We start from the raw sequence: 112327 nt of genomic DNA on the forward strand, positions 1-112327 counted from the left end.
CGGGAGGCGAATTCTACAGCGTTACACGCTGCTGTCAACACCTCTTTTCAACCGCTTTCGACCGAGAGGATCGAATCGTTAATAAGGCGAAAACTCACTGCCTTACCAACTGCTTCTGGCTTCGATGAACTGAAGCGTAACCGCTATCAAAAACTGCGTAACTCGTTGAATCTCAAGGAGTTTTCCGTTTCGACTGCGCCGGAAGTGGGGCGAATTATAGACCTGTAGAATCTGCCGTCAACAGTTATTTTCATAATTCTGTCATATCGGTCAGAAAAGCCCATAAAAGCAAAGGCCGGCCCCAAGGGGCCGGCCTTTATCGCTTCACTCTTACAGGCTAGGGAAGGCGAACTGCGAGGCTTCGTGGCTGGCGCGTTGCGGCCAGCGCTGGGTGATCGCCTTGCGACGGGTATAGAAACGCACACCATCGGGACCGTAGGCATGCAGGTCACCGAACAGTGAACGCTTCCAGCCACCGAAGCTGTGGTAGGCCACAGGTACCGGCAGCGGCACGTTGACGCCCACCATGCCCACTTCGATCTCGTCGCAGAACAGACGTGCCGCTTCACCGTCACGGGTAAAGATGCAGGTACCGTTGCCGTACTCGTGATCGTTGATCAGTTGCATGGCCTCCTCCAGGCTGTTGACCCGGACGATGCACAGCACCGGCCCGAAGATCTCTTCCTTATAGATGCGCATCTGCGGGGTAACGCGGTCGAACAGGCAGCCACCGAGGAAGAAGCCGTCTTCATGACCGGCCACGCTCAGGCCACGACCGTCCACCACCAGTTGCGCACCTGCGGCCACGCCGTCTTCTACATAACCACTGACCTTGTCACGCGCCTGGGCGGTAACCAGCGGCCCCATGTCCAGGCCACAGGAAGTACCGGCACCAATCTTCAGCGCCTTGATCTGTGGCACCAGCTTGGCCACCAGGGCATCGGCCACCTGGTCGCCCACGCACACGGCTACCGAGATCGCCATGCAACGCTCACCACATGAACCGTAGGCCGCGCCCATCAACGCACTGACGGCGTTATCCAGATCGGCATCCGGCATCAGCACCGCGTGGTTCTTCGCCCCGCCCAGAGCCTGAACGCGCTTGCCGCGCTTGGTGCCTTCGGCATAGATGTACTCGGCAATCGGCGTCGAACCGACAAAACTCAGCGCCTTGACTTCCGGTGCCTCGATCAGCGCGTCCACCGCAGTTTTGTCACCGTGAACCACGTTCAGCACGCCCTTGGGCAGGCCGGCTTCATGCAGCAGCTCGGCAATCAGCAGGGTCGAGCTTGGATCACGCTCAGAAGGCTTGAGGATGAAGCAGTTGCCACAGGCGATCGCCAGCGGATACATCCACAGCGGCACCATGGCCGGGAAGTTGAACGGAGTAATGCCGGCCACTACGCCCAGCGGCTGGAAGTCGGACCAGGCGTCGATGTTCGGGCCCACGTTACGGCTGTACTCGCCCTTGAGGATTTCCGGCGCGGCGCAGGCGTATTCCACGTTCTCGATACCGCGCTTCAATTCGCCAGCAGCATCTTCCAGGGTCTTGCCGTGCTCTTCGCTGATCAGCTTGGCAATACGGGCTTCGTTCTGCTCCAGCAATTGCTTGAAGCGGAACATCACCTGGGCGCGCTTGGCCGGTGGCGTATTGCGCCAGGCCGGGAATGCCGACTTGGCCGAGTCGATGGCTTGCTGGATGGTTTCACGGCTGGCCAGCGGCACTTTATGGATCGCCTGACCGGTGGACGGGTTGAATACGTCGGCGCTGCGACCGTTGTCGCTTACCAGCTCACCGTGGATCAGGTGTTGGATCAGACTCATGCGGGGACTCCTGAAAGAGGGAAAGCGCAGGCGCGAAACACTTCGCGCCTGCTTCTATATAAGAAGGATCGAATCAGTCGAGCTTGCTCAGCACTTCGCCAACCGCGTCGAACAGGCGATCGAGGTCCTGCGGCTTGCTGTTGAAGGTTGGGCCGAACTGCAGGGTGTCGCCGCCGAAGCGCACATAGAAGCCGGCTTTCCACAACGCCATGCCAGCCTCGAACGGACGCACGATGGCATCGCCATCACGGGGTGCAATCTGGATCGCGCCAGCCAGGCCGAAGTTACGGATGTCGATCACGTTCTTCGTGCCCTTGATGCCGTGCAGTGCATTCTCGAAATGCGGGGCAACCTCGGCCACGCTCTGGACCAGGTTTTCCTTCTGCAGCAGGTCCAGTGCCGCCAGGCCCGCAGCGCACGCCACCGGATGCGCCGAGTAGGTGTAGCCGTGGGGGAATTCCACTGCGTACTCAGGTGTCGCCTGGTTCATGAAGGTCTGATAGATCTCGGAGCTGGCAATCACCGCGCCCATGGGGATCGCGCCGTTGGTGACCTGCTTGGCCACGCACATCAGATCCGGCGTCACGCCGAAGCTGTCAGCGCCGAACATGGCACCGGTACGGCCGAAGCCGGTGATCACTTCGTCGAACACCAGCAGGATGTTGTGCTGGTCGCAGATTTCCCGCAGGCGCTTGAGGTAACCCTGTGGCGGCACCAGCACACCAGCGGAGCCGGCCAGAGGCTCGACGAAGACCGCGGCAATGTTGGAAGCGTCATGCAGTTCGATCAGTTTCAGCAGCTCATCGGCCAGAGCGATACCGCCCTGCTCCGGCATGCCACGGGAATAAGCGTTGCTGGCCAGCAGGGTATGGGGCAGGTGATCGACATCCATCATCGCCTGGCCGAACAGCTTGCGGTTGCCGTTGACGCCACCGAGGCTGGTGCCGGCGATATTCACCCCGTGGTAGCCACGGGCACGGCCGATCATCTTGGTCTTGGTCGACTGGCCTTTCAGGCGCCAGTAGGCGCGCACCATCTTCACTGCGGTATCGGCGCACTCGGAGCCGGAGTCAGTGAAGAACACGTGGTTCAGGTTGCCCGGGGTCAGGTCGGTGATCTTCTCGGCCAGCTGGAACGACAGCGGGTGGCCGTATTGGAAGCCTGGGGAATAGTCCAGGGTGCCCAACTGCTTGGCGACCGCTTCCTGGATCTCCTTGCGCGAGTGACCGGCACCGCAGGTCCACAGACCGGACAGCGAGTCATAGATCTTGCGGCCCTTGTCGTCCACCAGCCAGCTGCCTTCGGCGCCGACGATCAGGCGCGGGTCGCGCTGGAAGTTGCGGTTGGCGGTGTAGGGCATCCAGTGAGCGTCGAGCTTGAGCTGGCTGGCCAGGGACTGAGGGGCGGTTTCCGGCATGTTCATGAGCAAAACCTCGCAAGGCAATGAAGCGGCGTAGGAATGAAAAGCGTTGTTGCAGCTAAGTTGCCACGGCTATAAAGTCGGTGAAATCCAACTTTAATAACCTTCAGTCTGGCATCTACTAAACTATGAGCAGCCGTCGAGCCGACCCGCTGGCGCAAGTCAGCGACTTTGATATCCGCCTGCTGCGGATCTTTCGCAGCGTGGTGGAGTGCGGTGGTTTCTCCGCCGCGGAAACCGTGCTCGGCATCGGCCGCTCGGCCATCAGCCAGCAGATGAGCGACCTGGAGCAACGGGTCGGCCTGCGCCTGTGCCAGCGCGGGCGCGCCGGGTTCTCCCTGACCGAGGAGGGCCGCGAGGTCTATCAGTCGACCCTGCAACTGCTCAGTGCCCTGGAAAGCTTCCGTACCGAGGTCAACGGCCTGCACCGCCACCTGCGCGGCGAATTGATCATCGGCCTCACCGACAACCTGGTGACCCTGCCCCACATGCGCATCACCCACGCCCTGGCGCAATTGAAGGAGCGTGGCCCGGACGTGCAGATCCAGATCCGCATGATCGCCCCCAACGAAGTTGAGCAAGGGGTGCTCGACGGCCGCCTGCATGTCGGCGTGGTGCCCCAGGCCAGTGCCCTGCCCGGCCTGGAATACCAGCCGCTGTATGACGAGCGCTCGCTGCTGTACTGCGCAGTGGGCCACCCGCTGTTCTATGTGGATGACCGGCAACTGGACGACCAGCGCCTCAACGACCAGGACGCCATCGCCCCGACCTTTCGCCTGCCGGCCGAGATCCAGGCCCACTACCAGGCGCTGAATTGCACCGCCAGCGCATCCGACCGGGAAGGCATGGCCTTCCTGATTCTCACCGGCCGCTACATCGGCTACCTGCCGGACCACTACGCCAGCCTCTGGGTGCAGCAGGGCCGGTTGCGTGCCCTCAAGCCCAAGTCACGCTTCTACGACCTGAGCCTGGCATCGGTCACGCGCAAGGGTCGGCGCCCTCATTTGGTGCTCGAAAGCTTTCTGGAAAGCCTCGCGGCAACCCGCTAGAGCGTCTCCACTCACCAGCAAGGCCCGGTATTCAAAGGCCCGCACCGCAAAACAGAAAAAATAACCTGAGCACCTGGACAGCTTTTTGCAAAGACCTCGGCACCTTGAACCCTAGCCCGAGCTCCACGCCATGCAGCCAGATGCTTCCCGCCCCAGCGAACTGATCTACGGCCTCGACGACCGCCCGCAACCGCTGCCCGCGCTGCTGGCGGCCCTGCAGCATGTGCTGGCCAGCTTTGTCGGCATCATCACCCCACCACTGGTGATTGGTTCGGCCCTGGGCCTTTCGGCGTACCTGCCGTACCTGATCAGCATGGCGCTGATGGTCTCCGGGGTCGGCACCTTTATCCAGGCCCGGCGCCCCTGGGGCATCGGGGCCGGCATGATCTGCCTGCAAGGCACCAGCTTCGCCTTCCTCGGCGCCGTACTGTCGGCGGGGTTCCTGGTCAAGCAACGGGGCGGCAGCCCGGAAGACATCCTGGCGATGATCTTCGGCGTGTGTTTCTTCGGCGCGCTGGTGCAGATCGTCCTTAGCCGCTTTATCGGGCGACTGCGCCGGGTGATCACCCCGTTGGTGACCGGCATCGTCATTACCCTGATCGGCATCAGCCTGATCAAGGTCGGCATCACCGACCTGGGCGGCGGCTTCAATGCCGCGGACTTCGGCGCCCCGGGCAATCTCGGCCTGGGCCTGCTGGTGCTGCTGACCATCATTCTGCTCAACCGCAGCAACACCCCGTGGGTGCGCCTCAGCGCCATCATCATCGGCCTGGCCCTGGGCAGCCTGGCGGCCTGGTTCAGCGGCAAGCTGGTGCCCCAGCCGCTGCCGGACCTGCCGTTGATCAGCCTGCCCCAGCCCTTCAGGTACGGCTTCAGTTTCGACTGGAGCGCCTTTATCCCCGTAGCCCTGATCTACCTGATCAGCACCCTGGAAACCGTGGGAGATCTGACCGCCAACTGCATGCTGGCGCGCCAGCCCATCAGCGGCCCTTCCTATATAAGCCGGCTCAAGGGCGGGGTCCTGGGGGACGGCGTCAGTTGCATGATCGCCGCCACCTTCAGCGCCTTCCCCAACACCACCTTCGCCCAGAACAACGGGGTGATTCAGTTGACCGGTGTGGCCAGCCGCTTCGTCGGCCTGTACATCGGCCTGATCCTGTTCTGCCTGGGCCTGTTCCCGCTGATCGGCGCGCTGCTGCAACAGATCCCCAAGCCGGTACTCGGCGGTGCGACCCTGGTGATGTTTGGCAGCGTCGCCGCAGCCGGGGTACGGATCCTCGCCCAGGCCCCGCTGGACCGGCGCAGCATGCTGATCATCGCCACTTCGTTCGGCGTCGGTCTGGGCATCGCCGCGCAACCGAACCTGCTGCACCTGCTGCCCAAGGTGGTGCAGAACCTGTTCGATTCGGCGATCACCAGCGGCGGCCTCACCGCCTTGCTGATGAGCCTGCTGTTGCCGGAAAGCAAGGGCGCGGCGAATGACGCAAATCCGATTCCGGAAAACGACACCCTGAGGGCCCACTGAGGCTTTTGTAGCGCCAAGGCTTGTCTGATCCACGTGGGTGCGCTATCAACGCACAGGTTGCACCCACAGACTTGCTCGGAAACCTCCATGACCTTTGAAGTCCCCGCCCACAGCGCTCCTCACCCCGGCAAACCCGCCAGCCGCATTCGGCAGAAGAATGAAGAGGCCATCCTCCAGGCCGCCGAGGACGAGTTCGCCCGTCACGGTTTCAAAGGCACCAGCATGAACACCATCGCGCAGAAGGCCGGCCTGCCCAAAGCCAACCTGCACTACTACTTCACCAACAAGCTGGGGCTGTACATCGCGGTGCTGAGCAACATCCTCGAACTCTGGGACAGCACCTTCAACACCCTCACCGCCGAAGATGATCCGGCCGAAGCCCTGACCCGCTACATCCGCGCCAAGATGGAATTCTCCCGCCGCCAGCCGCAAGCCTCGCGGATCTTCGCCATGGAGATCATCAGCGGTGGCGAGTGCCTGAGCGAGTATTTCAGCCAGGACTACCGCGCCTGGTTCCAGGGCCGCGCCGCGGTGTTCCAGGCCTGGATCGACGCCGGCAAGATGGACCCGGTAGACCCGGTGCACCTGATCTTCCTGCTGTGGGGCAGCACCCAGCACTATGCCGATTTCGCCACCCAGATCTGCCGCGTCACCGGGCGCACCCGGCTGACCAAGCAGGACATGGAAGACGCCGGCAACAACCTGATCCGCATCATCCTCAAAGGCTGTGGCCTGACACCTGCACTGAAAGACTGACCCCCATGCCCTTTACCCTGGCCGGCCTTTGCGAATACCGCGAGGAAATTCGCAAAAGCCGCTTCATCACCTTTGCCGCGCCCATCAGCAGCGCGGCCGAGGCCCAAGCCTTCATCCAGCAGTACAGCGACCTCAACGCTTCGCATAACTGCTGGGCGTGGAAACTCGCCGACCAGTACCGCAGCAACGACGACGGTGAACCCGGCGGCACCGCCGGGCGACCGATCCTCGCGGCCATCGAGGCCCAGGACTGCGACCAGGTGGCGGTGCTGGTGATCCGCTGGTACGGCGGCATCCAGCTGGGCACCGGCGGCCTGGCCCGAGCCTATGGCGGCGGCGCCAACAAGTGCCTGCAAGGCGCCGAGCGCATCGCCCTGGTCAACCGCGTACCGCTGCGTTGCGCCTGCAGCTTCAGCGAACTGGCGCTGGTCAAGCTGCGGGTTGCCGAACTGGGTGGGCTGCTGGTCCAGGAAGACTTCACCGCCAACGGCGTGGAGCTGCAACTGGCCCTGGGCGAAGGGCAGATCGAGTCCCTGCAGCAACAGCTGGCGGACCTGAGCCGCGGACGCATCCTCTTGCAGCGCTGAACGCGCCAACTCGGCCCGGAGCACCTTGTGCATAACTCGCCTGAGCCTTGCGCACTTGCCCACATCTACTGTGCACCCGACTGTGGATAAGCTGAGCACATAGCGCTGTAACCCTTCTGCAACGTGGCTTTGCGGGCTTTGTTCATTTTTTGTCCAAAGCGTCCCCAGGAAGCTTTTTTCCACAGCGAAACAGCCACTTAAGCCGGTTTATCGCAGTTCACGGGCAAGCCAGTGGTGCTGATGCCCAAGCGCCGCTCTTGCACACAATTACTGTGGAGCAAGCTGTGGATAACCCGTGCAAGGCTGCTCCAGCCCCTGATTGCGCAGGGTCTGCAGGCAACTGATCATTTTCTGCGCAACGGCCTGGGGACAAAAACAGCGCCTTTTCAAACACCTTGCCCCGAAGTGGTGCCAGGACCCTGGTCCTGTCAGCCAGGCAGGATGCCGCCCGGGAGCGCTTCACCGGCTTTCCTGACCCACTGGCCAGGAAATTGCTTTATCCACAGGCACAACTCCCAGAAGCCGAGCCTGTCATGTCCAATCACCCTGCACCCAGCAGCCAGGCACCACGCCTGCAACTGCGCCGGATCAGCAAACGCTATCCCGGCTGCCTGGCCAACGACGCCATCGACCTGAACATCGCTGCGGGTGAAATCCATGCGTTGCTGGGCGAAAACGGCGCCGGCAAAAGCACCTTGATGAAGATCATCTACGGGGTGGTCCAGGCCGATTCGGGGGAACTGCTCTGGCAAGGACGACGCCAGCTCATCGACAACCCGGCCCAGGCACGCAGCCTGGGGATCGGCATGGTGTTCCAGCATTTCTCGCTGTTCGAAACCCTCAGCGTGGCGCAGAACATTGCCCTGGCCATGGGCGCCGGCACCGGTACGCCGAGCCAGCTGGAAGGCAGAATCCGCGAGGTTTCCCAGCGTTACGGCATGGCCCTCGAACCCCAGCGCCTGGTGCACAGCCTGTCCATCGGCGAACGCCAGCGGGTGGAAATCGTCCGCTGCCTGATGCAGGACATCCGCCTGCTGATTCTCGACGAGCCGACCTCGGTCCTGACCCCGCAGGAGGCCGACGACCTGTTCGTCACCCTGCGCCGGCTAGCCGACGAAGGCTGCAGCATCCTGTTCATCAGCCACAAGCTCGCCGAGGTGCGCGCCCTGTGCCACAGCGCCACGGTGCTGCGCGCGGGCCGGGTGGCCGGGCACTGCAGGCCGGCGCAGTGCTCGGATCGCGAGCTGGCGCGGCTGATGGTGGGGGACGCGGCGGCGATGATCACCGACTACCCGAAAGCCCGCGGCACGAACGACTTTCTGCACCTGGACAACCTCAGCTGGGACAACCCCGATCCTTTCGGCTGCTCACTGAAGAACATCGACCTGCGCCTGCGCAGCGGCGAGATCGTCGGCATCGCCGGAGTCGCCGGCAATGGCCAGGACGAACTGCTGGCCCTGCTCAGCGGTGAACAGCGCCTGCCCCGTGGCGAAGCCGAACGTATCTGTTTCGCCGGCCAGGGCGTGGCACATCTGTATCCCGACGCCCGACGCCAGCGCGGCCTGGCTTTCGTTCCCGCCGAACGCCTGGGCCACGGTGCGGTGCCGGAACTGAGCCTGGAGGACAACGCCCTGCTCAGCGCCTTTCAACAGGGCCTGGTGCGCCACGGGCTGATCCAGCGACGCAAAGTGCGGGAACTGGCCGAGCGCATCATCCAGCGTTTCGGGGTCAAGAGCGCCGGTTCCCAGAGCCCGGCCCGCAGCCTGTCCGGCGGCAACCTGCAGAAATTCATCCTGGGCCGCGAGATTCTCCAGCAGCCTCGCCTGCTGATCGCCGCGCACCCGACCTGGGGCGTGGATGTAGGGGCCGCCGCCACTATCCACCGCGCACTGATCGCCTTGCGCGATGCCGGCGCGGCGATCCTGGTGATCTCCGAAGACCTGGACGAGCTGTTCCAGATCAGCGACCGCCTCGCGGCCCTGTGCGCTGGACGCCTTTCGCCCCTCAAGGCCTGCGCCGACACCTCGCTGGTGGAGGTTGGCGGCTGGATGGCCGGCCACGCCGATTCCCTGCCCTCACCCGCTGCCCTGGCGATTTAACGGAGCTGTCCATGCTGCTTTCACTCGAACCCCGTGGCCGCCAGTCGCGGCTGATGCTCTGGTGCTCGCCACTGCTGGCGGCGCTGCTGACCCTGGGCTGCGGTTCCCTGCTGTTCATGACACTGGGGCATGACCCCTGGCTGACCTTGCACACCCTGCTGATCGCCCCGGTCAGCGACCTGTATGGCGTGTCCGAACTGCTGGTCAAGGCGCTACCTATCCTGCTCTGTGCCCTGGGCCTGGCGGTGGCCTACCAGGCGCGGGTGTGGAACATCGGCGCCGAGGGCCAATTGCTGCTCGGGGCCCTGGTCGGCAGCGCCCTGGCGGTCAATCTCATCGAACTGCAAAGCCGCTGGGCGCTGGTGCTGATCCTGCTTGCCGGAACCCTGGCCGGGGCTGCCTGGGCCGGGCTCACCGCCTGGTTGCGCACCCGCTTCAACGCCAACGAAATCCTCACCAGCATCATGCTCAACTACATTGCCCTGAACCTGTTGCTGTACTGCGTGCATGGCCCGTTGAAAGACCCCGCCGGGTTCAACTTTCCCGAATCGGCGATGTTCGGCGACGCCAGCCGCCTGCCGCTGCTGATGGAAGACGGCCGGGTCCACGCCGGGGTGTACTTCGCCCTGCTGGCCCTGGTGGCGGTCTGGGTGCTGCTGCAGAAAAGCTTTGTCGGCTTCCAGATCAGGGTGCTCGGCCTGGACCAGCGTGCCGCCGGCTTCGTCGGCTTTCGCCAGAAGCGCCTGGTCTGGCTGGCGCTGTTGACCAGCGGTGCGCTGGCAGGGCTGGCTGGGGTCTGCGAAGTCGCCGGCCCCATCGGCCAACTGGTGCCCCAGGTGTCTCCCGGCTACGGCTACGCGGCCATTACCGTGGCTTTTCTCGGCCGCCTGAACCCCATCGGCATTGTGTTTTCCAGCCTGCTGATGGCGTTGCTGTACATCGGTGGCGAGAGCGCGCAGATGAGCCTCAACCTGCCCCAGGCCATCACCCAGCTGTTCCAGGGAATGATGCTGTTCTTCCTCCTGGCCAGCGACGTGCTGATTCTCTATCGCCCGCGCCTGAACCTGCGTTGGATGCGCCGCAACGCCAGCGCCACTGCTACCGCCGGAGCCCTGTGATGGATATCGATCTGCTGAGCAATATTCTCTACGCCATGGTCCGCTGCGGCACCCCCCTGCTGCTGGTGGCCCTGGGGGAACTGATCTGTGAAAAGAGCGGCGTCCTCAACCTGGGGCAGGAAGGCATGATGCTGTTCGGCGCGGTGATAGGTTTTATCGTCGCCCTCAACAGCGGCCATTTGTGGCTCGGGGTGCTGCTGGCGATGGCCGCCGGAATGCTGCTGGCGGCGCTGTTCGCCCTGGTGGCCCTGGTGTTCACCGCCAACCAGGTGGCTACCGGGCTGGCGCTGACGATCTTCGGGGTCGGCCTGTCGAGCTTTGTCGGCGCGGCCTGGGTCGGCAAGCCCCTGGCCGGCTTCGAACCGCTGGCGCTGCCGCTGCTGAGCGAGATCCCGCTGATCGGCCGCATGCTGTTCGCCCAGGATTTGCTGGTGTACCTGTCCTTCACCCTGTTCGCCCTGGTGGCCTGGGTGGTTCTCAAAAGCCGGGTCGGCCTGATCATCCAGGCTGTCGGCGAGAACCCCGACGCCGCCAGCGCCATGGGCCTGCCGGTACTGCGGGTGCGCGCACTCGCGGTGCTGTTCGGCGGCGCCATGGCGGGGCTGGCCGGGGCCTACCTGTCCCTGGCCTACACCCCGATGTGGGCCGAGAACATGAGCGCCGGACGCGGCTGGATCGCCCTGGCGCTGGTGGTGTTCGCCAGCTGGCGGGTGTGGCGGCTGCTACTCGGCGCCTACCTGTTCGGCCTGGCGAGCATCCTGCACCTGGTGGCCCAGGGCCTGGGCCTGGCGATTCCTTCCAACCTGCTGGCGATGCTGCCCTATGCCGCGACCATCCTGGTGCTGGTGCTGTTGTCCCGAGACGCCTTGCGCACCCGCCTGTACGCACCGGTGTCCCTGGGCCAGCCGTGGCAGGCGGGGCACTAAATGACCGCCACGGCCCCCGCAGGCACCGGCTTGCCGGAGAAGTCTTTCACCGGCCACAACTGCGCCACGCACCAGGCAAGCTCGAAAAACAGAATCACCCCGATCAACGCCGTAGCGCCGTGCATCAAGGCATACACCTGCCAGGTGGCAAACAGGATGCGCCCCACTGCGTCATAACGACCAAACGCCTGCTGCGGATCACGAATCCGCAGCACCGACCACACACAGACAATCGAGCCCATCAGGTTGGCCATCAGCAGGTGCATCGGCTCGAACGGCGGCAGGCTCCCCGGCAGGTGCAGGGCCCAGCCCTGCATCAGCCCGTGCAAAGCCATGAAACTCCAGGGGGTGACGAAGGCCAACGTCACCAGCAAGTCGTACCAGCCGCTGGCCCGGACCAATGTTCGATACTGTTCGCTCGTCCACATAAATGCTGCTCCATAGATTCAAGGAGCGCGCAGGCTAAAGCCTCGAGTATGCTCCAGGGTCAAGCCCTTTCAAGGCCCGCACATGCGCATTGGAGAACAGGCCGAAGCCTGGGCGGAATGGCAGCAGTGTCGGCGCTCTGTGGCAGAGTGCCGATACGGTTCAGGCCGTAACCCGGCTGCTGCAAGACAAACTGACCCTGATCGAAACCCGCATCACTGAATTGGGCCACTTGCGCCAGGAGCTGCAACAACGGCTCGGGCAAGCCTGTCCATTGAATCCGTGATCCTCACTTATCAAGGAACCTCATCATGTCCACGGCAAAAACCGCACTGATCATCGGCGCCTCCCGGGGCCTGGGCCTCGGCCTGGTCCAGCGCCTGCTGGAAGACGGCTGGCAGGTCACCGCCACCGTGCGCAACCCGCACAAGGCCGAGGCGCTGCAAGCCCTGGGCAAGGTGCAGATCGAGCAACTGGACATGGACGATCAGCAAGCGGTGATCGCCCTGAGCCAGAAGCTCAAGGACCAGGTGTTCGACCTGCTGTTCGTCAATGCCGGGGTCAAGGGCCCGGACAACCAGCTGCCGGGCCACGCGACCCAGGCCGAAGTCGGCCAGTTGTTCTTCACCAACGCGGTGGCGCCGATCAACCTGGCCCAGCGCTTTGTCGGGCAGATCCGCAAGGACAGCGGCGTGCTGGCGTTCATGAGTTCGGTGCTGGGCAGCGTGACCATGCCCGACGCGCCGGAGCTGGCCCTGTACAAGGCCAGCAAGGCCGCGCTGAACTCCATGACCAACAGCTTCGTGACCCAGTTGGGGCAGAAGCTCACCGTGCTTTCGCTGCACCCGGGCTGGGTGAAGACCGACATGGGCGGCGAAGGCGCCGATATCGATGTGCAGACCAGCACCCGCGGGCTGATCGCCCAGGTCAATGCCTACACCGGCAAGGGCGGTCATCACTTCGTCAACTACAAAGGCGAAACCATCCCCTGGTAAGGCCGCGGCTGCCCCGGGCAGCCCTTGCACAGGCCAGCGAAGGCTCTGGAACGGGGGGCAAAATGCAAGTTTTGTCCCCCGGCAAATCTTTCGCTAGACTGCGCACCTCGCCCCTTGCGGCGACCCTGGATCAGCAGACAGGGCATCACTGAGCTGGCTAACCTGAACCCACTTTCAGAGGAGCCGGCAACCATGCCTGCGACCCGTACCTGGTTAAAAAATCCCCTGGCCATCTTCACCGGCAATGCCCTCGACGCCCGTGGCGGCCTGGTGCTGCAAGACGGCCTGATCGTTGAAGTGCTGGGCCTCGGCCAGCAACCTGCAAGCCCCTGCCAGCAGGTCTTCGATGCCCGCGAGCACGTGCTGCTGCCGGGCCTGATCAACACCCACCATCACTTCTATCAAACCCTGACCCGCGCCTGGGCGCCGGTGGTCAACCAGCCGCTGTTTCCCTGGCTCAAGACCCTGTACCCGGTCTGGGCCCGGCTGACTCCGGAAAAGCTCGCCCTGGCGACCAAAGTGGCACTGGCCGAACTGCTGCTCTCCGGCTGCACCACCGCCGCCGACCATCACTATCTGTTCCCGGACGGCCTGGAAAACGCCATCGACGTGCAAGTCGAAACCGTGCGTGAACTGGGCATGCGCGCCATGCTCACCCGCGGCTCGATGAGCCTTGGCGAAAAGGACGGCGGCCTGCCACCGCAACAGACCGTGCAGGAAGGCCAGGTGATTCTCGACGACAGTCAGCGCCTGATCCAGCAGTACCACGAGCGTGGCGACGGTGCGCAAATCCAGATCGCCCTGGCGCCGTGCTCGCCGTTCTCGGTGACCCCGGAAATCATGTCGGCCAGCGCCGAACTGGCCAACGGGCTCGATGTGCGCCTGCACACTCACCTCGCCGAGACCCTCGACGAAGAAGATTTCTGCCTGCAGCGCTTCGGCCTGCGTACCGTGGATTATCTGGACAGCGTCGGCTGGCTCGGTCCGCGTACCTGGCTGGCCCACGGCATCCACTTCAACCCGGATGAAATTGCCCGCCTGGGCGCCGCCGGCACCGGCATCTGCCATTGTCCGAGTTCGAACATGCGCCTGGCCTCCGGCATCTGCCCCAGTATCGAGCTGACCGATGCGGGTGCGCCGTTTGGCTTGGGCGTGGATGGCTCGGCGTCCAATGATGCGTCGAACATGATCCTCGAAGCGCGTCAGGCGCTGTACATCCAGCGCCTGCGTTACGGCGCCGAAAAGATCACCCCGGAGCGTGTACTGGGCTGGGCGACCCAGGGGTCGGCAAGCCTGTTGGGCCGTACCGACATCGGCGAACTGGCGGTAGGCAAGCAGGCAGACCTGGCGTTGTTCAAGCTCGATGAACTGCGTTTCTCGGGTAGCCATGATCCGGTTTCAGCGCTGCTGTTGTGCGCTGCGGATCGAGCGGACCGGGTCATGATTGGCGGCAAGTGGCGGGTGATTGATGGCCAGGTAGAAGGGCTGGATCTGAAAAACCTGATCGCCGATCACAGCCAGGCGGCCCGGCAACTGATCGCCGGCACCTGATCTTTGGCGCCCACGGCGAGGGAGCGTATCCCTCGCCTGTGCGTTGAACGGTATCAGAGGGAGGAAACATGTTAGTTTGCCGCCCTCATCCGAACCGTTATAGGGACATTACGTGAAACAAAAGCACGGACTGGCGCTCTGCGTCGCGCTGCTGATTTCGGGCTGTGGGAAACAGGAGGTTGCAGGCCCCGCCAGCAAAGTGCTGTCACCTGAAAAAGTTGCAGACATTGCTTCGACCATCAGCCGCAGATACCCGGACCTGTCCCCGCAAGTCCGCGATGCGGTGCTCAACACCGTCGTGCGTTCGATGGACAACATGGTGCTGATTGAAGGTGGCGAATTCCAGATGGGGGATTTCGGCTGGCCCCGTGGCTTCGACCCACAGGCCTTGTGCCAATGGCCCTGTGGCGTGGCCCCGGAAAAAATGGAGCGGATCAGCCTCGAGGTCGATGACGACTTCGTTCATCCGGTCAAATTGAGCAGCTATTACCTGTCCTCGTTGCAAACCACCCTGGGCGATTTCGATCTGTTCTTCCTCGCGCAAGGCAAGCCGCCGTTCGACGCGAAACTGCGCGAACTCGCCGAGATGAAGCACCTTTACCAGGCAAACCTGCCCGCCCCGGCGTCTAAAGAATGGCAAGAAGCCAAGGATTATTGCGGCTGGCTGGCAGAACTCAGCGGCTATCCCGTCGATCTACCCACCGAGGCCCAATGGGAATATGCGGCGCGCAACCGCGGCCAACCGGTGATGTTCGCCACCGACAATGGCAATCTGGATTACGGCCGCAACTTCCCGGCCCCTGACGACAACGAAACCTTCGCCGTGGACAGGTTTGTGCCTAACCCGCTGGGCCTCTACAACCTCACCGGCAATGCCAGTGAATGGGTCAACGACTGGTACGACAAACACTACTACCGCGAATCTCCCGTGGAGAACCCGCAAGGGCCTGAAACAGGCATTTATCGAGCGCAACGGGGCGCCAACAACAAGTTTGCCAACGACCCGACCTTTTCTCCTTCGGCCAGCACCGTCCGCCGTTGGCGTTGGGGCGCACTCGCGGCCTGGAATGCCCCCGGGGTCAGCTTTCGCTGCGCTATCCAGTCGGCGCAACCCCTTTAAAGACCGAGCAGCGACAGCATGATGAAGGTCGCAAACAGCACGAAGTGAGTCATGCCTTCTATGGCATTGGTTTCACCATCGTTGAGGTTGATCGCGCTGACGATCAGGGTGATGAACACCATCACCGTCTGCACCGGGGTCATGGCCATCTGGAAGGGCTGGCCGGTGTACAAGGCCATGGCCTCCATCACCGGCACCGTGAGGATCACCGTCGACAGGGAAGCGCCCAGGGCCACGTTGACCACCGACTGCATGCGGTTGGCCAGGGCGGCGCGCAGGGCGGTCAGGATTTCCGGCGCGGCGGAAATCGCCGCCACCAGGATCGCCGTGATCACCGGCGGTGCGCCCGTGCCTTCCAGGCCCAGGTCCAGGGTCTTGGACATCACCTCGGCCAGGGCGCCGATTACCACCACCCCGAACACCAGGATGCCGATGCTCCAGGCCAGGTTGATGGCATGGGGCTGTTCCTGGGCCTCTTTATTGCGGCGTTTTTCCGGGTAGCTGTAGCTGAAGAAATAGCTGTGCGGCCCGACCTGCATGCGCAGGAACAGGGTATAGAGCACCACCATGGCGCCGATGGTGAAGGCCGAGTAGACCTTCCAGTCGGCCTCGGGGATGAACTCCGGCACCACCATCGACACGCCCATGGCGGTGAGGATCATCACGCTGTAGGTACGCGCCGAGTCGTCGTTGTAGGGCTGCTCGCCATGCTTGATGCCGCCCATCAGTGCGGCCAGGCCGAGGATGCCGTTGATGTCCAGCATCACCGCCGAGTAGATGGTGTCGCGCACCAGGGTCGGCGAGGCTTCGTTGCTCATCATGATCGCCAGGATCACCACTTCCACCAGCACCGCGGCCAGGGTCAGGATCATGGTGCCGTAGGGGTCGCCGACCTTTTCCGCCAGCAGTTCAGCGTGGTGGGCGACGCGCATCGAAGCCATGACGATAAAGCCGATCAGCACCAGCCCGGCGCCCAGGGCGATGCCCTGGCCACTGCCCAGCAACAGGTGTTCAAGCGGATAGGCAGCCACGGCGGCCAGCAGCGCAAGCAGTAGAAACTTTTCTTGCTTGAGGGAATTGAGCATTGCAGTCCTTTGACGGGAATAAAAACGAGTACAGGAGATGACTGAAAGACTGCACCAAGTCACTAACGTTTCGTTACATGTTAGTGCACCAGCCCCAGGCGCCGCGCACCGGGTTGGTTCTTGAACAGCCCTTCGCCGGCAAGCGGCCTCCTGCATTCCAGCCCCGTAGGAGCTGGCTTGCCAGCGAAAAGCGCGCCCCAAAGCCCCCGTAGAAACCGCCTCGCCGGCGCAACGGCCATCTTTGTTGTCCTGTTGGTCAGCTATTTGCATTGCCCTCCAGTGCTTGCCGCCCCAGCCCCCCACAACAAGATGGAGCTCCCATTCATGCATACACGCCCGTTGCACAAGTTGCTCTGCACCCTGGCCGCCGCCATCGGCCTGAGTGCCAGCCTTTCCGCCAGCGCCGCCGATCCGCTGAAGGTCGGTTTCGTCTACATCGGCCCCATAGGCGATCACGGCTGGACCTATCAGCATGAACAGGGGCGCAAGGCCCTGGTGGAAAAATTCGGCGACCAGATCAAGACCAACTACGTGGAGAACGTAGCCGAAGGCGCCGACGCCGAGCGGGTGATCCGCAACATGGCCAAGGACAACTACGACCTGATCTTCACCACCTCCTTCGGCTACATGAACCCCACGCTGAAGGTCGCCAGGCAGTTCCCCAAGGTGACCTTCGAACACGCCACCGGCTACAAGCAGGACAAGAACCTCGGCACCTACCTGGCGCGCACCTACGAGGGCCGCTATGTGGGTGGTTTCCTCGCGGCGAAGATGACCAAGAGCAAGAAGATCGGCTACGTCGCCTCCTTCCCCATTCCGGAGGTGATCCGCGACATCAACGCCATCCAGCTGGCCTTGAACAAATACAACCCGGGCACCGAGATCAAGGTGGTGTGGGTCAACTCCTGGTTCGATCCGGGCAAGGAAGCCGACGCCGCCAATGCCCTGATCGACCAGGGCGCCGACGTGATCTTCCAGCACACCGACAGCCCGGCGCCGATCCAGGCCGCGGAACGGCGTGGCGTGTACGCGGTGGGCTATGCCTCGGACATGGCCCACTTCGGCCCCAAGGCGGTGCTGACCTCCATCGTCAACAACTGGGGCCCGCACTACATCCAGGCCACCCAGGGGGTGATGGACCACAGTTGGAAACCCCAGGACTACTGGGGTGGGCTGAAAGAGGGTACGGTTGAACTGCCCCTCAGCGACCTGCTGCCGGCCCCGGTGAAAACCGAGGCCGAACAGATCATCGCCAGCATCAAGAGCGGCGAGTTCCACCCGTTCACCGGCCCGATCAAGGACCAGGCCGGGGTCGAAAAAATCGCCGCGGGGGTCAGCGCCAGCAATGCCGAACTGGCCTCGATGAACTACTACGTCGAAGGCCTGAAGGCGGACATCCCCAAATAATCTGGCCGTCGCTGTCGGAGCATCCGCCAGCGACGACGGACCGCCAACAGGATGGGAGCACTTTCATGAATCAACTGCCGATCATCGATATCAGCCCGCTGTATCAGGATGAGCAGCAAGGCTGGGACAGTGTCGCCAAGCAGATCGACCGCGCCTGTCGAGAATGGGGCTTCTTCTACATCAAGGGTCACCCGATCAGTGCACAACGCATCGAGCAATTGCTGAGCACGGCCAAGCACTTCTTCGCCCTGCCCAGTGTTGAAAAACTCAAGATCGATATCACCCAGAGCCGTCACCATCGCGGCTACGGCGCCATCGCCACCGAGCAGCTGGACCCAAGCAAGCCCAGCGACCTCAAGGAAACTTTCGACATGGGCCTGCACCTGCCGGCCGAGCACCCGGACGTGCTGGCGGAAAAACCCCTGCGCGGGCCCAACCGCCACCCTGACCTGCCCGGCTGGCAAGCCCTGATGGAGCAGCACTACCAGGACATGCAGGCCCTGGCCCAGACCCTGCTGCGGGCCATGACCCTGGCCCTGGGCATCGAACGTGATTTCTTCGACCGCCGCTTCCAGGACCCGGTGAGCGTGCTGCGGATGATCCACTATCCGCCGCGCCACACCGCCAGCAGCGCAGAGCAGCAAGGCGCCGGCGCCCACACCGACTACGGCTGCATCACCCTGCTCTACCAGGACGCCGCTGGCGGCTTGCAGGTGCGCAACGTCAAGGGCCAGTGGATCGACGCCCCGCCCATCGACGGCAGCTTCGTGGTCAACCTCGGCGACATGATGGCGCGCTGGAGCAACGACCGTTACCTGTCGACCCCGCACCGGGTCATCAGCCCGCTGGGGGTGGACCGCTACTCGATGCCGTTCTTCGCCGAGCCGCACCCGGACACCCGCATCGAATGCCTGCCCGGCTGCCAGGACGCGGAGCACCCGGCCAAGTACCCGGTGACCACCTGCGCCCAATTCCTGCTCTCGCGCTTTGCCGATACCTACGCCTACCGCCGGGAGCTGGAGCAGGCCTGACCGCCCCCCCCGGTCAGGTTTTGCCGAACATTTGCGCCGCCAGATGTAGAATGGCGGCTTTTTCGGGCCCGGTGAAAACCTGGCGAAAGCCGCAAGCCACAGCCAGTTCCCCACAGAAGGGCACGGCCCCGGCAGCGCATCACTCTCGCAGCGCCCGCCTGCACCTGATGAGACGACACCATGTATGACTGGCTGAACGCCTTGCCCAAGGCCGAGTTGCACCTGCACCTGGAAGGTTCCCTGGAACCGGAACTGCTGTTCGCCCTGGCCGAACGCAACAAGATCGCCCTGCCCTGGAGCGACGTCGAGACCCTGCGCAAGGCCTACGCCTTCAACAACCTGCAGGAATTCCTCGACCTGTACTACCAGGGCGCCGACGTGCTGCGCACCTCCCAGGACTTCTACGACCTGACCTGGGCCTACCTGCTGCGCTGCAAAGAACAGAACGTGATCCACACCGAACCCTTCTTCGACCCGCAGACCCACACCGACCGTGGCGTGCCGTTCGAAGTGGTGCTCAACGGCATCGCCAGCGCACTCAAAGATGGCGAGCGGCAACTGGGCATCACCAGCGGCCTGATCCTCAGTTTCCTGCGCCACTTGAGCGAAGAAGAGGCGCAGAAAACCCTCGACCAGGCGCTGCCGTTTCGCGATGCATTCGTCGCCGTGGGCCTGGACAGTTCGGAAATGGGCCACCCGCCGAGCAAGTTCCAGCGGGTATTCGACCGCGCGCGCAGCGAAGGCTTCCTGACCGTCGCCCACGCCGGTGAAGAAGGCCCGCCGGAGTACATCTGGGAAGCCCTGGACCTGTTGAAGATCCAGCGCATCGACCACGGTGTACGTGCCTTCGAAGACGAGCGGCTGATGCAGCGGATCATCGACGAGCAGATCCCGCTGACTGTGTGCCCGCTGTCCAACACCAAGCTCTGCGTGTTCGACCACATGTCCCAGCACAACATCCTGCAAATGCTGGAGCGCGGAGTGAAGGTCACGGTCAACTCCGATGACCCGGCCTACTTCGGCGGCTACGTCACCGAGAACTTCCACGCCCTGCACACCGACCTGGGCATGACCCAGGACCAGGCCCGGCGCCTGGCGCAGAACAGCCTGGATGCACGGCTGGTCAAGCCGTAACGGCCTTCGCCGGCCAGCCGGCTCCTACACGAACCTGTAGGAGCCGGCTGGCCGGCGAACAGGTCCCCCCCGTCTCTATCAGCTCCCCGCCTCGCTCAACTCCTCCAGGGTCTTGCCCCGGGTTTCCATCCCGAACAGCCAGACCACCCCCGCGGCAATCACGAAGCACGCCGCCCCCAGGGCGAATACGCCGCCCTGCCCGGTCAACGGAAACACCAGCCCGGTCACCAGCGGCCCCAACAGCGAACCGATGCGCCCCACCGCCGAAGCGAACCCCGAGCCCGTAGCCCGGGCCGACGTCGGGTACAACTCAGGGGTATAGGTGTAGAGCACCGCCCACATGCCGAACAGGAAAAACTGCATCAGCAGCCCGGTGCCGATCAGCAGGCTGACGTTGCCGCCAAAGACCGCACTCTGCCCGTAGAAGAAGGCCATGACCCCGCCGCCGAGCAAGGTCACGATGCACACCGGCTTGCGCCCCCAGCGCTCCACCAGCCAGGCCGCCATGAGGAACCCGGGAATCCCGCCCAGGGAAATCAGCACCGTGTAGTACACCGACTGGGTCACCGCAAAACCGGACTGCTGGAGCAAGGCGCTGAGCCAGGACGTCAGGCCGTAGAAGCCCAGCAGGGCGAAGAACCACAGGCTCCAGATCATCATCGTGCGCTGGCGATAGAGCGGCGACCAGATCTGCTTCAGTGCCGAGAAAAAGTGCCCCGGCGCACTGTCGATACGCGGCAGGTGCAGCGGCTCCGGCAATTGCGCCGTGCCCAGGGAAGCGCGCACCTTGTCTTCGATGCCACACAGCACCCGATCCGCATCGGCGTGGCGCCCGGCCTGTTCCAGCCAGCGCGGTGACTCGGGAATGAAGAAGCGGATCACCAGCACGAACACCGCCGGTACTGCCAGCACCAGGAAGATGTCACGCCAGCCGATCAGCGGCAGGAGGAAATACGAGAGCACCCCGGCGGCGACGAAACCCAGGGGCCAGAAGCCATCCATCAGGGCGATGTAGCGCCCGCGACGCTGGGCCGGAATCATCTCCGAGAGCATCGACTGGGCGATGGGAAACTCCATGCCCATGCCGATCCCCAACAACACCCGGAACAGGGTCAGGCTGTCCACGCTCTGGGCGGTGGAACACAGGTAACTGGCCACGCCCCAGAGCACGATGCTCCACTGGAACACCGGCTTGCGCCCATAGCGGTCGGCAAGCATGCCCGACAGCGAGGCGCCCAGCACCATGCCGAAGAAACTGGAGCTGGCCAGCAGGCCGGCCTGGGCCGAACTCAGGCCAAACTCGGTTTTGATCGAGCCGAGGAGGAAAGTCATCATCGCCAGGTCCATGGAGTCGAAGAAAAACGCCAGGGCGATGATGATGAAGATCACCCGGTGATAGCCGCTGATGGGTAGCCGTTCCAGGCGCTCTGCGGCGCTGTATTCCTGTATGCCCATGCCCGTTCCCCCGGTTGAATGCTTGACCGCCCGAGTGTGCGGGATCGAGGCCGGGGCTGATTGCCGAGGGCGACCTGTTCGCGTCCACCAGCGACGCCGAGGGCACGGTGCCCAGGCTCGCCGGCAAGCCGGCTCCTATCGCGGGCGTTGCGCGCTGATCTGCGCGCAACGCTCCTGGAGCAGGTCACGCAGTAGTTTCACCGGTTTGCTCAGGTGCGCCCGGTGGGTGCACAGCAGGTTCAGCGACGCGCCTTCGCAGCGCAGTTCCGGCAGCAGTATCTGCAGGCGGCCGGCCAGCACATCGGCGGCCACATCCAGCCAGGACTTGTAGGCAATCCCCTCACCGGCCACGGCCCAGCGCCGCACCACATCGGCGTCGTCGCTCAGGCGGTCACCACTGACGGTGAGGCTCACCTCGCGCTTGCCGTCATGAAAGCTCCAGAGGTCATGAGCCCGGCTGTCGAGCATGTACAACAGGCAGTTGTGCTGGGCCAGTTGCTCCAGCTGGCGCGGCTCGCCGTAGCGGGCCAGATAACTGGGGGCGGCGCACAGCACCCGGCGGTTGTCCGGAGCCACTGGCAGCGCCACCAGGCTGGAGTCCTCCGGTTCGCCGTAACGCAGGGCAATGTCCACCGGCTGGCGGAACAGGTCGGCAATCCGGTCCCCCAGCAGCAAGCGCACGCTGAGCTTGGGATGTTCACGCTGGAACTCGTCGAGCCAGGGCAACAGCAGATTGCGGCCAAAATCCGAAGGGGCAGAAAGCTGCAACACGCCACTGACCTGATCCTGACCGCTGGCCAGCAGGCGCCGGCCTTCATCCAGGTTGCTCAAGGCCGCCCGGGCGTATTCGAGAAAGCCCTCGCCCTCCGCGGTGAGCCGCAGGCTGCGGGTGGAACGGGCCAGCAGCCGTGCGCCCAGGTGTTCCTCGATGCGCTTGAGGGCAGCACTGGCCACCGCAGGCGAAAGGTCCATGACCCGGGCCGCCGCCGACAGGCTGCCCAGGTCTGCGGCACGCACGAACAACTGCAGGTCATCGAATCGCAGCATGAGGCTTTCCTGGATTATCAAAAAAATATTGAAAGAGCCTGCTCTTTTAGCCGGTTTTATCCTCGGGAGAAATAGCCAATCATCCCTCCCATCGCCTAGCACCTGAGGAAGCCCACATGTCCCAAGCCTTCACCGCGATTGCCACCCTGATCGCCAAGCCCCAGCAGCAAGACGTTCTCAAGCGCGAGCTCAGCGCCCTGGTCTCGCCCAGCCGTGAGGAAAGCGGTTGCCAGTACTACGAGCTGCACCAGGATGCCGAGCAACCGGGCACCTTCTACGTGCTGGAGCGCTGGGACGATGAAGCAGCCCTTGAGTTTCACAACAACACCGCGCACTTCCGGCATTTCCTCCATCAGACCCGCGAGGCGATCGAGCACTTCGAGCTCAAGCGCCTGCAGTTGATTGTCTGAGCCTTTTTTCCCTACTCATCATCAGGAACTCAACATGAAAGCCATCGCCTATTACGCTTCCCTGCCCATCGACGATCCCAAGTCCCTGCAAGACATCGAGCTGCCCGAGCCCGTGGCCGGCCCTCGCGATCTGCTGGTGGAAGTCAGGGCCATCTCGGTCAACCCGGTGGACACCAAGGTGCGCCAGAACGTCCAGCCCGAAGGTGGCGCGGCCAAGGTGCTGGGCTGGGACGTGGCCGGGGTGGTCAAGGCCGTGGGCAGCGACGTCAGCCTGTTCAAGGTCGGTGACCGGGTGTTCTACGCCGGCTCCATCGCCCGGGCCGGCGGTAACAGTGAGCTGCACACTGTGGATGAACGGATCGTCGGCCACATGCCCAAGAGCCTGGACTTCGCCGCGGCCGCCGCCCTGCCGCTGACCGCGATCACCGCCTGGGAGCTGCTGTTCGAACGCCTGCAGATCAGCCAGGAGCCGGCTGACAAAGGCCAGAGCCTGCTGATCGTCGGCGCTGCCGGCGGGGTCGGTTCGATCCTCACCCAACTGGCCCGTCAGCTCACCGGCCTCAAGGTGATCGGCAGTGCCTCCCGTGAACAGACCCAGGCCTGGGTCCGCGAGCTGGGCGCCCATGCGGTGGTGGACCACAGCCAGCCACTGAGCGCCGAACTCCAGCGCATTGGCGCAGGCCAGGTGACCCACGTCGCCAGCCTGACCCAGACCGATGCCCACCTCGACCAACTGGTGGAAGCCCTGGCACCCCAGGGCAAGCTGGCGCTGATCGACGATCCGAAAAGCCTCGACGTGACCAAGCTCAAGCGCAAGAGCCTGTCGTTGCACTGGGAGTTCATGTACACCCGCTCGCTGTTCGAAACCGCCGACATGCAAGAGCAGCACGTGCTGCTCAACCGGGTCGCCGAACTGATTGACGCCGGCACCTTGAAGACCACGGTGGGTGAGCACTTCGGCCAGATCAACGCAGCCAACCTGCGCCGCGCCCACGCCCTGCTGGAGAGCGGCAAGGCTCGCGGCAAGATCGTCCTCGAAGGTTTCTGAGGCGTTAACGAACGGCAGCCGGCACCGGTAAAAGGTGCTGGCTGCCGTCAGTCCGAGAGTTGATTCCGGTCATATTTGTGACCGTATTCGGGTCTACACTGGGGGCCCTTGCAGCGCAGTCTTTTACCGTTAGGAGGTCAGCAATGAAGATCCTGATAAAAGAATTGGCACACCCCCAGGGCTCTCAATGGCAGGTGCGGCTCGACCAGCATGTGGTGACGTTCCGCAGCGAGGCCGAAGCCCGGGCCTTCACCCAGACCCTGCAAAGCCGCCTGCAAGCCCCCCACCCGATTCCCCAGAGCCAGCGCGCCACCGGCTGACTCAGAGCTCGGCAGCCTTCAGCGCCCGGGCATTCTGCAAGCGCCGGGTCATGACCGCCATGCTCACCGCCAGCACACCGCACAGGCTGATGACCATGGCCATCGGCATGGCGCTGCCGTCATGCAGCACACCCACCAGGTACGCCGCCCCTGCAGCCACGCTGAATTGCAGGCAACCGAGCATCGCCGAGGCGCTGCCGGCCCGTGCGCCCTGACCATTCATGGCGCAGGCTGCGGCATTGGGAATGATGCAGCCCAGGCTGGCGATACACACGAACAGCGGCAGCAGCAGCGGCCAGAGCGCACTGGTGTGCAAGGCACTGACGCCGAGCAGGGTCAGGCCCGCTGCCAGGTAGATCCACACGGTGCGCGCCAGCAGGAACGCCGGGCCACGCTTGGCCAGCAGGCGCGCATTGATCTGCGCCACCAGGATGAAGCCCCCGGCATTGATCCCGAAGAACCAGCCGAAGTGCTCCGCTGGCACGCCATAGAGCTTGATGAAGACAAAGGGCGAACCGGCAATATAGGAAAACATCCCGGCAATGGCGATCCCGCCGGTCAAGGCATGGCCGAGAAATACCCGGTCCGACAGCAGCAGGCCATATTGGCGCAGCGCCCCGGACAGAGGCAGGCGCGGGCGGGTGGCCGGCATGCTTTCCGGCAGGCCCAGGGCCACTGCCAGCCCGGACAGTGCACTGAACACCGTGAGCATGATGAAGATCGACTGCCAGCCGTAGAGGTTGACCAGCAGGCCGCCCAGCATTGGCGCCAGGATCGGGGCCAGGCCCATCACCAGCATCAGTTGGGAGAAGACCTTGGCCGAACCCACCGCATCGCACTTGTCGCTGACCACGGCCCGGGAAATCACCATCCCGGCGCATCCGCCCAGGGCCTGGACAAAGCGTGCGCCGATCAGCCATTCCAGGTTCGGCGCATAGGCGCAGGCCAGGGAGGCCAGCGTGAACAGGCCCACCCCCGCCAGCAGCGGCAGGCGCCGGCCAAAACGATCGGCCACCGGGCCATAGGCCAACTGGCCGATGGACAGGCCGAGGAAGTAGGCGGCCAGGGTCAGCTGAACGTGTTTTTCATCGGTGCCGAAAGCCAGGGCCATCGAGGGGAAGGCCGGCAAGTAGAAGTCGATGGCCAGCGGGCCGAAAGCGCTCAGAGCGCCGAGAATCAGGATTGTGCGGAGGTTCATGGCATCCAAACGAGCGTTGGTCAGCGGTCGCACAGTCTAGCCGCGCTTGGACGCCTTGAACATTCCGATAGGTCGCTAACTATATAAAAAGGCTCAGGCAACCTTGACCGCGTAGCCTTCCTCGCTGATCAGGCTGATCACCTCATCGCTGGACAGGCGGCTCTCGACTCCGACTTCCTTGGCCGCCAGATCCACCCGCACGGTGGCCGCCGGGTCCTTGCTTTGCAGCGCCTGGGTGATGGCACGCACACAGTGACCGCAGGACATGCCTTGAACGTTGAATACTTGCATTGCGCTTCTCCTGTATTGGGTTGGAGCAAGTCTTGTCCTTGCCACCGTGGCAAGGTCAAGTTCCGGATTGATCTGCCGGGCTGGAAATCGGCGGCGCGCTCGGCCAAGCTGCACGTCTTACGACACCACAGCGGGAGATTCAGCCATGCGCTGGTCAACTTTCAGCCTCGTCGGCCTCCTGGGCCTGTTCGCGGCAACCCCATCGGCGCTGGCCGCCGGAGAGGACTACGGCGTGCTGATCATTTCCAGGGAGCGGCTGGAAGTCGCCACGTCCTGCGAGATCGGCCTGTACATCCAGGACCAGCTCGCCGGTCGGCTGTTCCAGGAACAGAGCGCCTCGTTCAACCTGCCGCCGGGCAAGGTTTCCCTGCGCCTGAAACTGCTGCCAGGCCAGGCCCCGGGCTGCAACGCCGGGCTGCTTGCCCCGAGTTCCCAGGACATCAGCCTGCGGGCTGGCGATGTGCTGAAGTTCCGCATCGCCATGAACGCCTCGGGCATGTACCTCAAGCCCGCCGCCCTGGAATACTGACACCCCGCCCCCTGCCGAGCTCCCGGGGGCCTGCTGTTCGCGCACTGCGAGCAGCCCCTGGGACAAAATGAAGCACCCGTGCAATGCCCCCTTGACCTTGCCTGCGTGGCAAGGTTGATCCTGTAGGCAACATTCACAGGGAGCGTCGCCATGCCTGAATCAACCACTTTCGACCTGCCGATTGCCGGCATGACCTGCGCCAGTTGCGCCGGGCGCGTAGAGCGTGCCCTGGGCAAGGTCGCCGGCATTCGCACGGTCAGCGTCAACCTGGCCACGGAACAGGCTCGGGTCGAAGCACCGCAAGACAGCCTGCCGGCCCTGCTGGAAGCCGTGGAAAACGCCGGCTACAGCGTGCCGGTGCAAGCCGTCGAACTGAGCATCGGCGGCATGACCTGCGCCACCTGCGCCGGGCGAGTCGAACGCGCCTTGAACAAACTCCCCGGCGTCCGCAGCGCCAGCGTCAACCTGGCCACCGAGCGTGCCCATGTCGAACTGCTGGGCCAGGTCGACCCGACGCTGCTGATCAATGCCGTGACCCAGGCCGGCTACTCCGCCAGCCTGTGGCAGGCCGAGCAGAAACAGGGCGACGAGCAACAGCAGAACCTGCGACGCGAGCGCTGGAGCCTGGTGCTGGCCATCCTACTGGCCCTGCCCCTGGTGCTGCCGATGCTGGTGCAGCCGTTCGGCCTGCACTGGATGCTTCCGGCCTGGGCCCAGTTCGCCCTGGCCACCCCGGTGCAGTTCATCTTCGGTGCACGCTTTTATGTCGCGGCCTGGAAGGCCGTGCGCGCCGGCAGCGGCAACATGGACCTGCTGGTGGCCCTGGGCACCAGCGCCGGCTATGGCCTGAGCCTGTACGAATGGGCCACCGCCGCCGCGGGCAGCATGCCGCACCTGTACTTCGAGGCCTCGGCGGTGGTAATCGCCCTGGTGCTGCTGGGCAAATACCTGGAAAGCCGCGCCAAGCGCCAGACCGCCAGTGCCATCCGCGCCCTGGAGGCCCTGCGTCCGGAACGGGCGATCCAGGTCATCGACGGCCGCGAACAGGAAGTCGCGATCAGCGCCTTGCGCCTGGGTGACCTGGTGCTGGTCAAGCCCGGCGAGCGCTTTCCGGTGGACGGCGAAGTCATCGAAGGCCAGAGCCATGCCGATGAAGCGCTGATCAGCGGCGAGAGCCTGCCCGTGCCCAAGCAACCCGGCGACAAGGTCACCGGTGGCGCCATCAACGGCGAAGGCCGGCTGCTGGTGCGCACCCTGGCCCTGGGGGCGGAAACCGTGCTGGCGCGGATCATTCGCCTGGTGGAAGACGCCCAGGCCGGCAAGGCACCGATCCAGAAACTGGTGGATAAAGTCAGCCAGGTGTTCGTGCCCACTGTCCTGGTGCTGGCGCTGATCACGCTGGTGGGCTGGTGGCTGTACGGCGCACCGCTGGAAACCGCGGTGATCAACGCCGTGGCGGTGCTGGTGATCGCCTGCCCTTGCGCCCTGGGGCTGGCCACACCCACGGCGATCATGGCCGGCACCGGCGTGGCGGCCCGCCACGGCATCCTGATCAAGGATGCCGAAGCCCTGGAGCGGGCCCACGAAGTCAGTTCGGTGGTCTTCGACAAGACCGGCACCCTGACCTCCGGCACCCCGCGCATCGCCCATATGCAGGCGGTGGAAGGCGATGAAAACAGCGTGCTGCAACTGGCCGGTGCCCTGCAGCGCGGCAGTGAGCACCCTCTGGCCAAGGCCGTGCTGGACCTGTGCCAGGAACGCCAACTGCCGGTGGCTGACGTCAGCGCCAGCCAGTCCCTCACCGGGCGAGGCATCGCCGGCACCCTGGAGGGCCGCCAACTGGCCCTGGGCAACCGCCGCCTGCTGGAAGAAAGCGGCCTCAACCCCGGCGACCTGGCCCAGGCGGCCAGGGACTGGGAACACGAAGGCCGGACCCTGTCCTGGCTGATCGAGCAGAGCCCGCAATCCCGGGTGCTGGGACTGTTCGCCTTTGGCGACACCCTCAAGCCCGGCGCGTTGCAGGCGGTGCAGCAACTCAATGCACGGCATATCAGCAGCCATTTGCTGACCGGCGACAACCGCGGCAGCGCCAAGGTGGTGGCCGACGCCCTGGGCATCACCGACGTGCACGCCGAAGTGCTGCCGGCGGATAAGGCGGCCACGGTGGCCGAGCTGAAAAAGACCGGCGTGGTGGCCATGGTCGGGGATGGTATCAACGACGCCCCGGCCCTCGCGGCGGCGGACATCGGCATCGCCATGGGCGGCGGCACCGACGTGGCCATGCATGCGGCCGGCATCACCCTGATGCGCGGCGATCCACGGTTGATCCCGGCGGCCCTGGAAATCAGCCGCAAGACCTACGCGAAGATTCGCCAGAACCTGTTCTGGGCCTTCGTCTACAACCTGATCGGCATCCCGCTGGCGGCCTTCGGCCTGCTCAACCCGGTGCTCGCCGGGGCGGCCATGGCGCTGTCCAGCGTCAGCGTGGTCAGCAATGCGCTACTGTTGAAAACCTGGAAACCCAAAGACCTGGAGAACGCCGAATGAACATCGGCCAAGCAGCCCGAAAGAGCGGCCTGAGCGCCAAGATGATCCGTTACTACGAGTCCATCGGCCTGCTCAAGCCCGCCCATCGCAGTGACAGCGGCTATCGCCTGTATGGCGATGACGACCTGCACAGCCTGGCCTTCATCAAGCGCTCCCGGGACCTGGGGTTTTCCCTGGAAGAGGTGGGCAAGCTGCTGACCCTGTGGCAGGACCGGCAGCGGGCCAGCGCCGATGTGAAGGCCCTGGCCCGCCAGCATATCGACGAGTTGAACCAGAAGATCCGCGAGCTGGCAGGGCTACGCGACACCCTGCAGGACCTGGTGGAGCACTGCCAGGGCGACCACCGCCCGGACTGCCCGATCCTCAAGGAACTGGCCTCGGGCAGTTGCTGCGGATCCTGAGCCTGTGACCTGCCGGCCCATGTAGCCGCTGCCGAGCACTGGGCGAGGCTGCGAAAAGGCCCGCAGGACCTTGCTTGGCGATCTCCCGCCAGACCTCGGCGCCCTCAAGATCCCTGCGTCCCTTCGGGCCGTGCGCAGCCTTCGGCAGCGGCTACAAGATGCAAGGTGCAAGGGGCCAAGGGGCCAAGGGGCCGGGTAGTTTGCGGGAATGAAAAATCCGGCCAAGGCCGGATTTTTTTATGGCATCACTGCATCCAGGGCGGAGGCGGTGGTTCTTCGGATTTGCCCGGCGGCGCATCATCCGCCGCGCGTACTGCCTGGCGACGCTCCTCGTCCAGGCGCGCCGCTTCGATCTCGCGGATCACGCTGCCGACATCCGCCAGTTCTTCGGGGTCGTCGAACTCGCCGGTCAGCACGCTGCCCGGATGCAAGGTGCCAGCCTCGTACAGGGCCCACATTTCCTTGGCATACCGAGTGCCCTTGAGTTCCGGGGCAAAACGCCCGAAATAGGACGCCATGTTGCCGACGTCACGCTCCAGCATGCTGAAGGCATGGTTGTTGCCGGCAGCATCCACCGCCTGGGGCAGGTCGATGATCACCGGGCCATCCGGAGTCAGCAGCACGTTGAACTCGGAAAGGTCACCGTGCACCAGGCCGGTACACAACATCAGCACGATCTGGGAAATCAGGAAGGCGTGATATTCACGGGCCTGGTCCGGTTCCAGCACCACATCGTTGAGCCGCGGCGCCGCATCGCCGTACTCGTCGGCCACCAACTCCATCAACAGCACACCTTCGAGGAAGTCGAACGGCTTGGGCACCCGCACCCCGGCATTGGCCAGGCGGAACAACGCCGCCACTTCGGCGTTTTGCCAGGCGTCCTCGGTTTCCTTGCGCCCGAACTTCGAGCCCTTGGCCATGGCCCGCGCCTGACGGCTGTTACGAACCTTGCGCCCCTCCTGATACTCCGCCGCCTGACGGAAACTGCGTTTGTTCGCCTCCTTGTAGACCTTGGCGCAACGTAGCTCGTTGCCGCAGCGCACCACATACACAGCTGCCTCTTTACCACTCATGAGTGGGCGCAGCACCTCGTCTACCAGACCGTCTTCGATCAGCGGTTCAATGCGTTTTGGAGTCTTCATCAGCTTTTATTGTGGGTCCCTTGTTACCAAACACGCGAAAGTCACTCGTTATACGGCAATCCTCCCACGACGGGAAAGGGCTGCCGACCACCGAGCGACAGCAATGCACTCAATGTGCCAGATCAATCCATCGACGCCGTCAAGGATCATAGCCGAGACGGCGTCCGCAACCGTCCATCAGTGGCACTCAGGCCAGCCCCTTCGCGGGCCTGCCCGCGGAAGTTTTTTTCTGCCTGAGGCTCAATATTGCCCGGCGCCAGCCGAAGCCCTCAGAGAGACAGGGAGTTTGTCCGACAATCCAATAAAGACGTCAGCCACCGGCCAAGGTTCGATCGCCGCGGGCTCGACTTCACCCCAGGGATGCAATCAGCGTCATCTTTCAAGCTGCCGATAAATCCGCGAGTCGCCTGCACTTCGTGGTCTTACAAAAAACTGGAGCGCGGATGAACATCAAACAGAAATTGACCTGGGCCTTTGCCGTCATCGCCAGCCTGCCCGTGGTGCTGGTAGCCACGCTGGTGGTGATCAACCTGCGCAGCGAGGCCGAAAACACCTTCGTCGACGGCAGCGGCCGCGAGATCCGCCAAGTGGCCAACGCCATGCAGCTGTTCTTCGAAGGCATCAGCCAGAACATCGATTACCTGGCCGCTCAACCCTTGATCACCCAGGCCGGCGACAACCTCAAGACCTGGATGAGCGCCGATGCCGCGAAGGCCCCGGAAGGCGAGCAGGACAAACGAATCTTCGAGCTGTTCGCCGCCATGGCCGCCAGCCATCCTGCCTATTCCTATGTGTCCTATGGCGTGAGCAACGGCGGATACGTCTCCTGGCCCGCCGACCTGAAGCTGGCCAACTACGACCCCCGCGTACGCCCCTGGTACAAGACCGCCCAGGCCAACCCGGGCAAGACCCTGCGCACCGAGGCCTATTACTGGGCCAGCGACGATGCGGTGCTGGTCAGCACCGTGCGCTCGCTGGCCAACCAGTTGGGCCCCCAGGGCGGCGTGGTCGCAGTCGACGTGTCGCTCAAGCAGCTCACCGAGATCGTCAAACAGATCAAGCTGGGCGAATCGGGCTACCTGATGCTGATGGAAAACAACGGCACGGTGCTGGTGGACCCCAAGCAGCCGGAGCACAACTTCAAGGCCCTGGGCAGCCTCGGCGAGGGGTACGCGCAACTGGCCAAGGCCGGCAAAGGCCTGGTGCAGGTGGAACTGGGCGGCGAGCACTACATGGCCAACGTCTGGCCTTCGGAGCAACTGGGCTGGACCTTCATCGGCCTGATCAAGCAGAACGAAGTCATGGGCGCGGCCACCCAGCTGACCTGGATCATTGCCGGTATTGCCGCGATCCTGGCGGTGCTGTTCGCAGTGCTCGGGGCGAGTTTCGCCAGCCTCATCGTGCGGCCGATCCGCGGCGTGGCCAGTGGCCTGGAAGGCATTGCCCAAGGCGAAGGCGATCTGACCCGCAGTCTGAATATCCGTGGCAGCGACGAAACCGCGCAGTTAGCCAACTGGTTCAACCAGTTCCTGGCGGCAATCCGCAACCTGATCCAGAGCATCGGCCAGGCCGCGCAGAAGATCCTCGCCACTTCCCACAGTTCGACCCAGGTCTCCAGCGACATGGCCGAAGCCGCCGGGCGCCAGCGCGAAGCGGTGGACATGGTGTCCACCGCCTTCCACGAAATGGTCGCCACCGCCAACGAAGTGGCCCGCTCCTGCAGCCAGGCCGCCGAGTCGGCAGACAGTGGCCAGCGCCAGGCCCGGGAAGGCCAGCAGCAGATCGATGACGCGGTGCACAGCGTCGATCGCCTGAGCCAGGAGATCGAACAGTCGGCGCAGTCGATGCAGCAACTGGAACGCGACAGCACCGACATCCAGTCGATCCTCGGCACCATCCGCTCGATCGCCGAACAGACCAACCTGCTGGCGCTGAACGCGGCCATCGAGGCCGCCCGGGCCGGGGAGCAGGGTCGCGGTTTTGCCGTGGTGGCCGACGAGGTGCGGGCCCTGGCCAAGCGTACCGCCGACTCCACTGCCGAGATCGACGGGCTGCTGGGCAACCTGGCCAAACGCACCAGCGCCGTGACCCAGCAGATGCACGCCAGCCTGGAAGTGTCCCAGCAGTCGGTGAACCGCATCGGCCTGGCGCGCAACAGCTTCGGGCAGATCCGCGAATCGGTGGACGTGATCCGCGACATGAACACCCAGATCGCCACCGCCGCCGAAGAGCAGCATCAGGTGGCGGAAGACATCAACCGGCACATCAGCCAGATCCATGGCGATGCGCAACTGGTGGCGGAACTGGCGAACTCGGCGCGCCTGGACTCCCAGAGCCTGGCGGGGCTGTCCAATGAGCTGGACGCCCTGGTACGGCGCTTCAAGACCTGAAGACGCTTTCGCCGGCAAGCCGGCTCCTACGAATGGGCGGCATTTCTGTGTAGGAGCCTGCGTGCCGGGGAAGGCCACGAACCTCAGCGCTCGATGATCGCCGTCACACCCTGGCCGCCCGCGGCACAGATGGAAATCAGCCCGCGCCCCTGCCCCGCCACACTCAGCAGCTTCGCCAGGTTGGCGACGATGCGCCCGCCGGTGGCGGCAAACGGGTGCCCTGCCGCCAGGGAACTGCCTTTGACGTTGAGCCGGGCGCGATCGATGCTGCCCAGAGGTGCCTCCAGGCCCAGCCTGGCCTTGCAGTATTCGGGGTCTTCCCAGGCCTTGAGAGTGCACAGCACCTGGGCGGCGAAGGCTTCGTGGATCTCGTAGTAGTCGAAGTCCTGCAGGCTCAGGCCATTGCGCGCCAGCAAGCGCGGCACGGCGTATACCGGGGCCATCAGCAGCCCCTCGGCGCCGTTGACGAAGTCCACCGCCGCGGCCTCGCCGTCGCGCAGGTAGGCAAGAACCGGCAGGCCCTGCTCCCTGGCCCACGCTTCACTGCCCAACAGCACCAGCGAGGCGCCATCGGTCAGGGGCGTGGAGTTGCCCGCCGTCAGCGTGCCGCTGGCGCTACGGTCGAAGGCCGGCTTGAGGCTGGCGAGCTTTTCCAGGGTCAGGTCCGGGCGCAGGTTGTTGTCCCGGGTCAGGCCGAGGAAGGGAGTGATCAGGTCGTCCTGCCAGCCTTCGGCGTAGGCGGCGGCCATTTTCTGATGGCTTTCCAGGGCCAGTTGATCCTGATCGGCGCGGGCAATGTTCCAGGTCTTGGCCATCTGCTCGCAGTGCTCGCCCATGGACAAGCCGGTGCGCGGCTCGCCATTGCGCGGCAGTTCCGGCTTGAGGTGATGGGGCCGCAGTTGCAGCAGGGTCTTGAGCTTGTCGCCGGTGCTCTTGGCGCGGTTGGCCTGCAACAGGATCTTGCGCAGGCCTTCGTTGACCCCGATCGGCGCATCCGAAGTGGTATCCACCCCGCCGGCGATGCCGCAGTCGATCTGCCCCAGGGCGATCTTGTTGGCCACCAGCAGCGCCGCTTCCAGGCCCGTGCCGCAGGCCTGCTGGATATCGTAGGCCGGGGTGGTGGGCGAAAGCCGCGAGCCGAGGACGCATTCGCGGGTCAGGTTGAAGTCCCGGGAATGCTTGAGCACGGCACCGGCGGCCACCTCGCCAAGGCGCAGGCCGTGCAGGTTGTAGCGCTCGATCAGGCCCTCCAGGGCGGCGGTGAGCATCGCCTGGTTGCTGGCGGTGGCATAGGGGCCGTTGGAACGGGCGAAGGGGATGCGGTTGCCGCCGATAATCGCGACGCGACGCAGCTGTGTCATGGAAAGCTCCCTATTCTGTGAGTGCGACTGCGGTGGGTACCTCCTCCAGCGTAGGAGGGATCTGGCCGATCGAACGACCCAGGGCCATTCATGGTCCACACTTTGAACCCCAACCTTCGGAGTGCGTTCCATGTCTGACCGTTATATCGACTTCGCCAACTCGTCCATCGGCCAGCGCCTGGTCGGGGCTCTTGGCTTGCCGTCGCCGGTACGCCTGGAGCGCTGGCAAGCCGGTCGCCTGCGGCCTATCGAAGGTGCGCTGTTGCTCGGCGGCGGCGCGCTGGCACAGCAGGTGGCCGCCCTGGCGCCGCGCCTGACCGATGGCATCTACAGCTATGGCGCCGACCCGTCCCTGGCCACCCCCTGGATTCCCGGCCACGGGCCCCGGCTCAAGGCCGTGGTGTTCGACGCCAGCGAGCTGCTGCACACAGACCAGCTCAAGCAATTGCGGGAATTCTTCCAGCCACTGCTGAGAAACCTCGAGCCCAGCGCCCACCTGGTCATCCTCGGGCGCGCCCCGGAAACCCTTGACGAGCCCTTCGCCGCCAGCGCCCAGCGCGCCCTGGAAGGCTTCAGCCGCTCCCTGGCCAAGGAACTGCGCAACGGCGCCACCCTGCAATTGCTGTATGTGGCAGCCGGAGCGGAAGAACAGCTGGAAGGCGCCTTGCGCTTCTTTCTCTCGCCCAAGAGCGCCTACGTTTCCGGGCAGGTGATCCGCTTGCAGCCCTGCGCGACCCAGGTCCAGGACTGGAGCCGCCCGCTGGCCGGGCGCAAGGCCCTGGTCACCGGCGCCGCCCGCGGCATTGGTGCGGCCATCGCCGAAACCCTGGCCCGGGACGGTGCCCAGGTCCTGCTGCTGGACGTGCCCCAGGCCAAGGCCGATCTGGAAGCCCTGGCGGCCCGTCTCGGCGGCCGCGCCATCTGCCTGGACATCTGCGCCGAAGACGCTCCGGCACAGTTGATCGAGCAACTGCCGGAGGGCATCGACATCCTGGTGCACAACGCCGGCATCACCCGGGACAAGACCCTGGCCAACATGACCCCGGAATACTGGGACGCGGTGCTGGCGGTGAACCTCAATGCGCCCCAGGTGCTGACCCAGGCCCTGCTGGACAGCGCACGCCTGCACGACCATGGCCGGGTGATCCTGCTGGCCTCCATCAGCGGCATCGCCGGCAACCGCGGGCAAACCAACTACGCCGCCAGCAAGGCCGGGCTGATTGGTCTGGCCCAGGCCTGGGCGCCGCTGCTGCACGCCCGGGATATCAGCATCAATGCCGTGGCGCCGGGCTTCATCGAGACCCAGATGACCGCCAAGGTGCCCTTCGCCCTGCGCGAAGCTGGAAGGCGCATGAGTTCCCTGGGCCAGGGCGGCCTGCCCCAGGACGTTGCCGAAGCGGTGGCCTGGCTCGGCCAGCCGGGCAGCGGCGCCGTCAGCGGGCAGGCCCTGCGGGTCTGCGGACAAAGTCTATTGGGGGCCTGAAAATGACTGCACACTGGCACGAACTGAACCTGCCCGCGTCCCTGCCGCCGCTGTTTCTCAAAGCGGCAATGCGCCGACGGATCAACGGCACGCAGTTACCCGAATACGGCCTGCGCTGCTGGATCAGCCTGGCCCCCGGGCAACTGGCGGGCTACCGCAAGGTCTGCGGCTTTGCCGATAACGGCCTGCTGCCCGCGACCTACCCCCATGTACTGGCGTTTCCCTTGCAGATGCAGCTGCTCACTGCCCGGGACTTTCCATTTCCGCTACTGGGGCTGATTCACCTGGGCAACAGGATTCGTGTGTTGCGCCCCATGGGCAATGTCAGCAGCGTTCGAATCGGGGTCCAGGTGTGCAACCTGCAACCCCACGCCAAAGGCGCAACATTCGACCTGGTGACCACAGTGGACGATTTGCTGGGCCCCCTCTGGGAAGCGCAAAGCCGCATGCTCTGCCGTGGAGTCAAGTTGGCGGGAGAACCTTCCAGCCAACACTTGCCCAACGCCGACAACCTCGGCGAAGTCGCCTGCTGGCGCGCCGAGCGCGATATCGGCCGGCGCTACGCCAGGGTTTCCGGCGACTACAACCCGATCCACCTGAGCGCCTGGAGCGCCCGGCTGTTCGGCTTTCCCCAGGCCATCGCCCATGGCCTGTGGAACAAGGCGCGCACCCTGGCAGCCCTGAGCGAGCATCTGCCAGCAGCGAACATCGAAGTGACGGTGCAGTTCATGAAGCCCGTGCTGCTGCCCAGCGAAGTGCGCCTGCTGGCCAGTGCCGGGGGTTCAAGCGGAGAACTGCAGTTGCTGGGCAGCGGCGAGTTGCAGCATATGCTGGGCAACTGGCAGCCCATCGCCTGAGTGGCCTCAGCCCCGGCGGATCAGCACCACCCCGACGACGATCAGCAGCAATCCGGCAATCTTGCCGAGGCTGACCGGCGCTTCCCGAAACCCCACCCAGCCAAAGTGGTCCAGCGCCAGAGCCATGCTCAACTGGCCGGCCAGCACCAGCGACATGAACAGCAGGGCGCCGACCCGCGGCCCGGCAAAGGCGGCCGTGGTAATGAAGAACGCCCCCAGCAGGCCGCCGCACCAATGCCACCAGGTCAGGCCCTTGAGGGCACCCAGGGTCGGCATTTCGCGCTGCAGCACCACCAGCACCAGCAGCGCCGCGGTGCCGACAAAAAAAGAGATCAGGGCCGCAGCCAGCACCCCGCCGACCTGCTTGGCCAGTTGACCGTTGATTCCGGCTTGCAGGGCGAGAAAGGCCCCGGCAACAAACGGCAGGCACAGCAGCCACCAGACCGGCATCTGCATATTGAGCTCCAGAGAGTTTTGGGCGGCGCAGTATAAACCAGGCCCCCCATCCCCCTGCCAGCCACTAAACCCCAACGGGAAAGTGCAAGTACCGCGAACTCTGCACAAAAACAGCCTATTAATTGTATATATATAACTTTAGTTTAACGAGCACTTCCCAAGGACACTAAAAAACACCAAATCATTGTTTTAAAACAATTCATCACACACTAGGAGCGCCAACCAATACTTTGAGACTAGCTACTTGTAAATCAATAAACCGAGCAAAAATAAGTCATTAATACCAAGTTCATAATTGTTCAATTTATTCCCTGCGCCTTTTATGTAGACAACGGACGAAGGTATCTCCAGCGCAAGAACTGGAGAGCTATCGAAAACAACGAACGTTGTAACAGGTGCAAGGAATACCAGACATGAAAACTCAATTCGGATGGAAAGCGTTAACGGCAATAACCATGATCCTGACCCTCAGCCTGGCAGGCTGCAGCGGCGGTGGTGGCGGTCATAAAAGTGGTGGCAGCAGCTCGCCAGCCAGTGCCAGCGGCGGTACTGACGGCACCGGTGGCACTGGTGGCGGCACAGGCGGAACAGGAGGCACTGGAGGTGGCACTGGTGGTACCGGTGGAGGCACAGGTGGTACCGGCGGCACTGGCGGAGGCACAGGTGGCACTGGCGGAACCGGAGGAACTGGCGGTACCACCACTCCCCTGACGACCAGCAGCCTGGTCTCGGATCTGGGTACCACCCTCAGCGGCGTCGGTACCGGTGTCAGCGGCCTGGGCACTTCCCTGGCCACCGTACCTGTGGTTGGAGGCGTGGTACAAAGCGCCGTCAACACCACCGGCAACGTGGTGGACACCGTCGGTGACGGCCTGACCAACGGCCTGGGCAAACTGGGCACCGATCCCAAGGCCCTGAGCAAGACCACCGCCACCGTCGGCAATGTGGTCGGCGATGTGGGCACCGGGGTCACCGACCTCAGCGGCAAATTGGCCACCACCACCCAGAGCGTTCCGGTGGTGGGTGGCCTGGTGACCAGGGTGGCTCCGGTAGTCGGCGGCGTAGGCACCCGGGTGACCATGCTCGGTAATACCCTGAGCACCGTCACCAGCAGCGGACCTCTGGGAACACTGACCGACAATGTCGGCGATAAGGTACTGGTTCCAGTGGTCAGCCTGGCGGAAGACGTGACCGGCAATATCGGCGGCGCCACCGGTCTTGGCTCCCCTGTAAAAGGTCTGCTCAATGGCGTAGCTCAGGCCGTGGACAGCACCGGTAACAAGATCACTGACGCTGGCAACGGCAACCCTGTAACAAATCTGTTGGGCAACACCCTGAGCAACGCAAGTACGGCCGTGGGCACTGCCGGCGGTTATGTGAGCAACTCGGGTAGCGGAACCGGGAATGGCAGTGGCCTCGGCGGCAACAACGGCCTGCTGGAAACTGTCGGCGGTGCAGTGGCCAACTTGAGCAACGGCCTGAATGCCGGCAATACCAACGGTACCGTTAGCGCAGGCGGGGTCACCGGAGCGGCAGCCGGCAACCTGATCGCCTCGGTAGGCGGCGCTCTGGGCGGCAGCGGTACCCCTAACCTGGTAGTCACTGCACCATTGGCCAGCGTCGGAGTGAGCCTGGGTTCGGCATTGAACCCCGTCACCAGTTCGGTTGCCGGCCTGACTCAGCAAGTAGGTGCAGCTACCGGCCTGGGTAGCCCGACCAGCAGTCTTCTGGGCCAGGTGGGCGGCGCAGTCAGCAACGTAGGCGCGGGCGTGGCCAGCAATAGTGGCGCCAATCCGATAGGTACCGCCTTGGGCAGCACCCTTGGAGCCGTGGGCAACACCGTGGCTTCGGTTGGCGGCCTGGTCAACGGCAGCACAGCGCCCAGTGGCGGCTTGCTCGGTGGCCTTGGCGCCAACGCCAGCGCCAGTGGCAGTGCCTCTGCCGGTGCGGGCCTCAATGGCGGCCTGGGTGGCGTGCTCGGCGGCCTGACCGGCGCCCTGGGCGGCAACAAGAAATAATTTGCACCTGGCCGATTCGACGGCCTCACCTGCAGCGCCTACGCTTGGTTGAGGGCGAGAGATTCCCATGAGTCTCTCGCCTTTTTGTTTATCCAGAGACAAGCATCCAGAGCCAGATCGTGGCCAAGACCCGAGCGGCAACTGGAGCCAGGAACTTTCTACACCGCTGCGGCTCGACCATGGAGTGTCCTATGCGCACGTTGGCCAGTTTGTTGTTAGTTGGATGCTGTACCTCCGTTTACGCCGACTCCCTTCCGCGCTTTCTCAACAGCAATGACAGCATCAACAACCTGCCCCAACCCAACCTGCCGGTGGATGCCTACCGCCCGGCAACTCCGCAACCGCAACTACCCGAGCAACCCACTGCGCCGCAAGGCCAGCAGCCGCTGATGATGGGCACCAAGGTCACGGTGCGCCAGGTGCAGATCGAGGGCGGCACGGTCTACCCCCTGGAAGAACTGGCAGCGATCTACCAGCCACTGATCGGCCACGAGGCCAGCTTCGGCCAGTTGATCGAAGCCACGCGCAGCATTACCCGGCGCTATCAGAAGGACGGCTACCTGCTGTCCTACGCCTTCATGCCACAGCAGAACTTCGACCAGGGCGTGCTGCGGGTAGTGCTGGTGGAAGGCTACATCCGGGACTACCAGCTGCAGGGCGACATCGGCCCGGTATCCGCCTACCTGGACAAACTGGTGAGCAAACTCAAGGCCGAGCGCCCGCTGACCCGCAAGACCTTCGAACGCTACACCACACTGATGAGCAAGGTTCCCGGGGTCACTCTGCAGGCGGTAGTGCCGCCACCGGGCACTACCGACGGCGCAACCCAACTGGTGGCCGTGGCCAGCCGCAAGGCCATCGCCACCACCCTCAACAGCACCGACGACAACCGCAACGGCCTGCAGGCCCTGGTGGGCATCACCAGCAACTCGCAGACCGCCTGGGGCGAACAGCTCAGCCTCAGCGGGCTGTTCCCGCCGGGCCACGACAAGGAACACTACTACCGCCTGGACTACAGCCAGTTGCTGGGTTCGGAAGGCACGCAACTGAGCCTCTACGGCGCCCGCTACCGCGCCGACCCACGGAGCAACGTGCAGCTGGACAACGGGATCGAGCTGGAGCCCCATCGGGAGAACGACCGCTTTTCCATCGGCGTCAGCCACCCTTTCATCGCCTCGCCCAATGAAATGCTCACCGCCGGCACACGCCTGTATGCGGTAAATGACAAGACCCGTTACCGGGTCAGCAACAGCCCGCTGACCCTGGAAGAAAAAACCGACATCCGCGCCCTGGCGCTTGAGGCGGACTGGAGCAAGTCCGATCCGCGCCAACTGCGGATTCTCAGCGCCGGCCTGTATCGGGGCCTGGACAGCATGGGCGCCGAGACCAACAACAGCCTCTATGATCTGGATTTCTTCCGCCTGCGCCTGGCCGGGGTGCAGAGCGATCGTTTCCTGGACAATTGGCAAGGCGTGCTTTCCGCCGCCTGGTACTGGAGCAACGACAACCTGCCCGACAGCGAGCGGGCGTCCTTTGGCGGGCAGAACTTCGCTCGCGGCTATCCCGATGACCAGGCGACCGGGGACAAGGGCTGGGGCGTGGCCTACGAAGTGAACTACAGTTTCAACCGCGAGGGGCCCTGGGTGCGTGTGCTGCAGCCCTATGTGGTGCTGGACCGCTCCAAGACTTGGTTCAACCAGCTGCCGGTCAGGGGCAGCAGCCTGTCATCCGCCGCGGTCGGTTTGCGTTTCGGTGATGCCAAGCACTACAACATCGCCCTGGAAGCGGCCAAGCCAATGTCCGATGAAGCCCTCGACACCTACAACCGCAAGCCACGCTATACCTTGAGCTTCAGCTATCAACTTTGAGCATCCGGATGACTGAGACCCGCTTTCGAGCGGGTCTTTTTTTTGCCGCCAGGACAGCACCGGCCAACCCTGGGGTCAGGGGCCAACGATATGCAGCCGGGGTTCGGGAAACAGATTGTTGAGGGTTTCCAGCAGGCGCACGTGGTAGATCGGCTTGCGAAACAGGTCCAGGACCTGCAGCCGCAGCAGGTCGCTGACGTCATCCATGTCGGCATGCCCCGACATGACGATCACCGGCAGGTGCTGGCGCGCGGTGTGCTCGCGCAGGCGCTTGATCAGCGACAGGCCGCTTTCCTCGGGCATGCGCAGGTCAGTGATTACCAAGGCGATATCCGGATGCCGGGTGAGGTGGTCCAGGGCAAGTTTCACCGAGGTGGCAGTGAAGCAGCAAAAACCCTCGCCTTCGAGCAGTTCGGCCAGCTCCAGCAATGCATCCTCTTCGTCATCGACCAGAAGAAGTTGCTGACGTGAGGATGGGGAAGTCATGGACGGTACCCTGGTGTGAACTTCATGCAAATGGGTGAGCGCAGCCAATGCACAGCAGGCCGGGCGGAACCCAACCACCGGCAGGCCTTTGGTTAGGCAAACCGCAGGCCTGCACGAGACCCGGATGGCTGGAAGGTCGGGCGATCACAGCCCAGCGGCTGCTCAGCTGGGCCCCTCCATGCTCAAGGGGTAGGGCGGGTGACGGTGGCGCCTCCGAGGTTAGTCAGGATGTTGTTGAAAATGGCCAGAACACGATCACCCAGGGGGGTGACGAACGCCACGACCACAACGGCCACCATGGCCACGACAATGGCGTACTCGATGGCGGATGCGCCTTCGGTGCGGTCAAAAAACTGGCGCGCCCTGAGCAACAAGTATTGAAAAATCATCCTAGCTCTCCTTGCGCCGCAAGGCGCCGTTGGAACAGCACCGGGCAAATTCCCCGGTGCCACCTGAGCATTGTCAACAAAGACCGGCCCAGCAACTGTAAGAACTGATTAGTCAGTAAGTATTAATTGGAAGGTAGGCGCCAAAAAACCTGCCCATGTGGACAGACTCATCCCTTTGTTAGCTATTTTTGGGTGAGTTAATGGCATTTCGTCCTAGCTCTACTACCTTCACATAGCGAAATAGTTGCATGTTCATAGCTGCCTGATTGCGAAATTAACTCGTTTGGAATCACGGGCTGGTAGTGCAGCAGGAAAGGGAGAGCCTTCATGAACAGTCGCCTCACCATGGGTCTGGCCGGACTTCTTCTGGTAGGTGCGGTGTTTTTCGGTTACTGGGGCCTGGTACTCAGTCATAAACCCGAACCAGCACCACCGGTTCAACCCGCGGCGCCCAGTGTCGTCGAACCAGCCACCACCAGCGCAGAAGACCAGACCCGCCAACCGGTGGTCGTGCTGGTGCGCGATGTGCCGCCCTTCGTGCCCCTCGCCGCCGACGATCTGGCGCTGGAAAAACTGCGTACCGCGCCGGCCGGCAGCCTCAGCGCCATCAGCCAGGCGGTGGGCCGTACGCCCTGGCGGCAGTTGAACGCCGGCACCTGGCTCAATGAGCAAAGCTTCAGTACCGGCGGCGCACTGGCGCGGATGATTCACAGCGACGAACGAGCCCTGGCGGTCGCGGTCGACGAGGTGATTGGCGCCGCCGGGCAACTGAGCCCGGGGGACTATGTCGATGTCGTGCTGTTCCTGCGCCAGGACACCAGCAACCCGCAGCAGTCGGCACAGATCGCCGTGCCCGCCATGCGCGTGCTGGCTGTGGGCGAACAGCTGGGCCTGGCCAATGACGGGCAGCCCGCCTCCCCCGGGTTGAGCAACGAAGAAAAGCTCAAGCAGGACCAGCGCCGGCTGAATGCGCGCACGGTGGTCCTGGCCGTCCCCGAACAACTCTTGAGCCGGCTGATGCTCGCCACCCAGGTCGGTGTGCTGCGCCTGGCCGTGCGCAGCAGCGAGGAACAGCGCCTGGCCCATTACTGGGCCGGCAACGAAGAAGCCCGCGAGCACCTCGATGCCGCCAACAGCAACCTGTTCCAGTTCAACCAACTTGCCCTGGGCAGCGCCCCGCGCGCACCGGCCGCCCAAGGTGGCGCCGCACGGTCGGCGGTGGAAGTGATCCGGGGCAACCAAGTCACTCAACAAACTCCCTGATTGAGCAAGGATGCACTACATGCGCAGTCGTTCCATGCCACTGTTCTCCGCACTGCTGACCCTGAGCCTGGGCCCGCTGCTCTGCACCCAGGCCCTGGCTGCGGCGGTGGCAGGCTGTTCGAGCCTGGCACCGTTGCCCGCAGTGCTGGAGATCGGCGAAGGCTTGCAGCAGGAGCTGCAATCTGCGGTAGCCATCACCCGCCTGGCGGTGGGCGACCCCAAGATCGCGGACGTCCAGACCACCGGCAACAAAGCCTTCCTGCTCACCGGCATGGCGCCCGGCGCCACCAGCCTGATGGTCTGGACCGCCTGTGCCAGTACCCCACGCCAGAGCATGGTGTTTGTCCAGGGCCGGGCCACCGCCGACATGAGCACCGGCCGCCTGCCGGCCAGTGACGATCCACTGCTGCCCAGCCAGGTGCAGACCGACATCCGCTTTGTCGAAGTCAGCCGCACCAAGCTCAAGGAGGCCAGCGTTTCGATCTTCGGCCGCGGGCACAACTTCCTGTTCGGCGCGCCCGGCACCGCCCCCGTTACCAGTGGCACCTCCGGCAGCGTGACCCCCACCTTCGGCGGCCGCCGGACCAACATCCCGCTGGACAACGGCACCTTCAACATCGGCTTCGGCAACGGTCGGGTGCTGACCCTGATCAACGCCCTGGAAGGCAGCGGCTTCGCCTACACCCTCGCCCGCCCGTCCCTGGTGGCCCTCAGCGGCCAGAGCGCAAGCTTCCTGGCCGGGGGCGAAATCCCCATCCCGGTGCCCAGCACCGGCAGCAACAGCGTGACCATCGAATACAAGGAGTTCGGTATCCGCCTGACCCTCACGCCCACTATCGTCGACCGCGGGCGTATCTCCCTTAAGGTTGCCCCGGAGGTCAGCGAACTGGACTACAGCAACGCCGTGACCATTGCCGGGACCCAAGTCCCGGCGCTGACCATACGCCGCACCGATACCAGCATTTCCCTGGCCGACGGCGAAAGCTTCGTCATCAGCGGCCTGATCAGCACCAACAACAGCTCTCAAGTGAACAAGTTTCCAGGGCTGGGGGACATTCCGGTGCTCGGTGCCTTCTTTCGCGACACCACGATCAATCGCGAAGAGCGTGAACTGCTGATGGTAGTGACTCCGCACCTGGTCCAGCCCCTGGCCGCGGACGCCAAGCTGCCGGCCCTGCCCGGCGAACGGCTGCGCAACTACGACCCGAACTTCTACCGCATGTTCTTCCTCGAGAACGGCAACTTCGACAAGCGCAGCGGGTTGTCGCAATGAACCAGGACCTGAGCCAGACGTTTCTCGCCATCACCCGCAACAGCACCGACCTGGAGTGGCTGCAAGGCGCCCTGGCGCCCCTGGGCCAGGTCGTGGGTGCCGATGGCAGCCTCGACGAACTGCTGGCACTGGTGGATGTGACCTTCGCCAACCTGGTGTTCGTCGGCCTCGATCGCGAACACGTGGTGGCCCAGGCGGCCCTGATCGAAGGCGCCCTGGAAGCCAAGCCGATGCTGGCGATCGTCGCCCTCGGTGATGGCATGGACAACCAGTTGGTGCTCAATGCCATGCGCGCCGGCGCCCGCGACTTTGTCGCCTATGGCTCACGCTCCAGTGAAGTGGCCGGGCTGGTCCGCCGTCTGAGCAAACGCCTGCCGGCAGTGACACCCAACACGCAACTGGGCGGCCTGACCGTGCTCTATGGCGCCCAGGGCGATGGCGACGGCGCCCTCCTGGCCAGCCACCTGGCGCTGGTGGTGCAAAAGAGCGGCCAGCAGACCCTGCTGCTGGACCTGGGCCTGCCCCGGGGCGACAGCCTGGCGCTGCTGGGCCTGGAAAGCTCGTTCCACTTCGGCGACGCCCTGCGCCACCTGCGGCGCCTGGATGCCACGCTGATCGACAGCGCCTTCACCAGCGCCGAGGCGGGCCTGCGGATCCTCGCCTACGCCAGCCACGACGCGCCTCTGGAGCACACCAGCGCGGCGGAGCTGTACATGCTCCTCAGTGCCTTGCGCCAGCACTTCCAGCACATTGTGGTGAACCTTGTCGGCCAGCCGGACAGCGAGGCCCTGCGTACCTTCGTCAGCCATTGCGACAAGCTGCTGTGGTGCACCGACCAGAACGTGCTCGACTGTCGGCGCAACCTGGCCGTACTCAATCACTGGCGTGAAAAAGGCATGAAACTCGAACATGCGCGCTTGCTGGTCGACCGCTACCTGCGCACCGTGGCACCGGATTCCGAAACCCTGGGCAAGACCTTCGGCCTGGAGGTGATCGCGGTGCTGGCCTACAGCCCCGAGGTGCGCCTGAACGCCAAGAACCAGGGCGTTACCCTGTTCGAACTGGCCCCGCGCGAGGCCCTGACCCAAAGCCTGCGTACCCTGGGCGAGCGGCTGGCGAAACGCTCCCAGGGCCTGCCCAAGCCCAAGGCCGGCTGGCTCAATCGCATCATGGGGGGCAGATGAGCGGCGAAAAACTCTTTGGCGCCCCACCCCGCGCAGGCGCCGGCAACAGCGACCACGAAGGCCTGAAGCTGGTGCTGCATCGCTACATCATCGATGCCATCGAAGAGTCGGGGAAAAACCTGCTGGAAAGCTCACGGCAGAACCTCTCGCAATTCGTCACCGACAAGGTGGCGGAGTACATCGCGCGCATGCACCTGGCGATCTCGCGCTATGAAATGGAGCGGCTGGCCGAGGAGATCGTCGACGAGCTGACCGGCTTCGGCCCTCTGGAAGTGCTGTTGCGCGATCCGGCGGTGACCGAGATCCTGGTGAACGGGCCGCATCGGGTGTTCGTCGAACGTGAAGGCGTGCTGCACCAGAGCGACCTGCGCTTCATCGACGCCCACCATGTGGAGCGGGTGATGCAGCGGATTCTCGCGCCCCTGGGCCGACGCCTCGACGAGTCCTCGCCGATGGTCGATGCGCGCCTGCCGGACGGCAGCCGGGTCAACGCGATCATCCCGCCCATCGCCCTGGACGGGCCCTGCCTGTCGATTCGAAAGTTTCGCAAGGACATGCTCAAGAGCAGCGACCTGATTGCCATGCAGACCATCGACCTGGCGATCTTCGAATTCATCCAGGAAGCGGTGGGCAAGCGCTGCAACATCCTGATCAGCGGCGGCACCGGCACCGGCAAGACCACCCTGCTGAACATCCTCAGCCAGTTGATCAACCCCCATGAACGGCTGGTCACCATCGAGGACGTGGCCGAACTGCAGCTGGGCCACCCCCACGTGGTCCGCCTGGAAACCCGCCCGCCCAATGCCGAGGGGCACGGCGAGGTGAAGGCCAGCGACCTGATCCGCAACGCCCTGCGGATGCGTCCGGACCGGATCATCCTCGGCGAGATCCGTGGTGTGGAAGTACTGGACGTGCTGACCGCAATGAACACCGGCCACGACGGCTCCATGAGCACCGTGCACGCCAACAATGCCCAGGATGCCCTGCTGCGCCTGGAAACCCTGGTGGGCCTGACCGGCCGCCAGATCGCCGAGCGCACCCTGCGGCAGATGATCTGTGCCGCCCTGGATGTGGTGATCCAGTTGACCCGCATGCCCGATGGCCGGCGTTGCGTCAGCGAAGTCGTGGAAGTGGTGGGCATACGTGACGACATCTACGTCACCAACACCCTGTTTCGCCTGGATCGTCGTACCGGCTTCGGCTTCCTGCGCGAGGCGATGAACCCTGCGGGTGACAAACTGCGCCGCGAAAGCGGGCTGGGCGTCAATTGAACCGGCGAGGTGGCCCATGATCGGTCTGCTGTTTACCTTGATCTGCCTGCTTCTGCTGGGGCTTTCCGGCTGGCTGTTCTACCACGGCGTGCGCAAGACCGAGCGGGAACGAGTGCTCAACCGCCTGGCCGAAGGGCAGCCCGACCTGACGCCGCAACGCACCTCCTGGGGTGGCCTGGAGCGCGCGTTCGCCCGGGCCGGCCTCGGCCAGCCCAGCGAGCGCCTGGGCCTGTGGCTGGCGGTGTGGGTGGTGCTGATGCTGCTGGGCTATGTGCTGGCGAGCTGGCTCGGCCTGTTGGGCGGCATCCTCCTGCCACCCCTGCTGCTGCGGCTGTATATCGCCTGGCTGTATCAGCGCCGGCTCAAGCGCATGATCGAACAACTGCCGGCCTTGCTCGATCACAGCGTGCGCAGCCTGAAGTCCGGGCGCACCCTGGCGGACGCCGTGCTGGGAGCCATCGAGGCCAGCAACGACCCGCTGAAGAACGCCATGGGCCGCATCCAGCGCAACGTGCAACTGGGGGTCAACCTGCCGGACGCGGTCAGCGATTTCGCCGAGTTCTACGAGCAGGACGAACTGCGCATGTTCGCCCTGGGCCTGAAGGTCAACCATCGCTACGGCGGCAACGCCAGCGAGTTGCTGGAAAACCTGATCAAGCTGATCCGCGAGCGCGAGCAAGGGGCGCGGCAACTGAGCGCGATGACCGGGGAAACCCGCATGACCGCCTGGGTCCTGGGAACCCTGCCGCTGTTGCTGGTGGGCTACTTCATGCTGACCAACCCGGGCTACATGCTGGGCATGTGGCACGACTCCGCGGGGCAGAAAATGCTGATCACCGCGGTGTGCCTGCAGATCTTCGGCTGCCTGGCCCTTTGGCGCATGTTGAGGAGCATCTGAAATGCTGGTACTGGCCGCTGCACTGATGTTTCTCGGAGCGTTGCTGCTGCTTGGCAACGGTGTGCTGGAACAGCGCCGGCGCGAGCGCCAGATCGCCCAGCGCTTGCAGGGCAACATGACCCGCGACAGCCGCCTGGGCAACTGGCTGCGACTGCTGGGCGACAGCCGCTTCGGGCAGCGCGCGGTGAGCATGGACAGTGAAACCCAGACCCTGCTCAACCGTCTGGGCTGGCGCCGCGCCAGAGAGCGCTCACTGTTCGCCGCCAGCCAGATCGCCACGCCGGTGCTGGCCGTGTGCCTGGTGATCTTCATCCAGGAAGTGGCCTTTGCCCAGGCCCAGAGCAAGTGGCTGGTACCCATGCTGGCACTCGGTGCCGGCTACCTGCTACCCAAGCGCGCGCTGGCCTACGCCGCCAAGCGCCGGCAGAAGCACATCGCCCTGGAGATCTCGACCTTCATTCCCCTGCTGCGCATCCTGTTCGAGTCGGGCATGGCAGTGGAGCAAGCGTTACGCGTACTGAGCAGCGAAGCGCAAAAGCTGCTGCCGGAACTGACCCAGGAACTGCGCCTGATCCTGGCCCGTGTCGACTCGGGGCTGGAGCTGGGCCATGAACTCAACCAGACCGCCACCCTGCTGGCGGTGGACGAGTTCACCGACACCTGCGTGATTCTCCAGCAACTGATCCTGCAGGGCGGCGGGGCAATGAAATCGCTGCAGGCGCTCAAGCAACTGCTGGACGACCGGCGCCTGACCCGCCTGCAGGAATATATCTCGAAAATGTCCGCAAAAATGTCGGTGGTGATGATGCTGTTTCTCTTCCCCGCCCTGTTGATCGTGCTGGCCGGGCCAGGCTTCACCGCCATCGCCCGGGCCTTCGCTTCCTAAGAGGGAACCTGATGAAAGCCATGATTGCCGTTGCCAGCCTGTTGCTGCTCGGAGGATGCGCCAGCAACGGCCAGACGCCCTGGGCGGCCCTGACCAACTCCAGCAGTTGCGCCAAGCTCAGCTCCGAGCAGGAACTGGCAGTGAACCTCGCCGACGAAATGGCCACCGATGGCAAGCTGCACGCCAGCCTGGCCAACCTGCAGAACCTGCCGGACAACCTCGCCGAGGTGCGCGTACGCAAGGCGCGAGTCTATCGGTTGCTGGGCCGCAGTGAGGCCGAACCCTTGTACCGCAGCCTGCTGGGCTCGTGCCTGGCCGCCGAAGGCGAGCACGGCCTGGGGCAGTTGGCGGCAGCCAGGGGCGACAACGGCCAGGCCCAGGCGCACCTGCAACGGGCCGCGCGCCTGGCGCCGACCAATGAAAGAATCCGCAATGACCTGGGGGTGGTCTACCTCAACCAGTTGCGCATTGAGGATGCGCGCTTCGAGTTCCTCACCGCCATCGAGCTCAAGCAGTCCGAGCCCCTGGCGGCCATCAACCTGGTGACCCTGTTGCTCTACCAGGACAACTGGCAGCAGGCCGCGCAAGTGGTCAGCCAGGCGAGCCTGAACCCGCAGCAGTTCGCCCAGGCCCAGGCCCGCGCCGAAGAGCTCAAGGCCCCGACCGCCCCACGCGCCAAGGTGACCCAGGTCGCCAGTGGCGCTACCACCTTGCAGCCAGACGCCGCACCCGCCAAGGAGCGCTGATGATGAAACTGCCGATGTTCTATTGCACTGCCCTGCTGGCGCTGCCCCTGGCCGCCCAGGCCATCGAGGCCGGCCCTGCTTCACCCCAGCAACAGGAAACCGAAGCCTGGCTACTGTTGCAGAACCGCAACCTGGCGTCCTCGCCCCAGCCTCAGACGGCCACGCCCACCGAACGCGAACTGGCGCTGCAGCGCTGGCTGAAGAAATACAAATACGAGATCCCGGACCTGTACGACCCGGACGCCGGCGGCAAGGTGGAAACCAAGTAGGAGAAAGCCCGCAACCGGCGGCGAACGGCTCGCCGCCGCAGGCTCAGTGGGCAGTCACCCGCTGGCGCAGCCCGGAATTGCTCGGTGACAGGGCCAGGGCCAGCTGTGTGCGGTTATGCATGTGGGTCAGGCGCAGTACCTGGGAGACATACAGCTTGACGGTGTTTTCGGTGATCCCCAGCTCGCAGGCAATCTGGTAGTTGGTCTGGCCCTTGCCCACCAGTCGGGCCACATCCAGTTGCCGCGGCGACAGCTGGTTGAAGATGGCCGGGATCTCGATGGCATCCCCTTCGCCGGCGCCTTCGCCCCGGGGCTCTTCGCTGCGGCTGGTAGCCGGGCTGCGCCGGACCTTGTCCAGGTCCTGGTACAGGTCATCGATGGATTCGGAAAGAAACTGCAGCTTTTGGTTGAGGTGCCCCAGGTGCAGGTTCTTCTGCCGTTCCTGCAAGGCGACCTCCTGACGCTGCAGGCCTTCGAGGAGTTCGTCCAGGTCGATGGGCTTCTGGTAGTAGTCGGCGATGCCGGCGCGCAGGGCCTTGATCACGTCCTGCTTGTCGGACTGCCCGGTGAGCATGATGGCTTCGAACACCCGCTGCTTGCCGGCCATCCGTTGCAGCTCCTGGACCAGCTGAATGCCGTCCATATCGGGCATGTGCAGATCGCAGAGCACCAGGGAAATTTCCGGGTCCCTGTTGAAGCACTCCAGCGCCTGGCGGCTGGATTGGCAAGGGACACAACGGTAACCGCTGCTTTCGAGGAACTCGCAAAGCTCTTCGACAATCAGGGGCTGATCGTCGACCACGAGCACCTTCATCTGTGAGGTGAGCTTGTTCACGTGCTACTCCGTGCGGGCCAATCGCCGATTGGCCACTCCTGTGCTGCCACGCATGATCCGGGCAGCCACGACTTAAAACCTAGACCTACTTTCCGACTATGTACATAGCATTAATGGGTCCGGCGACTAGTGGATCACGCTCACAGTTAAGACCATTCCAGCCAGGACAAAGGGGGCAAAAGGGTATTTTTTTGACCCCCTCCCAGCGCGCCCTGCCACGGGGGTATCAAGTGCTTGTTTCTGCTGGGGCCAGAGCCTGAGCACAAGCAGCCAGAGCAGGCTGCACAGACCGGCGGCGATGAACGTCCCCAGCAGATACAGGGGGCCGGAGGCCAGCCCCAGGGCCGCCATCAACTTGACGTCGCCGGCGCCCATTCGTCCGCTGGCGTAGCCGGGCAAGGTGAACAGCAACGCCAGCAACAACGCCCAACCGCCCTGGCTCGCGCCGGCCCCCAGCCAGGTCGTGCCGCTCCACAGCAGGTAGACCGTCGCCAAGAGCGCGGCGCCAAGAGTCAAGCCATTGGCAATATGCCGCTGACGCAAATCCTGCAGCGCACAGATTGCCAACCAGACCCACAAAACCCAGAAATGCATCAGCCAGAACGGTCCCTTTTGCCGGAATGGTCCTATGCTCAATGGACATAGTGGTTGTCAGGGTAGACGCACTCATGAAACCGGGCCTCCCTAGAAAGCAGAAAGGCGCTGTGGCGATCGAATTCGCCGCGGTGTTCGTGATCTTTTTCGCGGTGTTCTACGGTCTTGTCAGCTACAGCCTGCCGCTGCTGATGATGCAGTCGTTCCACCAGGCCACTGCCGAAGCGGTGCGGCGCGCGGTGATGGTCGACCCCAATACCCCGAACTACGCCACCACCGTGCAGAACCTCGCCAACAGCGTGGTGCAGACCCAGACCCAGTGGATTCCCCCGCCCTTCAACTTCGCCGCCACCGACTACAGTGCGGTGTACAGCGCCGGGGTGCTGACGGTCTCGGTGAACTACCCCACCAGCAAGCTGAACCAGGTGCTGCCGCGGCTGGTGCTGCCAGGAATCGGCCCGGTACCCAGCCTGCCCACCACCCTGACCGCTAGCTCGAGTCTGCAATTTTGACCTCTGGCGACAAGCTGCTCGGACGTCTACTGGGCCGCCAGGCGCTTCCCGCCGCACAGCCGCACAGCCCGCTGCCGCCCCAGGCGGTGGGCCTGCAACTGGTGCTCGATCAACAGGGGCGCATCCTCAGCAGCCACGGCCCGCTGCGCCACAGCCTGATCCAGCTGCCCCCCTCCCGGGAGCCACCGCACCTGCTGGCCTACGTATTGCCCGGCAGCGTCCTGGCCCTTGAGGGCGGCCCTGCCGACTGGAGCGGCCAGGTGCTGGACCTGGACCTGCGCGGCGCCGGCGGCCAGCCCCTGCACCTGCGCGGCTGGGTCCAGCGCTGTGGGCAGGAATGGCACCTGCAACTGCTGGATATCGGCGACCTGGTCCAGCAGCGGCAACAGGCCCTGGGGCGCGAGCAGTGCCGGGTGTTTGCCGCCCAGGCCAGCGAACAGTTGCGCCTGTGCAACCTGACCCGCCTGCCGGACGTGCTCCACGACCAACTCACCGACCTGGCCCGCTATTGGCACATTCCCTGTCTCGGCCTGGCCCTGCTCGACGAGCAGGAGCAGGGCTGGGTGATCCACAGCTGCTACAGCGCCCATGACGCCCCGCGCCTGTGGCAGGAAGGCCAGGCCCTGGGGGCCGGCCTGGACAGCCTGAGCGGCAACACCCCGCAGCACCTGAACCAGATCCAGGGCCTCAACGAACACCCGCGACTGCAAGGCATCTTCGGCCATCGCGAAGGCTTCCTGGTGCCGTACCGGGATGATCACGGCGTCGCCGCCTGGCTCTTGTGCGGCTGCTACGCGGTCCAGCAGCATGCCCCGTACCTGCTGGATCGCGACTGGCTGATGCTCGCCGCAGCCCTCGCCGGGCCCTTGCTCAGTCGCCTGCGAGAGCATCGCCATCACCTGCACCTGGAACGCCTGGAGGCCCTCCAAGGGCTGCTGGGCGCCGGCTGGTGGGAGCTATGCCCGGACACCGCCGAAATACTGCTGGCCAGCCGCCTGGCCGCCAGCCTGCACCTGCCTGAGGATGGCGCTCGCCTGAACGTGCAAGCCTGGCTGGAACTGATTCATCCCGCCGACCGCGGTGAGCTCAGCAGCCGCCTGCAGGAACTGAAACTGGGCAAGCCGCTGCTGCTCAATGTGCGCCTGCACGAGCCCGACCCCAGCGCCCCCCAGCGCTGGTATCGCTTGCAGGGCCAGGCCCTGGGCCGAGGCGAAAGCCAACGCCTGGTGGGTTTCATGCTGGACATCAGCGACATCAAGAACCAACAGCAGCAGGCCGCCGCCGCCCATGCCCGGCTGGACAACCTGATCGCCAGTTCACCGGCGGTGATCTACGTCCAGCGTTACCAGGAAGGCGCCTTGCAGCCGAGCTTTTTCAGCGCCAGCCTGCAACCCCTGCTGGGCTGGAGCCTGGCGGACTGCACGGCGCAGCCCCTGGCGGAGTGGGTGCACCCCGACGACCGCGACCTGTATTTCCAGCGCTGCCGCCAGTTGCTGCGCGAAGGCAGTGTGCATACCCGCTATCGGCTGCGCGATCGCCACGGGGCATACCACTGGGTGCTGGACGAAGCCAAGCTGCTGCGCGACGACCTGGGGTTGCCAGTGGAAGCCGTCGGCCTGTGGCTGGACGTCACCGAGGCAACCCTGGCCGCCGAGCAGGTGCGCCAGAGCGAAGAGCGCTATCGGATCCTGGTGGAAGATTCGCCGGCGATGATCTGCCGCTATCGCCCGGACCTGACCCTGACCTTTGGCAACCGGCCGCTGGCGGCCTACCTGGAATGCGCCCCCGAGGAACTGCCGGGCAGCAACCTGGGGCAGTGGCTGTCCGCCGAACAGCGTGAAGGCTTCGAGCGCCGGCTCAAGCTGTTGAGCCCGGAATATCCCGTGAGCACCGCCGAGATCAACCTGCAATTGCCCGGGCGCGAACATGCCTGGTGGGTGTGGTCGGATCGCGGAGTGTTCGATGAACAGGGGCAACTGCTGGAAATCCAGGCCGTGGGCCGCGACAACACCGAAGTCCGGCGCGCCCAGCAGCAGCTCACGCAAAGCGCGAAAATGGCCACCCTGGGGGAAATGGCCACCGGGCTTGCCCACGAGATCAACCAGCCGCTCAACGTGATGCGCATGGCCATCGTCAACGTGCTCAAGCGCCTGGGCAATGGCGACGTGCAGATCGACTACCTCACCGACAAGCTCAAGCGCATCGACGCCCAGGTCCAGCGTGCGGCCCGGGTGGTGGACCACATGCGGGTGTTCGGCCGACGCTCGGAAGTGGAACAGCAGCCGTTCAACCCGGCCCACGCCATCGAAGGCACCCTCTCGCTGCTGGCCGAAGGCATGCGTGGCAAGGGTCTGGAGTTGCGGATCAGCGAGCTGGGGTTCGAGGTCCAGGTGCTGGGGTTTGTCGACCAGTTGGAGCAGGTATTGATCAACCTGCTGGTCAATGCCCGGGACGCCCTGCTGGGCAAACAGGAAAAGCAGCACGACTTCAAACCCTGGATCGCCGTGTACGGCCAGCGCGACGAGCAGTGGGTACGCCTGTGGGTCGAGGACAATGGTGGCGGCATCGACCCGCGCCTGCTGGAGCGGATCTTCGAGCCGTTCTTCACCACCAAGCCGGTGGGCATCGGCACCGGGCTCGGGCTGTCGGTGAGCTATGGCATCGTGCAGAACATGGGGGGCCGCCTGAGCGTCAGCAACAGCCAGGACGGCGCGCGCTTCTGCATCGAACTGCCGATCGCCGAGGCGGATCAGATCACCAGGTAGGCCTTGCCGGTCTGCCCGCAGGTGAGGTTGGCCCCCACTTCCACGTCCATCAGGTTGATCCCCAGCCCCGACAGCAGGTTATTCAGCAGAGGGTCCAGCAGCGGGCTCAGGAGCCCGGTGATCAACGGCGTGAGCAGGTTGCTGACCCCGCTGATGGCCGAAGCCAGCCCCGTGACAATGGCCCCCAGCGGGTTGTTGTTGACCGGCTTGTAGACGATCAGGTTGATGCCGGCCAGGGTGCCCGCCAGGCTGTTGACGATGTTCGTGGTCGGGGCCGCCGTCTGGTAAGTCGGGGTCTGGTTGACGTTGGGCGGTATCGGAAACGGCGACGCCGAGCTGGAGAACACCAGGTCCTGGGTATTCTGCGCCACGCTGGTGTTGACCATCACCGCGATGCCGCCGCCCGCGTAGTGCACCACCGGGTCGCAGCGCCCCGGCAGGACCAGGAACTGGTAGCAGGTGCGTATGCCCAGGTCCACCAGCGGCAACGGCTTCACCACGGGCTCGGCGGCAGACGAAAAGGCATTGGCCGGGTCGATCTGGCCGACCTTCAAGTCGGCGATGGAACTGACGGCATGGGCGGTCAGGCTCTTGGTCCCGCTGTTGTTCACCGGGCAGCTGTAGTCGGTGACATAGGCAATCGCGCCCCCCGCGTCCAGGCTCAGGTCGATCTCCGATGAGGAGGCGATGGCCGGGTATAGCTGTTCGCACCCCGCCCCCAGCAGGCATAACGCCGAACCCAGGGTCGCCACCAGGTTCAGGCTCAGCAGGCTGTTCAACACCGGGGTCAGCGGCGCCACCAGGTTGCCCACCGCGGTGCTCAACCCGGAAACCAGCGGCAGGGACAGATTGACCCGCACCAGGGTCCGTACCTGCGCAGTGCGCACATAGATCCGGTTGGCGCCCGTGGGATCGGCCTTGGCCAGCGCCGGATTGCCGATGGCCGACAACTGCGGCGGCTCGATGACCTTGGCCTGCACCGTGATATTGGCCAGCCCCAGCACGTTGATCGGCAAGGTCGCCGCCACCGCGCTGTTGCTGTTGGACAATTGGATCACCGCCTGCAACAGCTGGAACAGTTGCAGGTTGGCATCCAGGGCGGTGCTGGGCAGGCCGGTCTGCAACTGCAGGATATCTCCCAGCTTCAAGGGCGCGGCATTGATCGCGGCAACCTGCAGGTTGCCCAGGGCGGTCAGGATGTCGGCGGTGGCGCCATTGGCCTGGACCACGGTGATCGCCGCCTGGATCAGTTGTGTCACGCTGGTGGTGGTGTTGAGCAACTGGGTGTAATTGCCAGCGGCCACCCCCAGATTGATCGCCAGTTGGTTGAGGTAGCTCAGCAGGTTGATGTTGGTGTTGAGCAAGCCGTTCCAGCCCACTGCGCTGAGGCTCAGGCTGCCCCCCAGCATTCCGCCCACCAGTGGGTTGAGAATGCTCGATTGCGCGGTACTGACGGTGCCCAGGGTGCTGCGAATGCTCAACTGCGCCACGGTGGGCGTCGGCGCCGCGGCAACGGCCGTGGCGCTGAGCTGGGTGGTGAGGTTGATCGGCCCCGGTGTGAACAGGGCCGCCACCCCCGATGCCACGCTGATGGGCACGGTATGGGTGGCGATCACCCGTATCGCCACCGCTTGTGCAGGGTTGGCAGTGAAGGTCCGCAGGCCGTTGGCCCCGGTGGTCAGGGAACCGCAGGAAGTGCTCAGGCTACTGCCGGTGGCTACGGTAAAGCCGTTGCGGGTGGCGTTCTGGCCGGCGTAGGCAGCGGCCGTCAGGCCGGCCTGGCAGGTGCCGCCACGGCTGACGGCCTCCAGCGCGGCGTTGTCCGCCACGCGCTGCAACTTGCGCTGTTCCATGTAGAGCCGGCCGCTGTCCACTACCAGCAACATCAGCAACAACGCCAGGCCGAAGGTCACCGCCGCCATCAGGCCAATGGCCCCGCGCTGACGAGCCGGGCCGTAAAACCGCTTCAGGGGAGACATCGGGGCACTCCTTTACCGGCTCGCAGCCGAGCGCTATCTCCATCGATGAAAGCAGTGTAGTCAAAGGCCGTGGCAGACGCAGGCCGGGGCGCAGGGGCGCCGGACTGGCGGCAGCAGGCAGGGCCGCACACCCTGTGCCGCCCTGCCCGGTCGAAGGTTTCAGTGGGGCGGGTAGTTCTGCAGGATGCGCATCACCGTAGTGCGAACCGCGGCGCTGCGATCTGCCGGGTTGGGCGAGCTGCTGAGCATCTGCTCGTCGCTGCCGCGCCACACCAGCTTGCCGTCCTTGCCGTCCAGCAGGTCGATCTGGATGGTTGCCACCTTATAGGTGATGTTGCGGGTTTCGTTGTACATCGGCCCGCCCCAGTAGCCATTCCACGGGCCGCCCCAACCGCCGCCATAGTTGGTGGTGACCTGCTGCTGGCGGTCCTCGACGATCAGGTACGCCTGCACATTCAGGTCGGCCCGGGCACCGCCCTGGGCCGGACGCAGGCCGCGCTGGTCCAGTTGCTCGGCCACCGCCTGGCGGATGCGCTGTTCGGTCAAGTCACTCTTGATCCGTGGATCATCCGGCCGGTATTGCAGGGCGGGTTCTTTCCAGTTCCAACTGCGATAGGCGCCAAAGTCCCGGCTGGCGTCGAAGTCATGATTGACCTGGTTGGCGGCGCAGGCACTGAGCAAGGCGGCACACACCAGTAGAGCGATTCGATGGAACATGCTGTTTCTCCGCTTGAAGACAAAAACCGGGGGCGATCCTAACTGGGAGGATAGGTCGCCATTGCCTTTTGCACCGCCTCACGCAAGGCATCGGCCCGCTCGCCGAGGCTGCCGCGGCTGCTGGTCTCGGCGCTGGCGCTCCAGACCGGTTGGCCGCTGGCGCCGTCATACAGGTTGACCCGCACCACCACCACTTCCACCTCGTAGGTGCGCACCACCGGCACGCTGCCGTACATGCCGTAGCCCGGGCCATAACGGTTATAGCCGCCGTAACCGCCATACCCGTAGTCGTCCTGGACCTGGCGCAGGCGCTTTTCCAGGTGCAGGTCGGCGCTGACCCACAGGTCCGCCGGCCGGCTGTCATGCACAGGGCGCAAACCCTGCTGATCCAGGGCATTGCTGACCGCCTCGGCAATCTGCGCCGAGTCGGCCCAGGCCGAACCGCTGGGCAGGCGGCCATTGAGCCAGGCCCAGTTGCGGTAGCGGCCATAGTCCCGTTGCGGCGCCGGGTAGGCGCTGCGGTCAAAGGTGTTGGCCGCTTGCGGCGGGGCCGGCGGCAGCGGGTTGGAGCTGGCGACATAGGGGTTGCTGCCCTGACAGGCGGCAAGCCCCGAACACAGGAGGATCAGACCCAGGCGGTGTTTCATTGCACACTCCGTTAGACCGGCCGGCACAGCCAATGCAGATAACGCCCAAGCCCGGCGAAACTTGGGTGTCGACGGTGAGCCAGCTCCATTTCCAGCAGATCCGTCAGCTCGGCACGGGCCTGGAACTCCACCGGCATGTAATCGTGGAAAACCCGCACTCCGCTCTGGCTTTCGACTCGCCACAGGCCCTCAAGTTGCGCCGCCAGCTCGCGAGGATCAAGGGGCTGTTGCGGGGTCAGGCTCTGTTTCTCGCCGGCCATGTCGTTCTTGCGCATCTTGCGGAAGTGGCCCTTGAGCAGGTTGCGGTAGACCAGTGCGTCGCGGTTGTAGAAGGCCAGGGACAGCCAGCCATCAGCGGCGGTCAACTGATGCAGCACCGGCAGGATCGCGTGGGGTTCGGCCAGCCATTCCAGCACCGCGTGGCACAGCACCAGGTCGTAGGGTTCGGTCAGTTGCCCCAGCAGTTCCTGCCAGGGCGCCTGGATGAAGGTTGCCTGCTGCCCGGCGTCGGCAAAGCGCTGGCGGGCGCCTTCAAGCATCGGCGCGGCAGGCTCGGCCAGGGTGACCTGGTGCCCGCGCTCGGCCAGCCACAAGGACATGTGCCCCAACCCGGCGCCGATATCCAGCACCCGCAGTGGCCGCTCGGGCAGCGCTTCCTTGAGATCGGCCTGGAGCACCGCCAGGCGGATCGCGCCTTTGGCGCCGCCATAGATCTTCTCGGCGAAACGGGTCGCCAACTGGTCGAAATGCCGGTCGCTCATGAGCAGAACCGCCGTTCGCTGTCCGCCAGCTTGCTGCGTACCACCTGGTCCATGTCCAACCCCAGCTCGCTGCACAGCAACAGCAGGTAGAGGACGATATCCCCCACTTCCTGGCCGGCATGGGCCAGCTTGTCTGCTGGCAGTTGCCGCGACTGGTCCTCGCTCAGCCACTGGAAGATTTCCACCAGCTCGGCCATTTCGACGCTGGCGGCCATGGCCAGGTTCTTCGGGCTGTGAAATTGCCGCCAATCGTTGCGGTCACGAATGGCGTGCAGGCGTTGGGTCAGTTGCTCTAGGTTCATCGGGGTCTCCTGAAGGCGTATAGCTTCCGGGGGATGGGCGTGGGACGCAAGAGCGCTTTCGCTGGCCAGCCGGCTCCTCCAGAATGCGCAACCCCCGGCAGCTTCTATGCTTAACAGGGAACTCGCCACGGGTGTTCATGGCCCAAGCTTGAGCTCGGGCACTCGGCCCATCTTTCATCAGGACGCGCACATGCAGGTAGAAAGTTTCTTCGAATGGCTCGGCCAGGCCATCGGCTCGGTGATCCGCTTTATCGTCGACCTGCTCAGCGGGTTGTTCAATACCCTGACCCACGCCGGGGGCAACTTTGTCGACGGCCTGTCCCGCGCTCTGGGCATGGACACCTCGATCGTCAGCATCATTGCCCTGATCATCGGCCTGATGTTCCTGTACTCGGCGATCCGCGCCTTCATGCGAGCCTCGATCATCCTCGGCATCATCTGGCTGGTGCTCGGCCTCTGGCTGCTGAGCTGGATCATCCACTGATCCCCCCGCACTAACCCCCGGCGCCCGCGGGCGCCGGGTACAATGCCCGCTCTCGCAAGGAGCCTGCATGCCCCCCCTGATTTCCGATTGGCGTCACCGCCCCACCCATCGCCGCGTCTGGGCCCTGGCCGCGCCGATGATCCTGTCGAACATTTCCGTGCCCCTGGTAGCGCTGGTGGACAGCACGGTGATCGGCCACCTGCCCCATGCCCACCAGCTGGGCGCCGTGGCGGTCGGTGCCAGCCTCTATACCTTCCTGGCCTGGGCCATGGGCTTCCTGCGCATGGGCGCCACCGGCTTCGCCGCCCAGGCCGCCGGGCGCGGCGACGGGGCGGCGCTGCGGCAGATCCTGCTCCAGGGCTTGATACTGGCCATGGGGCTGGCGCTGCTGCTGGGCGCCATAGGCGTGCCCCTGAGCGGCGCGGCGCTGCACCTGATGCAGCCCTCGGCGGAGCTGGACCAGATGACCCGGAGCTTTTTCCACACCCGCCTGCTGGGCCTGCCCGCGGCCCTGGCCAGTTTCGCCCTGGTGGGCTGGTTTCTCGGTACCCAGAACGCCCGGGCACCGCTGGCCATCCTGCTCAGCACCAACGTGCTGAACATCGCCCTCAACCTGTGGTTCGTCCTCGGCCTGGACTGGGGCGTGGTGGGCTCGGCCCGGGCTTCGGTGATCGCCGAATGGAGCGGCGCGCTGGTCGGCCTGGCCATGACCCGGCCGGCCCTGCGGGCCTATCCGGGGCAAATCGCCTGGGCGGCATTGCGCCGCTGGCAGAGCTGGCGCCCGCTGCTGGCGGTCAATCGTGACATCTTCATCCGCAGCCTGGCCCTGCAATCGGTGTTCTTCCTGATCACCGTGCAAGGCGCCCGTCTGGGCGATGCCACAGTGGCGGCCAATGCCCTGCTGCTCAACGGCCTGCTGCTTACCGCCCATGCCCTCGATGGCCTGGCCCACGCAGTGGAGGCCCTGTGCGGCCACGCCATCGGCGCCCATGACCGCCCGGCCCTGCGCCGCTCGCTGGTGGTAGCCGGTGGCTGGTCGCTGCTGGCCAGCCTGGGGTTCGCCGTGCTGTTCCTGCTGGGCGGCCACCTGTTCATCGAAATGCAGACCGATATTCCCGACGTGCGCCAGACCGCCTTTACCTACCTGCCCTACCTCGCCGTACTGCCGTTGATTGCGGTCTGGAGCTACCTGCTGGACGGCCTGTTCATCGGCGCCACCCGGGCCCGGGAAATGCGCAACGGCATGCTCCTGACTGTGCTCCTGCTGCTGCCCTTTGCCTGGGCGCTGCAAGGCCTGGGCAACCACGGCCTGTGGCTGACGTTCCTGCTGTTCATGTTCCTGCGCAGCCTGACCCTGGGCGCCTTCGCCTGGCACCTGCAGCGCCGCGACCGCTGGTTCGCCGAGGCTCGCTGAACCTCGTGCCCGCAGGCCGCACAGCCTGAATTGCGGGCAAAAAAAACCCACCGCAAGCGGTGGGTTTCCAGGGTTCGCCGGGGCTATCAGGAAGACAGGTAGGACGAACGGGTCAGGCCCAGGCGCAGCGCATCGAGGAACTGAGTGCGCTCGGCGGCACTGATCTTGGCGCTGGCCACCTTGTCGCGGTAGTGAGTCATCAACTCCTCCGGCGACAAGTGCACGTAGCGCAGCATGTCTTCGATGGTGTCGTGGGTCTCGATCCCGGCGTGGTACACGCTGCCGTTGGCCCGCTGGTAGATGTTCACCGAGTCGGTGTCGCCGAACAGGTTGTGCATGTCACCGAGGATTTCCTGGTAGGCGCCCACCAGGAAGATCCCCAGCAGGTAGTCCTCGCCCTCGTTGAGGCCATGCACTGGCAGGCTGGTCTCGATGCTCTGCTCGTCGACGTACTGCTTGATCTTGCCGTCGGAGTCGCAGGTCAGGTCCTGCAGCACCGCGCGGCGTAGCGGCTCTTCGTCGAGGCGGTGCAGCGGCAGGATCGGCAGGACCTGGCCGATGGCCCAGGTGTCCGGCAGGCTCTGGAACACCGAGAAGTTGCAGATGTACTTGTCCGCCAGCTTGTCGTTGAGTTCGTCCAGCACCTGGCGGTGGGAACGCTGGCGCGCCTTGAGCGAGTTGTGCAGGCGCCGGCACACGGCGAAGTAGCACTGCTCGGCCAGGGCTTTCTCGGCCAGGGTCAGCTTGCCATCGGCGTACTGGGCGGCCACGTCGCTCATGTAGTGAGTGGCGCGCCAGTAGGTTTCGGTGACCATCTCAATGTCGGTCGGGCCCAGCAGGTCCACCAGCCATTGCACGGTTTCCGGCAGCTCCTGCTTGTTGTCGATCTGCGGCACGTCGTCGTTGTGCTTTTCGACATCGGTGACCTGCACCACCAGCATGGCGTGGTGGGCGGTCAGGGAGCGGCCGCTCTCGGAGAAAATGTGCGGGTGCGGCAGGTTCTGCGCGTCGCAGAATTCCTTGAGCATGCCCACCACCACGCCGGCGTAGTCGTCCATGTCGTAGTTGATCGAACTGGCGTTGCGCGAGTGGGTGCCGTCGTAGTCCACACCCAGGCCGCCGCCGACGTCGATGTGGTCCACCGGCAGGCCGAGGTTGCGCAGCTCGCCGTAGTAGCGGATGGCTTCCTTGAAGCCGTGCTGGTAGTCCGCCAGGTTGGCGATCTGCGAGCCCATGTGGAAGTGCAGCAGGCGGATGCCCTGATCCAGGCCGGCGGCGCGGAAACGCTCTACCACCGACAGCAGCTGCGCCGCCGACAGGCCGAACTTGGACTTTTCACCACCGGTGTCGGCCCACTTGCTCGATGCCAGGGACGACAGGCGCACCCGCAGGCCCACTTGTGGCTTGACCTTGAGGGACGCCGCTTCCTCGATCACCAGGCCCACTTCGGACTCTTTCTCGATGACGATGAACACGTTGTGGCCCAGCTTCTGGCCCATCAGCGCCAGGCGGATGAATTCGCGGTCCTTGTAGCCGTTGCAGACAATGGTGCCGCCCTTGGGCGCCAGGGCCAGTACCGCCAGCAGCTCCGGCTTGGAGCCGGCTTCCAGGCCGATGGAAACATTCTGGGTGGCGATGATGTTCTCGATCACCGCTTCTTGCTGGTTGACCTTGATCGGGTACAGGGCGGTGTACTTGCTCTGGTATTCCAGGCGCCCGATGTTGGCATCGAAGGCACCGGTCAGCTGGCGCACGCGGTCCTGGAGGATGTCCGGGAAGCGCACCAGCAACGGCAGGGACAAGCCGCTCTTGCGCAGTTCTTCGACCTGTTCGAACAGATCGATGGGCAAGCTGCTCGGGCCGTTCGGACGAACTTCGACGCGACCGGCGTCATTGATCGCGAAATACCCGGCCCCCCAATGGCGAATCCCGTAGACACTGCGGCTGTCCGCAACTGTCCATTGGCTGCCATCGTCTTTACGTGTGCGTCGTACGGACATCGAAGTCCCCTATAAAGAAGTCATAGAGCGCCGCCCCACTCCAGGGCTGGCGCAGTCTAAAGAATGAAAATGACGATTAGCCTGCAAGCGCAATAGACCGCGCCCGCCGTGCCGAGTTTAGAAACCGTTCATGAACAGGCTCTGTGAAAACCATGGAGACGACGCCGGTGTCCTGAGCGAATCAAGACAGGGTCCAGTCACAGGTGGTTTTCACAGAGGCTGCTAGCCGCCGGACTTCTTCGCCTTGAAACCGTGCTTGACCAGTTCCGCCAAGAGTAGCTCGACATGGTCGCCCTGGATTTCGATGACGCCGTCTTTCAGGGCGCCGCCGGTACCACAGCGTTTCTTCAGCGTCGTGGCCAGCTCCTTGAGGGCATCTTCGGCCAGGGGCACGCCGGTGATGGTGGTCACCGTCTTGCCGCCACGGCCCTTGCTTTCGCGGCGCACGCGGGCAATGCCGTCGCCGGCCGGGATCACGGTTTGTTTGCAGATACAGGCGGCTACCGGCTGGCTACAGTCCGGGCAATGTCGACCTGCGTCGGTGGAAAATACCAGGCCACCAAGGGCGGCGAAGGATGCGGCTTTTTTGGCCACCGGCAATCCTCTTGGGAGGACAAAGACTGGTCGAAGCACATGGCGGTGCCATCGACCGCGAAGCCCCACTCAGGCAGGGGCAGCGCTACTGAACCAGGGCAGCCTGGTTCAGCTTGAAAAGTCGCGCAGTGTAACGGCAAAAAGCCCGGTTGCTAAGAGCCAATCAGCGCCAATTTATGCAACTTTAGCGACGCCGTGCCAGATAGCGCTGCAGGGCAGCCAGGGAGTCCGGGCAATAGGGCTTTTCGTGGATTTCCCGCAGCACCTGATCCAGTGGCATGAAGTGCGCTTCGAGGACTTCTTCCGGCTGCAGGCGCAGCGGGCCGTCCCACACCGCACAGAACGCCGAGCACCAGAGGCGGTTGCCGGTGTCCTCGAAGAAGAAATGATCGTGGGCGACCAGTTCCACCCCGCTCACCCCCAGTTCCTCCTCCAGTTCCCGGGCAGCCGACTCGGCGTAGCTCTCGCTGGCCAGGACCATGCCGCCGGCAGCGACGTCCCAGTAGCCCGGGTAGATGGCCTTGCTCAGGGTTCGCCGGTGCACGCACAGCTCACCGGCGGAGTTGAACAGCATGATGTAGGTGCCACGCCCGATCAGGCCGCGCTCGCGCAACTCGGAACGGACCATGGCACCCAGCAACTGGTCTTCGCCATCGACCCAGGCAATCTGTTCTGCATCGGAGGCGGCGCGGTGGGCCGCCTCTTTGTCGGTTGCGACCATGGATCAGCCTTGATTGAGCAATTGACGCAAGTCGATGACCGCCGCGTTGGCCCGGGAAATATAGTTGGCCATCACCAGCGAGTGGTTGGCCAGCACGCCGAAGCCGCTGCCATTGAGAATCATCGGGCTCCAGACCGGCTCCTGGGACGCTTCCAGTTCGCGAATGATCTGGCGCACGCTGACGGTGGCGTTCTTCTTCGCCAGCACATCGGCGAAGTCCACCTCGATGGCCCGCAGCAGGTGCGACAGCGCCCAGGCCTGGCCACGGGCTTCGTAGAACACGTTGTCGATCTGCATCCACGGGGTTTCCACCACTTCTTCATCGACCTGCGGGCCCTGGCCCGGGGCCGGCACTTCGGTCTTCAGAGCAGTATTGAGCTTGACCCGGCCGACGCTGGCCGACAGGCGCTGGGACAGCGAGCCCAGGCGCGTGCCAACGTCACCCAGCCAGTTGTTGAGGTTGTCGGCGCGGGCATAGAACTGCGCGGTCTTCTGGTTCGGATCGGACAGACGCGCCTGGTAGCGGCTCAGGGAGTTGATGCCTTCCTGGTACTCCGATTCGCTGGACGGCAGGATCCAGCTCTTGTTGTCGAAGTTGAAGCGCGGCTCGGCCTTGGCCAGGTCGGCGTCTTCGGCGGACTGCGACTGGGAACGGGCGAAGTCCTTGCGCAGGGCACGGGTCAGGTCGCGGACCTGGACCAGCACGCCGTATTCCCAGCTCGGCATGTTGTCCATCCACAGCCCCGGTGGAAAACGGTCGTTGGAAATGTAGCCACCCGGCTTGTCCAGCAGGGTGCCGACCACGGTCTTCAGGGTTTCCACGGTGGTGTAGCCCACCACCATCTGTCGGCCTTCCTTCTCGGCGGCGATCTGGGCGTTCTGCTGGACCGGGAACAGCGCCGGCTCCTGGCTCCAGTACCAGCCCAGGGCACCGGTGACCAGCAGATACAGGCCCAGCAAGGTGGCCAGGGCACGACTGAACAGCAGGCCACCGAAATAGCTGCGTGTCGCCGACTTGGGTTCGGCAGCACGATCCGGCGCGCTGCCTGCGCGATTCTTCCAATCCAGCATGGCTATGTCCTTTCAATCACTTGAGTTCATCGGTTCGACCACAACCCTACTCCATCGTGCCTTGCCTTGACGGGATAAATCTTCCGGCAAATGCGCGCCGCGCAATGATTGCGAATCAGCTGGCCACTATAAATGAAGCACAGTCCGGAGCCTACGCGACCAGTCGGTCAGGAACTGAATAACGTCGCTTTGCACATTATTGACGTACGACACTCATGGGACACAAAAGTGGTGCTAGCATAGAGCCACCAGTCGATCTCAGCATGCACCCTAACTAGTAGTCAGGATATGACCGAGCCAGAAGACCCCAGCCGTGAGCGCCTCAAGCACCACTTTGCCCAGCGGGTAATTCATCAGGCACGTCAGATTCTTGAGATATGGCAGCGTCTGCAACGTAGCGAATGGTCGACCACCGACATGTCGGAGCTGTGCGAGGCCAACCTGCGCCTGCTGCGCTTCGCCGAACGTTTCGAACAACCCGAACATACCCAGCTGGCCCGCAGCATCAGCCAGTCCCTGGAAGCGGTGGACGCCAACCGTGGCCGCCTCAGCAGCAACCTGATCACCGACCTCAACCGCCTGATGCAGCGCCTGTCGCGCACCGGGCTGCGCCACGGCGACCAACTGGAACAGACCTTCCTGCCGCCCCTGCGCAAGCCGATCTACGTGATGCTGCAGGACCACGACCGGGCCGAGCGCCTGGCCAAGCAGCTGGAATTCTTCGGCCTCAGCGCCCAGTCCCTGGACAGCATTCCGGCCTTTCGTTCGTCCATGGTCGAACGCCTGCCGGCGGCCATCGTCATCGATGTGGATTTCTGCGGTGCCGGCATGGGCCTGACCCTGGCCGCCGAGGCCCAGGTCGGCCTGGAGCAGAAACTCCCGCTGCTGTTCTTCAGCCTGCATGAAACCGACACCCCGACGCGCCTGGCCGCAGTGCGCGCCGGCGGCCAGGAATTCCTCACCGGCACCCTGGAAGCCTCCAGCCTGCTGGAAAAAATCGAAGTACTGACCTGCGTCGCCCAGTACGAACCCTATAAGGTGCTGATCATCGACGACTCCCGGGCCCAGGCGCTGCACACCGAGCGCCTGCTCAACAGCGCCGGGATCGTCACCCGCACCCTGATCGAACCGATCCAGGCCATGGCCGAGCTGGCGGACTTCCAGCCTGACCTGATCATTCTCGACATGTACATGCCGGCCTGCACCGGCACCGAGCTGGCCAAGGTAATCCGCCACAACGACCGCTACGTCAGCGTGCCGATCATCTACCTGTCCGCCGAGGACGACCTGGACAAGCAGCTGGACGCCATGAGCGAAGGCGGCGACGACTTTCTCACCAAGCCGATCAAGCCCCGGCACCTGATCACCACCGTGCGCAACCGCGCGGCCCGGGCGCGCAACCTCAAGGCGCGGATGGTCCGCGACAGCCTCACCGGCCTGTACAACCACACCCATATCCTGCAACTGCTGGAAGACTGCAGTTTCCGCGCCCGTCGCGAGGGCAAGCCGCTGAGCTTCGCCATGCTGGATATCGACCACTTCAAGCGGGTCAACGACAGCCACGGCCACCCCATGGGCGACCGGGTGATCAAGAGCCTGGCGCTGTTTCTCAAACAGCGCCTACGCAAGACCGACTTCATCGGCCGCTACGGCGGCGAAGAGTTTGCCATTGTCATGCCCGACACCGACCAGGACGCCGCGTGCAAGGTTCTGGACGAAATCCGCCAGCGCTTTGCCGAGATCCACTACCCGGCCCAGCCCCAGGACCTGTGGTGCACCTTCAGCGCCGGGGTGGTGGAAATGCAGGAGGATTCCGACAGCCTGATGATGGCCAGCCAGGCCGACGAAGCCTTGTACCGGGCCAAGCATGGCGGGCGCAATAGGGTCCAGGCCGCGCGATCAAGTCAAAGTGCCATCTTTTCATCCGAATCCACCGATTCGGTCATAACCTTGTAATACAAACGCAATAAATTCAGGCGCTTACCATTTAAGCCGTTGGTAGAGCCCCGATGCGCCTGAAGCTGCTGACCAATCTCAATACCCTGCTGCTCGTTGCCGTTTGCCTCGCCCTGGGGGCGACGCTGTGGTGGTCGCAACGGGCCCTGGAACGCCCCTATCTATTGATGGAGCGCTACCTGGGGCTGTCCCAGCAGTTTCAGAACCAGGTGGCGCGCAATATCGAAGACTACCTGGCCAGCGGCGATGCCCTGCGCCTGAGCAGTGCGGCCCAGGCCCTGGAAACCCTGCAGGGCGAGTTGGGCGAACTGCCGCCACCGCTGGCGCAAAGCCTGCGCCCGAGCCTGGCCAGCCTCGACGACTTCAGCAAGACCGACCTGCTGGCCGCCGGCAAGCTGGCAGGCGATCCCCAGGCCCTGCTGTTGCAGGCCGAACGCGAGCTGGGCGCCAACCTGGAGCAGCTCAGCCAGTACGCCAGCGGGGCCAAGAGCGCGGAAGCGGCGAACTACCTGCCTTTGTTGCTCACCGCCTCCCAGCACCTGGGCAAGCTCTCCCTGGCCCGGGACAAGCTGGTGAGCAGTGGCCGCAGCGAGCTGGCCGCCGATGTGGAACGGGAAGTGAACAGCATCCGCGCCCAGGCCGATCGGCTCGAAGCCCTGCCTTTATTGGGCGTGGCCGCCAGCAGCGAATCGGGCACCGATGATTTCGCCGCCATGATGGGCCTGGAAAACACCGAGAAAGCCGCCGCCGAAGATGCCGGCATAGGCTTCAAGCGTGAACTCAACAGCCTGCTCAGCCGCTATCCGGCAGAACTGCAACGCACCCGCGAGCAGATCCAGAAGCGCGCCGACCTGAGCGCCGCAACCCTGCTGAAGATCAATGCCGTGCGCCAGGCCATCGCCGAGCTGGAACCGGCGGTACGGGCCCAGCACGGGCAGATCCAGGGCGAAGTGCGGCTGATGCAGGGGCTGATGATCGGCCTGATCCTGTTGATCGCCCTGGTGATCGACACCTTGCAGCGCAAGCTGGCCCGGGTTCTGACCAACCTCGCCCCGGCGCTGTCGACCTGGGCCGAAGGCGACTTCAGCCGACCGATCCAGCTGGGCAAGACCAACCGCGAACTGCATGACATCGAGGAATCCCTGAACCGCCTGCGGGCCTACCTGGTGGACCTGGTGGGCACCATCCGCCAGAACGCCGAACAAGTGGCCGGCAGCAGCCGTGCCCTGGCCGACCTGAGCAGCGGCCTGCACAGCGGCGCCGAGCGCCAGGCCGGCGACACCGCACAGATCCGCGATGCCCTGGGCGAACTGGAGGCCACCATCCAGCAGGTCGCCGGGGACGCCAGCCAGGCCGCCGACGCCAGCCGCAGTGCTGGCTTCGCAGTGCAGCAGGGGCAGAAAGTCATAGGCCTGAGCCTCACCGGGCTGCACGCCCTTGTCGGGGAAGTCCAGGGCAACGCACAGATGATCGAACATCTGGCGCAGGAATCCGCCACCATCGGCGGCGTGCTGACGGTGATCCGCTCCATCGCCGACCAGACCAACCTGCTGGCCCTCAACGCCGCCATCGAAGCCGCTCGCGCCGGGGAAATGGGTCGCGGTTTTGCCGTGGTTGCCGAAGAAGTACGCTCCCTGGCCCAGCGCACCGCCGGGGCCACCGCGCAGATCCAGACCCTGATCGCCGGCCTGCAGGCCGCCGCCCAGCAATCGGTACAAGGCATGCGCGCCCAGGTCGAGCACGCCGAGGCCACCGCCGGCCAGGCCCAGGCCGCCGATGGCGCCCTGGACGAAATCGTCGGGGCGATCCAGACCATCGCCGATACCGCCGTGCGGATCGCCGATGTCACTGCCCAGCAGAGCGGCGCGGTGAGCGAAATCCGCGATCACAGCGAACGCATCCACCAGTTGGGCGGCGACAACCTGCTGCGCATCGGCGAAGGCCGGGCCCAGGGCGAAAACCTGCTGGACCTGGGCGGGCAATTGCATACGGCCGTCCAAGCGTTCCGCGTCTAGGCTCTGAAACGGGCGCGCAAACCACAACCCACCACCATCAGCGACGAAACGGGCAACAAGAAGCACGCCCCCCTTCTTGAGGGCAAATGACCGGATTTAATCTGTCGGTCACATATTTTGCGCAAACATCGGTCATCGTGCTGGCTATTGCAGAGAACTGGACAGTCATAAAGTCTTTCCGGCATAGTCGCCGGGTTCTGACAACAGCCCCCGATAACAAGGAACAACCGATGGCCACCCTACTGGTTCTTCACGGACCCAACCTGAACCTGCTCGGCACCCGTGAACCGGGGGTCTACGGTGCAACTACCCTGGCCCAGATCAACCAGGACCTGGAGCAACGGGCCCGTGATGCCGGGCACCATCTGCAGTACCTGCAGAGCAATGCCGAGTACGAATTGATCGAGCGCATCCATGCCGCCCGCGATGAAGGCGTGGATTTCATTTTGATCAATCCAGCAGCTTTTACGCATACAAGCGTCGCATTACGTGACGCGCTGCTGGCGGTGAGCATCCCATTCATCGAAGTGCATTTGTCCAACGTGCACAAACGCGAACCTTTCCGTCATCACTCCTACTTCTCCGATGTTGCGGTGGGAGTGATCTGCGGCCTTGGCGCCAGCGGTTACCGACTGGCCCTGGAGGCCGCCCTAGAACAGCTTGAACGTCAGGCAAACGCTTGAACGACAAGCGATAAACGCCCCTGACCGACCCTTGGGAGTTGATGATTCATGGATATCCGTAAAGTTAAGAAACTGATCGAACTGCTGGAAGAGTCCGGCATCGACGAGCTGGAGATCAAGGAAGGCGAAGAGTCCGTACGCATCAGCCGCCACAGCAAGACTCCAGCCCAGCAGTACTACGCACCGGCTCCGGTTGCCGCTCCAGTGGCTGCGCCTGCCGCTGCCGCTCCTGCTGCTGCCGCCGCTCCTGCAGCACCGGCCGCACCCGCGCTGAACGGCACCGTGGCCCGTTCGCCAATGGTCGGCACTTTCTACCGCAAGTCTTCGCCTACCTCGCCAGCCTTCGTTGAAGTCGGCCAGAGCGTGAAGAAGGGCGACACCCTGTGCATCGTCGAAGCGATGAAGATGATGAACCACATCGAAGCTGAAACCAGCGGTGTGATCGAGTCCATTCTTGTCGAAGACGGCCAGCCGGTTGAGTACGACCAACCGCTGTTCACCATCGTTTGAACCGCGGAGAGTCTTTGATGTTGAAGCCTGCGAAGTTGGAAAAAGTCCTGATCGCCAACCGCGGCGAAATCGCCCTGCGGATCCTGCGTGCCTGCAAGGAAATGGGGATCAAGACCGTAGCCGTCTACTCCAAGGCCGACAAGGAGCTGATGCACCTGGGCCTGGCAGACGAATCGGTATGCATCGGCCCTGCGCAAGCCGCGCAGTCCTACCTGCACATCCCGGCCATCATCGCGGCCGCTGAAGTCACTGGCGCCACGGCGATCCACCCTGGCTACGGCTTCCTCGCGGAAAACGCCGACTTCGCCGAACAGGTGGAAAACTCCGGCTTCGCCTTCATCGGCCCGAAAGCCGAGACCATCCGCCTGATGGGCGACAAGGTTTCCGCCAAGCACGCCATGATCGCTGCCGGCGTACCGACGGTTCCAGGTTCCGACGGCCCGCTGCCGGAAGACGAGGAAACCGCCCTGCGCATCGGCCGTGAAGTCGGCTACCCGGTGATCATCAAGGCCGCCGGTGGCGGTGGTGGTCGCGGCATGCGCGTGGTGCACAAGGAAGAAGACCTGATCGCCTCGGCGAAGCTGACCCGCTCCGAAGCCGGCGCGGCGTTCGGCAACCCGATGGTCTACCTGGAAAAGTTCCTGACCAACCCACGTCACGTGGAAGTCCAGGTGCTGTCCGACGGCCAGGGCAACGCCATCCACCTGGGTGACCGCGACTGCTCGCTGCAGCGTCGTCACCAGAAGGTCCTCGAAGAAGCGCCGGCACCGGGCATCGACGAGACCGCCCGCCAGGAAGTCTTCGCCCGCTGCGTCAAGGCGTGCATCGACATCGGCTACCGTGGCGCCGGCACGTTCGAGTTCCTCTACGAGAACGGCCGCTTCTACTTCATCGAGATGAACACTCGCGTGCAGGTAGAGCACCCGGTATCGGAAATGGTGACCGGTATCGACATCGTCAAGGAAATGCTCAGCATTGCCGCCGGCAACAAGCTGTCGTTCACCCAGGACGACGTCGTGATCCGCGGCCACGCGCTGGAATGCCGGATCAACGCCGAAGACCCGAAAACCTTCATGCCAAGCCCAGGCACGGTCAAGCATTTCCATGCCCCGGGCGGCAACGGCGTGCGCGTCGACTCGCACCTGTACAGCGGTTACGCGGTTCCACCGAACTACGATTCGTTGATCGGCAAGCTGATCACCTACGGGGCCACCCGTGACGAAGCCATGGCGCGCATGCGCAATGCGCTGGACGAAATCGTCGTCGACGGGATCAAGACCAACATCCCGCTGCACCGCGACCTGACCCGTGACGAAGGCTTCTGCAAAGGGGGCGTGAACATTCACTACCTCGAGCACAAGCTGGCCGAGCAACACTGATCGGCACCCGCCACACCGACAAGGCCGCTTTCGAGCGGCCTTGTCGTATCCGCCGCCCTGCAGGAGCGAGCCTGCTCGCGAACCGCGCAGCGGCCATTCCCTGATCAACCGTCCTTGCGACCAAGCACAGGGCATCCCCCTCGCTCCCAAGGGGCGTCTCGCGTAAACTTGCGCGCTTCTCGCGGCCCACTAGGCTGCACATCACATATTTTCAAAGGTGCCCGCCATGCCTTGGCTGCAAGTCCGTCTCGCCATCAGCCCAGAACAAGCCGAAACCTACGAAGACGCTTTTCTTGAAGTCGGTGCCGTCTCGGTCACCTTCATGGACGCCGAGGATCAGCCGATCTTCGAACCTGAACTGAACACCACCCCGCTCTGGTCCCACACCCATCTGCTGGCCCTGTTCGAGGGCGGCACCGAAGCCGCCAGCGTACTCGCCCACATGGAACTGCTGACCGGCGGCCCGCTGCCCGAGCATCACAGCGAAGTCATCGAAGACCAGGATTGGGAGCGCAGCTGGATGGACAACTTCCAGCCCATGCGTTTCGGCCAGCGCCTGTGGATCGTTCCCAGCTGGCACGCCGCGCCGGAGCCCGAGGCCGTGAACCTGCTGCTGGACCCGGGCCTGGCCTTCGGCACCGGCACCCACCCGACCACCGCCCTGTGCCTGGAATGGCTGGACGGCCAGGACCTGAAGGACTGCAACGTGCTGGACTTCGGCTGCGGCTCGGGGATCCTGGCCATTGCCGCCCTGTTGCTGGGCGCCAAACAGGCGGTGGGCACCGATATCGACGTGCAAGCCCTGGAAGCCTCCCGTGACAACGCCGGGCGCAACGGCATTGCCGACGAGCTGTTCCCGCTCTACCTGCCCGAGCAACTGCCCCAGGTGCAGGCCGATGTACTGGTGGCCAACATCCTGGCCGGGCCACTGGTGGCCCTGGCGCCGCAGCTTTCGGGGCTGGTCAAGTCCGGCGGGCGCCTGGCGCTTTCCGGCATCCTTGCCGAACAGGGCGAGGAAGTCGCCGCGGCTTATGCCCAGGACTTCGATCTGGACCCGATCGCCACCCTTGATGGCTGGGTGCGCATCACCGGCCGTCGGCGCTAGAATGGCCGCCTGCATAATCCGGATGGCCGCATGACCGACAGTTTCGTCACCCAGTGCCCGCATTGCCAAACCCGCTTCCGCGTCAGCCACGCCCAGTTGAGCGTGGCCCGTGGAGTGGTTCGCTGTGGCTCCTGCCTGCAGGTGTTCAACGCCGCACGGCAGTTGCTCGAGCAGCGCGCGGCCAAGGAAGCTGCCACCTCGAAAGCCGCTGCCAAACCCGTAGCGCCACCGGCTGCTCCCGCAGCGACCGTGGCGCCGGCACCGGCGGCACCCGAGCCGGATCTGCCACCCCCCGCGGCCCCTGCCGCTCCTCAGCGCGCCATCAGCCAGAAGCAATGGTCGGCCGCCGAGATGGACCTGGATCACCTGGACCTCGATGAGGAACTGGCCAAGCTCGAACAGCGCGAAATCCAGCCAGCCAAGGCCTTTGGCCTGGAACGCGAGCACAAGGAAGGCAGCCTCAGCGCCCGGCGCGACACCCAGGACGCCGACGAGGCGCACTGGCCGGACGGACTGTTCGGCAGCGCCGCCGAACGGGACGACAGCGAGCCTTCGCCCCCCAAGGTGCAACCGGACGACGCCGAACCCAGCGTCGAACCACCCAAGCCCAGCCGCACCGAACCGTCGCTGTCGTTCAACCTCGCGGACCTGGACGACGAACCCCAGGCGCCCAGGTTGCGCCTGGACGATGACCTGGAACCTCACTCGCCTGCCAACCCGGAAGACCAGGACGACGAGCCCGCCGTCTCCGGCAAGAAGCGCCGCGAGCGCAACGAGCCCGGGGTCAAGGAAGAGGTGCTGCTGGACCTGGTGGACGACCCGCTCCACCTCGACTGGCAGAAGCGCCGCTCGCCCTGGGGCAAGCGCCTGCTCTGGCTGCTGCTGATCCTGCTGGCCGCCGGCGGCCTGATGGGACAATACGTCGCCTATCACTTTGATGAGCTGGCCCGCCAGGACCAGTACCGTCCCTGGTTCCAGCAACTGTGCCCGGAATTCGGCTGCACGGTACCTTCCCGGGTCGACATCGCCCGGATCAAGAGCAGCAACCTGGTGGTACGCAGCCATCCGGAATTCAGCGGCGCCCTGGTGGTGGACGCCATCATCTATAACCGCGCGCCCTTCTCCCAACCCTTCCCGCTGCTTGAGCTGCGCTTCGCCGACCTCAACGGCCACCTGATCGCCAGCCGCAGCTTCAAGCCCGGGGAATACCTGGGCGGTGACTTGCAGGATGCGGCGGAAATGCCGCCGCAGACCCCGATTCACATCGCCCTGGATATTCTTGACCCCGGTCCGAAAGCGGTGAACTACAGTCTGAGTTTCCACTCGCCTGAGTGAATCGGCTGCACAAGTTCACGGACGACTCTGGATTAACGACAGTTTTATGACTGTTTCGCCTGGATTGCTCCCAGGACGTTACAGAAGAACTGTTCAGATTTTATCCAATTCAGCCTTTATCCGGTCATCGAGAGCGGGTATCATGCCAACCCTTTTTCGAACTCTCATGATCCGGCCCCACAACAGGGAAGTCCTATGTCGGCGGTACGCATCGGCCCATATACAGTGCACAACGGTTTGATTCTCGCCCCGATGGCGGGGGTTACAGACCAGCCCTTTCGTCAGCTTTGCAAGCAATTGGGCGCGGGCCTTGTAGTCTCGGAAATGGTCACCAGCGACATGAGCTTGTGGAACAGCCGCAAATCGCGGTTGCGCATGATCCACGAAGGCGATCCCGAGCCCCGCTCGGTGCAGATTGCCGGGGGTGATGCACAGATGCTGGCAGACGCCGCCCGCGCCAACGTCGAGTTGGGCGCACAGATTATTGATATCAACATGGGTTGCCCGGCCAAGAAGGTCTGCAATAAGGCCGCCGGCTCCGCGTTGCTGAAGGACGAAGCCCTGGTCAACGAGATTCTCCAGGCAGTAGTGGCCGCTGTGGATGTACCGGTCACCCTGAAGATCCGCACCGGCTGGGACCGGGAGAACAAGAACGGCCTGACGGTGGCGAAGATCGCCGAGCAGGCCGGCATCACGGCACTGGCGGTCCATGGTCGGACCCGGGCCGACCTGTACACCGGTGAAGCCGAGTACGACACCATTGCCGCGATCAAGCAGGCGGTGTCGATCCCGGTCTTTGCCAATGGCGATATCGACTCGCCGGAAAAGGCCCGGCGGGTGTTGCACGCCACCGGCGCCGACGGGCTGTTGATCGGCCGGGCCGCCCAGGGGCGGCCATGGATTTTTCGTGAGATCGAACACTTCCTCAGTACCGGTGAAACCCTCCCGGCACCGGAGCTGTTCGAGGTGGAACGTATTCTGCTAGAGCACCTGGCCGCGCTGCATGCCTTCTATGGAGATGTCATGGGCGTACGCATTGCGCGCAAGCATGTGGGCTGGTATCTCGCAACCCTGCCGGGCGCCAGGGAGTTTCGCGCCCACTTCAATCGTTTGGAAGATACGGAAGCACAATGCGCCAACGTTCGTGAGTTCTTTGCCGGACGTTACAAGAGCCTGGAAACAGGGGACGGAGAGGGGGTGGCCGCATGACGATGATGACCGAGACTTTAGTGAGTGGAACAACACCCGTGAGCGACAACGTGAATTTGAAACAGCACCTCAATACACCCAGCGAAGAAGGCCAGACCCTTCGCGGGAGTGTCGAGAAGGCGCTGCACAATTATTTCGCCCACCTTGAGGGCGCTGCCGTCACGGACGTGTACAACCTGGTGCTCTCCGAAGTCGAGGCTCCGTTGCTCGAAAGCGTGATGAACTACGTCAAGGGCAACCAGACCAAGGCCAGCGAACTCCTGGGTCTGAACCGCGGTACCCTGCGCAAGAAACTCAAGCAGTACGATTTGCTGTAAGCATTCAATCAAACCAGAAAGGCGCCCGCGTAAAAAACGGTCGCCTTTTTTGCTGACTCCTTTGCTTTTGATGGAAATTGAGATGACCGACCAGACTACCCGCCTGCCGATCCGCCGCGCCTTGATCAGTGTTTCCGACAAGACCGGGATCCTCGAATTCGCCAAGGAGCTGGAAGCCCTTGGTGTGGAGATCCTCTCCACCGGCGGGACCTTCAAACTGCTGCAGGACAACGGCGTGTCCGCAGTGGAAGTCGCGGATTACACCGGTTTCGCGGAAATGATGGATGGCCGGGTGAAGACCCTGCACCCGAAAATCCACGGCGGTATCCTCGGCCGTCGCGGCATTGACGACGCCATCATGAACGAGCACGGGATCAAGCCGATCGACCTGGTCGCGGTCAACCTCTACCCGTTCGAAGCCACCATCAACAAGCCAGGCTGCGACCTGCCGACCGCCATCGAGAACATCGACATCGGCGGCCCGACCATGGTCCGCTCGGCGGCCAAGAACCATAAGGACGTGGCCATCGTGGTCAATGCCAGCGACTACGCCGGCGTCCTGGAAAGCCTCAAGGCCGGTGGCCTGACTTACGCCCAGCGCTTCGACCTGATGCTCAAGGCCTTCGAACACACCGCTGCGTACGACGGCATGATCGCCAACTACATGGGCACCGTGAACCAGGCCGCCGAAACCCTCAGCACAGAAGGTCGCAGCGAATTCCCGCGCACCTTCAACAGCCAATTCATCAAGGCCCAGGAAATGCGCTACGGCGAGAACCCGCACCAGAGCGCGGCGTTCTATGTTGAGGCCAAACCTGCTGAAGTCGGCATCGCCACTGCGACCCAACTGCAAGGCAAAGAGCTGTCCTACAACAACGTGGCCGACACCGACGCCGCGCTGGAATGCGTGAAGAGCTTCGTCAAGCCGGCCTGCGTCATCGTCAAGCACGCCAACCCGTGCGGCGTGGCGGTCAGCCCGGACGCTGAAGGCGGTATCCGCCAGGCGTACGAACTGGCCTACGCCACCGACACCGAATCGGCCTTCGGCGGCATCATCGCCTTCAACCGCGAGCTGGATGCAGCCACCGCCAAGGCCATCGTCGAGCGTCAGTTCGTCGAAGTGATCATTGCCCCGAGCGTCAGCGAAGAAGCCCGCGCCATTGTCGCTGCCAAGGCCAACGTGCGCCTGCTGGCCTGCGGCCAGTGGTCGGCTGAGCGCGCTGCGGCCTGGGATTACAAGCGCGTCAACGGCGGCCTGCTGGTGCAGAGCCGCGACATCGGCATGATCAGTGCCGATGACCTGAAAGTCGTGACCAAGCGCGCCCCGACCGAGCAAGAGATCAACGACCTGATCTTCGCCTGGAAAGTCGCCAAGTACGTCAAGTCCAACGCCATCGTCTACGCCAAGAACCGCCAGACCATCGGTGTCGGCGCCGGCCAGATGAGCCGCGTGAACTCCGCGAGAATCGCCGCCATCAAGGCCGAGCACGCCGGCTTGCAAGTCGCCGGTTCGGTCATGGCCTCCGATGCGTTCTTCCCGTTCCGCGACGGCCTGGACAACGCCGCCAAGGTCGGCATCACCGCAGTGATCCAGCCCGGCGGCTCGATGCGTGACAACGAAGTGATTGCCGCTGCCGACGAAGCGGGCATTGCCATGGTGTTCACCGGCATGCGCCACTTCCGTCACTGATACGACAACGGTCGCACTGACACCGGCATCTGCTGCGTTGGAGCCCACCTCGATGATGCTCATTGCCAACAGGCAACTGCGCTCATCGAGGTGGGCTCCGCCTTGCATCTACCACTGTCATTGCAACCTCCTGAGGCATCCAGCTCTTCAGGTTCCAAAACAGAATTAGCGTCATCCGAGGTTTTTGAAATGAATGTACTGATCATTGGTAGCGGCGGTCGTGAACACGCTCTGGCCTGGAAAGTCGCTCAGGACCCACGGGTTCAGAAAGTGTTCGTCGCCCCAGGCAACGCCGGCACCGCCATCGAGGCCAAGTGCGAGAACGTCGCCATCGACGTCCTGGCCCTGGAGCAGCTTGCAGACTTTGCCGAGAAGAATGTGTCCCTGACCATCGTCGGCCCGGAAGTGCCGCTGGTGGCTGGCGTGGTCGACCTGTTCCGCTCCCGTGGCCTGGACTGCTTCGGCCCGACTGCCGGTGCTGCGCAGCTGGAAGGTTCGAAAGCCTTCACCAAGGATTTCCTCGCCCGCCACAAGATCCCTACTGCCGACTATCAGAATTTCACCGAGATCGAGCCGGCCCTGGCTTACCTGCGTGAAAAAGGCGCCCCGATCGTGATCAAGGCCGACGGCCTGGCCGCCGGCAAAGGCGTGATCGTGGCCATGACCCTGGCCGAAGCCGAGGAAGCGGTGCGCGACATGCTGGCCGGCAATGCCTTCGGCGACGCCGGTTCCCGCGTGGTGATCGAGGAGTTCCTCGACGGCGAGGAAGCCAGCTTTATCGTCATGGTCGACGGCAAGAACGTGCTGCCCATGGCCACCAGCCAGGACCACAAGCGCGTCGGCGACGGCGACACTGGCCCCAATACCGGTGGCATGGGCGCCTACTCCCCGGCACCGGTGGTCACTTCAGAAGTGCACCAGCGGGTGATGGATCTGGTGATCTGGCCCACCGTGCGCGGCATGGCCGAGGAAGGCAACGTCTACACCGGCTTCCTCTATGCCGGGCTGATGATCGACAAGGCCGGCAACCCGAAAGTCATCGAGTTCAACTGCCGCTTCGGCGACCCGGAAACCCAACCGGTGATGCTGCGCCTGCAATCGAGCCTGGTGCTGCTGGTGGAAGCCGCCCTGGCCCAGGCCCTGGACAAGGTCGAAGCGCAGTGGGACCCACGCCCGAGCCTGGGTATCGTTCTGGCGGCAGGCGGCTATCCTGGTGACTACGCCAAGGGCGCAGCCATCACTGGCCTGGACGCCGCGGCAGCACTGGAAGGCAAGGTGTTCCACGCCGGTACCGCACTCAAGGATGGCCAGGTCGTGACCTCCGGCGGCCGGGTACTGTGCGCTACCGCCATGGGTGACAGCGTCGACGCGGCTCAGCAACAGGCCTACCGCCTGGCGGCCGAGATCGACTGGCAGGGCTGCTTCTACCGCAAGGACATCGGCTACCGCGCCATTGCCCGCGAGCGCGGCCAGGAGTAAGGCTGTCGTTGACCCCGGCAAGGGCACACGCCCTTGCCGTGCGGTCATTACGCCGCGCATAGTTATAATCAGGCATCAACCAACGAAGGGATTTCGCCGTGCGCTGGCTCAGGATTGCCCTAGGCTTCACCGTCACCTTGCTGACCCTGCTCTGCTTGAACCCGGCCCTGGCCGCTCAAGGCAGTGGCTGGGCGGTTTTGCTCGACGAACAGGCCGACCTGCAGCTCAGTGACATCCGCTCCCCGCGCTACACCAACCAGTTCAGCCCGATCGAGCTGGACAAGCTCACCGCAGCCGAGCCCGATGGCGCCCTGTGGCTACGCTTCAAGCTGCAACCGGGAACCCATGAGCAGATCCTGCGGATCTTCGCCCCCGACCTGTCCCACCTGAACCTCTACGTGCTCGAAGGCGACAAGCTGATCGAGCAAGTGAACACCGGCTCCGGCCAGTCGCAGGCGCAAAAGCCCCTGCCCAGCAGCGACTTCATGCTGCCGCTGCCGCAAAGCGCCAAGCCACTGGACGTCTATGTACGCCTGGTGTCCGAACACGAGCTGCGCCCCTTCATCACCCTGCAATCGGCGGTGATGGGTGCGGCCGACCAGAGCCAGACGCTTATCTACGGCCTGCTCTTCGGCTGCCTGGCGATGCTGATCCTGCACAACCTCACCCGCTTCGCCTACACCCGTTCGCGCAGCAGCCTGTGGCTGGCAGCCTGCGAAGGGCTGCTGACCCTCAGCCTGCTGATGCTGCTGAACCTGTTCGGGCCCTGGCTCCCGGCCTGGGAAGCCCTGCAGACGCCGGGGGCCTATATCGCCCTGCTGCTGACCGCGCCCTGCGGGATGATGTTCGCCTACCGCTTTTTCGCCCCCCTGGGCGCCCATCCACTGAACCGCCTGCTGCTGGGCAACATCCTGCTGATCAGCCTGTTCGGCCTGTTGCTGCTGTTCGTCGATACCCTGCCTCTGAACATCATCACCTACGGTCTGGTGGCCCTGGCCGGCCTGAGCATGCTGTTCGTCGGCGGCTATCACTGGCACAAGGGCTATCGCCCGGCGCGCCTGTTCGTCGCCGCCATGGTGATCTTCAACCTCGGCACCCTGGTGATCCTGCCGGCCCTGCTGGGGCTGACCCTGGTAGCCCCGCAAGGCCTGATCGTCACCCTCTTGAGCGTGGTGTGCATCGCCGGGCTGCTGATGAGCATTGCCCTGGGCGAGCGCCAGCGCAACATCACCGAGAACCGCTTCAGCGTCAGCCGCGACCTGGCCGCCAGCACCGCCGAGGTCAATGCCAAGGCCGAGTTCCTGGCCAAGATCAGCCACGAGATCCGCACCCCGATGAACGGCGTGCTGGGCATGACCGAGCTGCTGCTGGGCACCCCGCTGTCGGTCAAGCAGCGCGATTACGTGCAGACCATCCACAGTGCCGGCAACGAGCTGCTGACCCTGATCAACGAGATCCTCGACATCTCCAAGCTGGAGTCCGGGCAGATCGAACTGGACGATGTGCAGTTCGACCTCAACGCCCTGATCGAAGACTGCCTGAGCATCTTCCGGGCCAAGGCCGAACAGCAGAACGTCGAGCTGATCAGTTTCATCCAGCCCCAGGTGCCACGGGTCATCAGCGGTGACCCGACACGCCTGCGCCAGGCCCTGCTGAGCCTGTTGGAAAATGCCCTGAAGAAGACCGATGAAGGCGAAGTGCTGATCGTCGTCGCCCTCGACGAGCGCAGCAGCAAACCGCGCTTGCGCATCGCCGTGCAGGACAGCGGCCAGCCGATGGAGGCCGAAGAGCGCGAAGCCCTGCTGCACACCGAGCTGCACAGCAAGAACTTCCTCGCCACCACCCGCCTGGGGGGCAACCTGGGGCTGGTGATCGCCCGTCAACTGATCCTACTGATGCATGGCGAGTTCGGCATCAAGAGCGGCACCAACCAGGGCAGCACCCTGTGGCTGACCCTGCCCCTGGATGCCGAGCGCCTGGAACACCCGACCGCCGACCTCGACGGCCCCCTGCAGGGCGCGCGGGTACTGGTGGTGGACGACAACGACACCTGCCGCAAGGTGCTGGTACAGCAGTGCAGTGCCTGGGGCCTGAACGTCAGCGCCGTACCATCGGGCAAGGAAGCCCTGGCCCTGCTACGCACCAAGGCGCACCTGCGGGACTACTTCGACGTGGTATTGCTGGACCAGAACATGCCCGGCATGACCGGCATGCAACTGGCGGCGAAGATCAAGGAAGACCCGAGCCTGAACCACGACATCCTGCTGATCATGCTCACCGGCATCAGCAATGCGCCGAGCAAGGTGATTGCACGCAATGCCGGGATCAAGCGCATCCTCGCCAAGCCAGTGGCCGGCTACACCCTCAAGACCACCCTGGCGGACGAACTCAATCAGCGCGACAAGGCCCCCGCCGCCCCCTACAACCAGCCGGCGCACGCTGCCCAAGCCCCGGCGCCAGTCACCGTGCCCAGCGACTTCCGCATCCTGGTGGCCGAGGACAACAGTATTTCCACCAAGGTCATCCGCGGCATGCTCGGCAAGCTCAACCTGCAGCCCGATACCGCCAGCAACGGCGAGGAAGCCTTGCAGGCAATGAAAGCCAACCGCTACGACTTGGTACTGATGGACTGCGAAATGCCGGTGCTCGACGGCTTCTCCGCCACCCAGCAACTGCGCGCCTGGGAAGTCGGCAACCAGCGGGTGCGTACCCCGGTGGTGGCGCTCACCGCGCACATCCTCGCCGAGCACAAGGAGCGCGCGCGCCAGGCCGGCATGGATGGGCACATGGCTAAGCCCGTGGAGCTCTCGCAACTGCGGGAACTGGTGGAACACTGGGTGACCCAGCGCGACCTGCGCGAGCGCAGCACCGCGCACACCAGTTGAGCCGACAGGCTCTGCGGCGCCTGTTAAACTCTCGCTCGCCCTCCTTTAGTCGTGAGCTCCCACCATGCTCCACGTGCTGTTCAGCGTTTACCTGAAGATGCTGGTGCTCTACAGCCCCTTCTTCGTGCTCTCGTGCTTCATCAGCCTGACCCGCGGCTATTCGCTCAAGGAGCGCCGGCGCCTGGCCTGGAAAGTGGCCCTGGCGACCCTGGTCTCCAGCATCCTGCTGTACCTGTTCGGCCGGGTGATCTTCGGCGTGTTCGGCATCACCGTGGACGCTTTCCGCATCGGCGCCGGCAGCGTGCTGTTCATCTCTGCCCTGGGCATGGCCCAGGGCAAATCGGCGGTGCAGACCGACAACGTGCAGCAGGACGTGACCATAGTCCCGCTGACCATTCCCCTGACCGTGGGCCCGGGCACCATCGGCGCCCTGCTGGTAATGGGCGTCAGCCAGCCGCACTGGGACGACAAGCTCACCGCCATCCTCAGCATCGCCCTGGCCAGCCTCACCGTCGGGGTGGTGCTGTACCTGTCCAACCGCATCGAACGCATCCTCGGCGACCAGGGCTTGCAGATAGTCAGCCGGTTGATGGGGCTGTTCGTCTGCGCCCTGGCGGCGCAGATCATCTTCACCGGGGTCAGGGGCTACCTGGTCCCTTAGGGCCCCGGCCACCCTCCAATCAAGCGACAGGCAACGGAATGCAGACTCTTCAACGACCCACTGGCACGGGCCCCGTCGCCGCGCGCGCCCTGTGCCTTGCGCAGATCGGGCGCGGCCTGGCCTGCCTGCTGGCCGGGCTCCTGCTCATGCCCCTCCCGGCACTGGCTGGCGAATCGCCCCAGGCCAAGCTCGAGGCCTGGCTGAACAAGACCAGTGAATCCATTGAGCGCTTTGGCGACTTCAAGGTGTACCACCGTCGGGACGGCAGCAGCCCCCGGGAAATCACCTACAAGGGCCAGCTCTATCGGCCGCTGAACGCCTGGCAGATCACCGAGGTAAAACCCACCGGGGCGACCCGGGGCGGGCAACCGGTACTGCTGGCCACCACCATCGAATGGATGGGCGTCGGCACGGTGCTGATCGCCGTGCAGAACGACACGCCCCTGGCCCGCATCCTCAGCCCGGTCAAGAGCAAGAGCGAACCCGACTGGGGCCAGCCGCAACCCGGACGCAGCGACCTGCTGCTGTTTCCCGAGGGCGCGCGGGCCCTGGTGCCCTCCACCGGGCAAGTGCTGTGGTTCGACGAGCGGCTGCCCGGCTGGGGGTTCTCCCACTACGCCATGCTGGTGTCGGTGTCGCCGGACAACAGCAGTGCTGCGTTCCTCGGCAAGGAAGGGCTGCTGCTCAGTTCGGCGGAGCAGGGCGTGTATGCCCAGTTGCCGATCAGCAAGGAGCTGAACCTGAGCCAGCTCTGGCCCCTGTTCAACCAAGCCGGCGACCGCGCGCGAAAGGCCCTGGACGAAGGCCGGCGCATTGACCAGAGCCGCCTGCATCACGCCTTGCAGGTGGACTGGGTCGGCCGCCAGTTCAGCTGGCAGCAGGTGCAGGGAAGCTGGCAGCTCAAGGGGCTGGGCCTGAACTCCAGCCCGCTGAAGAAGGAGCATTGAGTGATGACCGTTCTACGTCCATGGCCCGCCCGACAGCTGCTGCAACTGACTACGGCCATGGTGCTGGCCGGTTGCGCCAGCCATGGCAGCGAGCAACCCAGCGATATACGCACCGAGCACGCCAAGGCCTCAGACGCGGTGCTGGAGCTTGAAGTCAGCTTCGCCAAAGCGCCGGACTACAAGCCTGAAACCCGCGGCCCCTATGCATCCAGCCAGTACGTGAAGATCGAGGGCGCACCGGCCCTGGAGATACCCTTCTACCAAAAAGGTATCGGCTTCGAACTGGGCGTGGTGGGTGACCCGCGGGCGCTGCTGGCCCTGCCCTACCCTTCGCCCAAGGCCGACTCATCGAGCAAGAACCTGCGGGTCATCGGCCAACGCCTGGACAGCACCCGCTACCGTTTTGTAGTGCTGCCGCTGTCGGGCTGGAACAGCCTCGACAGCTTCGAGGTGGCCTTCGCCCACAACGACCGGCGCGAGGCCATGACCTTCACCTACAGCACGCAAGTGGCCTGCAACAGCAGCTTTGCGGTGACCACGCCGACCTACGGTTTCGCGATGTCGGTGGAGGCGCGCTTTCCCAAGGGCGTCCAGGGTTGCCTCAAGGCCTGTGATGCACGCCCCGAGTACGCCGGGCAATGCGCCTACAACTCCGGTTTTCGCCAGGTCTCGAACCTGTAGACCCCCCCTTCCAGCAGGAGCAGGAACCACCCAATGCCCTACAGCGCCGATGCCGCTTTCATTCAGGAACAATGGCTGGGCGGGTGTTTCCCCCGGGAAAACACCCTGGTCCTCGGCAGCGGATTCTACTGCCTGTTCGACCTGCCCTATGAACATCCCCGGCTGATCAACAACGTCTGGATGCCGGCCCTGGACTATCCCCAACAGGATGAGCCTGACTTCGTCACCACCCTGGGCTTGTGCACCGACGGTCCACAGTCGTTCTATGCCCGGGGTGGGGAGACGGCAGGCTACGGCGGCGATGGCTTCCTGGCCTTGCAGGAAAAAGGCTCGGATGCACTGATCTGGCTGATTGCCCTGCGGGACACCAACCCCTTCAACCGGGTAGAGATCCAGGACCAGTACCTCCATGGCGAATCGACCTCCGGGGTCAGGGTACGAATACCCATTCAGCGCCCTGACCAATTGACCCTGACCTGGCCCTGAACCGCCCCCTCGAAAAGCCGAGCCCCCATGGAAAAACTCACCGCCAACGCAGCCATCGACCTTCTGAGCCGCCACAGGTTGCCCGGCCTCGACGCCGCCGCGCGCTTCTCCCACCTCCTGAACTGGTGGGGAATAGACAGCGACGACCTTGAATTCGCGGCACTTGCACCCAGCCTGCAACAACAGATCCTGACCCAACCGGAGCCCCCGCAAGAGGTGCAAGACCCACGCTACGACGCGCTGCTGCTGATCGCCCTGCGCGCCGAATATCGCGGCGTGACCCACCTGTACCTGAGGCGCTGCCTGCGTGAAGCCGGGCTGGGTGACTACACCGTCAGCGCGAACATCGAGTGCCTGGAGGCCTGCCCCTGCTGCGGCTACCTGACCCTGGGCGCACGAGGCGAATACGAGATCTGCGACCTGTGCCACTGGGAAGACGACGGCAGCGAAGCGCTGGATGTGCCGAGCGGGCCGAACCATAAAACCCTGGGCCAGGCCCGGGAACAATTCACCCGCGACATGAACCATCTGCCGCTGGACAAATGTCCACGCGCCACCGAGTACCCGGCATGATTCCAGCGCCACTGATTGCCCTGATCGAAGCCCAGCCCCGCTACCGCCCGCTTCCTGAAAGCGCCGAGGTCACCCTGGCGCTGGAAACCCTGGGCATTGCCCCGGACAGCGAGTTCGCACAGATCTACCTGGCCTGCCACCCCGCCGATTTCAGCAGCCGCGTCAGCGACGAAGTGCTCCTCGACATTGCCGGGCCCGGCGAGGAAGTTCGCATGGGCACCGAGTTCATCCATGAGGTCTGGGAGCTGCCAGAGAACTTTGTGGCCTTCACCTCATTGCAAGGCGAAGGCGGCTACTTGCTGGACAAGGACAGCGGCGGCGTCTGGGATTTCGACCTGGGCGACTGGGAAGCTTTCGTCGCCGGCCGCATCCCCGCCAGATGGGCCGGCTTCTTCGAATTCATCACCTGGCTGCTGACCGCCGAACCCAGCGACTCGTAGGAGCCGGCTTGCCGGCTCCTACAGGGGTTTATTGCCGTACCAGCGCGGGGTGTACACCCAGTCGCCGCCCCCGGCCCGGGGGAAGACGCAGGTGGTGGAGGAGCCCACCAGCACCATGGTGCGCATGTCCACCTGCTCCGGGGTCAGCTCGCCCAGGGTGATGACCCGCAGGGTCTGGCCCGGGCGGCCAATGTCGCGCCCCAATACCACAGGGGTTTGCGGCGTACGGTGCTGGCGCACGATCTCCAGGGCCCGGCCCAGTTGCCAGGGCCGCGAGCGGGAAATCGGGTTGTAGAAGGCCAGGGCCAGATCCGCCTGGGAGGCGAGGTCCAGGCGCTTCTCGATGATGTCCCAGGGCTTGAGGTTGTCCGACAGCGACAGCACGCAGAAATCATGGCCCAGGGGGGCACCGGCCTGGGCTGCGGTGGCCAGGGAGGCGGAGACGCCCGGGAGGATCTCCAGATCGACGCTGTGCCAGGCCGGGTCGCTGGATTCGTGCAGGGCTTCGAGCACCGCCGCGGCCATGGCGAACACTCCCGGGTCGCCGGACGACACCACCACCACCGAACGGCCCTGGGCCGCCAGCTCGAAGGCGTGACGGGCGCGCTGCATCTCTTCGCGGTTATCGGTGCAGTGCATCACCTGGTCGGCGCGAAACGGACCGGCCATGCGCACGTAGGTTTCATAACCGAGAATGTCGTTGGCCCGGGCCAGTTCGGCTTTCACTGCCGGCACCATCAGCTCGGCGGCGCCAGGGCCGAGGCCGATCACGGCAAGGCGCCCACGGGGGCGGCCAATCTGCTCCGGGTCCAGGGGCTGGCTGGCCACAGCAATGGCGATGTCCTCGCCCACCTTCAGCGGCGGCAGCAATTGCGGCACGGCCTGTTGCGCCAGTTCGGCGACACTGTCGGCGGCCGGCAGGAAGCGCAGCGGTACGCCCAGTTGCGCTGCTGCCTGGTGCAGGGCACGGTCGGCCATGTCGCGGTCGGCGGCCAGCAGGCACGCCACTGACTGCACCGCGATGCGCGCCTGATGCAGGGCCTGGCGGATGTGCGTGGCCAGGTCGATATCAGCGTCGCCGGCCAGCCGCTGCCCACGGCAGGCAACCAGCACGCTGCGGGGGTAGATCAGCAGCTCATTGGCCACGGGCTCGCGCTCGGCTGAACCGACCCGGATGGTCAGGCGGGCCTGGTCGTCCTCGGGCAGCTTCGCTGCGGCCAGCCAGGGTGCTGCGCCTTCGATGCGCACGCTTTCGCCACCCAGCAGGTCGGAGACGAACCGCTTGCCCAGCTCCAGGTCGCCCAGCGCATAACCGCTGGGCGGGTTGAGCAGGCAGGTGCCGAAGCGCAATTCACCACTGGTGGTAATGGCCGCCACCACGCCAAGGCCGGCGGCGATTTCCCGGGCCATGAGATTGACCCCGCCCAGGCCACCCAGCAGCGGCACCACGGCGCTGCCGTCTTCGGCCACCGCCAGCACCGGCGGCTCGGCGCCCTTTTCCAGCAGCAGCGGCGCCAGGGTGCGGATCACGATGCCCGCTGCGCACAGCGCGATGATGGGCGTGTCCTGCTGATAGAGCTGGCGCAGGGTCGCGCCGAATTCGTGGTAGACCCGGTCGGCGCCTTCGACCCGTTCCGCCAGACCGTGGATCAACGAGTCGGGATACAGCCGCTGGATCTGCCGTGCGGTGTCGAGGCTGCCTTGGCCAAGGATGACGATGGCCGGAGTTGAACGGGCCATCAGCCTTGCCACCTTTCGCCGGGAACGATGATCAGCGAGAAGTACGGCGAGGACATCGGCTCCACGTCATCCAGCGGCACGATCTTCTGGTTGGCCATGGTGGCGCGCTCGACGTACAGCGCACGCCGCGCCAGCCCCAGTTCTTCCAGGACCTGGCGCACCTTGGGGAAGTTGCGCCCCAGCTTCATCACCACCGCCGCATCGGCGTCCGCCAGGCGACGCTTGAGTTCCTCATGGGGCAGCACCCCGGAAAGCACCGACAGGCTCTGGTTGCGATACACCAACGGCGCGCCCAGCACCGAAGCGCCGCCCAGCATCGAGCACACCCCCGGCACCACTTCGGCCTGGTAACGCTCGGCCAGCCGGTCGTGCAGGTACATGTAGGAGCCGTAGAAGAACGGGTCGCCTTCGCAGATCACCGCCACGTCGCGGCCGGCGTCCAGGTGCTGCGCCAGCTCCTGGCTGGCGCTGTCGTAGAAGTCGCTGATCACTTGTTCGTAGGACAGCGGCGCCGGCAGCACCTCGGTGGTGACCGGGTACACCAGGGGCAGCAGGGTCTGGGCCTGTTGCAGATGCCCTTCGATGATGCCGAAGGCATTGCCCTTCTTGCCCTTGGCCACGAAGTAGGCCACCACCGGTGATTCGCGCAGCAGGCGCAGGGCCTTCAGGGTAATCAGTTCCGGGTCACCGGGGCCCACGCCAAGGCCGATCAAACGTCCGGGCTGCTGCATCATTCGACCTCCGTGGCCAGGGCATTGACCGCAGCCGCCGCCATGGCGCTGCCGCCCAGGCGGCCCTGCATGATCACGAAGGGCACCCCGCGGCTGTCGGCGGCGAGCATCGCCTTGGATTCGGCGGCGCCGACGAAGCCCACCGGGAAGCCGAGGATCAGCGCCGGTTTCGGCGCGCCCGCATCGAGCATTTCCAGCAGGTAGAACAAGGCCGTGGGCGCGTTGCCGATCACCACCACGCTGCCTTCCAGGTGCGGGCGCCACAGCTCCAGGGCCGCAGCGGAACGGGTGTTGCCCAGCTCCCGGGCCAGCGCTGGCACGCTGTCGTCGCGCAGGGTGCAGATCACCTGGTTGTTGGCCGGCAAGCGGGCCCGGGTAATACCCTCGGAAACCATGCGCGCATCGCAGAGAATCGGTGCACCGGCCGCCAGGGCATCGCGCCCGGCCTTGCCGGCGCCCTCGGAAAACTGCAGGCCATCGACGGCCTCGACCATGCCGCAGGCATGGATCACCCGCACGGCGAGTTTCTCCAGGTCGGCGGGAATGCGCTCCAGCCGGGCTTCTTCGCGAATGATCGCGAAGGAGTTGCGATAGATCTCCTGACCGTCGCGGATGTAATCAAGCATCAAGGTTGCTCCGTGGGCGGGCATCGAGCAATGCCTCTGCCGCTTCAATAGAAAGGTTGCGTGCGTGCAGCGTGCCGAAACCCGGCTGCGTTGCATCGCGCAAATACAAGTCATAGCGCCCTGGGGCCACCGCCAGCAGGGTGGCCGGCGCCACATGAGCGGCGGCGCAGGAACGCGGGCAGGCGGACAGGTGCACATCCAGTTGGCGGGCATGGCGCTGGAGCAGTCCTGCCAGTTGCAGGGCGTCGCTTTTGGTGTCGGCCAGGGCCTTGCCGCAACCACTGGAACCGGTGCAGGCAATCAAGTGAGCCAAGGCCTGTTGCGGGCTGCACAGCAGGCCCAGTTGTTCCAGGGCTGCAGTGGCCGCCGGCGCATCCGCCGCGGCGATCGAGGGCAGCAGCAGGCTCTGCCAGGGGGTCAGGCGCAGGCTGGCGTCGCCGTACTGTCGGGCCAATTGCGCCGCGCCCTTGAGCATGGCCGGATCGAGCCGCCCCAGGGGCGTGCCCGCGCCAACATAGACCTGCCCGGGCGCAGCCTGTGGATAAGTACCGATGTGCAGCCCGGCGTCACTGGCCTGGCGCCGCCAGCCACCGATATTCAACAGCGGCCGGCTCAGGCGGGGCTCCAGTTGAGCGAGGAAATCCTCCCGCGACATGTCCATCAGCAGGTGACGCATGCGCGTCTGTTCCGGCCGCGCCAGGTCGAGAAACAGCTCCAGCACGGCCACCAGCAGCTCGTGGCCCTGGTCCTGCGCCACCGCCGCCAGGGGTTCATCCACCGGGCAGCCAGCCAGGCCGAACGCCAGCAGCCCCTGGCCGTCGCGCTCAAGGGCCGACAGCCACAGGTCATGGTGATGTTCGAGCATGGCCAGGGCTTCGCCACCGTCGAGCTGTACGGCGAACTTGGCCGACAGTTGGTGAAAGCGCGGATGGCCCTGCAAGGTGTCGAGAATCTGCGCGGCCAGGGGCCGCGTATCCATCAAGCACTGCCGATCGATCCCGGCGCAGGGGCTGAGCATCAGGTTGCGCACATCGTCACCGGCGGCAGTAGTCGGCCCAAGCCCGGCAGCCAGCAGTGCGGCGATCAGTGCCTGATGCTCCGGGCCGATGCCGCGAATCTGCAGGTTGGCGCGGTTGGTGGCCTCGATCACGCCACCGGCGTAAGCCTGCGCCGCCTCGGCCACTGCCACAGCCTGCTCCGCGCTGATGACGCCGCCAGCCAGCTTGATCCGGCAGATGCCACCGTCCAGCGCCGGGACGATGCGCAGCAACCCCGGGCAGGCCGAGGGGCGGATGGCAGTGGACATCGAGCGTTCGTTCAAGGGGTGACCGGCCGTGTGGGAAAAGCGCTTCGTCAGCGAAGGCGCGGTATTATGCCTGCTTTGTCCGAAGGCATGAAAAGCCTGCCTGTCGGAACAACAGGTTTTGCGTTCGAGGAATAGAGATGTCGCCCTGGCTGACAGTAGTGGGAATCGGTGAAGACGGCTTCAAGGGCCTTGGCAGAAATGCCCGGCACGCCCTGCTGGGCGCATCAAAGATCGTCGGCGCCCAACGCCAGCTGGACCTGCTGCCACCCTGCATCCGTGGCCAGCGCCAGCTGTGGCCCAGCCCGTTTTCCCTGGAGCCGGTGCTGAGCCAGCGTGGTGCTGCAGTCTGCGTCCTGGCCAGCGGTGACCCCATGCTGTTCGGCGTTGGCGCCAGCCTGGCGCGGCAGCTGCCCGCAGAGGAAATCCAGGTACTGTCCTTTCCTTCGTCCTATTCCCTGGCGGCTGCGCGCCTGGGCTGGCCTTTGCAGGAGGTGATCACGCTCTCTGTGGTCGCGCGGCCGATCAGCGCACTCAGCGCCCAACTGTCCGGCGGGGTACGCCTGCTGGTGCTGAGCAATGACGGCCACAGCCCGGCCGCCATCGCCGGCCTGCTGCGCGAGCGCGGTTTCGGCCCGAGCCGGATCAGCGTGCTGGAACACCTGGGCGGCCCCCTGGAGCGGCGCATCGACGGCACCGCCAATGACTGGGCCGACCCGGCAATCGCCGACCTCAACCTGCTGGCCATCGAATGCCTCGCCGAAGCCAGCACCCCGCGCCTGTCGCGGCTCGCCGGCCTGCCGGACTCGGCCTTTCGCCACGACGGCCAGTTGACCAAGCGCGACGTGCGGGCCATGACCCTGGCGCGCCTGGCACCGGTGCCCGGCGAGCTGCTCTGGGACGTGGGTGCCGGCAGCGGCTCCATCGGCATCGAGTGGATGCGTACCCACCCCAGCTGCCGCGCCCTAGCCATCGAGGCCGACGACGGCCGCCAGCAATTGATCGAACACAACCGCGAGGTACTCGGCGTGCCCGGGCTGCAACTGATACGCGGCCGCGCGCCCCAGGCACTGGCCGGGCTGGAACGCCCGGATGCGATCTTCATCGGTGGCGGCGTGACCCGCGTAGGCGTGCTGCAGGCCTGCTGGGAACAACTCAAGCCCGGCGGGCGCCTGGTGGCCAATGCCGTGACCCTGCAAAGCGAAATGACCCTGATGGACTGGCGAGAACGCCACGGCGGCGAGCTGACCCGCATTCACATCGCCCAGGCCCAGCCACTGGGAGAGTTCGACACCTGGCGCCAGGCCCTGCCGATCACCCTGCTGGACCTGCACAAGCCCCGGGACCTGCCATGAACCTTGCAGGTGCGGGCTTGCTCGCGAATACGTCCGCCCAAGAGACCGAAGTACGCCCTTGGCGAGCAAGCTCGCCCCTTCGAGGGCTGGGACATGCGTGAAGAAACAGCGGAACAGCCCGCGCCCCTGCGCAGCGGCCTGACCACCGGCAGTTGCGCCACCGCCACCAGCCTGGCCGCCGCGCGCCTGCTGCTCGAGGGCAGCAATGCCGACGCGGTGCAGATCATCCTGCCCAAGGGCAAGCAGGTGCAGATGCGCCTGGAATTCTGCCGCCACACCGCCGACGGCGCCGAAGCCGGCACTATCAAGGACGCCGGCGACGATCCGGACGTGACCCACGGCGCCCTGCTGTACTCCCGGGTGCGCCTGACCCCTGAACCGGGCATTCGCTTCGTCGCCGGTCAGGGCGTCGGCACCGTGACCCGCCCCGGCCTGGTGCTGGCGGTGGGCGAGCCGGCGATCAATCCCGTACCGCGCCGGATGATCGGCGAGCACCTGCAACGGCTCGCCGAAGAACGGGCCTACCCCGGCGGTTTCGAGGTCACGGTGAACGTCGAGGGCGGAGCGGAACTGGCCCTGAAAACCATGAACCCGCGCCTGGGGATTCTTGGCGGGCTGTCGATCCTGGGCACCAGCGGCATCGTCCGGCCCTTCTCCTGCGCGGCCTACATCGCTTCGATCCATCAAGGCATCGACGTGGCCAAAACCAATGGCTACCTGCACATCGCCGCCTGCACCGGCAACGCCAGCGAAGACACCATGCGCCGGGTCTACGAGCTGCCGGAAATCGCCCTGATCGAAATGGGCGACTTCGTCGGCGCGGTGCTCAAGCACTTGCGCAAAGTACCGGTGGATAAACTCAGCCTGTGCGGCGGCTTCGGCAAGATCAGCAAGCTGGCCGCCGGGCACATGGACTTGCACAGCCGCCACTCCAGTATCGACCTGCCGCAACTGGCGCAATGGGCCGCCGATGCGGGGGCCGACCCAGCCCTGCAACAGGCGATCCGCCAAGCCAATACCAGCCAGCAGGCATTGGCCATGGCCAGCGCCGCCGGAGTCGCGCTGGGCGATGCGGTATGCCGGCACGCCCTGGATTTCGCCCGCAGCGTGGTGCCGCCCCAGGTCCAGGTAGAGGTCTTTGCCATCGACCGCCAGGGCGGCATCGTCGGCCACGCCGGAGGTTTCCAATGACCCGTATCCTGCTGCTGGGCGGGGTCACCGAGGCCCTGGCCATCGCCCGCACCCTGGGCCCGGAACATATCTACAGCCTGGCCGGGGTCGGCCGGGTGCCCGGTGACCTGCGGTGCCAGGTACGGGTCGGCGGCTACGGCGGCGCCGAGGGCCTGGCGCGCTTTATCCGCGAGCAGCGGATCGGCCTGCTGCTGGATGCCACCCACCCCTACGCAGCACAGATCAGCGCCAATGCCGTGGCCGCCGCGAAGAGCGCTGGCGTGCCCTGCTGGGCCTTGCGGCGCCCGGCCTGGCAGCCTCAACCGGGTGACGACTGGCGCGAGATCGACGGCTGGGCGCAACTGGTGGAGGCCCTGCGCCCCTTCAAGCGGCCACTGTTCACCCTGGGCCGCGAGCCCCTGCAGCACCTGGATGAAATTCCCCCCGGGCAATTCTGGACCCTGCGCGCCCTGGAGGCCTGCCCGGGCAACGAGCACTGCGAAGTCATAGGTGCCCGCGGGCCGTTCCTGATCGAAGACGAGCGGCAGTTGTTCGCCCGCCGGCAGATCGACGTGCTGATCAGCAAGAACAGTGGTAGCAGCGCCACCGAACCCAAGCTGGAAGTGGCCCGCGAGCGCGGGCTGCCGGTGCTGGTACTCAAGCGTCCGGACCTGCCCGAAACGGATCGCAATTTCAGCAGCACGGCCCAGTTGCTGCTGGCCCTGGGCTTGCCGGATAAAGCCTGACAGACAAAACCATCGCGCCCCACAGCAACATGGGAAACCCCTGGCAGCGCGCGCCAACTCCTTGCTTTAGCCTTCCTTGAACAGCCTCAGTGACGCCGGCGCCGGGCAGGACCGCCTGTCGCTTCACTGGGTTTTTCGCGGGCAAATGGGTTGCCGCGACGTATCCCAAGGAATACATTTTCCATGTTCGTTTTCGAGCAGACTCCTGAGTTCAGCCGCTGGCTGCTGAACCTGAAGGACCCGCAAGGGAAAACCCGTGTACTGGCCAGGATCCGCGCCGCACAGCTGGGCCGTTTTGGCGACTGCGAACCTGTGGGCGAAGGCGTCCACGAGATGCGCATCCACCGCGGTCCGGGTTACCGGGTGTACTTCTCGCGCCGCGGCAAAGTGATCTACCTGCTGTTGATCGGCGGCGACAAGGCCACCCAGAAACGCGATATCCAACGGGCCAGGCAACTGGCCTGCGACCTCAAGAGCGAGGGCTGAAACATGCGCACCCCAGTGACCCGCTTCGACGCGGCGGAGTACCTCAAGACCCCTGAAGACATGGTCGCCTACCTCAACGCCTGCTTCGAGGAAGACACCGGCGACGGCGTGCTGATCCGCGCCGCACTCAACGACATCGCCCGTGCCCGCGGCATGACCCAGGTCGCCCGTGACACCGGCCTGGGCCGCGAAAGCCTGTACAAGGCCCTCGGCAGCCAGGGCAACCCGGAGTTCGCGACTATCATCAAGGTGATGAAGGCCCTGGGGTTGAAGATCAACGTCAGCAACGCCTGAACCGCTCCTGCGACACCACACCGCACACGGTGTTTTTTTACTTATCCACAGCGATCAGGCTAAATACCCGCCTGATCGCTCAACCGACGGATCGCCCACCATGTCCCGACAACGGCTCGCATTTGCCTGGATCGCCTGCTTCGCAGTGCTGTTCAACATGCTTGCCATGCCGCTTTCCGGGGCCATGCAGCGCAGCGATTCGGGGCTGGACGAGCAACTGCTGTGGGGCAGCTTCTGCTCCTCCACCGGCACCAAGCTGGTGGCCATTTCCCTGGGCAAGCTCGATCAGCAAGCGCCGCAGAACGACGACCATTCCACCATGCAGCACTGCTGGTGCTGCTCCGGCTCGCCGCCGCTGGTGGCCTTGCCCGGGCACGTTCCCCAGCTGTCTTTCACCCGCTTCGCAGTCCAGCCGGGCGCACCGCAACCGCAGGTAGAACGGCTCACCCTGCGCCAGCAATGGCCCAGCCTGAACCCCGGTGCCCCGCCTCTGGCATGATTCCCTTTCGCAAGTGATCTGCGTCTTTGAATCGTTCTGGAGAACTCACATGTCCAAACCATCCCTGGTCAAGCAATCCCTGCTGCTGGCCGCACTGCTGCTGCCTGCCTGTTTCGCCACCGCCCACGACTACAAGGCCGGTGACCTGCAGATCGCCCATCCCTGGTCTCAGGAACTGCCGCCGAACGCGCCCACCGTGGCCGCGTACTTCGTGGTGCACAACCCGGGCAAGAACGCCGACACCCTGCTCAGCGTCGACTCGCCGATCGCCGGCAAGGCCGAGTTGCACGAGCACGTCAAGCAAGGCGACATGATGAAGATGCAACAAGTGGCCAAGGTAGCGGTGCCCGCAGGTGGCGAGGCGACCTTCGCCCCCATGGGCTACCACGTGATGTTGCTGGAGCTCAAGGACCGCAGCCTGCTCACCGACGGCAAGCGTTTTCCGCTGACCCTGCACTTTGAAAAAGCCGGTGACGTCACGGTCGAAGTGGCGGTGCAGAAGCAGGCGCCGGACGCCATGCAAGGGCATATGCACGCCCAGTAAGCACTGACCGGCCCTCTCCGTGAACGCCCCGCACGCGCCTGGCCGCAGGCGGTCCGTGCCGCGCCGCGACTCGTCTGGAGTCCGCCGCGGCAGCTGGATCAGCCTGTTCGCCATGCTGATGATCTTTATCGGCCCGCTGATTTCCCAGTCGATGCCGATGGATCACGCGATGCCGATGAACATGTCCGTTTCCATGGACATGGGCGACGCTGCGCCCGGCTGCCACGGTGAAGGCCCGCACCACGCACAGAAGGGCAGATCCCAGGGCGAAGAGCATGTGCTCTGGGAAAAATGCGGCTATTGCAGCCTGCTGTTCAATTGCCCGGCGCTGCCTTCGGCGCTGTCGTTCGCCGCTCTGTTCACGCCGCCCACACCGTATTTCCTGATCCCCGCCACGCGCCTGGGCCACGCCCGGCAGACCGTGTTCCCCGGCGCCCTGACCCGGGCCCCACCGTTCCTCGCCTGAGTCTTCAGCTCATCTCACACGGCCGGCTGTCAGCGCGACAGACGCGTACCTGCGGCCGCGTCATTCAAGACCGAACGATGGAACATCTATGTTTTCTGCCGACTCTCGCCTGGGCGTTGCCCAGCCACTCAAGACCTTCGCCCTGAACCCTGCGCGCCAGCACTTCAACCGCGCCCTCGCGGTCCTCTGCGGCGCTCTGCTGACGCCCCTGGCGCTGGCCGACGATGCCGCAACGGACCACTCCCGGCACAGCACCGAACTGAGCCCGACGGTGATCACCGCCATCGCCCCCAGCTCGCCCCTGACCGTGGTCACCAACCCCAAGGACCCGCGCCAGCCGGTGCCGGCCAGTGACGGCGGCGACTACCTCAAGACCATTCCCGGCTTTGCCCTGGTGCGCAACGGCGGCACCAACGGCGACCCGGTGCTGCGGGGCATGTTCGGCTCGCGGCTGAACATCCTCACCAACGGCGGCATGATGCTCGGCGCCTGCCCGGGCCGCATGGACGCGCCGACCTCTTATATCTCTCCGGAAACCTACGACCGGCTGACCGTGATCAAGGGCCCGCAGACCGTGCTCTGGGGCCCGGGCGCCTCGGCCGGCACGGTGCTTTTCGAGCGCGAACCGGAACATTTCGGCGAACTCGGCACCCGGGTCAATGCCAGCCTGCTGGCCGGCTCCAACGGGCGCTTCGACAAGACCCTGGATGCCGCTGCCGGTGGCCCCCTGGGTTATGTGCGGGTGATCGGCAACACCGCCCACGCCGACGACTACCGCGACGGCAACAATGACACCGTGGCCTCGCGCTATGACAAGTGGAACGGTGACGTGGCCCTGGGCTGGACCCCGGACGCCGACACCCTACTGGAACTCACCGCCGGCAAGGGCGATGGCGAAGCCCGCTACGCCGGGCGCGGCATGGACGGCTCGCAGTTCAAGCGCGAAAGCCTGGGCCTGCGTTTCGAGAAGTCCAACCTTGGCGAGGTGCTGGACAAGGTCGAGGCCCAGGTCTACTACAACTACGCCGACCACGTGATGGACAACTACAGCCTGCGCACCCCATCCGGCACCGGAATGATGGCCGGCCCCATGGCCTCCAACGTCGACCGTCGCACCCTCGGGGCGCGGATCAAGGCCACCTGGCGCTGGGCCGACCTGCAGTTGATCGGCGGCCTGGACGCCCAGACCAACGAACACCGCAACCGCGCCAGCAGCGGCGTCGACACCTACAAGGAGCTGCCTCGCACCAAGGACGCCGACTTCCACAACTACGGGGCCTTCGGCGAGCTGACCTGGTACGCCGCCGAGCGTGACCGCATGATCACCGGCGCGCGCCTGGACCGCGCCTCGGCCAAGGACTACCGACAAAGCATCGGCTCGGGAATGATGACCCGCTCCAACCCCACCGCCGGCGACACCCGGGCCGATACCCTGCCCAGCGGCTTCGTGCGCTACGAGCATGACCTGGCCGACAGCCCGACCACGCTCTACGTCGGCCTTGGCCACACCCAGCGCTTCCCCGACTACTGGGAGCTGTTCTCGCCGAAAATGGGCCCGGCCGGCTCGGTGAACGCCTTCGATTCGATCAAGCCGGAAAAGACCACCCAGCTCGACTTCGGCCTGCAATACCAGGGTGAAGACCTGGAAGCCTGGGCCTCGGGCTACATCGGCCAGGTGCGCGACTACATCCTCTTCGACTACAACTCGAAAATGATGGGCATGAGCACCTCTCGGGCCGAGAACATCGACGCCCGGATCATGGGCGGCGAACTGGGCGCGGCCTACAAGCTGACCTCCAACTGGAAAGCCGACGCGACCCTGGCCTACGCCTGGGGCAAGAACAGCAGCGACGGCAAGGCCCTGCCACAGATGCCGCCGCTGGACGCGCGCCTGGGCCTGACCTACAGCGAGGACGACTGGAGCGCCGGGGCCTTGTGGCGCGTGGTCGCCGCGCAGAACCGGGTGGACCTGAACAAGGGCAACGTGGTCGGCAAGGACTTCGGCAAGAGCGGCGGCTTCGGCGTGTTCTCCCTCAACGGCGCCTACCGGGTGACCAAGAACCTCAAGCTCAGCACCGGGGTCGACAACCTGTTCGGCAAGGCCTACGCCGAGCACCTGAACCTGGCGGGCAATGCCGGCTTCGGCTACCCGGCGACGGACCCGCAAGCCATCAAGGAACCGGGGCGCACGCTCTGGACCAAGGTTGACCTGAGTTTCTGATGCCCCTTCGCCGGCACGCCGTCTCCTTGTCGCAGGAGCCGGCTTGCCGGCGAACAGCCCCCATAAGAAAAGATCCACAGCCCTGCGGAGCCTTCCCCGATGAACCGACCCAAAGTGTCTTTCTACAACCTGGCCTGGCGCTGGCATTTCTACGCCGGGCTGTTCGTCGCCCCCTTCATGGTGATGCTGGCCCTGACCGGCATCGTCTACCTGTTCAAACCGCAGCTGGACCCGCTGATGTACCCCAGCCTGCTCAAGGTGCCTGCCGCCCACCACAGCCTCAGCGCCGATGAGCTGTTGCAACGGGTTCAGGCCGCCTACCCCCAGGGCCATATCAAGCAGTACCTGCCCCCAGTGGATGCCGAGCGCAGCGCGCAGTTCGTGGTGCAGCACAAAGGCCAGGAACTCAATGTATTCATCGACCCCTACCACGGCGACGTGCTCGGCGAGCAGGATGCCAAGGGCAACCTGCAGGCCATGGCCCGGGCCATTCATGGCGAGCTGATGATCGGCACCCCGGGTGACCGGCTGGTGGAACTGGCCGCGAGCTGGGGCATTGTCCTGGTGGTCTCGGGCCTGTACCTGTGGTGGCCGCGGGGCAAGTCTTCGGCCGGGGTACTCTGGCCACGCTGGAGTGCCCGCGGCCGCCTGTTCTGGCGTGACCTGCACGGTGTGCTGGGTTTCTGGGGCTCGGCCTTCCTGCTGCTGATGCTGCTCAGCGGCATGACCTGGACCGGCTTCTGGGGCAAGCAGTACGCCGACCTGTGGAACCGCTTTCCGGCGGCCATGTGGAACGACGTGCCGACCTCCGACCAGCAGGCCGGAGAGCTCAACAGCGCCAGCCGCCAGACCGTGCCCTGGGCCCTGGAAAACACCCCCATGCCGATGTCCGGCGACCACGCCGAGCACATGGCCCACAACGCCGGCAATACCGCTCCGGCCGTCCCCGCCATCAGCCTGCAGGCTGTGCAGGACATCGCCCGTCAGCGCCAGGTCGAAGCGGGCTACAGCATCACCCTGCCGAGCACGGCGACAGGGGTATTCACCATCGCCGTATTCGCCGACGACCCGCGCCACGACGCCACCCTGCACGTCGACCAGTACAGCGGCCAGGTGCTCGCCGATGTGCGCTGGAAGGACTACAGCAACGTGGCCCGGGCCACCGAGCTGGGAGTGATGCTGCACGAAGGCAAGATGTTCGGGCGCTTCAACCAGATCCTGGTGCTGGTGGTGTGCCTGATGATCCTGCTCGGCGCCGTGAGTGGTCTCATCATGTGGTGGCAACGACGGCCCCAGGGCCGGCTCGGCGTACCACCACTGCGCCACGACCTGCCACGCTGGAAGACCGCAATGCTGGTCATCGGCCTGCTGGCCCTGGCCTTCCCGCTGGTGGGGGCTTCGCTGGTCGTGGTCTGGCTGCTGGACCGCCTGCTGCTATCGCGCTGGAACCGTGATCCTGAATCAGCCTCATCTTCAACATGAATCAGCCGAGATGCGCGTTCCAGAGGGCTCTGTACACTCCGCGCGCTTCAGTCGCGCACAGTTATAATGTTACTTTATAACGCTTGGTGTAAGATCCCCGCCCGCAGCCTCATCCGCTGCGGGCAACCCTCTGGAAGAAGTGATTCACCGTCCCGATGAACAAGTACCTGCTGCCCAGCCTCTGCCTGATGGCCCTGACTTCCCCGGCCCAGGCCGACGGCTCCGCCCTGACCCTGCCCACCGGCACCATCTCCGCCGCCGCCAGCGAAGCCGACGACAGCATCAGCCTGGCCACCCCCACCAGCGCCGGTTCGCGCCTGGGCCTGAGCGCCCTGGAAACCCCGGCCAGCACCGACAGCCTGAGCGGCGATCGAATCCGCGCCCGGGGCGATCGGAGCATCCAGGACGCGGTATCGCGCAGCGCCGGCATCAGCCGCACCGGCACCCCGGGCGACGGCGGCACCTCGCTGTCGGCACGGGGCTTTACCGGGCAGAGCTCGGTGATGCAACTGTATGACGGCAACCGCATGTACACCGGCATGGGCACCGTGACCTTCCCGGTGGACACCTGGGCGGTGGAGCGGGTCGACGTGCTGCGCGGCCCGGCCTCGGTGCTGTACGGCGAAGGCGCCACCGGTGCGGTGATCAACACCGTTGCGAAAAAGCCGTTCAGCGGCGAAATCGAAAACCACCTGCGCCTGGGCTACGGCTCCTTCGATCGCCAGCAGCAGGCCCTGGACAGCGGCGGCTCCCTGAGCGACACCCTGAGCTACCGGCTCAACCTCAACCGCGAACGCAGCAACGGCTGGATCGACCGGGGCGATTCCTCCGGCGACTTCGTCAGCGCTGCCCTGCGCTGGCAGGCCCGTGACGACCTGGCCTTCACCCTGGCCCACGACTACGGCGACCAGAACCCGATGAACTACTTCGGCACGCCGCTGATCGACGGGCGTTTACACAAGAGCCTGCGGGACAAGAACTACAACGTCGGCAACGACAAGCAGCACTACAACGACCAGTGGACCCGCCTGACCAGCCAATGGCAGATTTCCGACAACCTCAGCGCCAGCAACGAGCTGTACTACCTCAAGGCCCAGCGCCGCTGGCAGAACGCCGAGAGCTACAACTTCAACAGCCTGGGCCGGCAACTGACCCGCAGCGGCAACTTCGGCATCGGTCACCAGCAGGAACAGGTCGGCGACCGCCAGACCTTCACCTTCAAGCACTCGCTGCTGGGCCTCGACAGCCAGACCCTGACCGGGGTCGACTACAACCGCATCCGCTTCCACATGAAGAGCAACTCGCCCTTCATCGACAGCTTCAGCAACGGTCAGCCGGTGGACCTGTACCACCCGGCCCCGGGCGACTTCGCCAGCGACAGCCCCTACCGCGACCAGTTCAAGACCACCACCAGGCAGATGTCGGTGTTCGCCGAAAACCGCCTGCAGCTCAGCGAGCGCTGGTCCCTGGTGAGCGGTGTGCGCCGCGACTACGTGCATATTGATCGCGATGACTTGAAGGACGACAGCCGAAGCGACAAGACCCTGACCGGTAACAACTGGAAGGCCGGGCTGGTGTTTGCGGTGACCCCGGACACCTCCCTCTATGGCCAGTACTCCACCAGCACCGACGGTGTCGGCGGGCTGATTTCCCTGAGCAAGAGCCAGCAGCAATTCGACCTCTCCAGCGCCAGGCAGACCGAGATCGGCCTCAAGCAGATGTTCTGGGACCAGCGCGGCGAATGGACCCTGGCGGCCTACCACATCGTCAAGAAGAAGCTGCTGACCGATGTCCCGGGCGACCCGGACCTGAAACAGCAGGTGGGCCAGCAATCCTCCAACGGCCTGGAAGCCAGCCTGGACCTGCAACTGCCCCGCGCCTGGCAACTGCAGGCCAACGCCGCCATCGTTCGCGCCCGGTACGACGACTTCCAGCAGGACGTCGACGGTGTGCAGGTCTCCCGCGACGGCAAGCGCCCGGTGGACGTGCCCCGGCGCACCGCCAACCTGTGGCTGAGCAAGGCCCTCGACGATGACCTGCGGGCCGGCGCCGGAGTGCGCTACGTAGACGCACGCTACGCCGACATGGCCAACCGGAATCAGTTGCCCAGCTACACCGTGGTGGATGCCGCGCTGTCGTGGAAAGCCCTGCCCAGCACCACCCTGGGCCTGCAATTGAACAACCTGTTTGACCGCCAGTACGCGCAAAGCCAATACAATGACGGCCAGCAATGGATACTCGGCGAGCCGCGCTCGTTCTTCGTCACCGCTGACTACACCTTTTAACCTCACCTGCGGCCACCGCGCGGGGACCACACGGATACGGCATGACCTCGCTGAACCTCACCAACCTGGCCTGGACACCCTTGGGCCAGGGCCACTGCCACCACCAGTTCCAACTGCGTGAGGCCAGCCTGCAGGTGGCGGCCGGCGAGTTCGTCGGCCTGATCGGGCCCAACGGCAGCGGCAAGACCAGCCTGTTGCGCTGCGCCTATCGCTTCAGCAAGCCGCAGCAGGGCGAGGTGCAGCTTGAGCATCAGAATGTGTGGAAGCAGTCGCCGCGCTGGTGCGCGCAACGCATCGCCGTGGTCCTCCAGGAGTTTCCCGACGCCTTCGGCCTGACCGTGCAGGAGGTGGTCGCCATGGGCCGCACCCCGCACAAGGGCCTGTTCGACGGCGACACCCAGGACGACCGGCGCATCGCCCGCGAGGCCCTGGAATCGGTGGGCCTGCTGGGCTTCGAGGATCACGCCTTCGCCACCCTGTCCGGCGGTGAGAAACAGCGGGTGATCCTGGCCCGCGCCCTGGCCCAGCAACCCCAGTTGCTGATCCTCGACGAGCCCACCAACCACCTCGACCCGCGCTACCAGCTGGAGTTGCTGCAGCGGGTCAAGCGCCTGGGCATCGGTACCCTGGCGAGCATCCACGACCTGAACCTGGCCGCAGCCTTCTGCGACCGCCTGTATGTCCTCGACCATGGGCGCATCGTCGCCAGCGGCACGCCCGGCGAGGTGCTCACCGTCGAGTTGCTGCGCAACGTCTTCGGCGTCGAGGCGCTGATCGACGCCCATCCCCTGTCCGGCTACCCACGAATCACCTGGATCACCCAACCATGACCTTGCGCTCCCTGCTTCGCTCCAGCCTGCTCCTGGCCCTGTCTCTGGGGGCCGCCCAGGCCTTCGCCGAGGCCACCCATTACCCGCTGACCATCACCAGCTGCAACCGCGAAGTGACCTTCAAGCAAGCGCCGAAACACGCCCTCAGCCATGACATCAACATGACCCAGATGATGCTCGCCCTGGGGCTCAAGCCACGCATGGTGGGCTACAGCGGGATCAGCGGCTGGAAGGCCGTGACCCCGCAGATGAGCGCCCTGCTCGACGGCCTGCCGGAACTGGCGGCCAAGTACCCGTCGGTGGAAACCCTGCTCAATGCCAACGTCGACTTCTTTTTCGCCGGCTGGGACTACGGCATGCGCGTGGGCGGCGACCTCACGCCCCAGACCCTGGCGCCGCTGGGGATCAACGTCTACGAGCTGACCGAGTCCTGCGCCTTCGTGATGAAGCGCCCGGCCGCCAGCCTCGAGGACACCTACACCGACCTGCGTAACCTCGGGCGGATCTTCGACGTGCAGGATCGCGCCAACGCCCTGATCGCCCGGATGCAGGAGCAGGTGGCCCAGGTACAGAAGGACCTGCCCAGGGACAAGCCGCGGGTATTCCTCTATGACAGCGGCGAAGACCGGGCCATGACCTCGGGTCGCCTGGGCATGCCCCAAGCCCTGATCGATGCCGCCGGAGGGCGCAACATTCTCGATGACGTCGAGGCCAGCTGGACCCGGATCAACTGGGAAACCGTGGTCGAGCGCAACCCGCAAGTGATCGTCATCGTCGACTACAGCGAAGTCAGCGCCGAGCAGAAGCAGCAGTTCCTGCTGAACAACAAGGCCCTGCAAGGAGTCGATGCGATCAAGAACCAGCGCTTCATCGTCATCCCCTATGTGCAGGCCACGCCGGGCATCGACAACGTGCTGGCGGTGGAAACCCTGGCCAAGGGTTTCCACGGCGAATGACCAGTCCCCGCTATGCCGCACTGTTGATGGCCCTGGGCGCCCTGCTGCTGGCGTCCTGCGTGGTGTCCCTGGGCTTTGGCCCGGCGCAGGTGCCGGTGGAGGTGGTGGGGCGCATTCTGTTGCACAAGGCCCTGGGCCTGGGCGTTGTGGACTGGAGCCCGGGCCAGGAGCACATCGTCTGGCTGATCCGCGTGCCGCGCATGCTCCTGGGGGCCCTGGTGGGTGCCGGGCTGGCACTGATCGGCGCGGTGCTGCAGGCGGTGACCCGCAACCCGCTGGCCGACCCGCACCTGCTGGGGGTGACCTCCGGCGCCACCCTCGGCGCGGTGATCGTGGTGCTGCACCTGGGCCAGGTCATCGGGCTTTTGACCCTGCCCCTGGCGGCCTTTGTCGGCGCCCTGCTGAGCATGGCGCTGGTGCTGGGGATCGCCGCCCGCAACGGCCGCCTCGACAGCGACCGGCTGTTGCTGTGCGGGGTGGCGGTGTCCTTCGTGATGATGGCCGCGGCCAACCTGCTGCTGTTCATGGGCGACCACCGCGCCAGCTCCGCAGTGATGTTCTGGATGCTCGGCGGCCTGGGCCTGGCGCGCTGGGAACTGCTGGCGATCCCCGCCGCCAGCGTGCTGCTGGGGCTGGTGTTGCTGCTGGGCATGGCGCGCCCGCTGAACGCCCTGATGGCCGGCGAGCAGACCGCCGTGACCCTGGGCCTGAACGCGCGCAATGTGCGCCTGAAGGTGTTCCTGATTGCCTCGCTGATGACCGGAGTGCTGGTGTCCATCAGCGGCTCCATCGGTTTTGTCGGGCTGATGGTGCCGCACATTGCCCGGCGCCTGGTGGGCGCCGAACACCGCCGGCTGCTGCCGGTGTGCGTACTGCTGGGTAGCCTGTTCCTGGTCTGGGTGGATGTGGCTGCGCGCACCCTGATCGCCCCCGAGGACCTGCCCATCGGCGTGGCCACCGCGGCCATCGGCGGGGTGTTCTTCATCGGCCTGATGCGCCGCCGCTGACTGTGCCCGCCTCTGTAGGAGCCGGCTTGCCGGCGAAGGCGCTCGTGAGCCTTGTGCAAGGTTCGAAGGCCTCTTCGCTGGCCAGCCAGCTCCTACAATCGTCGCCCTTGCTTTAAGATCGCGCGCTTGGATCTCTCAGGATGAGTCTCATGTTCAGAACCGCGCTCCTGGCCTTGCTGCTCGGCACCTCCCTTGGCGCCGTGGCCGACACCTCGGTCGACGTCTCGAAAATCTACGGCAACATCCAGATCGTCAACAGCTTCCCCGACTACAAGGTCAAGGTGGTGAACTCCTTCCCCGACCTGAAGGTGAAGCAGGTCAACTCCTTTGCCGACGCGCCGGGCAAGTGGAAAATCGTCAACAGTTTTCCCGACTACAAGATCCAGATCGTCGACTCCTTTCCCGACTTCACCATCAAATATGTCGATTCCTTCCCGGGCGTGAACTGAAGCCACCCCCAGGCCACGGCTGCCGCCAAGCGGCAGCACCACAATGACGCACCCCGACGCACCAGCCCCTTGCCCAAGCCTCGTCTTGGGGCATCACCTCCCCCGCCCGCGCCGTTAAAGCGACGTTTTCATGCCTTGCGCCGACTCGGCACACCCCTTGCAAAACAGCCCTTCAGCAGTCCGCATCTACCACCTGAAAAATCAAGAGTTCATGGAGATCGCACAATGAAGCGTCGTAGTTTGCTCAAGGCTTTCACTCTCACGGCAAGCATTGCCGCGATGGGCATGACCTGGACCGTCCAGGCCGCCGAAACCATCAAGGTGGGGATCCTGCACTCGCTGTCGGGCACCATGGCGATCTCCGAAACGTCCCTCAAGGACATGGCGCTGATGACCATCGACGAAATCAACGCCAAGGGCGGGGTCAACGGCAAGCTGCTGGAGCCGGTGGTGGTGGACCCGGCTTCCAACTGGCCGCTGTTCGCCGAAAAGGGCCGCCAGTTGCTGACCCAGGACAAGGTGGCGGTGGTATTCGGCTGCTGGACCTCGGTGTCGCGCAAGTCGGTGCTGCCGGTGTTCGAGGAGCTCAACGGCCTGCTGTTCTACCCGGTGCAGTACGAAGGCGAAGAGATGTCGCCCAACGTCTTCTACACCGGCGCCGCGCCGAACCAGCAGGCGATCCCGGCGGTGGAATACCTGATGAGCGAGGACGGCGGCAGCGCCAAGCGCTTCTTCCTCCTGGGCACCGACTACGTCTACCCGCGCACCACCAACAAGATCCTGCGTTCGTTCCTGCACTCCAAGGGCGTGGCCGACAAGGACATCGAAGAGGTCTACACCCCTTTCGGTCATGCCGACTATCAAACCATCGTCGCCAACATCAAGAAGTTCTCCGCCGGTGGCAAGACTGCGGTGATCTCCACGGTCAACGGTGACTCCAACGTGCCCTTCTACAAGGAACTGGCCAACCAGGGCCTGAAAGCCACCGACGTGCCGGTGGTGGCCTTCTCGGTGGGCGAGGAAGAACTGCGCGGCATCGACACCAAGCCCCTGGTGGGCAACCTCGCGGCCTGGAACTACTTCGAGTCGGTGGATAACCCGGTGAACCAGAAGTTCGTCGCCGCCTGGAAGGCCTACGCCAAGGCCAAGAACCTGCCGGGCGCGGACAAGGCGGTGACCAACGACCCGATGGAAGCCACCTACGTCGGCATCCACATGTGGGCCCAGGCGGTGGAGAAAGCCAAGTCCACCGATGTCGACAAGGTTCGCGAGGCCCTGGCCGGGCAGACCTTCGCCGCCCCTTCGGGCTACACCCTGACCATGGACAAGACCAATCACCATCTGCACAAGCCGGTGATGATCGGCGAGATCCAGCCCGACGGTCAGTTCAACGTGGTCTGGCAGACCGACGGCCCGATCCGCGCCCAGCCCTGGAGCCCGTTCATCCCGGGCAACGACAAGAAGCCGGACTACGCGGTCAAGAGCAACTGATCCGAACCTGACGCCTTCCCCGTAGGAGCGAGCTTGCTCGCGACGAGGTCCGCAGGACCTCCAACGAAAACCGCCCGGCTGGCCGCTGCGCGGATCGCGAGCAAGCTCGCTCCTACAGGTTATCCGGGCGCTTTCAAGGACACCGATATGCCCACTGCCCTCTACCGTTTGATCCTCGCCGGCCTGCTGTTACTGCCATGGACGGCCCAGGCCGGGGATGCCGAAGACTTCGTCGCCGGCAACTCCGGCGAGCAGGCCCGGCTCCTGGAAACCTGGGCCGCGCAGCCCGACCCGGCGCGCCTGGAACTGCTCAACGCCCTGCAGCAGGGCCAGTTGAACATCGCCGGCGAAAGCAGAACCCTGCGCCTGAACAACCGTCTGCGGGGCCTGATCGACAGCGCCCTGGCCAGCCACCAGTTGCTCGCCAGCGACGCCAACAGCCGTCTGGCCGCCGCCCGCCAACTGCAGAAAAGCGCCAAGCCGGCGCAACTGAAATTCCTCGATGCCCGACTGGCCGCCGAGCAAGCCCCGGACGTGCACGATGCCCTGAGCCTGGCCCTGGCCAACCTGCAACTGGTGGACAGCGACCCGGCGGTGCGCCTGGCCGCCGTGCGCCTGCTGGGGGAAACCGGCGACCCGCTGGCCCGTACCCGCCTCGAAGGCCTGCTCGAACCCGGGGTCGAAGCCGATGCCGCGGTACGCACCGCGGCCGAAACCAGCCTGGCCCAGGTCAAGCGCAAGCTGCTGGTGGGCGAAGTGCTGGGCCAGGCCTTCAGCGGCCTGTCCCTGGGTTCGATCCTGCTGCTGGCGGCCCTGGGGCTGGCCATCACCTTCGGCCTGCTGGGGGTGATCAACATGGCCCACGGCGAGATGCTGATGCTCGGCGCCTACGCCACCTATGTGGTGCAGTTGCTGTTCCAGCGCTACGCCCCGCAGGCCATCGAGTACTACCCGCTGCTGGCGCTGCCGGTGGCGTTCTTCGTCACCGCCGGGATCGGCATGGCCCTGGAGCGCACGGTGATCCGCCACCTCTACGGCCGGCCCCTGGAAACCCTGCTGGCCACCTGGGGCATCAGCCTGATGCTGATCCAGCTGGTGCGCCTGCTGTTCGGCGCGCAGAACGTCGAAGTGGCGAACCCGGCCTGGCTGTCCGGCGGCATCCAGGTGCTGCCCAACCTGGTACTGCCCTACAACCGCATCGTGATCATCGCCTTCGCGCTGTTTGTCGTGGTGCTCACCTGGCTGCTGCTGAACAAGACCCGCCTGGGCCTGAACGTGCGCGCGGTGACCCAGAACCGCAACATGGCCGCCTGCTGCGGCGTGCCCACCGGGCGCGTGGACATGCTCGCCTTCGGCCTCGGCTCGGGCATTGCGGGCCTGGGCGGCGTGGCCCTGAGCCAGATCGGCAACGTCGGCCCGGACCTGGGCCAGAGCTACATCATCGACTCGTTCCTGGTGGTGGTCCTCGGCGGGGTCGGGCAACTGGCCGGCAGCGTGCTGGCGGCCTTCGGCCTGGGGGTGGCGAACAAGATCCTCGAACCGCAGATCGGCGCCGTGCTCGGCAAGATCCTGATCCTTGCGCTGATCATTCTGTTTATCCAGAAACGCCCGCAGGGACTCTTCGCACTGAAAGGACGGGTGATCGACTGATGAATCAACCACTGCTCATTACCGCCACCCAGAAAGCCGGGCCCAGGGTCACGATCACCGTCGGGGCGTTGCTGCTCCTGGTGCTACTGGCCCTGCCGCTGCTGTCGCTGCTACCGGCGGACCACCCGCTGCAGGTCTCGGCCTACACCCTGACCCTGGTGGGCAAGATCCTCTGCTACGCCATCGTCGCCCTGGCCCTGGACCTGGTCTGGGGCTACGCCGGGCTGCTGTCCCTGGGCCACGGCCTGTTCTTCGCCCTGGGCGGCTACGCCATGGGCATGTACCTGATGCGCCAGGCCGCCGGGGATGGCCTGCCGGCCTTCATGACCTTCCTTTCCTGGAGCGAACTGCCCTGGTACTGGGCCGGCACCGAGCATTTCCTCTGGGCCCTGTGCCTGGTGGTGCTGGCCCCGGGGCTGCTGGCCCTGGTGTTCGGCTTCTTCGCCTTCCGCTCGCGGATCAAGGGCGTGTACTTCTCGATCATGACCCAGGCCCTGACCTTCGCCGGGATGCTGCTGTTCTTTCGCAACGAGACCGGCTTTGGCGGCAACAACGGCTTTACCAACTTCCGCAGCATCCTGGGCTTCGGCATCACCGAACCGGGCACTCGGGCGGTGCTGTTCCTGGCCACGGTGGCGCTGCTGGTGGGCAGCCTGTACCTGGGCTGGCGCCTGGCCCGGAGCAAGTTCGGCCGGGTGCTGACGGCCCTGCGCGACGCCGAAAACCGCCTGATGTTCTGCGGCTACGACCCGCGCGGCTTCAAGCTTTTCGTCTGGGTCCTGAGCGCCGTGCTGTGCGGCCTGGCCGGAGCCCTGTACGTGCCCCAGGTGGGCATCATCAACCCCAGCGAAATGTCCCCCACCAACTCCATCGAGGCCGCCGTGTGGGTCGCCCTGGGCGGGCGCGGCACGCTGATCGGCCCACTGCTGGGGGCCGGTGTGGTCAACGGCATGAAGAGCTGGTTCACCGTGGCCTTTCCCGAATACTGGCTGTTCTTCCTCGGTGCGCTGTTCATCGTCGTGACCCTGTACCTGCCCAAGGGCGTGATCGGCCTGCTGAACAAACGAGGTGAACAATGAGAGTCACAGCAACGGCGGACTTCATGCTCGAACCCATTCTCGACACCAACAAGGACGCCGGCACCAGCCGCGACGCCATCGGCCTTGGCCACGCCGCCGGCAAGGGCCTCAACACCCGCCACGGCACCATCCTGACCCTGGAGGACATCAGCGTCAGCTTCGATGGTTTCAAGGCCCTCAACGACCTCAACCTGTACATCGGTGTCGGCGAGTTGCGCTGCATCATCGGCCCCAACGGCGCCGGCAAGACCACCCTGATGGACGTGATCACCGGCAAGACCCGCCCCTCCCGGGGCAAGGCCTGGTTCGGCGAAACCCTGGACCTGACCCAGATGAGCGAAGTGCAGATCGCCCAGGCCGGGATCGGCCGCAAGTTCCAGAAACCCACGGTGTTCGAGGCCCTGAGCGTGTTCGAGAACCTGGAGCTGGCGCAGAAGACCGACAAGTCGGTGTGGGCCAGCCTCGGGGCCCGCTTGAGCACAGAACAGCAGGACCGCATCGCCCAGGTGCTGGAGACCATTCGCCTGAGCCCTTCGGCTCAACGCCAGGCGGGCCTGCTGTCCCACGGCCAGAAGCAGTTTCTGGAGATCGGCATGCTGCTGATGCAGGACCCGCAACTGCTGTTGCTGGACGAACCGGTGGCGGGCATGACCGACGCCGAGACCGAATTTACCGCCGAGCTGTTCAAGACCCTGGCGGGCAAGCACTCGCTGATGGTGGTGGAACACGACATGGGCTTTGTCGGCTCGATTGCCGACCACGTCACCGTGCTGCACCAAGGCAGCGTGCTGGCCGAAGGCTCCCTGGAACAGGTGCAGGAAAACGAACGGGTGATCGAGGTTTACCTCGGCCGTTAGCGCAACCGCCGTTCGCCGGCAAGCCGGCTCCTACCCCTCCCGCAGGAGCCGGCTGGCCAGCGAAGACCGCCCCGCAATCCCCACAAAACTCGAGTACCCGACCATGCTCCAAGTCGACAAGCTGCACCAATACTACGGCGGTAGCCACATCCTGCGCGGCCTGAGCTTCGAAGCCCGGATTGGCGAAGTCACCTGCCTGCTGGGGCGCAACGGCGTGGGCAAGACCACCCTGCTCAAATGCCTGATGGGCCTGCTGCCGGCCAAGGAGGGCGCGGTCAACTGGGAGGGCCGGGGCATCACCGGCTACAAGCCCCATCAGCGCGTCCACGCCGGGATCGCCTACGTGCCCCAGGGCCGGGAAATCTTCGGCCGCCTGACCGTGGAGGAAAACCTGCTGATGGGCCTGTCCCGCTTCCCCGGCTCCCAGGCCAAGGAAGTGCCGGCCTTCATCTACGAACTGTTCCCGGTGCTGTTGCAGATGAAGCAGCGCCGTGGCGGCGATCTCTCCGGCGGCCAGCAGCAACAACTGGCCATCGGCCGGGCCCTGGCCAGCCGCCCGCGCCTGCTGATCCTCGATGAGCCCACCGAAGGCATCCAGCCCTCGGTGATCAAGGAGATCGGCGCGGTGATCAGCAAGCTCGCGGCCCGGGGCGACATGGCGATCCTGCTGGTGGAGCAGTTCTACGACTTTGCCGCCGAACTGGCCGACCAGTACCTGGTGATGTCCCGGGGGGAAATCATCCAGCAGGGCCGCGGCGAAAATATGCAGGCCGAGGGTGTACGCGGCCTGGTTACGATCTAATCTGTAGCCTCCTAACGATAACGACCCAGCATGAACCTACCTGCCGCCACCGCCCTGTTCACTCCCAGCTGGCACGCCGAACTGGAGCTGGCCTATGCCCGTTGCGGCGCCACCACGCGCCCGGTGCTGCGCCGCCACCTGGGCCCGCTGCGGGTGCAGAAGCACCTGTATGCCGAAGGCCCCGAGGTTTGCCAGCACATCATCGTCCACCCGCCCGGCGGCATTGCCGGCGGTGATCGGCTGGCCATCAGCGCCCGGGTCGACAGCGGTGCCTGGGCCCAGTTGACCAGCCCCGGGGCGGCCAAGTGGTATCGCGCCACCGGCCCGGCCAGCCAGGCCCTGAACCTGCAGGTAGCGCCGGGCGCGACCCTGGAGTGGCTGCCCCAGGAAACCATCGTCTTCAGCGCTGCCCAGGCCGAGCTCACGACCCGCATCGAATTGCAGGGCGATGCCCGGCTGTTCTACTGGGACATCATTGCCCTGGGGCGCCCGGCCAGTGGCGAGCGGTTCGAGCAGGGCCATTTCCAGGCCCACCTGGACCTGTACCGCGACGGCCGGCCGCTGTGGCATGAACGCCAGCGCATCGGCGGTGGCGACGGCCTGCTGGATTCCCCCATCGGCCTGGATGGCCAGCCGGTGTTCGCCACCTTGCTGGTGACCGGTGAAATCGACAGCGAACTGCTGGAACGCTGTCGCGCCCTGGCACACCCGGTACGCGGCGACCTGAGCCAACTGCCGGGCCTGCTGGTGGCCCGCTGCCTGGCCAGCGAAGCTCTGCAGGCCCGGGCCTGGCTGATCGAGCTGTGGCGCCTGCTGCGCCCGGCGCTGCTGGGCCGCGAAGCCAGGCCACCCAGAATCTGGAACACCTGACCCGCATGCCCTTTTCCACTGCACCTTTTTCTACTGCCTGACAACGGATTGACCACGATGGATCTGACCCCACGCGAAAAAGACAAGCTGCTGATCTTCACCGCCGGCCTGGTGGCCGAGCGGCGACTGGCCCGCGGCCTCAAGCTCAACTACCCGGAAACCATGGCCTATATCTCCGCGGCGCTGCTCGAAGGCGCCCGGGACGGGCAGACCGTGGCCGAACTGATGCACTACGGCACCACCCTGCTCAGCCGCGAGCAGGTGATGGAAGGCATCCCGGAGATGATCCCGGACATCCAGGTGGAAGCCACCTTTCCCGACGGCACCAAGCTGGTCACCGTTCACCAACCCATCGCTTGAGGCCGTGCCATGACCTATCGCATCCGCGATGCCCTGCATGCCGACCTGCCGGCGATCCGCGACATCTACAACGACGCCGTGCTCAACACCACGGCGATCTGGAACGAGCAACCGGTAGACCTGGGCAACCGCCAGGCCTGGTTCAGCGCACGCCAGGCCCAGGGCTATCCGATCCTGGTGATCATCAACGCCGAGGAGCAGGTGCTCGGCTACGCTTCCTTCGGCGACTGGCGGCCTTTCGACGGCTTCCGTCACACCGTGGAACATTCGGTCTATGTGCGCAGCGACCAGCGCGGCAACGGCCTGGGCCCGCGGTTGATGGCGGTGCTGCTGGAGCGCGCCCGGGGCTGTGGCAAGCACGTGATGGTGGCCGCCATCGAGAGCGGCAACAGCGCCTCGGTCCGTCTGCATGAGCGCCTGGGGTTCATCAGCACCGGGCAGATGCCTCAGGTGGGCACCAAGTTCGGGCGCTGGCTGGACCTGACCTTCATGCAGCTGATTCTCAACCCCGGGGCGCAACCGCCCGCCCCGCACAAGGAGTGAAATCTCGATGAACGCCGCCCAACTGCGCCTTGTCCATGGAGAAAGCTTTGCCCATTACCGTCAGGGACTGATCGAGTTGCTGCTGGACTCGGTGCAGCACGGTGCGTCCATCGGCTTCATGGCCGATCTCGACGACAGCCAGGCCCGCAGCTACCTCAGCAGCGTGCAGGCCGGGGTCGAGGACGGCAGCCTGCTGTTG

At 64.8% G+C, this 112327-nt stretch carries 106 protein-coding genes and 3 pseudogenes (1 of these 109 cut by a window edge); 81 read left to right on the plus strand and 28 right to left on the minus strand.

The features are described 5' to 3' along the window. The coding region (locus M2395_RS30165) for a hypothetical protein (protein WP_405046107.1) at positions 1 to 228 on the plus strand (228 nt) is incomplete at its 5' end. 102 nt (positions 229 to 330) lie between these two features. On the opposite strand, the gene M2395_RS30170 is transcribed toward M2395_RS30165, so the two are convergent. Together M2395_RS30170 and M2395_RS30175 are read right to left on the minus strand one after the other, a co-directional pair. After that, entirely contained in the window at positions 331 to 1824 is a 1494-nt protein-coding gene (locus M2395_RS30170; protein ID WP_011059103.1) for a CoA-acylating methylmalonate-semialdehyde dehydrogenase, read from the minus strand. A 73-nt stretch (positions 1825 to 1897) separates the two neighbouring features. Further along, a complete protein-coding gene (locus M2395_RS30175) occupies positions 1898 to 3247 on the minus strand; it encodes an aspartate aminotransferase family protein (RefSeq protein WP_011059102.1) in 1350 nt (449 codons plus the stop codon). Between the two features lie 125 nt (positions 3248 to 3372). Here M2395_RS30175 and M2395_RS30180 point away from each other — a divergent pair, with 125 nt between their 5' ends. The 7 genes from M2395_RS30180 (at position 3373) to M2395_RS30210 (ending at position 11304) form a co-directional block, all read left to right on the plus strand. Next, positions 3373 to 4293, plus strand: a complete 921-nt coding sequence (locus tag M2395_RS30180; RefSeq protein WP_011059101.1) for a LysR family transcriptional regulator — start codon at positions 3373 to 3375, stop codon at positions 4291 to 4293. Positions 4294 to 4423: 130 nt separating this feature from the next. Further along, complete coding sequence (locus M2395_RS30185) at positions 4424 to 5818, plus strand: uracil-xanthine permease family protein (protein WP_123431174.1); 1395 nt, start codon at positions 4424 to 4426, stop codon at positions 5816 to 5818. A gap of 87 nt (positions 5819 to 5905) precedes the next feature. Then, entirely contained in the window at positions 5906 to 6574 is a 669-nt protein-coding gene (locus M2395_RS30190) for a TetR/AcrR family transcriptional regulator (RefSeq protein WP_011059099.1), read from the plus strand. 5 nt (positions 6575 to 6579) lie between these two features. Beyond that, positions 6580 to 7161, plus strand: a complete 582-nt coding sequence (locus M2395_RS30195) for a YigZ family protein (protein WP_077933298.1) — start codon at positions 6580 to 6582, stop codon at positions 7159 to 7161. A 533-nt stretch (positions 7162 to 7694) separates the two neighbouring features. Continuing rightward, a complete protein-coding gene (locus M2395_RS30200; RefSeq protein ID WP_123431175.1) occupies positions 7695 to 9260 on the plus strand; it encodes an ABC transporter ATP-binding protein in 1566 nt (521 codons plus the stop codon). An 11-nt stretch (positions 9261 to 9271) separates the two neighbouring features. After that, positions 9272 to 10378, plus strand: coding sequence for an ABC transporter permease (locus M2395_RS30205; protein WP_053156213.1), 1107 nt, complete (start codon positions 9272 to 9274; stop codon positions 10376 to 10378). After that, on the plus strand, positions 10378 to 11304 hold the full coding sequence (locus M2395_RS30210) for an ABC transporter permease (protein WP_011059095.1): 927 nt from the start codon (positions 10378 to 10380) through the stop codon (positions 11302 to 11304). The genes M2395_RS30205 and M2395_RS30210 overlap by 1 nt, the downstream gene beginning before the upstream one ends. Here the strand turns inward: M2395_RS30210 and M2395_RS30215 are convergent. Next, positions 11301 to 11732, minus strand: a complete 432-nt coding sequence (locus M2395_RS30215) for a hypothetical protein (protein ID WP_015634034.1) — start codon at positions 11730 to 11732, stop codon at positions 11301 to 11303. The two genes, M2395_RS30210 and M2395_RS30215, sit on opposite strands and share 4 nt — an antisense overlap. A 110-nt stretch (positions 11733 to 11842) precedes the next feature. On the opposite strand from M2395_RS30215, the pseudogene M2395_RS30220 reads away from it, so the two are divergent. The 4 genes and pseudogenes from M2395_RS30220 to M2395_RS30235 all read left to right on the plus strand — a co-directional run. Continuing rightward, positions 11843 to 12016: pseudogene (locus M2395_RS30220) on the plus strand (MerR family transcriptional regulator); the annotation flags it as partial. A gap of 25 nt (positions 12017 to 12041) precedes the next feature. Beyond that, complete coding sequence (locus tag M2395_RS30225; RefSeq protein WP_015634032.1) at positions 12042 to 12725, plus strand: SDR family oxidoreductase; 684 nt, start codon at positions 12042 to 12044, stop codon at positions 12723 to 12725. 192 nt (positions 12726 to 12917) lie between these two features. Continuing rightward, a complete protein-coding gene (locus M2395_RS30230) occupies positions 12918 to 14276 on the plus strand; it encodes an 8-oxoguanine deaminase (protein ID WP_123431176.1) in 1359 nt (452 codons plus the stop codon). Between the two features lie 112 nt (positions 14277 to 14388). After that, positions 14389 to 15396 (plus strand): SUMF1/EgtB/PvdO family nonheme iron enzyme, encoded by a 1008-nt coding sequence (locus M2395_RS30235; RefSeq protein ID WP_123431177.1) that lies wholly within the window; start codon positions 14389 to 14391, stop codon positions 15394 to 15396. Here M2395_RS30235 and M2395_RS30240 read toward each other — a convergent pair. Next, the gene (locus M2395_RS30240; protein WP_011059091.1) at positions 15393 to 16481 is read right to left on the minus strand and encodes a calcium:proton antiporter; all 1089 of its coding nucleotides are present in this window, start codon (positions 16479 to 16481) and stop codon (positions 15393 to 15395) included. The two genes, M2395_RS30235 and M2395_RS30240, sit on opposite strands and share 4 nt — an antisense overlap. A 324-nt stretch (positions 16482 to 16805) precedes the next feature. Between M2395_RS30240 and M2395_RS30245 the strand changes: the two genes are divergently transcribed. The 3 genes from M2395_RS30245 (at position 16806) to M2395_RS30255 (ending at position 20053) form a co-directional block, all read left to right on the plus strand. Then, complete coding sequence (locus M2395_RS30245; RefSeq protein WP_077933295.1) at positions 16806 to 17888, plus strand: BMP family ABC transporter substrate-binding protein; 1083 nt, start codon at positions 16806 to 16808, stop codon at positions 17886 to 17888. Positions 17889 to 17953: 65 nt separating this feature from the next. Further along, positions 17954 to 18919, plus strand: a complete 966-nt coding sequence (locus M2395_RS30250; RefSeq protein WP_015634027.1) for a 2-oxoglutarate and iron-dependent oxygenase domain-containing protein — start codon at positions 17954 to 17956, stop codon at positions 18917 to 18919. 180 nt (positions 18920 to 19099) lie between these two features. Next, positions 19100 to 20053, plus strand: coding sequence for an adenosine deaminase (locus M2395_RS30255; RefSeq protein WP_123431178.1), 954 nt, complete (start codon positions 19100 to 19102; stop codon positions 20051 to 20053). A 78-nt stretch (positions 20054 to 20131) separates the two neighbouring features. On the opposite strand, the gene M2395_RS30260 is transcribed toward M2395_RS30255, so the two are convergent. Next, on the minus strand, positions 20132 to 21508 hold the full coding sequence (locus M2395_RS30260; RefSeq protein ID WP_011059087.1) for an MFS transporter: 1377 nt from the start codon (positions 21506 to 21508) through the stop codon (positions 20132 to 20134). 135 nt (positions 21509 to 21643) lie between these two features. Continuing rightward, positions 21644 to 22555, minus strand: coding sequence for a LysR family transcriptional regulator (locus M2395_RS30265; RefSeq protein ID WP_015634026.1), 912 nt, complete (start codon positions 22553 to 22555; stop codon positions 21644 to 21646). 116 nt (positions 22556 to 22671) lie between these two features. Here M2395_RS30265 and M2395_RS30270 point away from each other — a divergent pair, with 116 nt between their 5' ends. The 3 genes from M2395_RS30270 (at position 22672) to M2395_RS30280 (ending at position 24333) form a co-directional block, all read left to right on the plus strand. Then, complete coding sequence (locus tag M2395_RS30270; protein ID WP_015634025.1) at positions 22672 to 22965, plus strand: putative quinol monooxygenase; 294 nt, start codon at positions 22672 to 22674, stop codon at positions 22963 to 22965. Positions 22966 to 22999: 34 nt separating this feature from the next. Next, positions 23000 to 24013, plus strand: a complete 1014-nt coding sequence (locus tag M2395_RS30275; protein ID WP_011059084.1) for a zinc-binding alcohol dehydrogenase family protein — start codon at positions 23000 to 23002, stop codon at positions 24011 to 24013. Between the two features lie 143 nt (positions 24014 to 24156). Beyond that, positions 24157 to 24333, plus strand: coding sequence for a hypothetical protein (locus tag M2395_RS30280; RefSeq protein WP_015634024.1), 177 nt, complete (start codon positions 24157 to 24159; stop codon positions 24331 to 24333). Between the two features lies 1 nt (position 24334). Here M2395_RS30280 and M2395_RS30285 read toward each other — a convergent pair whose 3' ends face one another. Together M2395_RS30285 and M2395_RS30290 are read right to left on the minus strand one after the other, a co-directional pair. Continuing rightward, positions 24335 to 25531 carry a multidrug effflux MFS transporter gene (locus M2395_RS30285; RefSeq protein ID WP_011059082.1) on the minus strand — a complete coding sequence of 399 codons (1197 nt, stop codon included), beginning with the start codon at positions 25529 to 25531 and terminating at the stop codon, positions 24335 to 24337. A 93-nt stretch (positions 25532 to 25624) separates the two neighbouring features. Then, on the minus strand, positions 25625 to 25822 hold the full coding sequence (locus M2395_RS30290; RefSeq protein WP_011059081.1) for a heavy-metal-associated domain-containing protein: 198 nt from the start codon (positions 25820 to 25822) through the stop codon (positions 25625 to 25627). 145 nt (positions 25823 to 25967) lie between these two features. On the opposite strand from M2395_RS30290, the gene M2395_RS30295 reads away from it, so the two are divergent. From M2395_RS30295 to cueR, 3 genes are all read left to right on the plus strand, one after another. Next, the gene (locus M2395_RS30295) at positions 25968 to 26351 is read left to right on the plus strand and encodes a hypothetical protein (protein ID WP_011059080.1); all 384 of its coding nucleotides are present in this window, start codon (positions 25968 to 25970) and stop codon (positions 26349 to 26351) included. Between the two features lie 150 nt (positions 26352 to 26501). After that, complete coding sequence (locus tag M2395_RS30300) at positions 26502 to 28898, plus strand: heavy metal translocating P-type ATPase (RefSeq protein ID WP_072451977.1); 2397 nt, start codon at positions 26502 to 26504, stop codon at positions 28896 to 28898. After that, positions 28895 to 29299, plus strand: coding sequence for a Cu(I)-responsive transcriptional regulator (cueR, locus tag M2395_RS30305; protein ID WP_011059078.1), 405 nt, complete (start codon positions 28895 to 28897; stop codon positions 29297 to 29299). The genes M2395_RS30300 and cueR overlap by 4 nt, the downstream gene beginning before the upstream one ends. Positions 29300 to 29544: 245 nt before the next feature. Here the strand turns inward: cueR and M2395_RS30310 are convergent, their stop codons facing one another. Then, positions 29545 to 30441 (minus strand): PA4780 family RIO1-like protein kinase, encoded by an 897-nt coding sequence (locus M2395_RS30310; protein ID WP_011059077.1) that lies wholly within the window; start codon positions 30439 to 30441, stop codon positions 29545 to 29547. A 599-nt stretch (positions 30442 to 31040) separates the two neighbouring features. On the opposite strand from M2395_RS30310, the pseudogene M2395_RS31995 reads away from it, so the two are divergent. Together M2395_RS31995 and M2395_RS32000 are read left to right on the plus strand one after the other, a co-directional pair. Then, a pseudogene (locus M2395_RS31995) lies at positions 31041 to 31973 on the plus strand (cache domain-containing protein); the annotation flags it as partial. A gap of 129 nt (positions 31974 to 32102) precedes the next feature. Continuing rightward, on the plus strand, positions 32103 to 32831 hold the full coding sequence (locus M2395_RS32000; protein WP_370511280.1) for a methyl-accepting chemotaxis protein: 729 nt from the start codon (positions 32103 to 32105) through the stop codon (positions 32829 to 32831). An 83-nt stretch (positions 32832 to 32914) separates the two neighbouring features. Here M2395_RS32000 and M2395_RS30320 read toward each other — a convergent pair whose 3' ends face one another. Further along, the gene (locus M2395_RS30320; RefSeq protein ID WP_123431179.1) at positions 32915 to 34192 is read right to left on the minus strand and encodes an acetyl-CoA C-acetyltransferase; all 1278 of its coding nucleotides are present in this window, start codon (positions 34190 to 34192) and stop codon (positions 32915 to 32917) included. Between the two features lie 130 nt (positions 34193 to 34322). On the opposite strand from M2395_RS30320, the gene M2395_RS30325 reads away from it, so the two are divergent. After that, entirely contained in the window at positions 34323 to 35675 is a 1353-nt protein-coding gene (locus tag M2395_RS30325; RefSeq protein WP_011059074.1) for a 3-oxoacyl-ACP reductase, read from the plus strand. A gap of 2 nt (positions 35676 to 35677) precedes the next feature. After that, a complete protein-coding gene (locus tag M2395_RS30330; RefSeq protein ID WP_123431180.1) occupies positions 35678 to 36532 on the plus strand; it encodes a MaoC/PaaZ C-terminal domain-containing protein in 855 nt (284 codons plus the stop codon). Positions 36533 to 36538: 6 nt separating this feature from the next. Here M2395_RS30330 and M2395_RS30335 read toward each other — a convergent pair whose 3' ends face one another. Continuing rightward, on the minus strand, positions 36539 to 36988 hold the full coding sequence (locus tag M2395_RS30335; RefSeq protein WP_041115753.1) for a DMT family transporter: 450 nt from the start codon (positions 36986 to 36988) through the stop codon (positions 36539 to 36541). A 413-nt stretch (positions 36989 to 37401) separates the two neighbouring features. Here M2395_RS30335 and M2395_RS30340 point away from each other — a divergent pair, with 413 nt between their 5' ends. Together M2395_RS30340 and M2395_RS30345 are read left to right on the plus strand one after the other, a co-directional pair. Beyond that, the gene (locus tag M2395_RS30340) at positions 37402 to 39006 is read left to right on the plus strand and encodes a collagen-like triple helix repeat-containing protein (protein ID WP_123431181.1); all 1605 of its coding nucleotides are present in this window, start codon (positions 37402 to 37404) and stop codon (positions 39004 to 39006) included. A 191-nt stretch (positions 39007 to 39197) separates the two neighbouring features. Then, positions 39198 to 40874, plus strand: a complete 1677-nt coding sequence (locus M2395_RS30345) for a ShlB/FhaC/HecB family hemolysin secretion/activation protein (protein WP_011059070.1) — start codon at positions 39198 to 39200, stop codon at positions 40872 to 40874. Between the two features lie 75 nt (positions 40875 to 40949). Here the strand turns inward: M2395_RS30345 and M2395_RS30350 are convergent, their stop codons facing one another. After that, complete coding sequence (locus M2395_RS30350) at positions 40950 to 41360, minus strand: response regulator (RefSeq protein ID WP_011059069.1); 411 nt, start codon at positions 41358 to 41360, stop codon at positions 40950 to 40952. A gap of 182 nt (positions 41361 to 41542) precedes the next feature. Next, positions 41543 to 41749 carry a Flp family type IVb pilin gene (locus M2395_RS30355; RefSeq protein WP_065364927.1) on the minus strand — a complete coding sequence of 69 codons (207 nt, stop codon included), beginning with the start codon at positions 41747 to 41749 and terminating at the stop codon, positions 41543 to 41545. Between the two features lie 327 nt (positions 41750 to 42076). Here M2395_RS30355 and cpaB point away from each other — a divergent pair, with 327 nt between their 5' ends. From cpaB to M2395_RS30395, 8 genes are read left to right on the plus strand one after another with little or no spacing between them, the layout of a single operon-like run. After that, entirely contained in the window at positions 42077 to 43012 is a 936-nt protein-coding gene (gene cpaB / locus M2395_RS30360; RefSeq protein ID WP_053148886.1) for a Flp pilus assembly protein CpaB, read from the plus strand. A gap of 19 nt (positions 43013 to 43031) precedes the next feature. Further along, positions 43032 to 44285 carry a type II and III secretion system protein family protein gene (locus M2395_RS30365; protein ID WP_053148923.1) on the plus strand — a complete coding sequence of 418 codons (1254 nt, stop codon included), beginning with the start codon at positions 43032 to 43034 and terminating at the stop codon, positions 44283 to 44285. Beyond that, entirely contained in the window at positions 44282 to 45469 is a 1188-nt protein-coding gene (locus tag M2395_RS30370; protein WP_011059065.1) for a hypothetical protein, read from the plus strand. Before M2395_RS30365 ends, M2395_RS30370 begins: the two co-directional genes overlap by 4 nt. Then, the gene (locus M2395_RS30375; protein ID WP_011059064.1) at positions 45466 to 46740 is read left to right on the plus strand and encodes a CpaF family protein; all 1275 of its coding nucleotides are present in this window, start codon (positions 45466 to 45468) and stop codon (positions 46738 to 46740) included. The genes M2395_RS30370 and M2395_RS30375 overlap by 4 nt, the downstream gene beginning before the upstream one ends. A gap of 16 nt (positions 46741 to 46756) precedes the next feature. Beyond that, positions 46757 to 47638, plus strand: a complete 882-nt coding sequence (locus M2395_RS30380; protein ID WP_041115745.1) for a type II secretion system F family protein — start codon at positions 46757 to 46759, stop codon at positions 47636 to 47638. Between the two features lies 1 nt (position 47639). Then, the gene (locus M2395_RS30385) at positions 47640 to 48524 is read left to right on the plus strand and encodes a type II secretion system F family protein (protein WP_011059062.1); all 885 of its coding nucleotides are present in this window, start codon (positions 47640 to 47642) and stop codon (positions 48522 to 48524) included. An 11-nt stretch (positions 48525 to 48535) separates the two neighbouring features. Then, complete coding sequence (locus tag M2395_RS30390) at positions 48536 to 49270, plus strand: tetratricopeptide repeat protein (protein ID WP_053148881.1); 735 nt, start codon at positions 48536 to 48538, stop codon at positions 49268 to 49270. Continuing rightward, positions 49270 to 49539 carry a DUF3613 domain-containing protein gene (locus M2395_RS30395; RefSeq protein WP_015634009.1) on the plus strand — a complete coding sequence of 90 codons (270 nt, stop codon included), beginning with the start codon at positions 49270 to 49272 and terminating at the stop codon, positions 49537 to 49539. The genes M2395_RS30390 and M2395_RS30395 overlap by 1 nt, the downstream gene beginning before the upstream one ends. 43 nt (positions 49540 to 49582) lie before the next feature. On the opposite strand, the gene M2395_RS30400 is transcribed toward M2395_RS30395, so the two are convergent. Together M2395_RS30400 and M2395_RS30405 are read right to left on the minus strand one after the other, a co-directional pair. Continuing rightward, positions 49583 to 50374, minus strand: a complete 792-nt coding sequence (locus M2395_RS30400) for a response regulator transcription factor (RefSeq protein ID WP_011059059.1) — start codon at positions 50372 to 50374, stop codon at positions 49583 to 49585. Between the two features lie 126 nt (positions 50375 to 50500). Beyond that, on the minus strand, positions 50501 to 50968 hold the full coding sequence (locus M2395_RS30405; protein WP_072443991.1) for a prepilin peptidase: 468 nt from the start codon (positions 50966 to 50968) through the stop codon (positions 50501 to 50503). Positions 50969 to 51042: 74 nt separating this feature from the next. On the opposite strand from M2395_RS30405, the gene M2395_RS30410 reads away from it, so the two are divergent. Further along, complete coding sequence (locus tag M2395_RS30410; RefSeq protein WP_011059057.1) at positions 51043 to 51480, plus strand: TadE/TadG family type IV pilus assembly protein; 438 nt, start codon at positions 51043 to 51045, stop codon at positions 51478 to 51480. Further along, complete coding sequence (locus M2395_RS30415; RefSeq protein WP_019095458.1) at positions 51477 to 54245, plus strand: PAS domain-containing sensor histidine kinase; 2769 nt, start codon at positions 51477 to 51479, stop codon at positions 54243 to 54245. The genes M2395_RS30410 and M2395_RS30415 overlap by 4 nt, the downstream gene beginning before the upstream one ends. On the opposite strand, the gene M2395_RS30420 is transcribed toward M2395_RS30415, so the two are convergent. The 5 genes from M2395_RS30420 to M2395_RS30440 form a co-directional block, all read right to left on the minus strand. Beyond that, positions 54230 to 56224 (minus strand): pilus assembly protein TadG-related protein, encoded by a 1995-nt coding sequence (locus M2395_RS30420; protein ID WP_077933285.1) that lies wholly within the window; start codon positions 56222 to 56224, stop codon positions 54230 to 54232. The two genes, M2395_RS30415 and M2395_RS30420, sit on opposite strands and share 16 nt — an antisense overlap. A 159-nt stretch (positions 56225 to 56383) precedes the next feature. Beyond that, complete coding sequence (locus M2395_RS30425) at positions 56384 to 56941, minus strand: DUF4136 domain-containing protein (protein ID WP_011059054.1); 558 nt, start codon at positions 56939 to 56941, stop codon at positions 56384 to 56386. A 38-nt stretch (positions 56942 to 56979) separates the two neighbouring features. After that, positions 56980 to 57588: a DUF4136 domain-containing protein gene (locus tag M2395_RS30430; RefSeq protein ID WP_077933283.1), complete on the minus strand. Its 609-nt coding sequence runs from the start codon at positions 57586 to 57588 to the stop codon at positions 56980 to 56982. An 11-nt stretch (positions 57589 to 57599) separates the two neighbouring features. Further along, positions 57600 to 58349, minus strand: coding sequence for a methyltransferase domain-containing protein (locus M2395_RS30435; protein WP_011059052.1), 750 nt, complete (start codon positions 58347 to 58349; stop codon positions 57600 to 57602). Further along, on the minus strand, positions 58346 to 58651 hold the full coding sequence (locus M2395_RS30440; RefSeq protein WP_011059051.1) for a MazG-like family protein: 306 nt from the start codon (positions 58649 to 58651) through the stop codon (positions 58346 to 58348). The genes M2395_RS30435 and M2395_RS30440 overlap by 4 nt, the downstream gene beginning before the upstream one ends. Before the next feature lie 190 nt (positions 58652 to 58841). On the opposite strand from M2395_RS30440, the gene M2395_RS30445 reads away from it, so the two are divergent. After that, positions 58842 to 59135, plus strand: coding sequence for a hypothetical protein (locus M2395_RS30445; protein WP_011059050.1), 294 nt, complete (start codon positions 58842 to 58844; stop codon positions 59133 to 59135). A 67-nt stretch (positions 59136 to 59202) separates the two neighbouring features. Continuing rightward, entirely contained in the window at positions 59203 to 60549 is a 1347-nt protein-coding gene (locus M2395_RS30450; RefSeq protein ID WP_011059049.1) for an MATE family efflux transporter, read from the plus strand. Positions 60550 to 60635: 86 nt separating this feature from the next. Here M2395_RS30450 and speA read toward each other — a convergent pair whose 3' ends face one another. From speA to M2395_RS30470, 4 genes are all read right to left on the minus strand, one after another. Next, positions 60636 to 62549: an arginine decarboxylase gene (gene speA, locus M2395_RS30455; RefSeq protein WP_041115725.1), complete on the minus strand. Its 1914-nt coding sequence runs from the start codon at positions 62547 to 62549 to the stop codon at positions 60636 to 60638. Positions 62550 to 62771: 222 nt separating this feature from the next. After that, positions 62772 to 63143 (minus strand): translation initiation factor Sui1, encoded by a 372-nt coding sequence (locus M2395_RS30460; RefSeq protein ID WP_015634001.1) that lies wholly within the window; start codon positions 63141 to 63143, stop codon positions 62772 to 62774. A 184-nt stretch (positions 63144 to 63327) separates the two neighbouring features. Beyond that, positions 63328 to 63864: an NUDIX hydrolase gene (locus M2395_RS30465; protein ID WP_011059046.1), complete on the minus strand. Its 537-nt coding sequence runs from the start codon at positions 63862 to 63864 to the stop codon at positions 63328 to 63330. Positions 63865 to 63867: 3 nt separating this feature from the next. Beyond that, positions 63868 to 64935 (minus strand): DUF2333 family protein, encoded by a 1068-nt coding sequence (locus tag M2395_RS30470; RefSeq protein ID WP_011059045.1) that lies wholly within the window; start codon positions 64933 to 64935, stop codon positions 63868 to 63870. Between the two features lie 288 nt (positions 64936 to 65223). On the opposite strand from M2395_RS30470, the gene gcbA reads away from it, so the two are divergent. From gcbA to M2395_RS30560, 18 genes and pseudogenes are all read left to right on the plus strand, one after another. After that, positions 65224 to 66891, plus strand: coding sequence for a diguanylate cyclase GcbA (gene gcbA / locus M2395_RS30475; protein WP_015634000.1), 1668 nt, complete (start codon positions 65224 to 65226; stop codon positions 66889 to 66891). Positions 66892 to 68390: 1499 nt separating this feature from the next. After that, positions 68391 to 68906, plus strand: a pseudogene (locus M2395_RS32005) (methyl-accepting chemotaxis protein); the annotation flags it as partial. 230 nt (positions 68907 to 69136) lie between these two features. Then, positions 69137 to 69589: a type II 3-dehydroquinate dehydratase gene (gene aroQ / locus M2395_RS30485; protein WP_011059042.1), complete on the plus strand. Its 453-nt coding sequence runs from the start codon at positions 69137 to 69139 to the stop codon at positions 69587 to 69589. A 48-nt stretch (positions 69590 to 69637) separates the two neighbouring features. Then, positions 69638 to 70099, plus strand: coding sequence for an acetyl-CoA carboxylase biotin carboxyl carrier protein (accB, locus tag M2395_RS30490; protein WP_015633997.1), 462 nt, complete (start codon positions 69638 to 69640; stop codon positions 70097 to 70099). Positions 70100 to 70116: 17 nt separating this feature from the next. Then, a complete protein-coding gene (accC, locus tag M2395_RS30495) occupies positions 70117 to 71478 on the plus strand; it encodes an acetyl-CoA carboxylase biotin carboxylase subunit (protein WP_015633996.1) in 1362 nt (453 codons plus the stop codon). 226 nt (positions 71479 to 71704) lie between these two features. After that, on the plus strand, positions 71705 to 72583 hold the full coding sequence (gene prmA / locus M2395_RS30500) for a 50S ribosomal protein L11 methyltransferase (RefSeq protein WP_011059039.1): 879 nt from the start codon (positions 71705 to 71707) through the stop codon (positions 72581 to 72583). Positions 72584 to 72613: 30 nt separating this feature from the next. Further along, positions 72614 to 73918: a DUF3426 domain-containing protein gene (locus M2395_RS30505; protein WP_123431182.1), complete on the plus strand. Its 1305-nt coding sequence runs from the start codon at positions 72614 to 72616 to the stop codon at positions 73916 to 73918. Between the two features lie 195 nt (positions 73919 to 74113). Then, entirely contained in the window at positions 74114 to 75127 is a 1014-nt protein-coding gene (gene dusB, locus M2395_RS30510; protein WP_011059037.1) for a tRNA dihydrouridine synthase DusB, read from the plus strand. Next, the gene (gene fis, locus M2395_RS30515; protein ID WP_003186237.1) at positions 75124 to 75444 is read left to right on the plus strand and encodes a DNA-binding transcriptional regulator Fis; all 321 of its coding nucleotides are present in this window, start codon (positions 75124 to 75126) and stop codon (positions 75442 to 75444) included. The genes dusB and fis overlap by 4 nt, the downstream gene beginning before the upstream one ends. Before the next feature lie 82 nt (positions 75445 to 75526). Beyond that, entirely contained in the window at positions 75527 to 77134 is a 1608-nt protein-coding gene (gene purH / locus M2395_RS30520; protein ID WP_077933280.1) for a bifunctional phosphoribosylaminoimidazolecarboxamide formyltransferase/IMP cyclohydrolase, read from the plus strand. A 189-nt stretch (positions 77135 to 77323) separates the two neighbouring features. Further along, positions 77324 to 78613: a phosphoribosylamine--glycine ligase gene (gene purD, locus M2395_RS30525; protein WP_041115709.1), complete on the plus strand. Its 1290-nt coding sequence runs from the start codon at positions 77324 to 77326 to the stop codon at positions 78611 to 78613. 98 nt (positions 78614 to 78711) lie between these two features. After that, a complete protein-coding gene (locus tag M2395_RS30530) occupies positions 78712 to 81498 on the plus strand; it encodes a hybrid sensor histidine kinase/response regulator (RefSeq protein WP_041115707.1) in 2787 nt (928 codons plus the stop codon). A 64-nt stretch (positions 81499 to 81562) separates the two neighbouring features. Further along, entirely contained in the window at positions 81563 to 82159 is a 597-nt protein-coding gene (locus M2395_RS30535; protein WP_011059033.1) for a MarC family protein, read from the plus strand. Between the two features lie 38 nt (positions 82160 to 82197). Then, the gene (locus M2395_RS30540; protein WP_123431183.1) at positions 82198 to 83106 is read left to right on the plus strand and encodes a hypothetical protein; all 909 of its coding nucleotides are present in this window, start codon (positions 82198 to 82200) and stop codon (positions 83104 to 83106) included. Positions 83107 to 83109: 3 nt separating this feature from the next. Continuing rightward, the gene (locus M2395_RS30545; RefSeq protein WP_015633991.1) at positions 83110 to 83787 is read left to right on the plus strand and encodes a hypothetical protein; all 678 of its coding nucleotides are present in this window, start codon (positions 83110 to 83112) and stop codon (positions 83785 to 83787) included. A 33-nt stretch (positions 83788 to 83820) separates the two neighbouring features. After that, positions 83821 to 84273 (plus strand): hypothetical protein, encoded by a 453-nt coding sequence (locus M2395_RS30550; RefSeq protein ID WP_072451995.1) that lies wholly within the window; start codon positions 83821 to 83823, stop codon positions 84271 to 84273. A 27-nt stretch (positions 84274 to 84300) separates the two neighbouring features. Beyond that, positions 84301 to 84846: a CPCC family cysteine-rich protein gene (locus M2395_RS30555; RefSeq protein WP_123431184.1), complete on the plus strand. Its 546-nt coding sequence runs from the start codon at positions 84301 to 84303 to the stop codon at positions 84844 to 84846. Beyond that, positions 84843 to 85286, plus strand: coding sequence for an SMI1/KNR4 family protein (locus M2395_RS30560; protein WP_123431185.1), 444 nt, complete (start codon positions 84843 to 84845; stop codon positions 85284 to 85286). Before M2395_RS30555 ends, M2395_RS30560 begins: the two co-directional genes overlap by 4 nt. An 18-nt stretch (positions 85287 to 85304) precedes the next feature. On the opposite strand, the gene cobJ is transcribed toward M2395_RS30560, so the two are convergent. From cobJ to cobG, 4 genes are read right to left on the minus strand one after another with little or no spacing between them, the layout of a single operon-like run. Beyond that, a complete protein-coding gene (gene cobJ / locus M2395_RS30565) occupies positions 85305 to 87026 on the minus strand; it encodes a precorrin-3B C(17)-methyltransferase (protein WP_053148851.1) in 1722 nt (573 codons plus the stop codon). Further along, complete coding sequence (locus M2395_RS30570) at positions 87026 to 87757, minus strand: precorrin-2 C(20)-methyltransferase (protein WP_053156151.1); 732 nt, start codon at positions 87755 to 87757, stop codon at positions 87026 to 87028. The genes cobJ and M2395_RS30570 overlap by 1 nt, the downstream gene beginning before the upstream one ends. Beyond that, positions 87757 to 88383 (minus strand): precorrin-8X methylmutase, encoded by a 627-nt coding sequence (locus M2395_RS30575; RefSeq protein ID WP_011059025.1) that lies wholly within the window; start codon positions 88381 to 88383, stop codon positions 87757 to 87759. Before M2395_RS30575 ends, M2395_RS30570 begins: the two co-directional genes overlap by 1 nt. Beyond that, positions 88376 to 89689, minus strand: a complete 1314-nt coding sequence (gene cobG / locus M2395_RS30580) for a precorrin-3B synthase (protein WP_123431186.1) — start codon at positions 89687 to 89689, stop codon at positions 88376 to 88378. The genes M2395_RS30575 and cobG overlap by 8 nt, the downstream gene beginning before the upstream one ends. 137 nt (positions 89690 to 89826) lie before the next feature. On the opposite strand from cobG, the gene M2395_RS30585 reads away from it, so the two are divergent. From M2395_RS30585 to M2395_RS30700, 24 genes are all read left to right on the plus strand, one after another. Continuing rightward, complete coding sequence (locus tag M2395_RS30585; protein ID WP_053156141.1) at positions 89827 to 91041, plus strand: bifunctional cobalt-precorrin-7 (C(5))-methyltransferase/cobalt-precorrin-6B (C(15))-methyltransferase; 1215 nt, start codon at positions 89827 to 89829, stop codon at positions 91039 to 91041. Between the two features lie 93 nt (positions 91042 to 91134). Further along, positions 91135 to 92232, plus strand: a complete 1098-nt coding sequence (locus M2395_RS30590; RefSeq protein WP_053156138.1) for a cobalt-precorrin-5B (C(1))-methyltransferase — start codon at positions 91135 to 91137, stop codon at positions 92230 to 92232. Further along, complete coding sequence (locus M2395_RS30595) at positions 92229 to 92957, plus strand: cobalt-precorrin-6A reductase (protein WP_011059022.1); 729 nt, start codon at positions 92229 to 92231, stop codon at positions 92955 to 92957. Before M2395_RS30590 ends, M2395_RS30595 begins: the two co-directional genes overlap by 4 nt. Before the next feature lie 183 nt (positions 92958 to 93140). Next, positions 93141 to 93443, plus strand: a complete 303-nt coding sequence (locus M2395_RS30600; RefSeq protein ID WP_015633982.1) for a type II toxin-antitoxin system RelE/ParE family toxin — start codon at positions 93141 to 93143, stop codon at positions 93441 to 93443. Between the two features lie 3 nt (positions 93444 to 93446). Then, positions 93447 to 93737: an addiction module antidote protein gene (locus M2395_RS30605; RefSeq protein ID WP_015633981.1), complete on the plus strand. Its 291-nt coding sequence runs from the start codon at positions 93447 to 93449 to the stop codon at positions 93735 to 93737. A gap of 100 nt (positions 93738 to 93837) precedes the next feature. Then, positions 93838 to 94236: a DUF2946 domain-containing protein gene (locus M2395_RS30610; protein WP_011059019.1), complete on the plus strand. Its 399-nt coding sequence runs from the start codon at positions 93838 to 93840 to the stop codon at positions 94234 to 94236. Positions 94237 to 94285: 49 nt separating this feature from the next. After that, entirely contained in the window at positions 94286 to 94780 is a 495-nt protein-coding gene (locus M2395_RS30615; RefSeq protein ID WP_011059018.1) for a copper chaperone PCu(A)C, read from the plus strand. 55 nt (positions 94781 to 94835) lie between these two features. Continuing rightward, complete coding sequence (locus M2395_RS30620) at positions 94836 to 95246, plus strand: DUF2946 domain-containing protein (protein WP_011059017.1); 411 nt, start codon at positions 94836 to 94838, stop codon at positions 95244 to 95246. Between the two features lie 88 nt (positions 95247 to 95334). Continuing rightward, the gene (locus M2395_RS30625; protein WP_015633979.1) at positions 95335 to 97467 is read left to right on the plus strand and encodes a TonB-dependent copper receptor; all 2133 of its coding nucleotides are present in this window, start codon (positions 95335 to 95337) and stop codon (positions 97465 to 97467) included. A gap of 99 nt (positions 97468 to 97566) precedes the next feature. After that, entirely contained in the window at positions 97567 to 98949 is a 1383-nt protein-coding gene (locus tag M2395_RS30630; RefSeq protein ID WP_053148836.1) for a PepSY domain-containing protein, read from the plus strand. A 155-nt stretch (positions 98950 to 99104) separates the two neighbouring features. Beyond that, positions 99105 to 101234, plus strand: a complete 2130-nt coding sequence (locus M2395_RS30635; protein WP_053148833.1) for a TonB-dependent siderophore receptor — start codon at positions 99105 to 99107, stop codon at positions 101232 to 101234. Positions 101235 to 101275: 41 nt separating this feature from the next. Continuing rightward, positions 101276 to 102064, plus strand: a complete 789-nt coding sequence (locus tag M2395_RS30640; protein WP_011059013.1) for an ABC transporter ATP-binding protein — start codon at positions 101276 to 101278, stop codon at positions 102062 to 102064. Then, positions 102061 to 103020 (plus strand): ABC transporter substrate-binding protein, encoded by a 960-nt coding sequence (locus tag M2395_RS30645; protein ID WP_123431187.1) that lies wholly within the window; start codon positions 102061 to 102063, stop codon positions 103018 to 103020. Before M2395_RS30640 ends, M2395_RS30645 begins: the two co-directional genes overlap by 4 nt. Then, on the plus strand, positions 103017 to 104027 hold the full coding sequence (locus M2395_RS30650; protein ID WP_123431188.1) for an iron ABC transporter permease: 1011 nt from the start codon (positions 103017 to 103019) through the stop codon (positions 104025 to 104027). The genes M2395_RS30645 and M2395_RS30650 overlap by 4 nt, the downstream gene beginning before the upstream one ends. Before the next feature lie 149 nt (positions 104028 to 104176). Next, a complete protein-coding gene (locus M2395_RS30655) occupies positions 104177 to 104476 on the plus strand; it encodes a hypothetical protein (protein ID WP_015633974.1) in 300 nt (99 codons plus the stop codon). Between the two features lie 225 nt (positions 104477 to 104701). Then, on the plus strand, positions 104702 to 105967 hold the full coding sequence (gene urtA, locus M2395_RS30660; protein ID WP_123431189.1) for an urea ABC transporter substrate-binding protein: 1266 nt from the start codon (positions 104702 to 104704) through the stop codon (positions 105965 to 105967). 147 nt (positions 105968 to 106114) lie between these two features. Next, positions 106115 to 107617, plus strand: coding sequence for an urea ABC transporter permease subunit UrtB (gene urtB / locus M2395_RS30665; RefSeq protein WP_011059008.1), 1503 nt, complete (start codon positions 106115 to 106117; stop codon positions 107615 to 107617). Then, the gene (gene urtC / locus M2395_RS30670) at positions 107617 to 108696 is read left to right on the plus strand and encodes an urea ABC transporter permease subunit UrtC (protein ID WP_015633971.1); all 1080 of its coding nucleotides are present in this window, start codon (positions 107617 to 107619) and stop codon (positions 108694 to 108696) included. The genes urtB and urtC overlap by 1 nt, the downstream gene beginning before the upstream one ends. Further along, on the plus strand, positions 108693 to 109553 hold the full coding sequence (urtD, locus tag M2395_RS30675; RefSeq protein ID WP_015633970.1) for an urea ABC transporter ATP-binding protein UrtD: 861 nt from the start codon (positions 108693 to 108695) through the stop codon (positions 109551 to 109553). The genes urtC and urtD overlap by 4 nt, the downstream gene beginning before the upstream one ends. A 103-nt stretch (positions 109554 to 109656) precedes the next feature. After that, complete coding sequence (urtE, locus tag M2395_RS30680) at positions 109657 to 110355, plus strand: urea ABC transporter ATP-binding subunit UrtE (RefSeq protein WP_019094031.1); 699 nt, start codon at positions 109657 to 109659, stop codon at positions 110353 to 110355. A 30-nt stretch (positions 110356 to 110385) separates the two neighbouring features. Further along, positions 110386 to 111225 (plus strand): urease accessory protein UreD, encoded by an 840-nt coding sequence (locus M2395_RS30685; protein ID WP_015633968.1) that lies wholly within the window; start codon positions 110386 to 110388, stop codon positions 111223 to 111225. A 57-nt stretch (positions 111226 to 111282) separates the two neighbouring features. After that, positions 111283 to 111585 (plus strand): urease subunit gamma, encoded by a 303-nt coding sequence (gene ureA / locus M2395_RS30690; RefSeq protein ID WP_011059003.1) that lies wholly within the window; start codon positions 111283 to 111285, stop codon positions 111583 to 111585. A 9-nt stretch (positions 111586 to 111594) separates the two neighbouring features. Continuing rightward, positions 111595 to 112128 (plus strand): GNAT family N-acetyltransferase, encoded by a 534-nt coding sequence (locus tag M2395_RS30695; RefSeq protein WP_015633967.1) that lies wholly within the window; start codon positions 111595 to 111597, stop codon positions 112126 to 112128. Between the two features lie 7 nt (positions 112129 to 112135). After that, on the plus strand, positions 112136 to 112327 hold the 5' end (the start) of the coding sequence (locus M2395_RS30700) for a GNAT family N-acetyltransferase (protein WP_011059001.1). The gene runs 342 nt beyond the window's last position; 192 of the gene's 534 nt are visible here — the first part of the coding sequence; it begins with the start codon at positions 112136 to 112138; its stop codon lies off the right edge, out of view.

The organism is Pseudomonas sp. BIGb0176 (assembly GCF_024810175.1).
Classification (GTDB): Bacteria; Pseudomonadota; Gammaproteobacteria; order Pseudomonadales; family Pseudomonadaceae; genus Aquipseudomonas; species Aquipseudomonas protegens.

What these genes read in the sequence shown, in the direction of transcription:
- M2395_RS30250 (WP_015634027.1), top strand. Translation starts at nt 17,954, where the DNA reads ATGAATCAACTGCCGATCATCGATATCAGCCCGCTGTATCAGGATGAG.
- urtE (WP_019094031.1), top strand. Translation starts at nt 109,657, where the DNA reads ATGCTCCAAGTCGACAAGCTGCACCAATACTACGGCGGTAGCCACATC.
- M2395_RS30325 (WP_011059074.1), top strand. Translation starts at nt 34,323, where the DNA reads ATGTCTGACCGTTATATCGACTTCGCCAACTCGTCCATCGGCCAGCGC.
- M2395_RS30320 (WP_123431179.1), bottom strand. Translation starts at nt 34,192, where the DNA reads ATGACACAGCTGCGTCGCGTCGCGATTATCGGCGGCAACCGCATCCCC.
- M2395_RS30640 (WP_011059013.1), top strand. Translation starts at nt 101,276, where the DNA reads ATGACCTCGCTGAACCTCACCAACCTGGCCTGGACACCCTTGGGCCAG.
- M2395_RS30260 (WP_011059087.1), bottom strand. Translation starts at nt 21,508, where the DNA reads ATGGGCATACAGGAATACAGCGCCGCAGAGCGCCTGGAACGGCTACCC.
- M2395_RS30290 (WP_011059081.1), bottom strand. Translation starts at nt 25,822, where the DNA reads ATGCAAGTATTCAACGTTCAAGGCATGTCCTGCGGTCACTGTGTGCGT.
- M2395_RS30595 (WP_011059022.1), top strand. Translation starts at nt 92,229, where the DNA reads ATGACCCGTATCCTGCTGCTGGGCGGGGTCACCGAGGCCCTGGCCATC.
- M2395_RS30265 (WP_015634026.1), bottom strand. Translation starts at nt 22,555, where the DNA reads ATGCTGCGATTCGATGACCTGCAGTTGTTCGTGCGTGCCGCAGACCTG.
- M2395_RS30200 (WP_123431175.1), top strand. Translation starts at nt 7,695, where the DNA reads ATGTCCAATCACCCTGCACCCAGCAGCCAGGCACCACGCCTGCAACTG.
- M2395_RS30365 (WP_053148923.1), top strand. Translation starts at nt 43,032, where the DNA reads ATGCGCAGTCGTTCCATGCCACTGTTCTCCGCACTGCTGACCCTGAGC.
- M2395_RS30310 (WP_011059077.1), bottom strand. Translation starts at nt 30,441, where the DNA reads ATGAAGACTCCAAAACGCATTGAACCGCTGATCGAAGACGGTCTGGTA.
- M2395_RS30370 (WP_011059065.1), top strand. Translation starts at nt 44,282, where the DNA reads ATGAACCAGGACCTGAGCCAGACGTTTCTCGCCATCACCCGCAACAGC.
- M2395_RS30420 (WP_077933285.1), bottom strand. Translation starts at nt 56,224, where the DNA reads ATGTCTCCCCTGAAGCGGTTTTACGGCCCGGCTCGTCAGCGCGGGGCC.
- M2395_RS30345 (WP_011059070.1), top strand. Translation starts at nt 39,198, where the DNA reads ATGCGCACGTTGGCCAGTTTGTTGTTAGTTGGATGCTGTACCTCCGTT.
- M2395_RS30275 (WP_011059084.1), top strand. Translation starts at nt 23,000, where the DNA reads ATGAAAGCCATCGCCTATTACGCTTCCCTGCCCATCGACGATCCCAAG.
- urtB (WP_011059008.1), top strand. Translation starts at nt 106,115, where the DNA reads ATGCCCACTGCCCTCTACCGTTTGATCCTCGCCGGCCTGCTGTTACTG.
- fis (WP_003186237.1), top strand. Translation starts at nt 75,124, where the DNA reads ATGACGATGATGACCGAGACTTTAGTGAGTGGAACAACACCCGTGAGC.
- M2395_RS30575 (WP_011059025.1), bottom strand. Translation starts at nt 88,383, where the DNA reads ATGCTTGATTACATCCGCGACGGTCAGGAGATCTATCGCAACTCCTTC.
- M2395_RS30435 (WP_011059052.1), bottom strand. Translation starts at nt 58,349, where the DNA reads ATGAGCGACCGGCATTTCGACCAGTTGGCGACCCGTTTCGCCGAGAAG.
- M2395_RS30170 (WP_011059103.1), bottom strand. Translation starts at nt 1,824, where the DNA reads ATGAGTCTGATCCAACACCTGATCCACGGTGAGCTGGTAAGCGACAAC.
- purH (WP_077933280.1), top strand. Translation starts at nt 75,527, where the DNA reads ATGACCGACCAGACTACCCGCCTGCCGATCCGCCGCGCCTTGATCAGT.
- purD (WP_041115709.1), top strand. Translation starts at nt 77,324, where the DNA reads ATGAATGTACTGATCATTGGTAGCGGCGGTCGTGAACACGCTCTGGCC.
- M2395_RS30215 (WP_015634034.1), bottom strand. Translation starts at nt 11,732, where the DNA reads ATGTGGACGAGCGAACAGTATCGAACATTGGTCCGGGCCAGCGGCTGG.
- M2395_RS30205 (WP_053156213.1), top strand. Translation starts at nt 9,272, where the DNA reads ATGCTGCTTTCACTCGAACCCCGTGGCCGCCAGTCGCGGCTGATGCTC.
- M2395_RS30240 (WP_011059091.1), bottom strand. Translation starts at nt 16,481, where the DNA reads ATGCTCAATTCCCTCAAGCAAGAAAAGTTTCTACTGCTTGCGCTGCTG.
- cobJ (WP_053148851.1), bottom strand. Translation starts at nt 87,026, where the DNA reads ATGGCCCGTTCAACTCCGGCCATCGTCATCCTTGGCCAAGGCAGCCTC.
- M2395_RS30385 (WP_011059062.1), top strand. Translation starts at nt 47,640, where the DNA reads ATGCTGGTACTGGCCGCTGCACTGATGTTTCTCGGAGCGTTGCTGCTG.
- M2395_RS30635 (WP_053148833.1), top strand. Translation starts at nt 99,105, where the DNA reads ATGAACAAGTACCTGCTGCCCAGCCTCTGCCTGATGGCCCTGACTTCC.
- M2395_RS30255 (WP_123431178.1), top strand. Translation starts at nt 19,100, where the DNA reads ATGTATGACTGGCTGAACGCCTTGCCCAAGGCCGAGTTGCACCTGCAC.
- ureA (WP_011059003.1), top strand. Translation starts at nt 111,283, where the DNA reads ATGGATCTGACCCCACGCGAAAAAGACAAGCTGCTGATCTTCACCGCC.
- M2395_RS30430 (WP_077933283.1), bottom strand. Translation starts at nt 57,588, where the DNA reads ATGAAACACCGCCTGGGTCTGATCCTCCTGTGTTCGGGGCTTGCCGCC.
- M2395_RS30175 (WP_011059102.1), bottom strand. Translation starts at nt 3,247, where the DNA reads ATGAACATGCCGGAAACCGCCCCTCAGTCCCTGGCCAGCCAGCTCAAG.
- M2395_RS30610 (WP_011059019.1), top strand. Translation starts at nt 93,838, where the DNA reads ATGTCCCGACAACGGCTCGCATTTGCCTGGATCGCCTGCTTCGCAGTG.
- M2395_RS30300 (WP_072451977.1), top strand. Translation starts at nt 26,502, where the DNA reads ATGCCTGAATCAACCACTTTCGACCTGCCGATTGCCGGCATGACCTGC.
- M2395_RS30195 (WP_077933298.1), top strand. Translation starts at nt 6,580, where the DNA reads ATGCCCTTTACCCTGGCCGGCCTTTGCGAATACCGCGAGGAAATTCGC.
- prmA (WP_011059039.1), top strand. Translation starts at nt 71,705, where the DNA reads ATGCCTTGGCTGCAAGTCCGTCTCGCCATCAGCCCAGAACAAGCCGAA.
- M2395_RS30685 (WP_015633968.1), top strand. Translation starts at nt 110,386, where the DNA reads ATGAACCTACCTGCCGCCACCGCCCTGTTCACTCCCAGCTGGCACGCC.
- M2395_RS30285 (WP_011059082.1), bottom strand. Translation starts at nt 25,531, where the DNA reads ATGAACCTCCGCACAATCCTGATTCTCGGCGCTCTGAGCGCTTTCGGC.
- M2395_RS30295 (WP_011059080.1), top strand. Translation starts at nt 25,968, where the DNA reads ATGCGCTGGTCAACTTTCAGCCTCGTCGGCCTCCTGGGCCTGTTCGCG.
- M2395_RS30600 (WP_015633982.1), top strand. Translation starts at nt 93,141, where the DNA reads ATGTTCGTTTTCGAGCAGACTCCTGAGTTCAGCCGCTGGCTGCTGAAC.
- M2395_RS30590 (WP_053156138.1), top strand. Translation starts at nt 91,135, where the DNA reads ATGCGTGAAGAAACAGCGGAACAGCCCGCGCCCCTGCGCAGCGGCCTG.
- cueR (WP_011059078.1), top strand. Translation starts at nt 28,895, where the DNA reads ATGAACATCGGCCAAGCAGCCCGAAAGAGCGGCCTGAGCGCCAAGATG.
- M2395_RS30535 (WP_011059033.1), top strand. Translation starts at nt 81,563, where the DNA reads ATGCTCCACGTGCTGTTCAGCGTTTACCTGAAGATGCTGGTGCTCTAC.
- accC (WP_015633996.1), top strand. Translation starts at nt 70,117, where the DNA reads ATGTTGAAGCCTGCGAAGTTGGAAAAAGTCCTGATCGCCAACCGCGGC.
- M2395_RS30550 (WP_072451995.1), top strand. Translation starts at nt 83,821, where the DNA reads ATGCCCTACAGCGCCGATGCCGCTTTCATTCAGGAACAATGGCTGGGC.
- speA (WP_041115725.1), bottom strand. Translation starts at nt 62,549, where the DNA reads ATGTCCGTACGACGCACACGTAAAGACGATGGCAGCCAATGGACAGTT.
- M2395_RS30645 (WP_123431187.1), top strand. Translation starts at nt 102,061, where the DNA reads ATGACCTTGCGCTCCCTGCTTCGCTCCAGCCTGCTCCTGGCCCTGTCT.
- M2395_RS30505 (WP_123431182.1), top strand. Translation starts at nt 72,614, where the DNA reads ATGACCGACAGTTTCGTCACCCAGTGCCCGCATTGCCAAACCCGCTTC.
- M2395_RS30210 (WP_011059095.1), top strand. Translation starts at nt 10,378, where the DNA reads ATGGATATCGATCTGCTGAGCAATATTCTCTACGCCATGGTCCGCTGC.
- M2395_RS32000 (WP_370511280.1), top strand. Translation starts at nt 32,103, where the DNA reads ATGGTGTCCACCGCCTTCCACGAAATGGTCGCCACCGCCAACGAAGTG.
- M2395_RS30605 (WP_015633981.1), top strand. Translation starts at nt 93,447, where the DNA reads ATGCGCACCCCAGTGACCCGCTTCGACGCGGCGGAGTACCTCAAGACC.
- aroQ (WP_011059042.1), top strand. Translation starts at nt 69,137, where the DNA reads ATGGCCACCCTACTGGTTCTTCACGGACCCAACCTGAACCTGCTCGGC.
- M2395_RS30280 (WP_015634024.1), top strand. Translation starts at nt 24,157, where the DNA reads ATGAAGATCCTGATAAAAGAATTGGCACACCCCCAGGGCTCTCAATGG.
- M2395_RS30190 (WP_011059099.1), top strand. Translation starts at nt 5,906, where the DNA reads ATGACCTTTGAAGTCCCCGCCCACAGCGCTCCTCACCCCGGCAAACCC.
- M2395_RS30655 (WP_015633974.1), top strand. Translation starts at nt 104,177, where the DNA reads ATGTTCAGAACCGCGCTCCTGGCCTTGCTGCTCGGCACCTCCCTTGGC.
- M2395_RS30625 (WP_015633979.1), top strand. Translation starts at nt 95,335, where the DNA reads ATGTTTTCTGCCGACTCTCGCCTGGGCGTTGCCCAGCCACTCAAGACC.
- M2395_RS30270 (WP_015634025.1), top strand. Translation starts at nt 22,672, where the DNA reads ATGTCCCAAGCCTTCACCGCGATTGCCACCCTGATCGCCAAGCCCCAG.
- M2395_RS30375 (WP_011059064.1), top strand. Translation starts at nt 45,466, where the DNA reads ATGAGCGGCGAAAAACTCTTTGGCGCCCCACCCCGCGCAGGCGCCGGC.
- M2395_RS30695 (WP_015633967.1), top strand. Translation starts at nt 111,595, where the DNA reads ATGACCTATCGCATCCGCGATGCCCTGCATGCCGACCTGCCGGCGATC.
- M2395_RS30465 (WP_011059046.1), bottom strand. Translation starts at nt 63,864, where the DNA reads ATGGTCGCAACCGACAAAGAGGCGGCCCACCGCGCCGCCTCCGATGCA.
- M2395_RS30180 (WP_011059101.1), top strand. Translation starts at nt 3,373, where the DNA reads ATGAGCAGCCGTCGAGCCGACCCGCTGGCGCAAGTCAGCGACTTTGAT.
- M2395_RS30445 (WP_011059050.1), top strand. Translation starts at nt 58,842, where the DNA reads ATGCAGGTAGAAAGTTTCTTCGAATGGCTCGGCCAGGCCATCGGCTCG.
- M2395_RS30555 (WP_123431184.1), top strand. Translation starts at nt 84,301, where the DNA reads ATGGAAAAACTCACCGCCAACGCAGCCATCGACCTTCTGAGCCGCCAC.
- M2395_RS30355 (WP_065364927.1), bottom strand. Translation starts at nt 41,749, where the DNA reads ATGATTTTTCAATACTTGTTGCTCAGGGCGCGCCAGTTTTTTGACCGC.
- M2395_RS30470 (WP_011059045.1), bottom strand. Translation starts at nt 64,935, where the DNA reads ATGCTGGATTGGAAGAATCGCGCAGGCAGCGCGCCGGATCGTGCTGCC.
- M2395_RS30540 (WP_123431183.1), top strand. Translation starts at nt 82,198, where the DNA reads ATGCAGACTCTTCAACGACCCACTGGCACGGGCCCCGTCGCCGCGCGC.
- M2395_RS30335 (WP_041115753.1), bottom strand. Translation starts at nt 36,988, where the DNA reads ATGCAGATGCCGGTCTGGTGGCTGCTGTGCCTGCCGTTTGTTGCCGGG.
- M2395_RS30440 (WP_011059051.1), bottom strand. Translation starts at nt 58,651, where the DNA reads ATGAACCTAGAGCAACTGACCCAACGCCTGCACGCCATTCGTGACCGC.
- M2395_RS30570 (WP_053156151.1), bottom strand. Translation starts at nt 87,757, where the DNA reads ATGCAGCAGCCCGGACGTTTGATCGGCCTTGGCGTGGGCCCCGGTGAC.
- M2395_RS30545 (WP_015633991.1), top strand. Translation starts at nt 83,110, where the DNA reads ATGACCGTTCTACGTCCATGGCCCGCCCGACAGCTGCTGCAACTGACT.
- M2395_RS30380 (WP_041115745.1), top strand. Translation starts at nt 46,757, where the DNA reads ATGATCGGTCTGCTGTTTACCTTGATCTGCCTGCTTCTGCTGGGGCTT.
- M2395_RS30410 (WP_011059057.1), top strand. Translation starts at nt 51,043, where the DNA reads ATGAAACCGGGCCTCCCTAGAAAGCAGAAAGGCGCTGTGGCGATCGAA.
- M2395_RS30390 (WP_053148881.1), top strand. Translation starts at nt 48,536, where the DNA reads ATGAAAGCCATGATTGCCGTTGCCAGCCTGTTGCTGCTCGGAGGATGC.
- dusB (WP_011059037.1), top strand. Translation starts at nt 74,114, where the DNA reads ATGTCGGCGGTACGCATCGGCCCATATACAGTGCACAACGGTTTGATT.
- M2395_RS30350 (WP_011059069.1), bottom strand. Translation starts at nt 41,360, where the DNA reads ATGACTTCCCCATCCTCACGTCAGCAACTTCTTCTGGTCGATGACGAA.
- M2395_RS30185 (WP_123431174.1), top strand. Translation starts at nt 4,424, where the DNA reads ATGCAGCCAGATGCTTCCCGCCCCAGCGAACTGATCTACGGCCTCGAC.
- M2395_RS30585 (WP_053156141.1), top strand. Translation starts at nt 89,827, where the DNA reads ATGTCGCCCTGGCTGACAGTAGTGGGAATCGGTGAAGACGGCTTCAAG.
- M2395_RS30340 (WP_123431181.1), top strand. Translation starts at nt 37,402, where the DNA reads ATGAAAACTCAATTCGGATGGAAAGCGTTAACGGCAATAACCATGATC.
- M2395_RS30425 (WP_011059054.1), bottom strand. Translation starts at nt 56,941, where the DNA reads ATGTTCCATCGAATCGCTCTACTGGTGTGTGCCGCCTTGCTCAGTGCC.
- urtA (WP_123431189.1), top strand. Translation starts at nt 104,702, where the DNA reads ATGAAGCGTCGTAGTTTGCTCAAGGCTTTCACTCTCACGGCAAGCATT.
- M2395_RS30615 (WP_011059018.1), top strand. Translation starts at nt 94,286, where the DNA reads ATGTCCAAACCATCCCTGGTCAAGCAATCCCTGCTGCTGGCCGCACTG.
- M2395_RS30230 (WP_123431176.1), top strand. Translation starts at nt 12,918, where the DNA reads ATGCCTGCGACCCGTACCTGGTTAAAAAATCCCCTGGCCATCTTCACC.
- M2395_RS30450 (WP_011059049.1), top strand. Translation starts at nt 59,203, where the DNA reads ATGCCCCCCCTGATTTCCGATTGGCGTCACCGCCCCACCCATCGCCGC.
- M2395_RS30630 (WP_053148836.1), top strand. Translation starts at nt 97,567, where the DNA reads ATGAACCGACCCAAAGTGTCTTTCTACAACCTGGCCTGGCGCTGGCAT.
- M2395_RS30650 (WP_123431188.1), top strand. Translation starts at nt 103,017, where the DNA reads ATGACCAGTCCCCGCTATGCCGCACTGTTGATGGCCCTGGGCGCCCTG.
- urtC (WP_015633971.1), top strand. Translation starts at nt 107,617, where the DNA reads ATGAATCAACCACTGCTCATTACCGCCACCCAGAAAGCCGGGCCCAGG.
- gcbA (WP_015634000.1), top strand. Translation starts at nt 65,224, where the DNA reads ATGACCGAGCCAGAAGACCCCAGCCGTGAGCGCCTCAAGCACCACTTT.
- accB (WP_015633997.1), top strand. Translation starts at nt 69,638, where the DNA reads ATGGATATCCGTAAAGTTAAGAAACTGATCGAACTGCTGGAAGAGTCC.
- urtD (WP_015633970.1), top strand. Translation starts at nt 108,693, where the DNA reads ATGAGAGTCACAGCAACGGCGGACTTCATGCTCGAACCCATTCTCGAC.
- cpaB (WP_053148886.1), top strand. Translation starts at nt 42,077, where the DNA reads ATGAACAGTCGCCTCACCATGGGTCTGGCCGGACTTCTTCTGGTAGGT.
- M2395_RS30330 (WP_123431180.1), top strand. Translation starts at nt 35,678, where the DNA reads ATGACTGCACACTGGCACGAACTGAACCTGCCCGCGTCCCTGCCGCCG.
- cobG (WP_123431186.1), bottom strand. Translation starts at nt 89,689, where the DNA reads ATGTCCACTGCCATCCGCCCCTCGGCCTGCCCGGGGTTGCTGCGCATC.
- M2395_RS30560 (WP_123431185.1), top strand. Translation starts at nt 84,843, where the DNA reads ATGATTCCAGCGCCACTGATTGCCCTGATCGAAGCCCAGCCCCGCTAC.
- M2395_RS30225 (WP_015634032.1), top strand. Translation starts at nt 12,042, where the DNA reads ATGTCCACGGCAAAAACCGCACTGATCATCGGCGCCTCCCGGGGCCTG.
- M2395_RS30395 (WP_015634009.1), top strand. Translation starts at nt 49,270, where the DNA reads ATGATGAAACTGCCGATGTTCTATTGCACTGCCCTGCTGGCGCTGCCC.
- M2395_RS30405 (WP_072443991.1), bottom strand. Translation starts at nt 50,968, where the DNA reads ATGCATTTCTGGGTTTTGTGGGTCTGGTTGGCAATCTGTGCGCTGCAG.
- M2395_RS30245 (WP_077933295.1), top strand. Translation starts at nt 16,806, where the DNA reads ATGCATACACGCCCGTTGCACAAGTTGCTCTGCACCCTGGCCGCCGCC.